This window comes from Flavobacterium noncentrifugens (assembly GCF_900100375.1).
In the GTDB taxonomy this organism is placed as follows: Bacteria; Bacteroidota; Bacteroidia; order Flavobacteriales; family Flavobacteriaceae; genus Flavobacterium; species Flavobacterium noncentrifugens.
The window spans coordinates 1-115,343 of the sequence record NZ_FNEZ01000004.1 but is presented as its reverse complement, the minus strand read 5'-3'; the positions used below and the strand labels follow the sequence as shown (position 1 = coordinate 115,343).

The window sequence follows — 115,343 nt, the reverse complement described above, 5'->3', positions numbered from 1 at the left end:
CGTCAGTTGAAGTAAAGGCATGTTGCGCCATAAGTTGGATGTTTATTGCCTGAATGTGTGATTGAAAAACAGGCTTTTTGTTACAGTGTCTCAAAGTTACTAAATGCTTGGCGGATTCGCTGCAAACTCATTACTTAATTTTTTCATAAACTCTACGATAACGTTTAAGTTAAATTCAGGCAATGCGTACATTACCGACAATAAAAGATGACTTGCAGGCGTTGGTTAAACTTGTTAGGCATTTGAACGCTTAAAAATAAAAAGTGCAACATGGATAAAGAAAAGCTTTGGTCTTTAAGGCTCGGATATAGTGCTGCTCAGGCTGATGCGATCAAAAGAAAAGGACTCAAAGCTTTCTTAAAGGAATCTTTTGCGCCAGAAACAGTTGTGTCACTTCCCGATTTTTTAGCCGAAACCCCAAAATCATTACTTGAAAAAAAAATAAAAAACAACAATGCAAAGGCTGCCGGAGAAGATGTATTCGCTGCTTACAAAAAGCAACAAAAACAAGATTTAACCGATTTCAAAAATTGGTGGATTGAAAGGATCATGCAATCAAACCGGCCACTGCGAGAAAAAATGACTGTTTTTTGGCACAATCATTTTGTAGCGAGTTCACAGAAAGTACAACTGCCTTACTGGCTTTTTGAGCACAACAACATCCTGCGCCAAAATGCTTTCGGGAATTTTCGGGAATTGACTAAAATGATGCTTAAAACAAACGCCGTCCTATTTTACCTCGATGCCACGAATAATAAGAAAGGCAGTTTAAATGAAAATTTAAGTCGGGAATTGCTCGAACTCTTTACCATCGGAATTGGAAATTTTTCAGAAGACGACATAAAAAACGGAGCCAAAAGTCTTGCCGGTTTAGGCGTTTCTGAAGAAGGCGGAAAATACCGTTTAAAACTGCAGGATGATAGTGTGGTTTCCTATTTCGGGAAAACCGGAAAATTTAAAGCAGACGAACTCGTTGATATTATTTTTGAACAACCTGAATCACCCTATTTCCTGACTAGAAAAATCCTGAAATGGTTTGTTACAGATGTTCCGGATGAAAAAATGGTTCGCTATTATGGCGATTATTTCAAGAAAAAAGACTTTGAAATTCAGCCGCTGTTGTTTAAAATTTTTACTGAAGAATATAAGGAAAACATTTCAGGAACAAAAATTAAAGATCCGCTGGTTTACATCTTACAACTTTTTGACAATTTAAATATTGATAGACCAAATCCCGCATCGATACAAACTTTTATCGCACTTCAAGGCATGAGCTTTTATACCCAATACAATGTAAAAGGTTGGGCTGGCGGCAGGGATTGGCTTACCGTGCAAACGCTTACACAACGAAACACTGTCGCCGGTTGGCTTTGCAACGGACGCCTTTTAAACGGAAATAAAGTACCGGATATGCAGCGTCCAATTCCAGATTGGAATCATAAAGACAACAATTTAGCCATAATTGAATCTTTAAAACGGCAATTATTGGCGGTTGATTCGCCAGATTTACAGGATGATTTCGAGATAATCCTAAAGCCAGATTTTAGTCCAGATCCTGAAATTGCAGCAAATAATGTTTTGCAATTGTTTCAGTTTATGGTACAAACACCCGAATTCCAATTGGTTTAACCTGAAAAAAATATAATGAACAGAAGGCAATTTCTTACATTAACCGGAACCTTTACAGGCGGCACTTTGCTCCTGCCCGATTTTCTTTTTGCTTTTGGCAAACAGCAATCTTTGGCAATTGGAGAACAATGCGTTGTGTTTATTCAGTTGAATGGCGGAAACGACGGACTCAACACGTTTGCTCCGGTTGACAATCCGTGGTATTATGAATTGCGTCCAAAAATTGCATTGCAGCAATCCGATGTGATTTCGCGTTTTAACGGAATGGCATTTCATCCGGCACTTTCAAGTTTTGCCGAAATGCAGCAAAATGGAGATTTATCAGTCATCCAAAACGTGGGTTATCCTGAACCGGTGCGTTCGCATTTTCGGAGCCAGGAAATCTGGCAAACGTCTTCGGGTGCGAATCAGTATTTGTCTGATGGCTGGCTTGGAAGATATTTGGATTTGCAATGTAAAGAACACAATCCGACAGGCGGAATTAATGTTGACGTAAACGATACGCTTGCGCTGAAAGGTCAGGAACCGAATCATATGACTTTAAAAAATCTGAATAAAGCGCGAAAAATCAATCAGCATGACAATGAAGATGTGCAGCTTTCGGGGAATCCGCAGCTTGATTTTGTGAGAAAATTGGCTGAAACCGTTAATGAAGGTTCAGACGTTATTCAAAAAGCATTGGCAAAATCGCCTCCAAAAAACATCAATTATCCAAAATCGGGATTGGCCAACAACCTCGAATGGATTGCAAAATTAATCAAAGGAAGCCTGAATTCTAAGGTTTATTATACCTCGCAAGGCGGATTTGACACACATCAAAACCAGTTGGCCATCCATAAAACCAAGCTTGGCGAACTCAATGATGCCGTTTATAGTTTTTATTGTGACTTAAAAACAGCAAATCTTCTGCAAAATGTGACCGTAGTGATTTTTTCTGAATTTGGGCGTCGCGTAAAAGACAACGGCAGCGGAACAGATCACGGAACGGCAGCTCCGATGTTTATCATTGGTGGAAACAATACTGGAAAAATAATTGGAAACAATCCAAATTTAACTGATTTGGACAATGGCGATCTGAAGCATCAAATTGATTTTAGAAGTGTTTATGCGAGTTTATTGAAAAACAAACTCGACTTTGATTACCAACGCATCGGCATTGAAAATAACATGTTGCAAGGATTGTTTTAGTGTTACTTGGCTAATCATGCAACAAAATCAAAATATCCTGTAAATGGATTGGTTGTTCCAGAAAGTATATTTGTATTATAACTTGGAAACAACACACAAAATTAAAGCGATATGAGTACGACACATCCAACAGCCGGAGAAGTTTTAGCGAAAAAGATTCACTCCAAAATAGATTCTTCAGGAACCGATCCAAACCGTTACGGCGGCTATTATTCACAACAGGAATCAGAGCGACTTTCTCTTAGCAGCGCGCCTGAAAACCACAGTTTTATTCCGGGATTGGAAGAAAATGTGAGCACGCTAGAGCGGATTTTCATGGTTGCTGCCGGAACATTCATTTTATACAAATCATTGTCTGGAAAAAACAAAAGCATTGCCGGAACATTGGCGGCAAGTACATTGCTGGCACGTGGAATTAGTGGATACTGTCCTGTTTATGATGTAGCAGGAAGTCACGGAAAGCTGAAAAGCTCGAACGTGAATATACGTACACAAATTAAGATTGACAAACCGGTTTCAGAAGTGTATTCGTTCTGGAGAAATCTCGAAAACCTTCCAAAATTCATGAGTCATATTGAAAGCGTGAACGAAACTGATAAAGTGACATCCGAATGGAAAGCAAAAGGCCCGGCCGGAATTGGAAGCATTTCATGGAAAGCACAGATTTTAATGGACGAAAAAGACAAACTGCTAAGCTGGCATTCGCTTCCGGATTCTACAGTTGACAATGCGGGAAAAGTATACTTCAAGGATTTAGGAAATTCAACCGAACTTGATGTTACCATTTCCTACCATGCTCCGCTTGGCGTAGCAGGAGAAACAGCTGCTAAACTGCTGAATCCATTATTCGAAAAAATGGTTAAAAACGATATCGAAAACCTGAAAATCTATCTGGAAACAGGCCAAAATAAAATTGCTGAATAAAGCACAAACTTCCACTTGAAGAGCACCGGATAAATCGCAATGAAATATTCGGTGTTTTTTTGTAAATTCATTTACAATCTAACCCTATGAAAAATCCGTTTACAAAACAAAAAGCCAAAGATGCGCTGGGCATTTTAAAGAAAACGTTCAATAGTTTTATAGAAGACCGTGCGCTAAAACTCAGTGCCGCCCTGTCCTATTACACCATTTTTTCACTTGCTCCTTTATTGCTGTTGATGATTTCGCTTGCCGGGTTGTTTCTTGGAAGAGATGCGATTCAGGGACATGTTTTTAGCGAAATCAACGGATTGGTCGGGAATGAAGCGGCTTTACAAATTCAGGATATTATCAAACACATGGAGCTTTCGGGAAAAACCAATATGGCCGTCATTATCGGATCTGTAACTTTGATCATTGGTGCGACTAGCGTTTTTGGGGAAATCCAGGATTCCATTAACCTGATCTGGAAAGTGAAAGCCAAACCAAAACGAGGCTGGGTAAAATTATTGAAAGACAGATTGTTGTCTTCATCTTTAATTGTCGGACTGGGATTTTTATTGATCGTTTCTTTAATAGTAAACGGTGCTTTGGTCGCTTTAAGCGGATTAATTAAAATGTACTTTCCCGAAATTACAGTGTTTGTGTTTTACGTGATCAACATTGTGATTAGCTTTGGTGTCATTACGATACTATTCGGTGTGATCTTTAAAGTGCTTCCGGATGCCAAAATTGCATGGAAAGATGTTAGAATAGGTGCGTTTTTCACTGCTTGTTTGTTTATGCTCGGACGTTATTTGATTGGGATTTACATTGAAACCAGCAGTACCGGATCGGCTTATGGCGCAGCAGGATCGCTGATTATTATATTAGTCTGGGTGTATTATACGGCTGCAATTTTATACTTCGGAGCCGAATTCACGAAAGTGTACGCCGAATACATCGGATCCAAAATCGAACCAGCAGATTACGCCGTTTATATCGAACAGCACGAACTCGAAAAAACAAATGGCGTTTTGCCGCCAAAGCCAGTCAAACATGAAGCAAATGATCAAATCGTGCAATGATTTAATCGAATGGCATAAGGCAATTTTTTATTGGTAGGCGTAAATTTATCAGACAACTAAAAATATAAAATCATGGACACGAAAAACACTATAAAAGAAGATCAGCCGAGCGATATCAATCCGAAAGAAATTGGTAAAACCGAGCCTGCAAAAGAATTAAAATCACAAACAACTGCTGAAATCAAAGAAAGCGGACTCGGCCGTTATCAAGGGCAATTTCCCGGTGATGAACATATCGAAACCAGCATTTCCCAAATTGACAAAGGCACGGTAAAAATACAGGAAAATAAAGAATCTTCAAAAGAGCCGATCAGCGAAGATGACAATGCGGATGAAGATGCAGAAGGTCGCGACACTGCCGGTTACATGAATGACATCAACGATACGGATGACCGCGACCAAAACAACAGCACAGCCGACTGGGATGCCGAAAACAGCAAAACCGGAAGGCACAAATAAGTTCAAAACCAATTGTAAAACATTTTAACTTTACAATAAATTTAAGAACAAACCGTTCAAATAAATGTTAAATTGCTGCGGCTAAACAACGCAAGATAACATTAACAATATATGGACAAAATCAAAATTTTATGGGTCGATGATGAAATCGATTTATTAAAACCGCACATCCTTTTCCTCGAAAAAAAGAACTACGAAGTCACCACCTGCAACAACGGCCGCGATGCTGTTGATGTATTTGGTGAAAACAATTTTGACATCGTTTTCCTGGATGAAAATATGCCCGGAATGAGCGGCCTTGAAACTTTGTCTGAAATCAAGGAAATTAAATCGGCCACTCCGGTTGTGATGATCACCAAAAGTGAGGAAGAATACATTATGGAAGAAGCGATCGGTTCTAAAATTGCCGATTATCTTATCAAACCTGTAAATCCGAACCAAATCTTATTGAGCTTAAAGAAAAACTTAGATCATTCCCGATTGATTTCTGAAAAAACCACTTTGGATTACCAAAAGGAATTTCGCAAAATTGCTATGGAAATGGCGATGGTGAATTCCTTTGAAGAATGGATCGAAATCTACAAAAAACTCATTTTCTGGGAACTCGAACTTGAAAACATCGAAGACCAAAGCATGATTGAAATCCTTGAATCCCAAAAGGTTGAAGCCAATTCTCAATTTGGGAAATTCATTGAAAGAAACTACGAAGACTGGTTTGTCCCTAAAGCCGAAAAACCGGTTTTGTCCCACAATTTATTCCGCGAACTCGTTGTTCCGGAACTTAAAAAGAAAGAGCGTCCTGTTCTTTTTGTTGTCATCGACAATTTGCGTTACGACCAGTGGAAAGCGTTTGAAGCAACAGTTTCAAATCATTACAAACTTGAAAAAGAAGTGCCGTATTATGCGATTTTGCCAACGGCAACACAATACGCAAGAAATGCGATCTTCTCAGGATTGACACCTTTGGAAATGGAAAAACAATTTCCGCAGTATTGGAAAAATGATGTCGAGGATGGCGGAAAAAACCTATATGAAGCCGAATTTTTATCGGCACAACTCAAACGCCTCGGACTCAATATCAAAGAAGATTATTTCAAGATCACAAACCTTGCAAGTGGAAAAAAACTCGCTGAAAGCTTCAAAGGTTTGAAAGACAATGATCTTGTAACTGTCGTTTATAATTTCGTCGACATGCTTTCACACGCGAAAACCGAAATGGACGTGGTCAAAGAACTCGCCGCAGATGACAAAGCGTATCGCTCATTAACCGCGAGCTGGTTTAAAAATTCACCGCTTCTCGAAATTATCCAGCAGGCGCAAAAAATGAATTTCAAGTTGATTTTAACAACAGATCATGGAACGATCAACGTCAAAAATCCGTCAAAAGTTATCGGAGACAAGAATACAAGCCTGAATTTAAGATATAAAACTGGCCGAAGCTTAACTTATGAAGATAAAGATGTGTATGCAGTAAGAGATCCGAAAGCCATTGGGTTGCCTTCGATCAATATGAGCAGTTCGTACATTTTTGCGAAGAACGATTACTTCCTGGCGTATGTCAATAACTACAACCATTATGTGAGTTATTACCGGAATTCGTACCAGCACGGCGGAATTTCGCTCGAAGAAATGATCATTCCGTTTTTGGTTTTTAATCCAAAATAATCAGAAATCTAATTCATAATTTGTAATGGAAATACAATTTTCATTGGATGAAATCGGCGCGGCTGCTTCAAAATTGATCGAACAAAATCCGCAGAAAGTCATTCTTTTTAATGGGGAAATGGGCGCCGGAAAAACGACTTTCATCAAATCATTGGCCAAAAAACTCGGCGTAAATGATACGACCGGAAGTCCGACCTTTTCTTTAGTTAATGAATACAAAACAGCTGATAATGAAATAGTTTATCATTTCGATGTATACCGATTGAAATCGGAAAATGAAGCTTATGACATGGGCATGGACGAATATTTATATTCCGGGAATTGGTGTTTTATTGAATGGGCAGAAAAAATCCCGAACCTGATTCCGGAAGAACATTCATCTGTATTCATTAAAGTATTGCCGAATGGAAAACGCCAGCTGACTTTCAGATAAAATATATTAATTTTTAAAACCATCAAGATGAAACTGTATTGTTTGATTTTGATGGTTTTCTTTTTCAATATCGCAAAGCGGATTCATTTTAAATAATCGCACTAAAGCATTTAACTTTGGTACTTTAAAGCTTTTTCATAACTTTAACCGATAATTTTCACAACACAAAAATGTCACTCACACCGTTTACCAAACAGCAACTGATTCCGCAGGAAGAAAAGTTAGAAATTGCAAGGCAAAAAAGCGAACTTTTCATCGGGATTCCCAAGGAAACAAGCTATCAGGAACGGCGGATCTGCCTGACGCCTGACGCGGTGAATTCGCTCGTTTCTCATGGACATCGCGTGATGATTGAATCAGGAGCCGGACAAAGTTCGAGTTATTCCGATAAAGAATACAGCGATGCCGGCGCAGAAATCACTGCCGATACGAAGAAAGTTTTCGGTTGCCCGATGATTTTAAAAGTCGAACCCGTTACAATGGATGAAATGGAAATGGTGAATCCGCAAACAATCATTATTTCGGCGATCCAGCTTAAAACCAGGAAAAAAGAATATTTTGAAGCGCTGACCAAAAAGAAAATTACCGCACTTGCCTTTGAATATATTAAAGATGAAGATGGCTCCTATCCTGCCGTAAAATCATTGAGTGAAATTGCGGGAACTGCTTCAATTCTTGTAGCTGCTGAACTGATGATCAACAACCAATTCGGAAAAGGATTATTATTCGGAAATATTACCGGAGTTCCTCCAACCGATGTGGTTATTTTAGGTGCTGGAACTGTTGGTGAATTCGCTGCAAAAACAGCACTCGGACTTGGCGCTAATGTCAAAGTGTTCGACAATTCGATTACGAAATTAAGGCGTTTGCAGAATAATCTGAACCAACGCATTTTTACTTCTACCATTCAGCCGAAATCATTGCTGAAAGCTTTAAGGCGCTGCGACGCTGCAATTGGCGCCATGCGCGGAAAAGACCGTTGCCCCGTTGTCGTGACCGAAACCATGGTTGAACACATGAAAAAAGGCGCTGTAATCGTCGATGTGAGCATTGATACCGGCGGCTGCTTTGAAACTTCGGAAGTGACTACGCATGAAAAGCCCACGTTCATCAAGCACAATGTCATTCATTATTGTGTCCCGAATATTCCGTCTCGATATTCTAAAACCGCTTCGCTTTCAATTAGCAATATCATCACGCCATACCTGCTTCAAATTGCTGAAGACGGCGGTATTGAAAGTTCGATCAGATGCAACAAAGGCCTCAAAAACGGTGTGTATTTATACCATGGTATCCTGACCAACAGGGCGATTGCCGACTGGTTTGACCTTCCGGCAAGCGACATCAATTTAATTGTGTTTTAACAGCAGTTTGATTTACCTTTGCCCAAAAAATAATCCATGACTTTTAAATTCCGCTTTGCCTATTATATGTTTGGTTTTATCATAGGCATTTTTTTTGTGACGCTAATTTTTAGTGGAAAAGACACGCGTTGCAATTACTTTCCAAATGCCCGTGTTTTAAACGACCTTCGCACCAAACCATTCCAATATTCTAAAGAAGCATCTGTGACCCTGGCCCAAAAATGGGTCGATACAATCGATATAAAGAACACACTGCAATATGGTGACGTGGATTTTGACCGAAGCAATAAAGTTTTTCAAGGTGGAAAATTGTATACAATCGAAGGAAAAACCACTAAAAACCAACCGATTATCCTTGAAGTCATCAATTATCCTGAAAAGGCCATCCTGAAAGACATTAAAAAAATATAATTTTTATTGCCGATTTGCTTGCAGGTATCGATTCTAAACGTATATTTGCACTCCTATACGGGCGATTAGCTCAGTTGGTTCAGAGCATCTGGTTTACACCCAGAGGGTCGGGGGTTCGAATCCCTCATCGCCCACAAGTTTAAATACAATTAGTTTCAAAACCCCACAAATCTTACGATTTGTGGGGTTTTTGCTTTTGTGCAAGTAGCAAATTATTCATTCAATCTTAAATCTTACGAAACAAATGCGATGCCCTTTTAAAAACCGTTCCAAAGGGCATCGCTAAATTTTCTAAGACCTTGCAGACAGCCGTACTAACAACCTGTTCACTCACCTGTTCAAAATTTGTACATCTTGTTTGTTATTACTCAGAAAGATAAATTGAATAATAATTAAAAGGTTACCACCATGAAAGAAAAAATCACTTTGCATTTTTACTTAAGAAGTAAAAAAGCTGTTGCCACAGGACTATTACCTCTTTATGTCCGCCTTACCGTCGATGGCGAACGTGTAGAATTCAGTTCTAAAAAATTTATTGAAAAATCCAAATGGTCCGAAGACTTGTCGAAAATGAAAGGCAACTCCGAAGATGCCCGTTCAATAAATAGCTATCTCGATTCGATGAAAGCACACGTCACAAACATCGAGATCATGTTAACGCATAAAAGAGAGGCTGTAAATATTGACAACTTTAGGAAGCACCTCTTTGGCCAAACAGATCGCGACAGAATGCTTATTCCAATTTACCAGGCGCATAATGATAAGATCAAAGGGCTGCTTGGAAATGGATACGCACCGGGAACACTTGAGCGTTTCAAAATTTCCCTAAAACATCTTGAAGAATTCCTAATTTGGAAATACGATATTAAGGATATTGCCATTTCTAAAATCGATTTTGCAATGATTACCGAGTTTGATTTTTATTTAAGAAGTGAAAAGAATTGTAACAACAACACTGCTGTTAAGTATGTCCGAAACTTTAGGAAAATCATCAAAATTTGTCTCAATAACGACTGGCTTGAGAAAGACCCATTTGTTAAGTACGATGGAAAAATGAAAGAAGTTGAAACCGAATTTTTGACCGAAGAAGAAATCAAAGATATCTACTCAAAGAAATTCCGTACACCAAGATTGGAACTTGTTCGCGATATTTTTATTTTCTGTTGCTTTACTGGCCTTGCTTACGTTGATGTAAAAGGACTTAACCGAGATCATATAGGAATTGGCATAGACGGACAAAAATGGATATTTAAAAATCGTCAAAAAACGGATACAAAGTCTAAAATACCCTTGTTGCCGATTCCCGAAGAATTGATTAAAAAATATTCCGCACATCCTAAGTGTCTAAATGAAGATAGAATTTTACCTGTTCTTAGCAATCAAAAGATGAACGGTTATCTGAAAGAAATTGGTGATTTGTGCCAAATCACAAAAGAGATTACTTTTCACATGGCACGACATACTTTCGCGACATCAGTAACACTCACGAACGGTGTTTCCATTGAAAGTGTGAGTAAGATGCTTGGACATAAAAATATCCAAACCACTCAACATTATGCTAAAGTTCTCGATAAGAAAGTTAGTGAAGACATGCAAAATCTTCGCACCAAATTTGCTGATGGATTTTCATTATTAGAAGCAAATGCATAAATAATACATAAACTGCCTTCGGCAGTTTTTTTGTATTACTTATCGAAAAAAAGAAATGAAAATGTTTTTTAAAACCATTGAAAACTTAAATGCAAAAGATTGCTATTTCCTGAATTTATTAGTTTCTATTAGCTAAATTTGCGCTGTGAAAAATTTCGTATTCATAATATGCTTGACTATACTTCTTAAACCTGTCATTCCAGTTTTTGATTATATCCTCAATTATAATTATATACGCACCGTACTTTGCGTCAATAAAGAAAAACCTGTAATGGGATGTGATGGGAAATGCTACCTCATGAGCCAATTGGCTGCATCTTCTGAGGCAGAAAAACCTGTCTCATCTGATAAAAAGGATGCTCCTGTTTTTGAAATAATAGATTTGTTTTTTGCTGATCTTACAAGTTACGATTATCTTATTGTCGAAAATAATATACGTTCAACATTAAACTCTTTTTACAATAATCTTTATTGTAATCCAAACAGCTGGTCATTTTTCCATCCTCCTATCAATACTTTTTAGATTTCTTTGCAATCGATTTGCGCTTATTCTCATTTGGCTGAGTCATTTGAAAATACTTTCATGTGCATATTTTTTACCAATCAAGAATTGTTTTGAGATGTAAGATAAGTATCGCTTTAAAAATATAGCGTTGCTCACCTTGACATGCATCAGGGTAACATCTTAATTCAATTATTCTAAAAATCTAATTCAATGCATTTAAAATATTTCATAATCATTACATTAAGTTTTTGGGCAACATATAGTTTTGCACAAAACCTACAGGGGACAATCAGGTCCCAAACAGGTATTCCATTGGCTTTTGCCAATATTTCTGTGTTAAATAGTTCAAAGGCAACAATGACCGATAGAGACGGGAATTTTGCTTTATCATTGCCTGATGGCATTTACACTATTGCCGTTTCTTTTGTTGGCTATGCTACCCAAACTAAAAAAGTACAAATTGAAAAAGATCATTCAACTGCTATTGATTTTATTTTGACCAAGCAATCAAGACAATTGGATGAAGTAGTTATAACCTCTGAAAAAAGGGAAGAAAGATTGCAACAAACTCCGGTTGCCATCTCATCGTTAAGCGGAAAGAAATTGAATGATTACAGAGCGTGGAACATTGCTGATTTAACTGCTATCGCTCCTAGCCTTTTTGTTAGTGAGCATGGTAATAGTTCTGGCTCAAACTTTTTTAATATCCGTGGAACAATGGGATTTACCAATGAGCAGTCGGTTGCTACTTACGTCGATGGCGTATACCAGTTTGATTTTTATTCTACACCAATTAATTTTAATAATATCGACCGCATTGAAATTTTGCGTGGTCCTCAGGGCACACTATATGGCAGAAACGCCTTTAGCGGTGTAGTAAATATTATTACTAAAAAACCCACCAATACAACAAGTGGTTTTGCGACGCTTGATTTCGGGAATTATGATCAGCAGCGATACAGCATTGGATTTAATACCCCTATTGTTAAGGATATACTATTCTTTAATATTGCCGCTCAGTTCAACAAAAGAGGTAGTATTTATAGCAATCCGACCTTGAATACAGACAATTTCGATGGCCGAAAAGATTTTAATATTGATGGAAACCTGAAATATCTGATTAGCGATAAATGGCAGGTTATATTAAATGCTAAAACAGAAAACGATAATGATAAGGGTGCGTATCCGTGGTCTAGCAGTTATGATGATGTGCTTAACAATGGCTATCGGGCTTTTGGTAATTGGGACAATACAGAACGAAGAAGCAATACAAATGTATCGGCAACCGTTAATTATTTCGGTACACATTTCAATTTCACATCTGTTTCATCCGGTATTGATTTTCATGTGTGGTTTCCTGGACGATTTGATTTCGATTTTACAGCAGATAAATTAATTAGCGGCAGCAATGCTACCAAATCGCGACAGCTTACACAGGAGTTTCGATTTTCTTCGCCTGCAAATGACGGGAACTTGAAATGGACGGCAGGTTCATACCTGTTTGCAGAAAAAACAAAGACCAACTTCATCACCTATTATGAGGAAGGTTATGTCATAATCGACCCTAAAGCGCCATACAGCACAACAACAAACGGCGTCAGGAAAAACGGAGGCGTTGCTTTTTTTGGTCAGGCAAGCTACAGCGTTACACCAAAGCTGGATTTCACGGCAGGTGCCCGATACGAGGTTGAGAAGAAGGATAGATCAGAAAGCAACAACCTTATAGAGGATAATGTAATTACACTCATCACCGCAACAGAAACTGACAGCAAAACTTTTAATGCCTTTACACCTAAACTGTCATTGAGTTATAAGATTACTGATAATTCATTAGTGTACGTCTCCTATGCAAAAGGTTTTCGTGTAGGTGGTTTCAACATCGGTGCTGCAGGTGCAAATAATATCACATACGATCCTGAGAAATCAGATAATTACGAGAGCGCAATCAAAAATAATTTCTTTCAAAATAAATTAAAACTGAATCTTACAGCATTTTACCTGCAGCAAAAAGACCAGCAGGTAGGCACTTCAACAGATGGGGTTAATTACCTGATGCTAAATGTTGGAAATATGAATAATTTTGGTTTGGAAGCGGAAGTAAGTGCTATACCTTTTAAAAACTTTGTATTGGATTGGAATGCGTCATACTCAAATGCCAAATATGCGAAGCTTGACTTGTATGATTACGCTTCTTCATCCACAATTAACTATAAAGGCAATCGCCCTATCAATAATCCTGAATTCTCAAGTATGCTAGCCGGACAATACAATTATCCAATTACAAAAAGCAAACAAAACCTTGCAGTATTTGGAAGAATAGAATACAGATACGTCGGCAAGTATTACTTAGATTTTTTAAACACCCAATATCAGATGGGTTATGGCTTAATTAATACCAGGTTTGGTATTACCGCTAAAAATTATGAGATTGCTTTGTGGGCAAGAAACCTAAAAGACGCCCGTTATGTTTCATGGGGTTATGGCTCTTATCTATTGGGCAGTCCCAGAATGTGGGGCGTTACTTTAACCGGAAAATTTTAAATTAATCAAAAAAGGGCTGCAGCCTTGCAGCCCATAAATTTTATATTATATGAGTAAGAATTTATTAACCATCATGTCGTGCATTTTGTTGCTTGCGTCATGCAAGCAACAAAATGATCAAAAACGAACGTACAACGTGGAAAAAGCGGACGAACAAATCCCAAAACAGAAAGTTGATATTAAAACGGTCGGCATATTATTGTACGATGGTTACGCGCCTTTGGATGCAATGGGTCCATATGCGGTCTTTAGCGAATTGATGGGATCTAAAGTGTTTTTCGTAGGAAGGCATAGAGGTTTGATCGAAGACGCAAAAGGCATGAAGGTACAAGTCGATTCATCAATTGCTGATGTAAAACAGCTGGACATCCTATTAATTCCCGGTGGTTTTAAGCAAACATTTGAGGCAACAAAAGATAAAGAGTTGCTGGACTGGATTAAATCGATTGATTCTATATCCACATACACAACAAGCGTATGCACTGGCGCCTGGATACTAGGCGCAACTGGATTGCTAAAAGATAAAGAAGCCACAACGCATTGGTCGAGCAAAAAATTATTAGCTGATCTCTACGGAGCAAATGTTAAGAGTTTACGATACACTCATAGTGGCAAATATTGGACAAGTGCTGGTGTAACGGCCGGATTAGACATGAGTCTTGCGTTGATTAATGAAATAAAAGGGGAAAAATATACTAAATGAGTCATGCTCGATCTGGAATATGATCCAAAGCCGCTCTACAATGGTGGCAGCGTGCAGAATGCTGATCAAGATGTTCTCAGTACGATGCGCAAAATGTATGATGATGGAATTGAAAAGTTATTGCATCCAGAACTTGGTTACAAGAATATAAAATTTGATAACTCAAAAGATTTTGCATGCGGAATGCCAATATCCGACGTTGTTAGTGATACTTTACACTATAAAGAAAAAGTATATGGATTTTGTTCTAAAACCTGTAAAGATGAATTTTTAAAGAATCCTAACAGATACTTGACAAAAAGAAATTGACAGACGTGATTTTATAATTTTCATAAGCCTGCGATTAAATTGCAGGCTTTCATTTTCAAAAGTGAGGCTAATACCAAAAATATGGATTGGTCTACTAAAATTTTAAACTGTAAGTTTGCAAAAAATTACATAAACTATCGAAATATCCTATGTTAGTTAAAAACAATAAAAATTCTATTTTCTATTTCATCAAATCAATATGGATAGATATTGTTGCGATTGTAGTATACGCAATAGTTATTGGAACATTAGACCATAACACCGAACTGAGAAAAGTTACCGTACCATTACCGATCACTAGCATATTAGGGACAATAGTAGCACTGCTTTTGGCTTTCCGTACAGCACAATCCTATGATCGTTGGTGGGAAGCCAGAAAAGTATGGGGCGAAATAGTAAATGATTCCAGAACACTCATTCGTCAGATCAAACAATTTTTAAGTGATTCTGAATCAGAGGAAGACCTTAAAAACTTTAGTACAAGACAAATTATTTGGTGTCGTGCTCTGTCAGAAAACCTACGCAAAACTCCATATTCTAAGGAGGTGTCTGACTACCTTCAACAGCATAACATAAAAGCAAATAATATTCCGGCAGAACTTTTGAATAAGCATGCCGATCATTTGGCACTAGTTTCAAAAAAACAATCGTTAAATGACAATAAACAGGTACAAATAGACACAACTATCGCGCGTTTAAATGATGCAATGGGGAAATGTGAAAGAATTAAAAATACCGTGTTTCCCAAATCTTACAGCCTTCTTATACATTTTTTGATTTATGCGCTGACATCGATCCTTCCGTTTGGCCTGGAGGACAACTACCCTGCTCTTGAAATCGTGTTAACAATTATTATTTCCTCAATCCTTATTTCAGTGGAGCAAACCGCCATAATTATGCAGGATCCTTTTGAAAACCAACCGACAGATATTCCGATGAGCGCACTTTGTGCTGTAATCGAGAATAACATAAATGAAATCTGTAGTGATACGCTGATTCCTGCGATTGCAGAAAACCAATCTTACTACATAAATTAGCCAATCTCCCAATTTTTACATAATTATTAAGATCATATTGCAAAAAACATTAATTTTGTTTCCGTGAAGTATTTATGCACCATATTGGCTTTAGTTATAATCGCGCTATCAGGCATGCCTTGTACCGACGGTCAGTTAACTGATTATAAATCTTCCAATATCGCCACAACAGAATTTTCTTCCCACAACGATCAGCATAAAGATCAGTGCTCTCCTTTTTGTGTATGCAATTGCTGCCGCACGATTCCCTTTTTAGTGATCGATACTAAAGTGCCTGAAAAAGCTTTGGCATCTGCAATGATCATTAAGAAACAGCCAAGTTATACTTCCGTTTTTATCTCCCGCTTCCACGGTTCCATTTGGCAACCGCCCAAAATTAGTTAAATGACAATCTTATTTTCGATTTAATCGAAGTGATCCGTTATGGCCATTGGCCATAATATTTATCGTCATTTTAACTAATTTTTTATTTATGTTAAACAAAATCATTCAGTTCTCTATAAAGAACAAATTGATTGTTGGACTTATGATTTTAGGTCTGATAATCTGGGGTATTTACTCCGTCAAACAACTTCCAATTGATGCCGTTCCGGACATCACAAACAATCAGGTACAAATAATAACGAGCTCGCCAAGCAATGGTGCTGAAGACATTGAGCGTTTTGTAACATTTCCTGTAGAGCAAACGATGGCAACTATTAAGGATATCGAAGAAGTTCGTTCTTTTAGCCGTTTTGGCTTGTCCGTTGTTACTGTAGTTTTCAAAGAAAATATTGACGTTTACTGGGCCAGGCAACAAGTTGCGGAACGCCTGAGCGAAGCCAGCGAACAAATTCCTCCTGGTATGGGTTTGCCACAAATGGCTCCTGTTTCTACTGGATTGGGAGAAATTTATCAATATGTACTGCATCCCAAAAAAGGTTTTAAAGAAAAATACAACGCCACAGAACTCAGAAGTATCCAGGATTGGATTGTGCGCAGGCAGCTTCTTGGTGTCGAAGGTATTGCAGATGTTAGCAGTTTTGGTGGATTCCTTAAGCAATATGAAATCGCTTTAAACCCTGATAAGTTGCGAAGCATGAACATCAGCATTAATGACGTTTTCAGCGCACTCGAAAAAAATAATCAAAATACGGGCGGTGCATATATCGATAAAAAGCCGAACGCTTACTTTATCCGTAGTGAAGGTTTGATAAAAAATATTGACGATATCGAGAATATAGTCGTAAAAACTAATGCCAACAGTACTCCGGTTCTGATCAGAAATGTAGGGGAAGTAAATATCGGAGCGGCAACCAGATATGGTGCGATGACCAGAAACAGCGATGGCGAAGTAGTTGGAGGTATTGTTTTGATGCTAAAGGGTGCAAATGCTTCCAAAGTAATCGGAAACGTTAAAACCCGTATGGAGCAAATTAAAAAAACTTTACCGGAAGGTGTTACAATCGAGCCATTTCTTGACAGAACAAAATTGGTTGATAATGCGATCGGAACAGTTACTAAGAATCTAGCCGAAGGCGCACTTATCGTAATATTTGTCTTAGTACTTCTTTTGGGTAACCTCAGAGCTGGACTAATCGTTGCTTCTGTGATTCCTTTGGCGATGCTGTTTGCCATTTGCCTGATGAATCTTTTCGGAGTAGATGGAAATCTTATGAGCCTCGGTGCAATTGACTTTGGGTTAATTGTCGATGGAGCGGTCATTATTATAGAAGCTACAATGCACTACTTGTACGTGAAACACAAGGGGCAGGTCCTTACTCAGGAACAAATGGATAGCAGTGTAATGAGCAATGCCCGAAAAATGATGAGTTCAGCAGCTTTTGGACAAATCGTTATCCTTATTGTGTACCTGCCAATTTTGGCACTGGTTGGTGTAGAAGGAAAAATGTTCAGGCCAATGGCACAGACCGTATCATTTGCTATTTTGGGTGCATTTATCCTGTCATTGACCTATGTGCCGGTAATGAGCGCATTATTTTTAAGCAAGAAAATACCTAGCAAACAAAATATTTCTGACAAGATTATTAATGCTGTGCAGCGTGCTTACACGCCCCTTTTGGCTTTTGCGTTACGCTCGAAAGCAGTCATTGTGGCTATTGCGGTGGGATTGTTAATGTTAAGTCTTGTAATATTTAGCTATCTCGGTGCCGAATTTATCCCACAACTGGAAGAAGGCGACTTCGCTGTAGAGCTTCGTGTACTTACCGGAAGCAGCCTATCACAAACTGTTGAGACAACCCTCAAAACAGCAAAAGTTTTAAAAGATAATTTCCCCGAAGTAAAAGAAGTAATTGGAAAAATTGGATCATCTGAAATTCCAACAGATCCAATGCCTGTTGAAGCTTGCGATTTAATGGTCATCTTAAAGGATAAAAGCGAATGGACGAGTGCCGACAATTCAGCAGACTTAGCAGAATTGATGCAGAAAAAACTCGAAGAAAATATTGCCGGTGCTACTTTCGGTTTCCAACAGCCAATCCAGATGCGTTTCAATGAACTAATCTCCGGTGTAAAGCAGGATGTAGCCATAAAAGTTTTCGGTGAAGATTTAAATAAACTTTCTAAATATGCTAAACAAATTGGTGCCATAGCAGGCAAAATTAATGGTGCCGAGGATGTTTACGTTGAACAAGTATCTGGATTGCCACAAATTGTTGTCAGCTTTCAAAGGGATAAAATTGCACAGTTTGGATTAAACGTCGAGGATGTAAATACCGCCATTCGATCTGCTTTTGCAGGAGAAGTAGCAGGACTTGTTTTTGAAGGCGAAAAAAGATTTAGCCTTGTTGTCCGTCTTGGTAAGGAAAACCGACAGTCAATTGACGATATCAGAAATCTGTTCATTACTGCTCCTAATGGAAACCAGGTTCCTTTGGACCAAGTTGCGGATATCAGTTTTAAGGAGGGTCCTAATCAGATTCAGCGTGAAGATGCTAAAAGAAGGATCATCGTTGGTTTCAACGTACGAGGTCGTGATGTAGAAAGTGTTGTTGCAGAGATGCAGCAAAAAATAAGCACACAGGTAAAATTTGAGCCCGGGTATTTCCCTACTTACGGTGGCACATTTGAAAACCTTCAAGCTGCGAAAGAGCGATTAACAATTGCTGTTCCCGTTTCCCTCATGCTAATCTTTTTATTGTTGTTTTTCGCTTTTGGTTCCGTTAAGCAAGCATTGCTAATCTTCACGGCTATCCCGTTATCGGCAATAGGTGGAATCTTTGCCTTGTGGATTCGAGGGATGCCTTTCAGTATCTCTGCAGGTGTCGGGTTCATTGCGCTTTTTGGAGTTGCTGTACTAAACGGCATTGTATTGATCGCTGAGTTTAATTTGCTTAAGCGTGAAGGAATGACTGATCTAAAGCAAATCGTTATTAAGGGAACTTCTGTAAGGTTAAGGCCAGTAGTAATGACTGCGCTTGTTGCTTCCTTAGGATTTTTACCAATGGCACTATCTCATGGAAGCGGTGGTGAAGTGCAGAAACCATTAGCTACTGTAGTTATTGGTGGTCTTTTTACAGCAACACTACTAACTTTACTAGTACTACCGATATTATACATCTGGTTTGAAAAATTTAATAAGAAAGCTATGAAAATAAATTCTTCGGTAGTTGTCATATTGCTATTATTAACAGCCAATTTTGCAACAGCCCAAACCAAACCGATCACTTTGAACCAAGCAATTGAGGAAGGCTTGAAAAATAATCGGGAAATTACCATTGCCCAATTGGATATCAACTATCAGCAACAGCTTAAAAGATCCTCGGTAGAAATTCCAAAGACACAGCTATCCGGTCAATTTGGACAGATTAACAGCTACGTAAAAAATGACAACAACCTCTCCCTATCACAAACAATACCTTTTCCAACCGTCTTTGCCGCCAACGCAGCACTAGGAACAGCACTGGTAAAGAGCAGTGAATTGAGAGCTAACGTTACAAAAAATGAATTGGTTTACAGGATCAGGCAGACCTATACCAATCTGCAATACCTGTATGCCAGAAAAGCACTTTTAGAAAAACAAGATAGCATATTTTCCGGTTTTCTTAAATCGGCCAAATTGCGTTTTGAAGCTGGCGAAAGTACACTGCTTGAACAAAGCACGGCAGAAACTCAACTTAATGAAACACGAAACACGTTAAGGCAGGATGAAGCCAATATTGAAATTTACCTTTCTCAACTTCAGGCATTGCTTGGCAGTGCAGAACGGGTTGCGATCGCAGATAAAACATTTGTCGTTTCTGACTATAAAATTTCAGATAATGCAACTGCCGCAAATTCTAACCCTAATCTTGCCTTCATTCAACAACAGATTGAAGTAGCCACGCTACAAAAAAGAGTTCAAAAATCCAGAGCATTACCTGATTTAACATTTGGCTATTTTAATCAGTCACTAGCAGGCTCCTCCATCGATGCTTCGAATACTAAATTTGCCACTTCCGGTGACAGATTTCAGGGATTTCAGGCAGGAATTTCGATACCGGTTTTCTATGGATCGTACAATTCCAGAGTAAAAGCTGCTGAAATTAACAGACAGGTGGCCTCAAAAACCCTTGAGAGTCAACAAATAAATGTCAAGGGACAATTCGAGCAGGCGGCACAAGAGTATCTAAAAAACAAAACCAGTATAGATTACTACAAATCCTCAGGATTGCCAAATGCCAACCTACTGCTGACAAAAAGTGAAAGTGCTTACAAAAATGGGGACATCAGTTATGCTGAAAATCTATTTAATTTGAGGACTGCCACAGGGATTCAGGAAAATTATCTTTCAGCAATTTTGCAGTACAATCTTAGCATTTCGCTATTAGATTACCTATCAGGAACAAACTAATCATTCAGATAAAATCATAAGACATGAATATTATATATAAAGCATCAATGTTATTTTTAGCTGTAACACTTTTCACAGCATGTGGCGATAAAGCCAAGGAATCCGAGCCAGCAAAAGAGGAAACCTCCGCCGCTCCACAATCTGACATTGTAGAAATTACGGCGCAGCAATTCAAATCAGCAGCTATAGAACTTGGATCGATTGAGTCTAAAGCTCTTAGCGGTACTACAAAAGTAAATGGCATTCTCGATGTGCCGCCTCAAAATTTGGTTTCAATCTCTACTCCGTTTGGAGGGTTTGTGAAAAGCACTTCTTTATTACAGGGAATGAAAGTAAGCAAAGGGCAATTGGTTGCAATGATGCAAAATCCAGATTACATCCAGCCGCAGCAGGATTACATTGACCTCAAAAGCCAACTTAATTACTTGAAACAAGATTATGACCGTCAGGTTCAATTGTCTAAAGAGAATATAAATGCACTAAAGACATTACAAAAATCAAAAGCAGAATATGAAAGTGTCCGGGCTCGCGTTGCAGGGTTGAGATCTAAACTGCAATTGATGAACGTCAACATTGGAAGTCTTGAAGCGGGAAATATCCAAAACGCAATTCCGCTTTACTCCCCGATCAATGGATATGTTACCCAGGTTAATACTAATATTGGGGCGTTTGTAAATGCCGAAGACGTTCTTTTTAAAATTGCCGACACTGGAAATCTCCACGCAGAATTGACTGTATTTGAAAAGGATGTTCCTAAACTTCAGATAGGACAAAAAGTGAGGTTTACTTTAGCAAATGAAAGTAAGGAAAGAACTGCTACAGTTGCCTTAATTGGCCGTGAAATTAGCGCTGAGCGAACTGTTCAAATACACTGTAAGCTGGACAAAGAAGATCGGACACTATTACCCGGGATGTATTTGAAAGCTTTGGTTGAAAGTGGAAGTTCACAAGTCCCATCAGTTGTTTCAAAAGCTATAGTGGAATTCGAAGGAAGTAAATATTTATTCATCGAAGACGACAAGACGAAAGATGCGAAGAACGACGGCGGCACACATTTCAAAATGGTTAATGTCAAAACAGGCGTTTCAGAATTGAATTTTACTGAACTCATTTTCGATGAAGGTACTGAGTATCAAAGTTGGAAAGTAGTTACTAACGGCGCTTATGATTTGTTGTCAAAAATGAAAAATAGCGGTGAGGAAGAATAAACAACAAAATAAAAATTACCTCACTGCAAACACTAACAGGTTAGTCTGGGAGGATTAAATCTGTCAAAAACCGCCAACAGTCTAGCCGTTGGCGGAGGTGACAGCTTACTTAAAATATCTATTATTCAATTTAAAATATTAAAGATGAAAAAAGAAAGTAATCCGGATGATGGTAAAATCAAAGCCATTCCGCCAGAAATCAAAAAAATGAAATCAGTCAAAAAAACTGTTGAAAAAGAAAACGAGTCGAAATCTGAATCAAATGTTACGCAATCTGCAATTACTGAGCAGGAAAATTCAGCATTGAATTCAGCGCGTGTGAAAGCAAAAAAACCCGCTCATACTGACGATGAAGATCATGATGAAGATGGTGATGATCATGACCACGAAGGTATATCCGAAGATAATTCAGGGTGGAAGAGTCATTGGCAACTGTTGTTAGCTATTGTTGTTTTATTCGCCATGTTAACGCTGGAATTTGGGTTTGAATATGTTCCTCCATTTCCTTTCAACCTCATCATTTTTGCTGCAGCATACCTGTTGGCCGGTTACAATGTCCTTTATATGGCATGGCGCAAGGCAATAAGATTTGATTTTTTTAATGAATTTTTTCTGATGAGCGTGGCAACAATTGGGGCATTTGCAATTGGCTCATACAGTGAAGGAGTTGCGGTAATGGCGTTCTATTCTATCGGAGAATGGTTTCAGGATGCAGCTGTAAATCGTGCAAAAAGAAGCATTAAAGCACTGCTGGATATTCGCCCGGACGAAGTAACAGTGATCAGGAATGGATCCGAAGAAGTTATAAATCCCAAAGACATCAAACTTGATGAGATTATCCGCGTGAAGCCGGGTGAAAAGGTTGCGCTTGACGGGGAGATGATTTCTGAAAAAGCATCGTTCAACACAGCTGCACTTACAGGAGAAAGTAAGCCGGATTCTAAAAGTAAAGGGGAAATGATTTATGCCGGAATGATAAATCTGAACACCGTTGCAGAAATTAAAGTGACTTCGCTTTTCCAGGACAGTAAGCTGAGCAAAATTCTCGAAATGGTGCAGGACGCAACTGCAAGGAAATCACAAACGCAGCTTTTTATTAGTCGATTTGCTAAAATCTACACGCCTATTGTCTTTGCGTTGGCACTGGCAGTGTGCTTTTTGCCGTACTTTTTTGTTGCATCTTATGATTTTAACGAATGGTTCTACAGGGCATTGGTCTTTTTAGTGATAAGTTGTCCTTGTGCCTTGGTGGTATCAATTCCACTTGGATACTTCGGAGGTATCGGATTGGCTTCCCGCAATGGTATTCTATTTAAAGGTTCTAATTTCCTTGATGTAATGACAGGTATTAATGTCATAGTCATGGACAAGACCGGGACCTTGACCGAAGGCATTTTTAAAGTACAGGCAGTTGTCGCAAAGGATATAGATGAGTCATATCTAATCAAATTGGCAGCAGCTATAGAAAGCCAGTCGACGCATCCTATTGGTTTGGCAATAATTGAACACGCGGGAAAAGATGGTGCCAGAGGATTAAACATCGCTGGTGTGGAGGAAGTTTCGGGACATGGCCTCACAGGTAAAATTGATGGAAAAGAGGTTCTTGCCGGTAACACTAAACTGATGAAGAAATTCAAAATTGACTATCCTGCCGAAATTGACAGCATTGTTTACACTATCGTAGTGTTTGCAGTTGATAACAAATACAGCGGCTACATCACAATTGCGGATAAGATTAAAGAAGATGCCAAACAGGCCATAACCGACATGCATGCACTAAATATTAAGACAGTAATGCTTTCAGGCGATAAACAAGCGGTTGTTGACGAAGTAGCCAAAACACTAGGAATTGACAATGCATATGGTGATTTACTTCCTGAAGGAAAAGTCGAAAAAGTTCAGGCCTTGAAAAACGAAGGAAGTCACATCGCGTTTGTGGGTGACGGTGTAAATGATGCGCCTGTCGTTGCGCTTGCCGATGCAGGTATTGCAATGGGCGGTCTTGGAAGCGATGCAACTATCGAAACGGCCGATATTGTCATCCAGAACGATCAACCTTCGAAAATTGTTACAGCGATTAAAATTGGCAAAATCACCAAACAAATTGTCTGGCAAAATATCATCCTTGCAATGGTTGTAAAGATGGTTGTTTTAGGATTAGGTGCTGGTGGTATTGCTACGCTATGGGAGGCTGTAATTGCCGACGTAGGTGTCGCTTTGCTTGCTATTTTAAATGCAGTAAGGATTCAAAGGATGAAATTGTAATGGATATCGCCGAAGAATTGCCAATACTGCTTAAACTGATCATTTCTTTTCTGTTAGGTGCTTTCATTGGATTTGATAGGGAAAAACATGGTAGTGATGCCGGGATTAGAACGTATGCAGCGGTCTGTATCGGAGCAACATTATTTACCGCTATTGCGGTCCATCTTGTAAAGGATATTGCTGCAACATCACGGATCATAGCAAATATTGTAACTGGCGTTGGTTTTTTGGGAGCCGGTATAATTTACAGAAACAATAGTGCAGGAACTTCGCATGGTTTAACCACTGCGGCTACCATATGGTGTACATCCGCAGTGGGTGTCGCGATAGGGCTCAATATGTTCGTGATTGCAATCGTGAGTTCTTTGGCATTATATTTCTTACTGTCACTCCATCATCAAAAATGGTATGTGCGTTGGAAAAAGAAAATGATGAAAATCCACCATAACGATATCGACTAACTCAAAAGCAAAAAATAATGGCTGTTATCTCGGAAGCTTTAGCATACGCATTGTTGCCAGTAATTACGATTATTGCAGGTGGTGCCATTGCTGTGTTCAGAGATCCGGGAGGAATTTTCCGTAGCTCCGTACTGCACTTTGCGGCTGGTGTTGTGTTTTCTGTAGTTGCTGTAGAGCTATTACCTGACATCATAAAGAACCATCAGCCAATTGAAGTTGGGATTGGTTTTAGTATGGGCATTATAGTAATGCTTTTTGTGAAATATTTTACTGAAGGCAGGAAGACGGAATATACAGATCCTGACGTTGATCGTCCATTGCCATATGGTTTACTAAGTGCATTAGTGATCGATTTGGCTATTGATGGTCTTTTGTTGGGAGTTGGTTTTGCTGCCGGAAAAAAGGAAGGCATTTTATTAGCTGTGGCACTTGGACTGGAAACATTTTCTTTAGGACTGGCTGTTATAATTGCATTTCGCAGCAGCACTATTTCAAAATCAAAAAGCTTTTTGATTTTGTTGGCGTTAGGCATAACTTTCTTTGTCGGGGCATTGTTAGGGATTTCTTTACTGTCAAATCTATCTCAGGAATTTTTGGAACTGGTACTTTCTTTCGGGTTAGCAGCATTACTGTTCCTAGTCACTGAGGAGTTACTTACCGAGGCGCACGAAGAACAGGAGTCACCCATTCAAACTGCATGTTTTTTTCTTGGTTTTCTTTTGTTTTTGATTTTAGGGATGATCGCATAATTAAATAATTCGGTATCATTTATAATGAAAAACATAACTGATACAGCTACAATTCCGCAAATCGATATTAAGGGTTCCGCCCACGTAAATAAATAAATTAATGATATGAAATTTGTGCGAACGCTCCTTCTATGGATGTTAGCCGCGTCTTTAATAATCAACGGTTGTCGTTTAGGTTACAAAGAAATACTTCCGTGCGGGCCTTTACCGAATGGAATAAATATAGCCACAGCGACCGTCGCTATAATGTACTTGTGTCTATTGCTGCATAAAATGCAAATGACAAAGAGTGTCAAATAAATTCAAAAGATTTTGTCTAATGCTCTATCGGCATTAACACTTATAACCTTTCAATTTAAAGACTGGCAACCCTATAGTGCCGACCAGTCTTTTTATTTAATTCCTTAAAAAAATGTATATAAAACGCACATCATACCTGAGGTATTCCCTGTTGAGAGATTTCACTCTGTGGTTTCTTTCTGTATCATTGTTATTAAGATTGGTATTTTTTATTTGGCAATATGATGACGTTTCCTGGAATATTCTCAATTTCTTAAAAACGATATTAATAGGTTTATTTTTTGACATAGGAACCATTTCGTTTATTGTATTTCCGGCAGTTATTTATTACACGATCATCCCAAATAAATGGATTGGCACACTAGCAGATAAGATTTTAATTCGCTTTTTTATATTCCTGACTGTGTTTTTATTGGTGTTGGTTTTCTTTGCCGAAATCACTTTTTGGGATGAATTCAGGACGCGATTCAATTTCATAGCAGTCGATTACTTAATTTATACACATGAAGTTGTCGCAAATGTTGAAGAATCTTACCCCTTGCCTTTACTACTTGGTGGCGCATTGATTATAACATCCTTAGTTATACTGACATTTTCAAGACGGAAATCTTTTAAAAATGCATTTCGCTCCCCTGCCAAATCTTCCATTAGAATCGCTATCCTTTCAGTAACCTTGCTGACATTGGTTTGCTTTACTGCTTTTGTATCGAACGCTGAGGCAGAATGGTCGCAAAATCGCTATAATTCAGAAATTTCAAAATCAGGTATTTACTCTTTTTTTGCTGCATTTAGAAATAACCAAATGAAGTACAGCGAGTTTTATACCGCTATAGATAAGAATAAGGCATTCAAAATTGTGCGGAAAAAACTATCTGGCTCACACGTTTCGTTCACTGGAAAATATCCCTCAATTCATCGTAGGATTATTGATACAGCTAAAGTGCCACAAAAGTATAATGTGGTTTTTATACTGGTAGAAAGTTTAAGTGGCAGTTTTATGCGCGAATTTGGAAACGAGCAAAACATCACTCCATTTATGGATAGCTTAGCCCAGAAAAGTATATTTTTTGAAAACATTTTTGCTACTGGCACGAGAACCGTCCGTGGTATGGAAGCCGTCACACTATCAATTCCGCCAACTCCCGGACAAAGTATCGTAAAAAGGCCTGAAAACCAAGATCTCTATACTGTTGCAAATGTTTTTAAGTCTAAAAAGTACGAATGCAATTTCTTTTATGGCGGCGACGGTTACTTCGACAATATGAATGCATATTTCGGCGGGAATGGATTTACCATATATGATAGAGGTCGCGGTAGTGTTCTAAGTGATAAGATAAAAACTGTAAGGAACAATATTGCAGGCAATGAAGTGACATTTGAAAATGCCTGGGGAATTTGCGATCAGGACATCTACAATAAGATGCTTACTGTAGCAGATGAACAATATAAAAACGGCTCTTCATTTTTTAATTTTATAATGACAACGTCAAACCACCGGCCATATACTTACCCATCCGGAAAGATTGACATCCCATCGGGAACCAGTCGCGAGGGAGCCGTAAAATACACTGACTATGCATTGCGGGCATTTTTTAGTAGCGCATCAAAAAAGGCGTGGTATAATAATACTGTGTTTGTAATTATTGGCGACCATTGTGCAAGCAGTGCTGGTAAAGATGCCATTGATGTGGCAAACTACCATATTCCAGCAATGATTGTTAATCTGCCTCAGACACTGAATCAAAAGAATTCAAAACTTTGCTCGCAAATAGACATATTCCCGACACTTTTCGCCCTTTTGGGATGGGATTATAATTCCAATTTCTTCGGACAGGATGTTTTGGCAAATTCCTTTGAAGAGCGCGCATTTGTAGGAACATATAGAAAACTTGGTTTAATGAAAAATAATAAAGTTGTAATCCTTTCTGACCAGAAAAAACAAGCCATTTATAAATGGAACAAAGCGGATAATAGTCTTCAAGAACTTCCAATGGACATCGCTTTTTTAGAAGAAACGATTGCTTGGTATCAAACTGCAGATTATCTTTTTACAAACAAATTATTAAAGTAATTGATATGACCCCATCAGAACAGGAATACTTAAAACAAATTTATCTATATACCCATAAACAAAACGAAAATGTAAGTACAAATGCCTTAGCATTACTCGTATCTACAAAAGCGTCATCCGTAACGGATATGGTTAAAAAGCTGGCTGCAAAAGATCTTGTGGTTCACAATCCATATTATGGAACAAGTCTTTCTGAAAGCGGTGAGCGGGAGGCGATTATCATATTGAGAAGATATTTGTTTTGGCAGTTATTGCTTGTAAGGAAGTTAAAAATTGAAAATGTCGAAGCGGCAGCGCTTGCTACCCAATTGCAAGCTGTCAATTCCGATATGCTTTCAGAAAAGTTATTCGCGTTTCTCGATTGTCCGCGTCACGATATATTTGGCAAATTCATCCCAGGAAGTCCAGATCGCAAGTAAAAAGGCAGTCGAAATAATGAAAAATAAATTAGCCACTTTGTAGAAATGACAAAAAAGAGACCCGCCTTTAAAAGCCATTCACGCTATAGTCGCAAGCCCGTTTCAAGGCCAATGAAACGGCTTCGTGTGTTTTTAATAGTCCTGGCGATAATCATTGTTTTCATAGGAATGATCTTGGCCTTGTTGGCCTTGCGGCAATCATATTTGAGACGATATTAACAAGCAATAGTGCTATTTACAATATTATTTCAAACATACAAAACATAAAAAATTCACTCAATATACTTAGATATGCCGTTTCAGGAAGAATTTGAAAAACAAAGTATTTGGCTCTTTAAATATGGCAAAGGACTTCCACAGATTGTACTTGTCGTTGGATATTTGGTATTGCTGAATTCAGAAATATATCCTGAAGGCTTATTCCTTAGGAAATCTACTTATGAAAGTTTATTTGAAATAGTGTGCCTGTCACTAAGTATGATAGGATTTGTTTTCCGGATAATTACCATTGGCTACTCAGAACGCCCTAAAAAGGAAGATAGCAGAGGACTTTTTATCAACCAACATTATAATGCAGGAGCATATTCGGTCGTAAGGCATCCGCTATACCTGGCGGACTTCATAATCTGGCTGGGAATGATTGCTATTACTGGGAATTTCTGGTTTATCGTATCATTTGGCCTTTTATTTTTTTTATATATGGAAAGGATGATGGTAGCAAAAGAAATGCAACTTAAAAATAAATTTGGGTTTAAATACACCCGATGGGCTGAGCACATACCTGCTTTTCTGCCGGATATTTGGCAGTTTCGCAAATCAAAATCGGAATTTAATTGGGATAAAATCGTTAAAGGAGAATCCGGCCGGCTTTCGAGAATATTAATTATATTTTTTGTCTTCGAAATCTCTTGCCACTATTTGGAAAACAAGAAAAATTACAACTTTACATTATTGATTGCCAGTACCATTTTTGCAATTGCACACGTCATATATAATAAGAAAGAAATGATAGCCAATGTTCGAAGATGGATTGTGCGCCTACAATAAAACTTGGCAATCAAAATCGCTGTACAGACTCACAATGGCTATTGAATAAAAATTCCGACTGATAAAATAAATACAACAAATGAAGAATAAGGAAGCATCGAATAACTGGATAGTAAAAACCAGCGGTTATCAAAAATTAGCAATATCAGTTGTTCTTTCAATTGTGGGATATATGGTATCGCAATGGTTTGGCTTAGAAATTATAACAAATAGTTTTATCGCGTGGGATGTCTTTACCGGGACATTGATATTTCTCAGCTGGTGGCTGTTTACAACAACCAATGCTCAGGAACAGCACAATGTTGTCGAGAAGCAGGATGATGGGCTCAAAGTCATTTTTAGCATAATTTTAATCTGTATTTGCGCAAGCCTTTTGGCCGTTCTGCTTTTGATTACAAAGGGTAAGGTTTCAGCGGATGGCTACATCATACAAATTGCCAATCTTCTTGCGGTTGCCTTTTCGTGGATATTGCTTCACACCATTTTCACGATTAAGTATGCGCACCTTTACCACGACCATGGAAAGTTACACACCGGTTCCAAAATAGGAGGTATTGAGTTTCCTGGCTCAAAAAAATCCGACTATCTTGATTTTGCATACTTCTCTTTTGTAATTGGAATGACTTTTCAGGTTTCTGACACTCAGGTCTCTTCAAATATCGTACGACGCTACGTTTTAATGCATAGTCTAATATCATTTGTCTACAATACAATAATCGTCGCGCTTACAATTAACACAGTAGCCAATCTTGGAAAATGAAGTCAAAATTAGAGTGCCAATAGGCAATATTTCATATGATCTTATTATCAAATTTTAAAAATCGCTTTAACTTAAAATAATTAAAAATGAAAAAAACTTACACATTCGCTTTTCTAATGCTTACCATTGTTGGTATGGCCCAGGCTCCCGCAGGATACTACAGTTCCGCAACCAGTACAGGTTACACGCTGAAAACCCAACTTTATAACATTATAAAAAACCATACAGACCAGGGTTACAATGGCCTGTACACTACATATCAAACTTCTGATCGTGATTTTTATTACGAAAATGACGGCACTGTACTCGATATGTATTCAGAAAATCCAACTGGCACAGATCCTTATAATTTCACTCCCGGAAACAACCAATGCGGTAATTATACCTCGGAAGGTGATTGTTACAATCGCGAGCATATCATCCCGCAATCCATCTTTAATGAAGAAGCCCCAATGAAAAGCGATGCTCATTTTATCACGCCAACAGACGGTAAAGTAAATGGTGAAAGGAGCAATTATCCTCATGGAAATGTAGGTACGGCAAGCATCACGTCACAAAATGGCTCAAAATTAGGACAAGCCTCAAACACGGGGTATGCTTCGGGTTATACCGGAATCGTTTTTGAACCGATCGATGAGTTTAAGGGTGACATTGCCCGGATGTACTTCTATTTTGCGACTCGTTACGAAAATGTAATTACAACTTGGGGAGTTTCATATGCCATGTTTAATGGCACATCCAATCAAGTGTTTACGAACACATTTAAAAATATCCTTTTAATGTGGAACCAAATGGATCCTGTAAGCTCGCGAGAGATAGCAAGGAATAACGCAATTTATGCTCGCCAGGGTAACAGAAATCCATACATTGACAACAATTCTTACGTATCAGCCATCTGGGGATCGTTACTCGCTGATAAGTCTTTTGAATCACGGTTACAAATTTCGGTATACCCAAACCCCGCACATGGCTCTAAAATAAATATTAAAAGCGAAACAGTTCTTGATGAAGTTGTATTGGTAAACATAAACGGACAAGTTGTTAAGCAATTTACAATGCCGCAGCTGGAAAACAGCATTTTTTCAGTTGATAATATTCCTCAGGGATTTTACTTTTTAAAGCTTTCAGCAGGCAATCAATCAATAATTAAAAAAGTAGTTGTTGAATAGTATCCGTAATTATTTTTTAAACATTAGTTCAGTAGCCTCCATGATTTTTCTAATGGAGGCGCTGTAAATTAATTATTCATCCACCTCATCCATTCTCCTCACCAAAGTATCTCTCAAACTATTCAAAAACTTTGTCCTCTCCGACTTCCGCGCCCTCATTTCAAAAAACGTCCTGTGAAACTGCCCTAAGTCAATATCAAAAGTTTCCTCAAAAAATTTAGCCGTTTCTTTTAAATCAGTAGTACCATTATTAAAAACCCCTTCAGCATGCAATGCATAAATCAATTCAATCAAGGCAATTTTTGAACCGGTCCATTTTTGAATGTGCCGATCTGTAATCTTATAAGGCTCCGGCTTCGCATCCAGTTTGGCCACTTCGTTCTCCAAATAAACTTTAATCTGATCATTCGCGATAATCTTGGCCACTTTAAAATCGTGCGAAGTAGTGAATCGATTGTCCGCTTGGAAATAAGAACTATCCAGAGTAAGTTTAATATCATAACGGCCACGGAGAAAATACTTTTTGTCGAGCACTGTATTTCCAGTGCGGAAATATTTGTAAAAATCTAAGTTTTCATTAAAGTAGATTTTCAGCTTATCTAATTCCGCATTGAAGTATTTTCTCAGATGGCGACTGGTGCCAAAGGGCTTATTGCTTTCAATATTGTGGATTTCGTTATAATAAATCAATCGGCTTACGAACTGCGGTTTAATTATTTTAAAGAAATTAATTTCGTCGCCTTTGTTTTCGAAAGTATGGCTAATTGAGAACGTCTTTAGTTTTTCGAGAATAACAATGGTTATGTTGATGGCATTTTCGGCTGATTGAATTGTGCCTGTTTTATGCAAATCAATTTTGATCAAATGTTCCTCTAATTCGGCAAGCAGCATCGACGTAAATACTTTCATGGGGTAATGTTTTATTGGTTTGGTTCGCCAAATCTAAAATCAGAACTTCTGATTTCCAAGCCATATCTAAGACCATTAAAGAATTTTAGAGGAGGGAAAATGCAAGCATTAATTAATCCCGCAATAATATATATACCGCAATCACTTGTAAAATAAGGAATTAGTTAAATTACCAATCAGCCACGATCTTTGTCACCAGTTTTCCATTTGTGATTATAGTTTTAATTATTATTTTTCATATCTCATTTAAACGCCAAAACATTCTGTACATGCCACACCAAATTCTAACCGACACTATCAAGCATGAAAACAGTAAAAATCATTTTAGTACTTCTTATTATTTTAACTCAAGAAACTTACGCGCAGCAAAAAGCATTTAAAATTCCGGACACATTAAAAAGTAAAAGCATCGATTACGTTATAGATCGCCTTGATGAAAATGAGGATAATAAATCATTAGATTCCATTTACGCCTATACCTATCTTTTAAAATCAAAAGCTGCGAATGACTACGACAATACAATAAAGGCATACAACACAGTCATGCACAAGTCTCCAAAAGACACCTGGTTGCAATATTGCGACAGCATGCTGGTTGTGGCCAAGAAATCGAAAACTGATTCGCTGCTCGGCTCCGCGTACCTAACAAGAGGCATCGTTTACTATTATTTCAAACAAGAACCGAAAGCGCTCGATAATTTTATAATCGCCGATAGTTTTATATCCAAATCCGATAACCAATACTTAAAATATAAAACCAAGTATTCTATCGCGCAGATCAAATATTATTTGGGCTATTACGAAGAAGCAATTTCACTTTTAAAGGAATGCGAGATATATTTCAGGTTGAATGAACCTGGAAAACCCCACCTTCGAACATTGCATTCTTTAAGCATGTGTTACATCAAAACGAAAAGATACGATTTAGCAACGGCTACGAATGACTTGGGGTATCGCGAAGCGATAGACGTAGATGAACCATCGACTATCCCATTTTTTACAAATTCTGAAGGGCAAAATGAGTACTTCAGGAAAAACTACCGGTCTGCAATCGAAAAGCTGCAAAAATCGCTTGCGCCAATTGCGAAAGGCAACGACTTTGCAAACGTATCAACAACAAACTTTTATATTGGGCGAAGCTACTGGGCGTTAGGCGAGAAAGAGAAAGCGATTCCATACCTGAAAAAGGTGGATGATTATTTTAAACGTGAAAATTTTATGAAAGAAGATTTGCTCGAAGCCTATGATTTACTTGCACAATACTATGAATCAAAAGGAAATCCTACCCAACAACTGAAATACCTCACTGGCCTTTTAAAAGCGGAAACTTTCGTAAATAAAAACTTCAGGTATCTTTCAGAAGGCATCAGCCGGAAATACGATATGAAAAAAATTATCGAATCAACAGAAGAACTAAAAAAAAAGCTTTTCTTCCGGGATAAGATGGATATAATATTTGGAATTATATTTCTAATCGTAACGCTTGGATTCGGATTCATTATTTGCAGGCAATACCAGCGCCGGAAACTAAGGAAACAGAAATTCAAGGGAATTATTTCACATAAAGACAGGATTGCCTCGCCGGTACCTGCAAATGAAAAAATTGTTGATGGTGATTTAATAATCAAACCTGAGATAGTTGCAGCTGTTTCCAAGAAACTTGAAAAATTTGAAGACAGTGATATTTTCCTGGACAAAGATTTTAATCTCAATAAAATGGCTGCATACGTCGATTGCAATACTCGTTATACGTCACGAATCATTTGCGAAACCAGGAAGAAGAAATACATCGAGTATGTAGATGATCTGAGGATTGACTTTATAGTGAACCGTCTTAAAACTGACAATAAATATCGAAACTACACAATCAAGGCACTAACTGAAGAAGCCGGATTCAAATCACCTCAAAAGTTCAAAGAAGCGTTTGTGAAAAGTACAGAACTCACGCCACTGTATTTCATCCGAGAATTGAAAAAGCAATCCACAACTTAAGGATTACCATTATTTTACAATAAATCAATCAGAACTTCGGATTAGCTTCTGAAATAAAATAAGTCAATCGCGACAATTTTGTGCCATAACAAATTAAAACAAACGTTATGGCTGTCGAAATTATCACTCGTGAGGACTTAAATGAATTCCGCACATTACTACTCAAAGACTTTAAAGAAATCCTGCAATTAAAACCACAGCAGACAAAACAGTGGCTAAAATCTACCGAAGTCCGAAAGCTTCTGAACATTTCTCCCGGAACACTTCAAACACTCCGAATAAATAAAACGCTGTCTTATACCAAAATCGGCGGCATCATTTACTACGCGCATCAGGATATTGAAAAACTCCTTGAACTCAACAAAGTAAGTTCCGAGCGCACGTTATTTAATTCTAAGTAATTCAGCTTATGAATTACATCAAACACCTGACCGGTTTTTTCGACAAAGTCGCAAAAGACAAACTGCTTAATCCGACGCACGTTAGCCTATACATCGCACTGTTCCAATTCTGGAATATCAACCGCTTTCGCAACCCAATAAGCATATCGAGACATGAGATTATGCGTATCAGCAAAATCAGTTCTTTGGCCACTTATCACCGTTGCCTGAAACTTTTAGATGCGCATGGCTACATCAAATACGAGCCTTCCTTCAATCCATACAAAGGTAGTCATGTCTTCCTTTTCAATTTTGCTGACGATCTCAAGCCTACGGCGCGTAACGAAAGAACAACCGCTTCAAATTTTGAACAAGTTAATGAACAGGTACTGAACAAGCATCGTACTAGTACTGAAACAGGTAGTGAACAGGTTAGTGAACAAGCATTAGTACCTTATATAAACAATACAAACAATACAAACATATTAAACGATTCAAACAGCTTAAACTTGGATGAGCCAGCAAAAAAAATTGAAAGTGAAAGTTTTGATTTTTTAAAAAGCAATGCTCAGGAAAAAGAAAAAAGTTCCGCGAAAAAAGAAAAAGAAAGTACTGAATTAAGAACTGATTCTTTCAGCGAGCGAGAAAGCGTGGAACACGTTCGACATTTGTTTTTAAACCAAATAGAAAAACCTCCAGAAAACTTTTTAGAAAGGCCATTGCCAAATCCAACGATTGAAGAAGTAATTAATTATTTCCGGGAACAAAACTATCCGGAAATCGAAGCCAACAAATTTTTCAACTATTTCAAAAGTATCGGTTGGCTAGTTGGCGGTAAAACTCCCATGACCGACTGGCCGGCTGCAGCCAGAAACTGGATGTTGAACGCTCCAAAATTTGTCAGCAATGAACGAACAGACAGGACTAAATCACTCGACACATCAACAGGAAAAGATTATTCAGAGCCATTATAACTATGAGGAAGTTTGTGCCTGGATTGAGAAAAAAGGACATGAATTATATGGAAAGCGCTTTCGAGTTATTGAAAATGATCTTCCGGTTATTTACAAACTCATCGCTTATTTCTTGAAAGATGAACAGGCGGCTTTTCAGCATAATCTCGATCTGGATAAAGGAATTCTTTTGGCCGGTCCAGTTGGCTGCGGTAAAACATCTTTGCTAAACATCATGAAATTCCTGACGCCATTGGAGCATAAGTTTTCCGTAAAGCCATGCCGGGATATCAGTTTCGAATTTATACATGATGGTTACGAAGTCATTCACCGGTATAGCAAAGGAAAGTTATATCAATCAGACCCGAAAATATATTGCTTCGACGATCTCGGTTCTGAGAACAATCTTAAATATTTCGGCAATGAATGCAATGTGTTAGCAGAAATCATTCTAAGCAGATATGACATTTTTATAAGCAAAAGAATCACTACACACATCACAACAAATTTATCGGCCACTGAAATCGAAACCCATTACGGGGTGCGCGTAAGGAGCCGATTAAGGGAATTATGCAATTTGATTTCCTACGATAACAAAACTCGGGACAAGCGCCATTGAATTGCATAATCACGAACACCAAAAAAAACAATAATAAGATTGTGAGTAAATGATCAATCTCATTTCCTATGAGAAAAACACAAAAGACAAACGCTAATTATCAAAAATTTAAAACATGAAATCGATTACTTTATTTTGGGACTGGATCCTATACAATGACCAAACACTTAGAAATCTTAGAAATGAGAAACCAGCAGTGCAAAAAATGTTTATCTATTGGCTTGACAAGCATCTGCACAACTACTGTGAGCAACTGGAAAGTATATTGATGTTTCCGGCAAGTGTAAATGAGTCTATACAGCTTGTAATTTCAGCAAGTGGAAATCCGGAATATTTCGACCAGGTTACAATCTTAATCGAAAATGCGCCAAAACTACGTAACTGGAAGTTTGTAGCTTTTATTCAGCCCTCGCAAAGCATTGACGAAATGGAAGCCGGATTAGATAAGCCCTATGTTTTTAAGGACATAGAATTGAAGGCTAGTGAACTTAAATTTATGCCATGCCAATATGAGGATGTAAAAAAAATCGACATTATAGTGTATCTAAAAAAATTTACCGTGCACTGTACTAATAAAAATCTTTTGCATTTAGTTTTTATAATCCTGCAAGATTTAGTTGGTGAAAAATCCTTCGTGGAACATATAAATTTTGTTGAAATTGGTTTATCTATAGAAAAAACAAACCATAGCACAATGTATTTGTACGAGTTGCAGCATTATCTTGATTCGCTTAATGAAAGAAACAGAGCATGATGTACGTTTTTTAAACTTGTTCGATAATCATAAAGCCATTAGTATTATTCTGAGTATCTCAAATTTCCCTGATAATACGCTAAAATATTGCAACTTTTAAGTTACATTAGCTGCGAAATACCACACAATTTTTTGATATGAAAAACAACATTGGTAAAATGCTAAAAGAAGCGCGCGAAAAAAGCAATTTGACGCAACAAGAGTTAGCCGTAAAGGTCGGAAAAAAAAGGAGTTATATCTCTAGAATCGAATGTGAGGATGATATGAACATTAATCTAAATACTTTACTTGAAGTTGTTGAGAAAGGATTTGGAAAAACCATCAAAATAGAATTTGTAAATAATGAAAATATCAATATATAACTTTAAGTCAATAGGTTCATTATCCAATTATGAAATGGAACCGCTTACGATTTTATCTGGGACAAATAGCTCGGGAAAATCGTCATTTATCCAGCTGCTACTTCTCCTGAAGCAGACTTTAGAAATAGATTCCGCGCAACATCCATTATTTCTGGAAGGTAAAATTTTTCCAATTCGCAATTATCTTGATATTTTAAAAGATAAAAATAAAGAAAACAAGCTGAAGGTTGAATTTGTTTTCAGTAAGTCTGATCTAGAAAAATATCAGAATTTTTCAGAGTTAAGTATTTATAGCGTATTTGATAATTACGATTTACAAATCGAGATTGAATTTGATTATATTGAAAAAATTATTGTAAGTTCTTTTTCAGTAAAGATTTTAACTGAGTTAAAGACAAATTACATTAATGTAACAAATAACGGTAAAGACTACAACATAGAATCTAATGTCTCGGTATTTGGAGATAAATTGTACGGAAATGAATACGCTATTAAAAAGGTCAACTATTCATCATTTATCCCGACCGATTATGAAATCGAAACTGAAAATGGAATTACTAAAGAAGTACTTAGGTTAGATGGAATAAAGACAATACTAAAAGACTTTTTTTCCAATTTGAATTATATCGGGCCATTGCGTAATGGTCCACAAGATGCCTATTCTGTTAATGGAAATAGCAATACAATTGGAACTGGTGGTGAAAATCTTGCGGAAACTTTTTGTGAACTATCTGAAAAACCAACAATATTTTATAAAATAGAAGAAACAGAGGACAATATAAAGTTTTCAAAAGCTGAAGGCACTTTATTAAGTGCGGTAAAATACTGGCTTTGTGAACGATTTAAACTCTGTGCGGATATTTATTCCAAAAAAGAAGCTGAATCCTACGTTATTTATGTAGTTAGTCTCTCAGGAATTACATCAACTATAAAACATGTAGGATTCGGAATTAGTCAGATTTTACCAATTATTGTTGAGGGACTGCGAATTGATGAGAACGAAACGCTAGTTCTTGAGCAACCTGAATTACATCTTCATCCGAAAGTTCAAAGTGATTTGACAGATTTTTTAATCTCATTAATTGAGCAAGGGAAAAAGGTTGTTGTAGAAACTCATAGCGATCACTTTATAACAAGGTTGCGAAGAAGAATTGCGGAAGATCAAAGTAATGAACTAGATAACAAAGTATTATTAACTTTTGTGGAAGTTGGTACTAAGGACGTCTTATTTAGAAACATTACGATTGATGATTTTGGTGTTATTGAGCTTCCATATCCAGAAGGTTTTATCGAAAAAACAGATGTCGAATTGAAAGCTATTTTGAAAGCCCAAATGAAAAAACGTTTAAATCAGCAAGTATGAGTTTTATTGCTACTATAGACATATCTACTTTTATTTGGTGCGAACAAGATTTCAACGCAAATAAAAATAAGTATATCATTTTGAAGAATTTAGCACCAAATATTTATACTCAAATTAGAGAATTAAATCTACCGGTACTATTAAGAAATGAACTTTATACCTCAATAATGGATGAGTTCCCTTACAAGATGGTAAAAGAAATTGGTTACGACTTTCAGAAACTAACTTTGGAATTTTTAACAGACACTTTTTCGAATTGGATCCTATATACAGATAACTCTGACAATTCGATAACATCTAATCCTGCTATTATAAAACCACATTTTAGTGGCAGTATTCAAGCAGAAACGCAAAGTCAAATCGGTCATCTTTTCCACAATAACCAAAATCCTGAACATAAATTTCTTGCTTACAATTACTTCTATGCTCAGAATAGTAATCTTGTTGTAAATAGGCAAAACAATGATGTTGTCATTGATACACTAAGATATAATTCCGAAGAAGAAATTATTAAGTTTTTTGAAGATTATAAATTACGATTCGAACATAATTCAAAACATACTAGAAAGCTAAGATATTCTTCTGATGGGGAGAAAATTTCTCCATTTACTTGCTTCCATCAACCGAATGGAACAGAGAAAGCTGAGAAACTTTTTAAAGAAGCAACTTTACATGATGGTAAGTATTTCAACTTTGATTTAGAAAATAATGTTTACGTACGTTTTTTAAAGACGTATGTCGATCGACCAGTATATCATGGGCATGATTTATCAGATGAAAATCAAGATGTGCCTGATAAAGTTAGAAAAAAAATAAATAAGAATGGCAGAGTCTTTTAAACCAACCATAGGCAAAACAGTTTTGGAAACATTAACATCGGGTATGTATGACGATGCAAGGTTTGTTTTCCGTGAATATATTCAAAATGCCGCTGACCAAATTGATGAGGCCGTTGAATTAAGTCTATTGAAAGAAAAGAGCGAAGGTAAAATAGATATTATTATCGATCGAGTTAATAGAAAAATAACAATAACGGATAACGCAACAGGCGTACCTGAAAAAGACGTGGTTCGTCTTTTAGGTGACGTTGCTAATTCTCAAAAGGAATCAACAAAAAGAAAGGGTTTCAGAGGAATTGGAAGGTTAGGAGGATTAGGATATTGTGATAGATTAATTTTTGAGACAAGTTACAAAGGCGAAAGTGTGAAAAGTAAAATGATACTTGACGCAAAATTGCTTAAGAAAATAATTGATAATCGTAATGACAAAAGTGACGCTATGGCGGCAATGAGTGTAATTACAGTAGAAGATCCGCCAAAACAAGAAGATCCTGAAAAGCACTATTTTCGTGTCATACTTGACAATGTTCATAGTGACGATTTGCTAAATGTAGATTTTGTTACAGAATACTTATCAATGGTCGCCCCAGTTCCATTTTCTTCATCATTTTCTTTTACTGATGAAATAAAAACGTACCTAAAAAGCCGGAATTTAGTTCTTGACGAGTATAATGTTGAAATAAATAATATTACTCTTTACAAACGATATAAAGATTCATTTACCGACGAAAAAGGAAATATCTCCAATTTGATTGGAGTTGATTTTGTAGATATACGAAATGACAGTCAGGAACTGATAGCCACGTGTTGGTATGGTTATCGGGAAATGTCAAATATTGTTCTTGATGAATCAAATTATGAAAGAGGATTGCGAATTAGAACAAAAAATATTTCGATCGGAAATGAATTTACAAGCAATAGATTTTTTGACCAAGAACGAACTAATTTAAGGTTTGTAGGAGAAATTCATACTTTGAATGATGGATTTGTTCCTAACGCGAGACGTGATTACTTCACAGAAAATGCAACATTTCTCCAATTTGAAAAAAATATTAAAGAAATTTTAAAGGCTGAAAATCTCGAAAATCGCTTAGCCCAGACTGCATCCAAACTGCACAATAGGAAAAAAGAGGTTCAAAAATACAAAGAGGCATATGAAGAGTTTCAAGACAAAAAAGGTTCCTTTGAGAATTCTGCAGTGGAAAGCTTCCATCTAAATAGATTGAGGGAACTTGAAGAAAAAGCTACTAAAGCTAAAATTGAAATTGACAAAATAAATGCCAAATCTTTTACTTCTGAAAATGTAAAAAACTTATTCAAAAGTATAATAGGTGATAGTGATTTATCCGTTAAAAATTTAACGGGGCAAGATTTACAGATTAGTAAATATACCCCACCAACTTTTAAAAAGTTAAATGAGGAACAACGAACAGTAGTATTGGAAATATTTGAAATCCTCGAAGAAGATCTTGATTTTGATTTATCAGAATTAATCAAAAAGAGAATTATAGACAAGTTTAATTGAAAGATGAAAAGAAAAGTACTTTTATTAGAACCTAACTATCGGAATAAATATCCGCCTATTGGACTGATGAAAATCGCTACTTATCATCGCATGTTAGGCGATGAAGTACGATTTTATAAAGGAGAAATGAAAGATTTCTTTATTGATGAAATTTTTCAAGATTGCTTAAAAGAACTTGAAAACTTTGCGGCTCTTGAAATTTGGAAAGAATTAGAATTTGAAATAAAGAATTTTATCAAATCACGGAGAAAAAATAATCTTGAATTTCTTTCGAAAGTAAATATTGAAAAGTCAGAACTAATTACTGAGACGCTATTATTTCATGCCAATTATTATAAAAATAAAGAATACATAAATAATCCGCAATGGGACAGAATTTTTGTTACTACATTATTTACATTTTACTGGAAGAAAACGATAGAAACTATACACGCTGCAAAACATCTTGTTAAAGACGGTAAAAATCTAATGGTAGGTGGTGTTTTAGCATCACTTCTTCCTGAGGAGCTGGAATTGGAAACTGGTATAAAACCTTTTAAAGGAATATTAGATCGACGGGGAGCACTTGATGATAATAATATTATAATCGACGATTTACCGCTTGACTATTCAATATTGGATGAAATAGATTATAAATATCCAACGGGAAGTGCATACTTTACCTTTATGACCAAAGGTTGCACAAGGAAATGTGCGTTCTGTTCTGTGCCAATACTTGAGCCGACATATAAGCCAAAAATTGATACAATCGACAAGTTCAAGCAAATCAAAGAGAATTACGGAGAACAACAAAATTTGCTTTTAATGGATAACAATGTTTTAGCATCGCCAAATTTTGTTGAGATAATAGATGAAATAAAAGAAATGGGTTTTCATAAAGGTGCCACTTTTGTCGAGCCAAATCAATTTGAAATTGCAATTAAAAATTTAAAGAGTGGATACAACGATCGTGCAAATACAAAACGTTGTTTCAATCTACTAAATCAACTTTTAAAATCCAAATCAAAAAGAAAAGAGATTGCCGGCGAGTTTTCCAATACGATGGAAAAATATGGATTACTAAATTTAAATACCACGACAAAAGGAAATTTAATTTTAGCTTATACAGAACTAAGCCACTTATATGAAAAACACCGTAAAAAATCTAAAAAATTAAGATATGTAGATTTCAATCAAGGCACGGATGCTCGGTATGTAACTGACGAACTGATGCAAAAAATGAGCGAAATTCCTATTCGTCCATTGCGAATTGCATTTGATTATCTAGGAATGGAAAAACAATACGTAAGCGCGGTAAGATTGGCTGCCAAGTACGATATTAGGGATTTGTCAAATTATCTATTATTTAATTTCAAAGATAAGCCAGGCGAGTTATATAGAAGGATGGAAATCAATATTGAATTGGCCAAGGAATTAAATATTAATATTTTTTCCTTTCCAATGAAATACATTCCATTATTCGGCGAAGAAGCGAAGCATAGAGATTATGTCGGAAAACATTGGAACAAAAAATTTATACGTGCTATTCAGTCGATTCTAAATGTAACAAAAGGTATTGTTGCATCTGGCAGTAATTTTTTCCATATCGCATTTGGAAATAATCTTGAAGAGTTTAATGAGATTCTTTACATGCCGGAAACGTATATTATTTATAGAAATGTTTTTAAGGATTCAGGATTAACCGATATTTGGCGTAAAGAATTCTACCGAATAAAAAATAGTGATCTGTGGGAAGAAGTCAAGCAAATTATCGAAAATAGTGATTTTAAAAACCTGCAAGAAAAAACCTCACACCCAGAACTATTATTGTTTTTATCACATTACCAAGTTTCAAAAAATGATGTAATGGAAGATGATAAAGAGATTGAAAATATTCGCAGGAGATTTAATAATTTAATCAAGAAGGATCGCTTTGTTAATTTGACTTTGACTTACGATTACGAATAATTAATAATAACAACTTATGGAAAACACTTTAACTAAAGACGACTTAGATTTCTTAATTACTTCTGTCACATATTCTAAAAAATCATTTGATGAAACAAATTATGAGAGTTATGAGTTTAAACAATCACAATTAGCAAAAGCTGACGAAATGTTACAGAAGCTTCGTAGGCTTTTAAAAGATCAAAATCATTGAATTTATATACAGGCACTACTTGTTTATTAGTTATTAGAAATTTGAATTTATTACACGGGCAATCAAGCGGTCTCACTCCTAGTTCGGCTTAGTTTCGCCGCGTCCCTCCCAGTCAGTCGTTCCTCCTTCCGTTCCCGGGCACCGCCAAAAAAAATATTTGCAACAGCTTAGAAAAAAAGCACTTGCAAATATTTTTTTTTGGCTCGCGGTCTTCACACGCCGCCCGTCGTCATTCGTTGGGGCTACTGCATCCACAACACCACATAACTCCGCAAGCTCCGTTATGTCGTGTCATGTCTGCCGCCCCATGTTAATTGTGCGGTTGCTCCCTCAACCAGCCATCACGGTTGGCTCCACTTCGCTGTGCCCTAAATCAAGGAACGCCCTAAAAAGGGCTGGCGTAAATTTTTTCCGTGCCGTTTCACGCTCGCAGTACTACTCTTCACTCCGCAAGCTCCGTTCGTTCCCGTCCTGCGGTGGCCGTTTGATTGCCGCAACACCGCCACGGCGCTCCTCACAAATAAAAAAGAAAACTCCGCAAGCTACGTTTCCTTTTTTATTTGCTGCGGTGCTTGGGGGTGTTTGATTGCCCCAGAAACATCGCGGTAACCGGAAGCAGTCGTACTCCCTTCCAAAAAACAAATAAAAGAAAGGGAAGATAAGCTACGGTTTCAAAACGTTCGGTTCAAGCCCTCCGGGTTTAAAATAAAAATCTCCACCCTACATTTCTTTCCACGCACAAGTACTTCTGTAACATCAAATCTGATTCCCGCTTTCACCAATTTTGATTAAAGCCGGGTAGTATTTTGATTTTAAAAACCGCCCTTATTTGAAACCTCCGCTTCGATGATGACTTTCTTTTTTTCTTTTTTTTCTTTTGAAATGATTCAGTCACAATTAAATATCGAAGCCATGCAGACAATTAAAATCAAAACCCACAGTCCGAAAAACACCTATCAAAAGCCACACTTTTTTATTCTAAATAAAGGAATGAATAGCGGAAAACCATTAACGGAAGCTTGCCTGAATTGCTTTGTATTGGAATTTGCAGACCAGGCCGAAAGAGAAAATTATTACTGGCTTGCATTCGGCCTTTGGCAATCAAAATTTTGGCATCTACATCTTGTTGGCTCCGTAATTGTATTTCTAAGGATTAATGAATTTAAAAATCTGTTTATCTCAAAAGCCAGCATCCTCCAAAAAGATTACGAACAGCATTTAAAAAATGTTCACGCTTTAAAAGTCCTTAAAGAAAAGGAAATGGAGTTTTACAAAAGCATTACTTTGATTAAGGAATTGCGCAGCGCAGTTCTTCGCCGGTATTTGCAAGAGTAAATCATTCTTTCTTTTCTTCTTCCTGAATCGGTAATATTATTTCGTGGATTTTATCCAAAAGGTCCATTTCTTCCAACGGAATAATATTGAGCAATTTTGCCAAGACACCACTGACTGCGCTTGAAATATTCCTCACATAAGTTACACTTTCGTGCTCGGCATCCAACGCTGCTACAGAAACTTTAATAACATCGATCAGATACCAACTCAATTCCGCGTAGCTGTTCATCGAAATTTGTACTGTGGCTTTGCCTTTTCTGCTTTTACAGGGTTCAATTACATGAAATGCATGCGATGCCAACTCTTTCAAATCTTCGATCGTATTGATTTTATCTTCCATCAGTCAAGCATTTTGATTGTTATTTCCACTCAGCTGCTCCAATCTTTCCAACTCGGCATCTATGAGCAAAGTCGCTTTCTCAAAAAACACACTGCATCGCTTTTCAAGCATTTCAGTGTAAGTCCAGTTTGCATACTTGAGCTCAGCATGCCGCATCGCGCTTAAATGCGCTGCCAATAGATTGAAAATCTTTATGTCTTCCTCAGTCCGGCGAGGGAATATTTCTGCAGTCAATGAGGAGAAACTTTCGCAAAGATTAAACAGGTAATTTAAAGAATGGTGTGAAGGTCTGTAACCCAAAAACACATCAATTAACCCTAGGCATATTTGCTCGACAGCGATGTGCATCATGGTTTCTTTTACCAATTCAGCGTCGCTTCTGTCGATCTGGTACTCACTGTCCAGGAATGTATCGGCAATGGCATGTCGATTTTTCCAGTAAATTCTTGAAGATTTTACATTCCTGTATGGTATTTTGCCAAAATGGAAATCAGGTGGATATTTTGTATTTTCATAAACCAATAAGCCTTTTGTAACGACTTGATGGAAGAAATACAATTGGTGTCCGGTTCTATGTCGTAAAGATGTTACTTTATGCAAGAGTACGGTTGCAGTGCAGGAATTAGACGTTTTACTTTTGATTATATTTTCAAGATCGGCAATTGCATTATTTTTATGTTCCTCTGTGATCACAAGCAGATAAAAATGTTTCTGTTCGTTATTTGATCCTTTCTCATTGACAATAGGAATATTATTTACATTGGCAATTGTCCTTTGTCCAAAACAATAAATCGCTGAGGTTTGGATGTAGTCTGTGATAAGCTTGCCTACTTTTTGCAGATCATCAGTCAGAACTTCAGGCTCGTCGATTGTTACAGGCTTAACCTCGCTGACTTCTTCAGTTTCTACAGTACCAGTTTTAAATGATAGTTTATCCTCACATTCGGCGACGGTTTCGTCAAACAATCTTCTGACTTCATTTTTTAGCCAGTTAACTTTTATCTGAAGTTTGTCGAGATCGGGCAGTTTAATTTTAAAAGGCTGTTTTCTTTTATAATTCCAATAAGAAGAATCTAACGCATCAAGCAAGTCACTTTCATCTTCCTGATCGATATGAAATAAGTTACTTAGCGATGGAGCGAATACATTTAAATGCATTTGCTGCGCGGCGATGCTTTTCGAAACATATTGTTTACCCATGATAAAATTGGATGCAATTTTAAATAACAGTTCCATTGCCTTATGGATAATAAATGTAGCTTCCAGATAATTTTCATACTCAATGCAACGCGGAACATCAATCAAGTAGGTATTGACTTTATTCATGCCTTTGCTGAAATGCTTGGTTGCCCGGCGCAACAATTTACTAACCGCTGCTTCCTCAGGGTAAAATGGATGGCCTGCATCAACGTGGCCATAGCCAAACTTTCCGAGCGTACAATTTTTAAGGATGTAAAGATTTCCTTTTCGCAGCGCATCCTCTGCGTAATTACAGGAAAGGATTTGATACCCTATTTCCGGATAAGGTTTGAACGTCCTATCAACGAGGGCAAACAAATCGTTGTTAATTTCGGCGCTGTCGCGCTCTAAAAAAATTGAAAAAATGGTTTCCGGTCCTGTGACTTTATTATCAAAGGAATAATAAACAGAATCGGCATTGATGAACCGTAAAAGGTCGTCAGTGATTTTGTAAAGTAAATGGGATTGTGGGTGATCTTCGGGCGTTAAAATGTAATGGTTCATAATTTTAGGATTTAAAGTGAAACATGTTTTAAAAATTGTATTTTTGTCAATGTCACTGCAAGTAAATACGCTTTGCAACCGTGTACAACAGAACGCATTGGTGGTTTATAAACCGTTATTGGTTTTTTACTCATGCGGAATTTTCACAGAATTTATATCTTTGACCTATGAGCACAGAAACAAAACCTAAACATATTGGGCGTAATATTGGCCGTCTTCGCGAACTGCGCGGAATAAAACAAGATGCCCTAGCATTTGCAATAGGAGTAAGTCAGCAAACTATTTCGCATATTGAAAATAGTGACAAAGTCGACGAAGACAAATTGGAATTAATCGCTAAAGAATTAGGTGTAACAGTGGAAGCAATTAAGAACTTTTCTGAGGAAGCTGTTTTTAATATTATATCTAATACTTTTACAGATAACAGTTCAAACAACAATAATTATTTATGCACTATTAATCCAATTGAAAAAATCTTAGAATTATACGAAAGGTTACTTGCTGCCGAAAAGGAGAAAAACGGATATTTAGAAAAGTTGCTTAATAATAAATAATTAAAATGCCATATTGCATAAATAGCCTTTCTTTTGAAAGGCTATTTATTTTAGTGATCTTATTTGAAACGAAAAAAGATACAAATTAATAGCTTCACAGTCCAATGTACTTTTTTATCTCACGCCTGAATTATTTCATTATATTGATTCGTGTATACATAAGTTAATGAACAATCCTAAAACTAAACCACCACTAGAAATATATGAAAAACTATGGAAAATTATTCTGAAAATTACCAAAGAATACAAGAATTTATTGAAAGTTTTTCGAGGTTAGTCCATGAGAGAAAAGATTTGAAACTTGTTGTTGATACTTATACACACTTCGAAGGAAAATTTAAAATGCTTGACGCCATATTACTTCGAGAAAATGAGAGCCTAGCAATTTTTGAATTTAAACCAAGGGGCAAGCAAATTAATTTACAAGATATGTTCGAGGCATTTGTACCTCTTGAAGTTAGTTTTAAGTTTCTAATCTTATCGAATGGAACCATCCATAAAGTTTTAAATAGGTTTTCTAACCAAATAAGGGATTTTGAAAATGCTGCGGAACTATTGTTGTTCTTATTAGAGATTCCAAGCGAAGAAGAAATAAAAAGGGTAAAAAACGCAATAGCCGAAGGAATTGAAAATGTGGTCTCAAATTTCTTCGCCTCATTTGATAGAAATCACAAATTAAATTCCAAAAAAGAAATCCTTCTTCAACTTCTTACTAGAGAAAACGTTGTTAAAAACTTACAGTACGATAAAAATGGACAGTTTTATCATATATCGAACGATATAAGAAAGCTAGAAAATTTAGAGAATAGATTATTTAAAATCTTGATTGATGAGGTGAATCAAAATGAGTCTATCTACAGGTACACAAATCTAGACACCATATTTTCTACAATTGATAAAGAAAGTTTACGGTTAAACGGAATAGCCGGAATGAACGATATATCAGAAGTTGGTTACGTTGAAACTTACCTTGACCAAAATTTTATACCATTTAAAACGCCTAAAGATGTTGATAGACTGAATAGACGATTTATACTTTGTAGCTCAACGTTAAATGACGATTTGATCCAATGGCGGCTGTATGGTGATGATTGTAAAGGCGGGTGCTTAGTATTTAGACTTAAGGAACAAAAAGATATTCCCGGTTTACAAATTCGAAAGATAAACTATGGAGTTGAAGTCAATGGAGAAAATTATCATCCAGAGTTGGAATTAATTGCACATATAATTGATTTCGTTAAAGTTATTATCAGAGATTCATTTCAATTTCGCACTTTGTCAATATGGAAGCACTTTTTTAAATCATTTGAATATGCACCAGAAAAAGAAGTAAGACTATTATTGATTCAGAATGATCAAAATAACATCAAGGGTGAGGCTTTCAATGGTTTTAACCCCCATTCGTTAGATAAAAAATGGTGTTTAACAACCTCGCACAAGATTTTAAATCCTTTTATGGTAATAAGTCTAAATGATAAGGCCTTACCTTTAGAATTAACTGATATCATACTTGGACCTAAATGCCCTGAAATCGTAATTAACCAAACTCAGTTTACCCAACTACTTAGTGAGAAGAAAATGGGAAACGTAAAGGTGAAAATATCTAGGATTAAAAACTATCGCTGAGTTGATAGACATTAACTACCGCTGGCAGTAATCGCCGAAATTTTGGTAGTGGAAATTGCAATTTCAATAAGAAAGTTTATCTTCGACATACTGAACTCATCCCGATCCTTCTCAACCACGACTAGTGGCCGAGCGTTGCGGAGAATTCTATCGAATCTATGGCAAAGAAAACATTTTCCTCTGAAGAAACTTTCGGAGATTGGAAGTTAATTAGAAATATTGCATCTGGTGGAAATAGTTCCGTTTGGGTAGCCGAAAATTTAAATAGTGGCAAACAAGAAGTCATCAAACTTCTTAAGAAAACACACGAAACTTCAAGAACAAGATTTTTAGATGAAGTTAAAATTATCAAGGAAAACCAAGATATAAATGGAGTAATGAAGATCTTCGATCAATCGTCGAATGACTCTGAAACCCTTTGGTATATAATGCCAAAAACAAAACCTTTGCACGAGTATTTGTCCGACAAGCCCTCTATTGTGAAGATTGAAGCTGTACTTGAAATTTCAAAAATACTTATTGAGTTACATGCTAGAGGCGTTTCCCACCGCGATATCAAACCGCAAAACTTATTTTTTCATGAAATTTATATTATCGGAGACTTTGGTTTAGTTGATTACCCAGACAAACAAGGTGACTTAACTATTATAGGAAGTGCGTTAGGGCCTAGATGGACAATTGCCCCAGAAATGCGAAACAATCCTGAAAAATCAAATGGAATTTTAGCAGATGTATATAGTCTTTCTAAAACTATGTGGATACTGTTAACTGGCATTGAAAAAGGTTTTGAAGGACAATATTCTGCGACAGGTTCAATCGGGCTAGCTAATTACGTACCCGATATTTACTTAAACATTCTTGAGGAATTATTAGTAAAATCAACTGAGAATAATCCTGAACTTCGCCCTTCTATTGTCGAATTTTTTGAAGTCTTGAACGAATGGAAAGAAACTCAAGAAAATTTTTACAAAAGAAATGATCTGGATTGGAAAACTGTACAATTTAAATTGTTTCCTTCAAATATTCCTGAATATGCAGAATGGACAGACCTCCGATCAATTTGCAATATTTTAAATATAGTTGGCGGAATAAAAGCGCTTAATCATATGTTTTTTGACAACGGTGGTGGCCTGGACTTAGAAGGTGCGAAAATATCCACAGAAAGAGGTTTTATTGAATTAGATTGTGGAACGACCTATTTGGTAAAACCTAAAAAACTATCATTTTGCTCCTTTAATGAAGATTTCGAATGGAATTATTTTTATTTAGAATTAGATTCCGTTGACCATATTTATTCGTCTTACGACGGAGCAGAAGAGTTAATAGAACTTGAGCCACAGCAATATATGAAATATGATTATATTGAAAATTATTATGAAAAATATGACGATGGTTATAATGAAAGACCGAAACAGTATCGATATCTAACTCGTCTTACTAAAGGTAACCTCGTAATATTTAGAAAGACTTCTTCCTACAATTTAACGCCAGCAACGTATGATGGTCGCCATGGGAAAATAGGAGTTATTGAATTCAGAAATTATATTAAGAAATTAATAGAAATTGGTTATAAAGCGTTTTACGTTCGTGACGAAAATGGTAAAATAATTGGAAAACAAATGACTCATGATTTGCGGCGCTATTAAAACAACGTCTCCAACCAAACTGCAAATCAGAATTCACAAATTAAAAAGCCTGCTTCGTATGAAACAGGCTTTCTAATTTAATCCGGAAAAGGTTACCAATCAAAACCGGATTATTTCTTTCTAATTTTTGTAAGCGTTTTTAAGAGCAAACTCGCAGTAAAACTTACAACTGCTCCAAGTACCGCTAATATAATTGTTTTGGCAATGTCTTCAGAATGAAGATTAGGCAAAATGCTTAACAATGTTCCCGCTGCGGTTCCTGTTTTGAGGGAAATATTAGTTTCCATCGCGCGCCTTATTTTCAATTTCTTGTGAAGCTTTGCTAATGTCTTCGACAGTAACTTGGCTTACAGCCGATAAAACGCCTCCGGCGACAGCGACGTAACCAGCTACGCTGATTATCGCAGCAGGAAGAGTTACGGGCGCCGTTAATATGCTGCCGCTTACGGCGAGCATTATAATCCCGATGGTTCTGAGGACTTTGAAAAATTTTGGAGTTGGAGCTTGCGCTCTATTGATGACATTCATGATGATCAATTTAAGATTGGATAATTAAAACTACTTTCTCGTTTTTGTCTAAAGCTTTGTAAACTAAAGTTTTAAAAGTTGTACAAGCCTTTCGTGACATAAGCCCTAAACCGGCTCCCGAAATCTTTGTCACCGGTGCAATGCAGCCATTCAGTTCCTTCATGGCATTGTTGGCCGGATGAAATAAAATGCCGCTTCTACCAAAGACATTTCTAACTTCGATATGCCATTTATGCTTTTTGCTATACCTTTTGGATAAAAAATATTTCCCTTCAGGAACGCAGGAAACCCTTCTCTCGTTATTTTTCCACGGCAGCTCGATTGTGTTACAGATCAGCTTGCCTTCGCATTCGAGTTTTCCATTTGTTCCTTCCGGGAAATAAGTCCTTTTCAGGATAAGCACCATTTTACAATCCGCTAACTTTTACCAAAGCCAGTGGGTTAAACGCACCATTTTTCAATGGGTACATTGCACCGTTAACTTCTTGGTAGAATTCAATCCCAAGCGCTAAAAATAGCGGCTTGGTACTCGCAGCCGTAACCTGATTGGTTTGGCTCACGGCAACAGTCGGTGTCGCATCCCAAGGCAAGATTGCCGTTTCCGATGTGTCCACCGTGAAAACCTCATTTTCAAAATCGATCTCGGCTCCGCCAGAGATAATTTTGTAATGCGTAGTGCCCGATGGCGCAACAACCATGTTTGCCGGAACAAACGGCGCAATGTCAACGGTAATTTCACCGCTTACGCGGTCAATGGCCGCGACGTAGGGCGCATACATTGTAGTTCCCAATTTTCCCCTGATGTTGAACTCAAAGCCTAAAAGCAATTCGGCTTCGCCGTCAATCACATTTCTAAGTCCTCTCTCGTTCACTAGGTCAGCCTGGATAACTTTCACCATTTTCTGCGTCAGCCTGCTCACCATTCTGCCATCGGCAGAATTAATAAGCAGCGCACGAAGCGCCGTCCTCAGCATTTTACCGGCTTTCCCGGCTCGCCCGAATTCCGAACCATTTTCACGGGTTCTCTGAAACGCAGGATCACTCTCAATCCTGCTTTTCTCAATTCCGCCTTTCTCACGCACCAAGTGCCCGTCTGCGGAAGTTTTGTAGAAGGTCATACCACCAATGGTTCCCTTCAGCTTGATTATGCCAGTCTGTCTAGCCATAATTTCTACATTTTACGATTAATACTCACTTTCATTTTCACTCCTCATTTCGATTATCGTTGCAACATAATTTCGACTGATTCTGAAACAAAACTTATATTAATCCACCACATAAAAAAGCACAACCTATACAGGAAATACCAAACCGACAAAATTGTCATCAATCGACAAAATTGTCACGAAAATGAGCCGATAAAAGCCCGTAATTTGCCCTTGTCGAAGCAATTAGAAATTTTATTATTTTTAAACAGTTCTTAGAAATAGATACTAGCACTTTGAGATTACTCAAAGCCTAGTCAAAGGTATGGTTAGAGTATGAAAACTATGGGAAGGCGGATCTGCATCACCACAAACGACGTAGAGCTCGTTACAGGTCAAAGCTACCGCCAAAGTCTTAGAGTATTGCATGAGATCGCGAACGCCTTAAATAAAGCCGTTAAGTTTGTTACGATAGAAGAATTCTGCAATCACACAGGATTAAATATTGAACAGGTTGAAAAGACGATTTTTGGGTAGTTCAGATATATGCGAAGGGCGGAGAATAAAGCGTCTCCCGAATCGGCAACTACTTCAATAACCTATTCATTTTTTAGTGTAGTTCCCTGATATTTATTTGGTTAATACCATAATAAGCCGTAAATTTACGCTGTAAGACTTGATGATAATTGCTCGACTTCGACGCAATATCGAGGAACTGAAAATTTAAACTTATAGAATGCTATATATTACGCGGCATTAGCGATTAGGTTCGAAACCCTCATCGCCCACAAAAGCAGAAACTAAAGTTTCTGCTTTTTTTATTTCCGCAAAACGTCGAAAGTTTATATTCTTAATTTTTGCGAAATAAAAAAGTAAAAACTGCACAGCGGTTTTGGCTTTTGTGAAGGCTCCCCAAAAGGATCTACGAGGAGCAATGCGACCGTTTATGAAGGAAAGACATTTACAATCCGTATTCTTATACCGAAAAAGTTGCAGGAAACGATGATTCAAAAAGCAATCAAGCACCATTTTGAAATTGAAAAATCTTTGCTGACAAGGGATGTGAAAATCAAACCGCTGACACTTTTTGTCGATAACATTGAAGAATATCGAAATAAAGATGGTTACGTTCGAAAAACTGTAGAGCAATACGTTGAAGCAGAAGTAAAAGAGTTGCTGAAAACAGAAAAAGATGTCTTTTACAAATCATATCTCGGAAAACTTTAGTCGACCTTTCTGCGACCCATGCCGGATATTTCTCAAAAGACAAAGGACGAAGCCATTGAAAAAGAAATCAATGATCCTGCATGACAAACAAGCTATGTTGGACTTAGAAAATCCAAGACAGTTTGTTTTTTCAAAATGGACTTTGCGTGAAGGCTGGCAAAATCCAAATGTTTTTCAGATTTGTAAACTACGCAGTAGCGGAAGCGAAATTTCAAAATTACAGGAAATAGGCCGAGGCTTGCGTTTGCCTGTAAATGAATATGGCAACCGTATAAAAGGCGAACAATTTTACCTTAATTATTTTGCATGTTTTACTGAAAGTGATTTTGTAGACAGAAGTTCCATTTTATTGTGGAGACCAAAGATGTTAATAGCAAAGACGGTCTCAGAGATGAACAAAGATTCAAAATTAAACATGCCGAGAAATTTTTTGAAGGCAAAGTTAAAATTGAATTTAGAACCCAATTTAGCAATGATAAGATTGTTGATTTGGTTAAAGAAATTACGGTGTGGTGTTATTCTGAAATAAGAATTATATAAGGCAATCAAATAGCGCAGATCTAAAATCCGTGGCAAAATATTTTTTATAAGCCCCGATTGGAAATCCGCATACAAAAAAATGCGACTGCAATCAGCCGCATTTTTTAATCACATTAAATTTAAAAATACTCCCATCCGCAAAGCCACTAAATTTCCTAAACCACTTTAGCCATAAACTAATCACCCAGCAGCTTCAATGCTCCCTTCAAATTCCCCGCGCACTACATCTTCCCGGGACAACCAATATTCTGACGTAATCAGCTGGTAATTGCTGTAGTCTGCGGTTTTCAGTTCCCAGACAATACTTTCGGCGTCGGGGAAATCGACATTTTTGGTGAGTTGCTCTTCAAACATACGGACCACCAAATTATTGGGTGACATACCGTGATGAAGCAACCTCAAAAGTCCTGCTTTGGTTATCGGTGTTTCGCTATTGTTGTCAATTGTAAAATCAAGCAGCGTCGCCTTGGTATTCAGGAACGTGCCATTAAACGCTTTGAACAGCAATTGGTTGATGTTGTATAGAGCGTAATGCAGCGAAGTGTCTGGATATTCTTCTGAAATTTTATCCAGCAACATATCGTGTGCCATTTGGTCCATTTGCCCTTCATTTAAATGCTCTGAAAGTTTGTACTGAAGCAATACCCTGGCGGCTGCGGCAGGCTCAAAATCGGTGATCGCCATCTGTAGCATTTCCAGCAAATTTTCTGTTTTGATGCTTTTCGAATCCGGGAAATCAAACAACTCTAAAAGTTGGCGGTAATCGTTTTCGGTCCAATAATTCGCGATTTCATCTAAAGATTCTATTGCATTAATTTGCACATTGTAGTTCATGTTATAAGTTTTTATCCGTTTGTAAGCATTATAATCTCAAACAAGCTTTGGTTGAAAATTTTAACCAGCTTTTAGAATAAACTTACGCGATAGTTTTTAAGACTCAAATTTGCGTGCCGTTTTTTGGGAAAATTTTCTCATTTAGGAATTAAAAAGCAACTACCGTTGTGCGTAGAAAATATTATATATCAATTATTATACAAAAAATAAAAGCATCTCCGCCATTTCATTTAATGCCGATTATCTGAATTGGTTTGATTTTGATAAAAAACACACCAACCTGATCAGGATCAAAGAGTTTAAAAACCGGAATGGTGACTGAAAGAAACAAGTCTGTTTTTTGAAAATTTGAAAGTGGCAGGTATTATAACCAATACTTTAGCAAGGGAATTCGGGACGACATTTTGTTTTACCCATACAAAAAGTAGACATCAACCAACGATATGGGAAGAAATCAGGAAAGAAAAAAAACTTCAAACAATTTATGCTATTTGTGATAAAATTTCTCCATATTGACCACAAAATAAGATTAACGGAAAGCCACTTAATTTAAGACAATAACATGAACCAAAAAGAAACGCCAATCAGGCTTGAAGGAATTAATGATAATATTTATGCCGGATTCTTATCAAGATTTGCATCGCTTCTCTTAGACGGCCTCATTATGTTGCCATTTATCTTTTTTGTATTGTATATCAATGGCCTGTCGATAAATATGTTTTTTTATACGATCATTCCAAATTTACTAATCGGGATTTGGTATAATATTTATCTTCCGAAAAAATATGGCGGAACGCCTGGAAAGCTAATTATGGGCATAAATATTATAAAAATAAATGGAAAATCATTGGGATGGAAAGAAGCCATCTTACGACATTTAGTGATGTTCATTTTGACCATTGGCAGCATCATCGTAACGATTATCTGCATTTCAAAAGCCGACGAAACTGTTTACACAAGCTTGGGCTGGTTGAAGCGATCACAATATTTAATGTCATTGGCTCCTACTACATTCTTGATTTATACCTGGATGACAAACATCTGGACTTATAGTGAATTTATTGTATTGTTAACCAACGACAGGAAAAGGGCCATTCACGATTTTATAGCAGGAACGGTCATCGTTAAAAAAATCTACATTGATAAAATAAATGAAGTCATGTATGCTGAAAAACAAGAAATGAACAACGAAATTCCTGTTTCTGATGATTCTAACTGATACATAGCCACAAGTAAGCCGCAACGCATGACTAAAATGCCAACGATGGATTCAAAAGAACAATTTTTCAAAATCATTAGTACCTATTATAGTAATATTACTGGCGACAAAATTCCCAAAGCCTTTTTAACAGGGATGTGTGTGCAAATTACAGATTACTATTATGATCAATATACAAGATCATATATGCACAATCCAAAATCCAAAAAGCGCTATTCAACTTTTGATTTGAAAGACATTGATCATCCATATACTTTTGAAATCGCAATTAAATACTTTAAAAAAACAGATCCAAATCAATATCTTCATTATGCTGCTTTGGCTTTAGACATGACTGAATCTGACATAAAAGATTTTGAAAAAAGCCGCGAAGACTTTTACAATATGTTTTAAATTGACTGCAGTTAACGGCCTTAAAAGTCCATATAAAAACGCGTCATTGCAAAGCGACAGCAAAAGCAAGATTTCGGAAACGTTGCAAAAGTGCTTTAATGTTTGTTTTTTATGGTATGGATTTTATCCTCCAAATATTGCGTATACAAAGTTTCACACGGATCGCCTTTTATTTGGATGACATCGCCTATGGAAGTCAGGAATTCTGCCACCTCTGTCCAGCATTCTTCGAGTGTGGAACAGGAAATTTCTTTTAGTGTCGTCCCGTCTTCTTTAAAAACCACCAGCAGCCAGATGGAATTGATATACAAACCATACAACAATTTATATTCCCTGGTTTCGAGTTCTTTTTGGATTGATATGTGAAAATAGCCCATAGTATAAGATTTAGTTTACTAAAATTAATCCTTACCCTATTAAATCGGATTACTAAATATTCCCGAAAACTTGTACTATTAACGATAAAGTGGTTAATTGCAGCTCCCATTTCCGATCACGCTTCATTTGAATTTTCAAAGATTCTACAACCCCTATAATGCATGAAAACCGTTTCCTACCATCAGATTGACGCTCCAGAATCTGATTACCTGTACATCAAAACCTCGCAATTGCCCAACGCTGGCAACGGCCTGTATGCAGCAATCGATATTTTTAAGGACGAAAGGATTTCGATATTCAATGGCAAAATGCTAAGCGACCAGCAGGCTTTAAAAATATCGGCAAACAATCAGGACCAATACTTTATCATCATGCCGAACGGCCACATCATGGATTCGATGCATACCGATTGCTTCGCCAAATATGCAAATGATGCTGCGGGCTTATCTAGCGCCGAATTTAAAAACAATGCAAAAATCGCCCTCGACGACGAAAACAACGTTTGCCTCATTGCCATACGAAAAATCAAAGCCGGTGAAGAAGTCTTTTGCGCGTATGGAAAAAAGTACTGGAAAAAACACGGGAAAGGATTGAGAGATTAAATTTATTATCGGAACGGGAAATACCGAAATTCTGTAAAGTTTTAATTTCCTTATGGAAAAGCAATGGCATCCTAACTTCGTAATTTCGTCTGATAATCCTAAACCAATATCAGATGAAAACCTTTAACACTTACAAACTATTATTCACAAGCCTTTGCCTTGGCTTATTTTTGCTTTCCGGAACTGCACACGCGCAATCTTCGAAACTCAACGTTTCGGTCATCAAAGACTGCTGCATGATGACCGAAGGCAAAATGATGCAGCTAAAAAACGGACAGCTCACTCCAATCAAAAAGCCAGTGATACTTGCTAATGGCACCAAAGTCAAAAGAAACGGCAAATGCATCCTTCCCGACGGAACGAAAATCCGTATGGTAGAAGGCAATTGTATGGACAACAGCGGAAAATTAGACAACTGTGCGGTGGTTGACAAACCTAAAAAAGTATCGTAAATTAATTTTTACATTTTATAAAATGCGGGTGTGGTCATCCGCATTTTTGCGTTCTACAAAAGGTATTCGACAAGCAAACACTGCAAACTACTCTCAGGCAAATCCAACATAAAACTAAATTTGCGTCGTTATATTTTACTTAAAAAATCAAAGAGTCATCGTGCTTTCTGTCGCAATCGGCCGCTTTTTTTACGCTTTTATCCCCTGCGGTCCTTAAATTATTCGATACTTTTGATTAATGAACAATACGATTGCAAAATTATAAACAACTAAAAAAACAAAAACCATGGCACTTATCAATCCGCACATCAATTTTAACGGAAATGCTGAAGAAGCATTTAATTTTTACAAATCGGTCTTTGGCGGAGACTTCGCAACCATCATGCGCTTTAAAGATTTATCATCGAGCGAATATCCGATACCTGAAAAAGAGGCCAACAAAATCATGCACATCGCTTTACCCATTGGAAAAAACGTATTGATGGGCAATGATGTTCCCGAAAGTATGGGTCATGTAGACGAAAATGAAAACCGATCCAAGATATCAATCAGCGCAGAAAGCCGCGAAGAAGCCGATCAATTGTTTAACGGACTTTCGGCTGGTGGAACTGTTGAAATGCCTATTGGCGACAGCCCTTGGGGTTCTTATTTTGCGATGTTCAGAGACAAATACGGCATCGAATGGATGGTAGATTTTGACCCAAAATACAACGGGAAAGTATAAACATAGGGCAATGAATGCCAATGAAACGTTTAATTCTCAAGCATTGAACGTTTTTTCGCGAAGGATTTTACAACATTAAATAAAAAGCCGGTAAGTCATCTGATTTACCGGCTTTTTTATTTTAAAGTATTAATTATTCCCCAGCACGACCAAATCCATCGGCTGTACCAAAACTTCCTTCACCTGCTTTTTAGTAAACACATCCTTAAATTTATTTTTGCCAAGAAGTGCATTCGTAAAACGAACCGGTTTATCCGATCTGTTGATAAATACCAAAACTTCTTCATCATTCAGTCTGCGGCTAAAAGCATAAAATTTCTTCGCATCGTCTTTTTCAATTGTCGTATAATTGCCAAGCTGGATCGATTTGTACTTTTTGCGCAGCATCATAAATTTTTGATACCAATGAAACAAATCCTTGTTAAATGCCACAGCATCAGGATCGTGTTTGCTTTGATCCGGATTGAACGTTTCCGCATCATACTTCCTGTCTTCCCAGACCATCGGCTTGCGGCAATCGGGATCGTTCGCGCCCCAGATTCCGGCTTCGTCTCCATAAAAAATCATCGGCGAACCCAGATACAACATTTGAAAAGCCGCGATTAATTTTTGTTTCTGGATTTGTTCCGCATTCGGTTTTCTTGCGTTATACGATTTGTTGTTGCTTTTCTGACTCCAGTTAAAATAATCGCCCCAATCGCCAAATTTTTTCCCATCAGGATTTGCAACTGCACTAGCCAAACGCGTGGCATCATGGCTGTTCATCAGGTTTTGCATGTTCAGCGCCACATCATTTCCAAAAGCATCACGCAGTTCTTTAAGCCGCGCATCAAATTGCGTTACGGTCGAAGCCGATTTTTCCTGGATGAAGAAATCATGCATGATGAAAGCAAAATTGTAATTCATCGTCGCATCAAATTCGTCGCCTTCTAAATATGGCCTTGTTTTTTCTATCGGATAAACCAATTCCGCAGTCATGTAAGCCGTCGGGTTGATGCCGCGAACCCACTTGCGCCAGTCTTTCCAGAACGGATGGCCCACATCATAAGCCACATCAAGACGCCAGCCATCAATACCGTCTTTGATGCCTTTGTCCATCGGATTCATCCAGCGTTTTGTCGCATTGAAGATGTATTGTTTTGGCCCGGCCACGATGCCATTCTCGTTTTCTTTAAATTCCGGCAGCGTTTTTACACCAAACCAGCCTTTGTATTGAAAGGTAGTTCCCTTTGCGGGATCGTTCCAGCTGTCTATCGAAAACCAGTCGGCATACGGTGAAGCCTGCTGGTTCTTTTCAATATCCTGGAACGCAAAGCTTTTCATACCCATGTGGTTGAATACGCCGTCAAAGATGATGCGCATGTTGCGGGAATGCACTTCCTTGATCAGCTTCAAAGCCAGCAAATCAGCTTTTGTCCATACCCAGGTTTTTGCGTCAAGCGGATTTTCTGTCTTCATCAGCGCAACATCGCCTGCAGGATCTGGCCCAAAAGTAGGATCTACGTGGTGGTAACACAGTGCGTCATATTTGTGCGAAGACGGCGACCAGAAAATTGGTGTCAGGTAAATGGCATCCACACCAAGGGATTTGATGTAATCGAGTTTGTCAATAATACCCTGCAAGTCACCACCATAGCGGCGGCGCTGAATGTTATAATAAAGGTCTTTGCCGTTCTGCTGCTCATAAGGCTGCAATTGGTACCAATCACTTGTCCATGGATGGATTTGGAATGCAGAAGTAATATCAAAAGGATAAGCGCCGTCCTGGTCAGCAGCTTTTGGGTCGTTTGTCTTATCGCCATTGTTAAAGCGTTCGGGAAAAATTTGATACCAAACGACACCTTTACTCCATTCCGGTGTAAATTTTTGCTGCGCTGTCGCGGATATTGAAGCGAAAAGGATCGGTAAAACCAGAAATGATTTGAAAGAAAGATGCATAAATAAACTTTAAATTATCGGTAAGGGTAAATATAGGCAAATAATTTTCTTCGCATTTAAAATTAACGGCCGGTACCAACAAATTATAGGCTTCCACTTCAACCATATTTATTCAGGGTTTTCCCCTATATTTTACAAAAGTGGAATTCACGGATGTTTAAAATTTTGATTGTTAAGAATTTAGCAAAGTAGCATCGGATGAAAACCATTCGCAAAACAATCTAAAAATTGTATCCACTAAATTCATTTCTCATGAAAAAAATTACCTTCCATTTTATTTGCAGCCTGTTGGCTCTTATTGCTGCTGCTCCGCTGTACAGCCGCCTGCATGCGGATAAAAGCTCGTATTGTACTTTATTGCCACCGGAAATCACCTCCTTTTCCCCTACTTCTGGCTTGTCAGGCACCACCGTTACGATCAACGGAAGCAACTTCAGTACGACACTTTCGGATAACAGCGTCACCTTTAATGGCATTCCGGCTACAATCACTGCAGCTACAGAAAATGTGTTAACTGTTGTAGTTCCCGAAGGCGCAGCTACAGGTGCGATCAAAGTTTCTTCCGGAATTGGCCAGGCCACGAGTTCCAGCATTTTTACGGTATTTGCCGCGACCAGCTGCAACGCATTATCAAATAACAATTCGAAATATTGGTATTTTGGCAACCAGGCCGCAGTCGTTTTTGAAAGCAATGGCCCGGTCGCGCTTACCAACAGTTCAATGAGCCAGTTTGAAGGCGTTGCGACAATGAGTGACGCAAATGGAAATTTGTTATTTTACACCAATGGCATCACGATTTACAACCGCAACCACCAGACCATGCAAAACGGCGACGGCCTGTTGTCGAACAGCAGCAACACACAGGCGGCGTTTGTCGTGCCGTTTCCGGGAAATCCAAACCGGTATTTTGTGATTACACCAAATTCATATTATTACAGTATTGTGGATATGGCTTTGGATAACGGAAACGGAGCGGTTGTCGCTGACGCCAAGAATATATTGCTGACCAATGAAGGCTCTGAAAAAGTCGCCGGACTACTCGCAGCCAACCAAACCGACATCTGGCTGATTACTTACGGAAACAGCCAGAGCCGTTTCAATACCTATAAAATCACCAGTCAGGGCATTACCGAAACGCCGGTCGTTTCTGCATTTCCTGTAGCATCCGGATATTTCGGCTACATGAAAATTTCACCTGACGGAACGAAGATTGCGACAGCCAATTTCGACCAGAATTTTCACTTGTATGATTTTGATGCCGCGACAGGAATTGTTAGCAACCAGAAAATTATTACTTTTCCGAGTATTGGCGGTTTTGGAAGCTACGGAATCGAATTCAGCCCGAACAGCAACCTGATTTATTTAGCCGATCACCGTGGTGAAAACAGGGTATTTCAATTTGACATTACCTTAGAAACACCAGAACTCATTGCAAATTCCCGCGTCGCGCTTGCCGCAAACATCCAGGCGCTCGGTGCGCTGCAATTAGGCCCAGACAATAAGATTTACCTGGCACGTGAAAACAGTTCGTTCCTTGGCGTGATTAACCAGCCAAACGTTATCGGGACAGCCTGCGATTATGTAGCCGATGCCGTAAATCTTGCCGGAAAGACATCGAGCCTCGGACTGCCGGGATTCGTAGCGTCTTCATTGGTCAAAACCGAACCTTACATCCATTCGTTCAGCCCAACCAGTGGAAATACAGGCACGACTGTCACAATCACGGGAATCAATTTCAACACCACGCCTTCAAACAATTTTGTAAAGATCAACGGACTTGAGGCGATTGTAACTGCGGCTTCTGAAACCAGCCTTACCGTTACGGTTCCCGCCGCTGCCACAACTGGAAACTTTAGTGTCGAAGTAGGCTGTGGCATTGTGGCAAGTACTGCTGTTTTTACGGTTACGAATTTAGGGATTCATGAAGAGAAGACGAATGAAATCATATTGCATCCAAATCCGTCTGGCGGAATTTTCAATGTGCTGTCGAATGGCTTGTCAGGAACTTCGGAAGTCGTCGTTTCAGATGTAAACGGACGCCTCGTTTACCAGGGAAAAAGCAATTTATCTGAAAATCCGGCGATTGATTTGCATCACATCCAATCAGGAATGTATATTTTGAAGATTATAAATAACGATGCCACTTATACGCGGAAAATCGTTAAGAATTAAGATCATTTCTTTAAAATATATCACTAAGCTTGATGGTTTAAATAAACAATGGTAAAGTTCTGATAGTCATTTTAAAAATCCACAAAAAAAACCGGAATGATGTCTTCCGGTTTTTTTTTTTAATCTGATTTTTGATTGCCCAAACGGATGCTTTACTTCTTTATAAATTTTGCATTCACGCCTGAAGCAGATTTTATGATGTACATTCCTGAAGTCAGCAAACTGATATCAACCGCATTCTTCCCGGCTTTTAAAATTTGATGGTGGATGATTTTTCCGGTCATGTCGATAATAGCAATCTCGGTCGCTTCGTTAAGATTGATGAACAATTGGTGTGTTGCCGGATTTGGATACATGTTCCATTTATTATTTGAAAATGTATCCGTTCCAAGCGTAGCGATTGTCACGCATGCAGAAGTTGCAGTACAGCCGTTTTGAGTGACCATTACGGCATACGAACCGTCTTGGGTGGCAGTATAAGTTGCATTTGTGGCGCCGCTTATCGGTTGGGCGCTGCTGCAATTGACCCATTGATAAGTTGCTCCTGCTGCCGATGCCGTAATCGTATTGCCCTGTGTTGTCGTTGCTGTATTTACCGATTTTACGACTATTGTCATCGTTGTATTTTCAGCACATTGTGCAGAAGATGGAATGAAGGTGTACAACGTGGTCGCTATGTTATTGGCGGCCGGTGTCCACATTCCGCTAACGCCATTCGCTGAAGTTCCTGGCAATAAAAGTGGATCTCCGGGGCAAATCGGGGCAATTTGTGAAAATACAGGAACAACCGGAGCCATGGTAGTAATGACAATCGAATTGCTCGTCGCTGTTAAAGGTGAAGCGCAAGCTGCATTGCTGGTCAATACGCAGGAAACCACACTGTTATTTGTAAGTGTATTCGTGGTAAATGTCGCGCTGTTTGTCCCAACATTATTTCCGTTTACTTTCCATTGGTACGACGGAGCGTTACCACCATTGTTTGATATTGCATTAAATACAACGGTTTCGCCATTACAAATGTTAGACTTTGAAGCAGTGATTGCAACCGAAGGTGTACACAAAGTTGGCGCAGGCCCAGTTAAGCAAATACCAAAATTGAGCGTGCTTAAGCGCGGAATGTCATTAAAGATGCGGATGTAGTATTCCTGGCCGGTGACAAAATTGTTATTGGTGTAATTTTCACCGATACCGATAATATACGTATTGACACACTGCAAAACCGCTGCGTTGCATCCGCCCTGGATAATTTCAAAACCCTGGTTCAGTCCGGCATTGGACGAAAGCGTAATGCCCATAGTCGAATCGGTTGCCGTGAATTTATACCATATGTCCTGTACGGCTGCTGTTCCGCAGGATGGCGTAGCGCCGTTCATCATTGCTCCGCTAAAAGTTCCGTAAGTGTAGTTGCAGGTATTTCCAGGAGTTAATTCTGTAGCATTGGCACAAATATCATTTGGCGGACTTGGATATCTTTGGATGCAAATCCCAAAATTAAGCAGGCTCAATTGTGCAATGTCATTAAAAACGCGGACATAATATTCCTGCCCGGCAACGAAATTGTTGTTGATGTAAAATTCACTATTCCCTACAATATAGGTATTTACACACTGTAAAACGGTACCATTGCATCCGCCCTGGATAATTTCAAATCCATGATTTAAACCTGTTTGGGAAGAAAGTGCAATGCTCATAGTGGCATCGGTTGCTGTAAACTTATACCAGATGTCCTGTATAGCCGCGTTTCCGCAAGAAGGTGTTCCGCCGTTCATCATCGCACCGCTAAACGTTCCGTAAGTATAATTACAGTCGTATCCAGGTGTCAATGGCGTTGCATTGGTACAGGTATCATTTACCGGACTTGGATATCGTTGGACGCAAATCCCGAAATTAAGGGTGCTCAACTGTGCAATGTCATTAAATACGCGGACATGATATTCCTGGCCCACAACGAAATTGTTGTTGATGTAAAATTCGCTATAGCCTACAATGTAGGTATTCACGCATTGGAATACCGTTCCATTGCACCCGCCCTGGATGATTTCAAAACCCGGATTCAATCCGGCATTGGAAGAAAGTGCAATACTCATGGTCGCATCGGTTGCGGTGAACTTGTACCAAACATCCTGTAACGCTTCTGATCCGCAAGACGGTGTTGTGCCGTTCATCATCGCACCGCTAAACGTTCCGTAAGTATAATTACAGTCGTATCCAGGTGTCAATGGCGTTGCATTGGTACAGGTATCATTTCCCGGACTTGGATATCTTTGGATGCAAATCCCGAAATTGAGTGTGCTTAACTGCGCCGTAGCATTAAATACGCGTACATAATATTCCTGACCCACAATGAAATTGTTGTTGATGTAAAATTCACCATTGCCTGCAATGTAGGTATTCACGCACTTTAAAACGGTTCCGTTGCATCCGCCCTGGATAATTTCAAAGCCATGATTCAAACCGTTTTGGGAAGAAAGTGAAATGCTCATGGTGGCATCGGTTGCCGTAAATTTATACCAAACATCCTGTAACGCTTCTGATCCGCAAGACGGTATTGCACCGTTCATCATCGCACCGCTAAAAGTTCCGTAAGTGTAACTGCAGTCATATCCTGGTGTCAATGGAGTTGCATTGGCACACGTATCATTTTCCGGACTCGTATATTTCTGGACACAGATTGCGAAATTGCTGGCACTCAATTGCGCTGTAGCATTAAATACGCGGACATAATATTCCTGGCCGGGAACAAAATTGTTATTGAAATAATTTTCACCATAACCTGTGATATACGTACTCACACAAGCTAAAATGGTTCCGTTGCATCCGCCTTGGATGATTTCAAAACCATGATTCAAACCTGGGACGGCGTTCAGGGAAATGCTCATCGTGGCATCGGTTGCGGTGAATTTGTACCAAACATCCTGAAGCGATTCGGTGGCGCAGGAAGGTGTTGCACCATTCATGCTCATTCCGCTAAACGTTCCTATGGTGTAATCGCAGGAAAATCCCGGAATTATCGTAGTTGCATTTGCACATTCATCGTTTCCGGCTGCATGCAAAAGCAGTTGCGAAAACAAAGCAAAAAAGAGTAAAAGGTATTTTTTCATAAAATCAGATAAATTAAAGGCTTGAAATTTTAGGGTTTTTAAACAGCGCAAAAATATCTTTTTAAATGTTCTAAAAAAATCAAATGAACAAGCGCGCATTTCTGCCACAAATTCGCGGCAGAAATCGTGCGATTTGAAAAATTAGGTTTACAATGCGTTTAACAATGCCACAAATTCTTCCTTTTTCCTGGTTGCCAAAGGGACCTGCGCTTTGTCTTTCATGACAATCATCCCTGAATCGCTTTTGACATAATGGTCAAAATACATCATGTTGATGAGATGCGACTGGTGCGACCGAAAAAAGCCCATTGGTTCGAGCAGTATTTCATATTCCTTTAAATTGGTGGATACCAACAGGCGCTGTCCGTTTAATAAATAAAAAGTGGTATAATTTTTCTGCGATTCGCAACGCATTATATCTTGCACATTCACCGAATATACTTTTTCAGCGGTACGCAAAATAATTTTCTTTAATCCGGCGGGGCGCTCGATATTGGAGAAAAGCGCACTAAACTGCAGTTCGAGCAATTCCTTGCTTAGCGTTTTTTCGGCTTTGTCCACCGCTTCTATGAGTTCGTCAGGATCAATCGGTTTCATCAGGAAATCCACCGCGCTGAACCGGAAAGCTTTCATTGCAAATTCCTGGTAGCCGGTTACAAATATGACTTTGAAATTAATCGGGCGCAATTGCTGAAGCAGGTCAAATCCGGTACCGTCGTCCATTTCCACATCCAGGAAAACCAGGTCGGGAATAAACCGTTTGACCGCCTCGATGCCGCTGGCGACACTATCGGCTTCAGCAATAATGCGCACGCCGGGACAATATTCCCTGATCGCGGCAACTGTGGCCTGCCTTACATTATCCATATCATCAATGACAATCGCTCTGAGCATAAGTTAGGAGTTTAATTGGTACGGAATTTCGAAATGGGTTTTTACGCCTGTAATGGCATTTTCTAAATTTATCTGATTTGTGGTATGGATGACAATCCCGCTTTTATCGGCGATGCTGTCAAGCCTTTCCTGCGTAATCTGCGTCGACAACGATTGATGGACGTTTGCAGTTTGCTGCAGAAGCCCGGAGCCATTATCGGTCACTTCAAAATAAAGGCGGTTTTCTTTCCAGTAATAGCGGATTGAAATCCTGCCACCATCCGATTTGTTCTTGAGTCCGTGTTTGATCGCATTTTCAATGAAAGGCTGTGTCAGCATTGGCGGCACTAACAAACGCGCTGCATCAATTGATTCATCTACAATGATTTCATACGAAAATTTATCGTTGTGCAACAGTTTTTGAATCGTAAGGTAATTTTCAAGCATACTCAATTCTTCACTCAATACCACAAAATTTTCACGCGAATTTTCGAGGATTTGCCGCGTCAGTTTTGAAAATTTGCCGAGGTAACGCACGGCTTCCGTATCTTTTTTGCTTTGAATCAGGCCCTGAATGTTGGTAACCGAATTGAATATAAAATGCGGTGTCATCTGCGTCAGCAACAGTTTTTGCTTGAGTTCATTATTTTTGCCGGTGTGAATGAGGTGGCGCTGTTTGTTGCGGTAGTACAAGAATAAAATTCCGATAAGCAAGACCAGCACCACGAAAACACTTCCGTAAATTATGCGGTCCCGTCGTCCGATTTCCTGCTGCATTTTCTGATCCTGCGCCATTTTCGAAAGCAGTGCTTTTTTCTCGAATGCATATTGCTGGCTCTGGTCGCGAAGCTCCTTTTTAGACTGCTCCCGCCCGATCGAATCCTGGTAAGCAATGCCTTTTTTGTAAGCCGACAGTGCATTTTCAAATTGCCCCGATTGCCGGTAGGCTTCATGAAGGTTTAAATAAGCATTTGTCAATATCGTAAACGATTTTGGCCCGTTTGCACCGTCTTTTATGGCTTGCTCGGCCGCAACGATGGCTTTGCCGAATTCCTTTTTAGCGACATAAGTGCCAGCCATGAAACTCAGCGTATAGGCTTTCATATAGTCGTTTTGCGTGAGTTCAAGCGATCTTTCATAAAAAGACAGCGAAGCATCGTACTTTTTGAGTTTGAAATTTACGGTGCCCAGCAGCCTTAAAATGGGGCCGGCGATTTGCTTATCAGCAGATTTGATACTGATGTCATAGCCTTTGGTCAGGTATTTTAAGGCCAGGCCGAGCTCGTCAATATATTGGTAAGCGTTGCCCAGGTTGTAACAGAGGCTGCTGTATTGCACCTGATTTGACGGACTGAGTGTTTTCTTGGATTCATAAAAAGCGATCCCTTTTTTATAGTACGGAATGGCTGCTTTAAAATTCAGCTGCTCATTATAAGTCGATGCGATCGCATTGGACGCATATACGATTCCGTCTGCATCTTTGTGCTTTTCTGAAATGCGGAGCGCTTCATAGAAACAACTGATGGCCGTTTTCTGGTCGTCGAAGCGGTTGTGGCAAATTCCTTTGGTAACCAGCATGGATGCGAGCTGCGAATGGCGTTTGGTCTTGCGGTAAATGGCGATGGCCTTGTCTGCAAAAAGCACGGCTTTTCCCGGATCGTTGTCAAACAAGATGCTAAACTGATCGACATATTTGATGGCATCGAAAGATTCGAAATAATCGCGCTGTTGCTCTGTCAACCCGCCTTTTGAAAGGTTTTTCCTGATGATGGCATTGACTTTATCCTCATAATTTTTCTTTTGATCTTCCGGAATATAAGCATTGTCATACATGTATTCAAAAGTCTGCAGGATAATGGTATCCGGCGCTTTCGAGTTCATGATGGCCACCAGCGAATCCAAAGTTTTATCCTGTGAAAATGCGGCTATCGGAACCAACAGCAATAATGCAATGGCGGTGTGCACGTATTTCGTAAAGTAATTTTCAGTCATAACAAGGTCCGGCAAAATTTCTGGCGGTTTAAAAAAAGTACATTTGAAAAGCGTGGCAAATTATAAGAAATTCTGCAAATATCATTACCGGCGGCAAACAAAATTCCCTAAAAAGATGCGCAAAACAAAACATTAAATTATTCGTGGCTTTTTAGCGGACATTTGCAGGGTCTTGCTGATAATTCGCCATTTCGGGTGAATGCCCATTGGTATCAATAATTATTTATATTTGAAACCACAATTGTTAAATTAAATTTAAACTGAAATCAATGGCATCAGAAATTATTGAAACCACGCCCGATTCTGAAATTGTAACTACAAGGGAACTCAATTTCCCCATAAATCTGGCATTTAATGCCTGGTCCGATCCCGGTCATTTAAAAAACTGGTGGGGACCAAAAGGCTTCACCAATACATTCAACACATTCGACTTTCGTCCCGGTGGAAAATGGAACTTCATCATGCACGGCCCTGATAAAGGAAATTATGCCAATGAATGCGAGTTCATCAAAATTGAGGCGCCAAACCTTATCGCATGGAAACGCCATTCACAACCCCTTTTTCAGGTTTTGGTAACTTTTGAAACTGTAGTTGAAAACCGCACCAAAGTGGTTTTTAAAATGCTTTTCGATTCGGCTGAAGCCTGCAATAAATTAAAGCCGTTTGTAGTAGATAAAAATGAAGAAAACATCGACAGGCTTGAAACCGAACTCGCAAAAATGACCCTTAAAAAATGAAACCATGTTTACAGTAGAACAAATCAAACAAGCCCACAGCAAAGTAAAATCGGGTGCCGACTTTTCTTCTTATGTCCAGGAAATCAAGGTGTTTGGTGTCAATTCTTATGAACTTTATGTCACTGACGGGCATACGGATTATTTTGGTGCCAACAGTTACAAAACGTCTGCCGATGCAGAATATGCTGCACTAATAATTTTAGATACCGCAAATGCATCCCAGTTTATATCCGACCTGAAAGCACACCAGCAAGGCAAAACAACTTATATTGCGAGGTTCGGGAATCGATTTGCTTAACATTACAATTCGCGGTGTTCAAAAAGATGAAGACAGTTACCTGAATTATGCGAAAGAAGATGTTTTCGGGTTCGTACTGCTTTTCAACCAGAAAAAGACGAAACAGCAGGAAGCTAAAATGAAATCGCTCACCAATGCGCTTGTCGATGCTGCTTTGAAAAATAACGGAACGTTTTACCTTCCGTACCGATTGCATATTGACCGGGAGAAAATGAGAAGATCGTATCCTCAAGCCGATGCTTTTTTTAAGTTAAAGCTACAATATGATCCGGGAGCACTTTTTGACAATACGTTTTATGAGCATTATAAATAGTATTTGCGCCACTTTTTAATGTTCAGACTGATACCAATACAAATCAATTATAAAAAACCAAAAAACATGAAAAAACCATTCGCGATCGCTGCAATTCTAATGATGGTGTTTGCAAACAGCTATGCACAGTCAAAGCCAGAATTCGTAAAAATTAACTGGCCAAAGGCTGAAAAATGGCATATCGCCGACCAGAAAAAAAGCGATGCCCAAACCATGGTTGAATTGCTGAAAGGCAACGAAACTTTTGACAATTTCACAGAACTCGGAACCACATATTCTTTCCGCAGCACAATGTACATTCCGGTGAAAGACAAAATCGAGGAGCTTTACGAGCGCGTAAGAAAAATTGCACCCACCGCTAAAAAAACAATGATCGAACAGGATGAAAAAGCAGGCTGTCCGTGGTATCTTTATAAAATTGAAAGTCCAACAGAATCACAGGTTTGGTTTGCAGTACAGGGAAAAACCGAATTGCATGTAAGTTTTTGGGCCATCAGGGCTGCTGAAGTTAAAAGTGATCTTCAGGACAAATGGGTGAAAATTTTCAAATCAGCCACGATCAATTGCAAATAAAATAATTACGTATAAAAACCGGTGTTATATGTCTCAAATGACCAGATCATTCAACATTCAATTGGCTGCCGAAGAAATTAAATCGGCGTTGCTGGAAAACCGAAAGGAATTTCTAACCAGGGAAATAAGTCCATCCGAGTTGATGTTTGAGAGCCGCAATTTATTTGGAGCAACAAAAATCAACGGATTTGTAGTGCATTCCATGAACATCCGCGGGCATTTAAAAAAAATTGACGATGCCAATACATCAATTACACTGCAGGCTCATCAGGAAATGACTTTAAAGACTTTGGTATCTATATGTGCAACAGCTCTGGCTTTGGTATTGTTTGCAAAATATTATTTTCATGATCCGGTATCCCTATATTTGATTACGATCATCTTTTCCATTCCGTTTTGGATGCGCTTCGCATACCATTGGCAGGAAAATATGCTTATGAAAAATGTTGCGGAATATTTAAGAAGGCTCGAGCGGCTGAATTCCGATAAACATTTCGATCATCAGCCAAAAAATTACAGTTAAAATATCGACCTATTACAATTCAAAACCATTTTCATCCTGATTTCCAGGCTCGGGATCATTCCACATTTCATCTGCTTCACGCTCTTTTTTTAGCATGTAGTAAATAATAAATCCCGATAAAAATCCGGCAAGAAGTCCGCCTATATGTGCCGCATTGTCTACGCCGCCGCCAAGTCCCATGACAAGATTGTATCCAATGAACGCCACGGTTGTAATCAGAAACGTTTTAGCAAAATCTGGCGGGTACATTTTGAACAGCAACATGGCAAGGAACAATCCGTAAAGGCCGAATATCGCACCAGAAGCGCCAACGGTAAAAGTATTGTAATGCCACCAAAGGCTCATTATGCTGCCGCAGATTCCGCAAATGGCATAAATAATCAGGAAGCGCACCATACCGATCAGCGGCTCGATAAACAATCCTACGATGTAAAGCGAAACCATGTTTCCGAGCAGGTGTAAAAAACCACCATGAAGAAAAACCGACATCAGCAGGCGAAAATATTCACCCTTATCGACATCTTCTGTATTTAAAGCACCCCAATGCAACAAGCCTTCCGAATCAAATTTTATAAACCCATGGCCTGCGAGTACCATCAGTATAAAAAATAAAAGGTTTAGGATGATCAGCAGTGGCGTTCCGTAATAGCCGTCGGTAAACCTGAATATATCGATAAAACCTTGCCAGTTTCTTGAAGCTGCGGGATCAGCAAGACTGTTTTTTATCCGGTCAAGCCCAGGCTCATGAACCGCTGGAAGGCTAATCAGAAACAAAATCAAAAACAGGCCTGCAAGAGTAGATCCAAAAAACCACCAAATTAAATTCCCTGTCCTTTGCCCAAAAGCGGCATCAGATGGAAACAGTATCGTGCCGCCGGAATCGTAAAGCGGATTGTAATTGATTGCCTTCAGGAAAAAGAAATTGTCGTTCTCGTTTGTATTGCGTTCAAAATAAGTCGATTTGTATAAATCTTTCTTTTTAAATTGGGCATCGCCATATTTCATAAATGCCTGTACTGAATCTTTTTTCTGTAAATCGGGTAAGCTGTTGCTGATTGTTTTTTGATATTTCGCACCCAACCATGCCGGGCTATAGGTACTTGTGGTATCTTCTTTATTCTCGCGGATGCTTTCAACAATATACAGGTCGATGTTGAAAATTTCGTTGCTTTTCCCTGACGGATAAACATTGATAAAACCGCCCATTCTGTTTTTGTCAAGATAAAAACGGTCGATCGTATAGTATTTTGTAGGTGTTTGCTTCGAAAAATTACGAATGCTGGTTAGAGCTGTCAACTGGCCGGTTGCTGATGAAAGGTATTTTTGCCCTAAAACAAGCGGCAGCAAAATAGCCAGTCCCATGAGCATTGCATAAAGATTTCGCTTTTCTGCTCCTTTGGTCCTGAAATGAAACAGCATGAGTTTTGGGCGCAGCCAAAACAGCACAATGACTGCAGTCCCAACTAATGGCATCGCAAATTCATAGAAAACACCCGGAAAGCCAAACCACTGCAACCAAATATCAAAAAACCAGTGAACAAACGAGCACACTGAAAGCAGTCCAAAGAGCGCTACAACAAAAGGAGCAAACACGTAACGTAATTTTTGAACCATGATTATCTGAAATTGATTTTCTGATTGAACTTGGATTTTAAAATTGGTAGATTTTAAAACGTGTCGAAACTACAGCTTATTTTAAACTATTCAAAATCATATATTTTTGCACATTTCAGTGAGTGAGGTACTTTAAATGTACAAGTGGCGTTTTAACATAATCTTGGTATTTCTAATCTAAAAAATATATAAACCAAAACCATCTGTATGATAAAACAAACACTGTTTTTTACGATTGCCTTATACACTTTCAATTTACAGGCACAGTCTAAAAATTTCATTGACCAGCCCTACATCGAAACTTTGGCCAGAGCCGATACCTTGGTTAGCCCCGATCGGATTTTTCTGAATATTATCGTAAAAGAAAAAGATTCAAAAGGCAAAATTTCCGTCGAGGAACTGGAAAAAAACATGTACGAAAAACTAAAGTCCATCGGAATCGACACCAAAAAAGACCTCCTTTTAAATAACCTGTCGAGCAATTACAGGAAATACTTTCTGAAATCACAAGACATCCAGAAATCAAAATCATATACATTAATGGTAACTTCTGCCCAATCGGCCGGGGAAGTCATCGCGGCATTGGAAGATATAGAGATTTCAAACGTTTCACTAGAAAGTACGGCATATTCGAAAAGCGATCAAATGGCCTTATTTCTGAAAAGCAAAGCAGTAGCAAAAGCAAGAATACAGGCGCTGGCCTTGGCAAAACCTCTAAACCAAAAAGTATCAAATGCGATCCTTATTTCTGATCTGACGGATGCCAAATATTCTTCCAGAAATATGATGGCGCGAAAGCAACTGGCCTCAAAGGAACTGCTTTCGAGAGAGAGCAAGGGAGAGGATTCTGAGGCTGATGAAGTGGAGTTTGTAAAAATAAAGCTGGCGTCGGTTGTCAATGTCACTTTCAGATTGGAATAGAAACCTCTAAACAGATCTAAAAAAACATGCGTCCCGATAAAACAATCCGGACGCATATAAAATATTTCAAAGCCTTTTACCTCGAACGTTGCAGCAATTCAGAAAGTGGTTCCTGGATGTCGGTATTGCAATGTTTGTAGAATTCTGTTTTTAAATTCCGTACCACTTCACTCCTGCTGAAATCATCGAGATTTCCCATTCGCATTTTCAGCAATTGAACCGTTGGATATTTATAAAGTGTCGATTTAAGCCTGTTGATGATGTAATTTGAGTCCATATGATTAATTTTTTTAATAGTATTAATATTGCTAAATTATCATTGTATGTAGTAAACTTGTTACAACTTTGCATTCCGGCTTTATAAGATTCAGAGACGTTTCAATTGTTCTTTTCGGAATGCAATTACAAATACTGCAGCGCAATTTGACGATGCTTTAACCAAATGACCGCAATTATAATATAATTTTACATTGAAATGTTTCGGATTTATGATCCGTTCGAAATTAAACCAGCCAGCCAAATGAGCCCAAACTTCCACTACAAATTCGTCGCACCCGATCCGGAGATCGCCCCATTTGTAGAAAACATTGGGATGTTCCACAATCCATCCGATACGGCAAAAGAAATCGTGCTGATGCCCGACGGCAGGGTTGATTTGTTTTTCATGCAATCGGCATCTGAGCCTTTCAAAGTCATCCTTATCGGATTGGAAACCATACCGGAACAACGCGAAATCCCGCCGCATACACTCGCTTTTAAAGTCAGTTTCAAACCATTGGCTACCGAATATATTTTGCAGACTTCCATTGCCGATATCTTCAACAGCGGCAAGTTGCTTCCCGAAGGTTTCTGGGATATCGATGCCGATGACCTGACCGATTTTGACGCTTTCCATAAAAAAATAACACAAAAGATCACCGCACTTTTACCTGCTGAAACCGATGAAAGAAAACGCCTGCTTTTCGAATTGATTTATGCTTCGAACGGCGAAATGACGGTTGCCGAACTTTCAGAAAAAGTAGCATGGGGCAGCCGGCAGATCAACCGGTATTTCAATATGCAATTCGGGCTTTCATTAAATGCCTTTTGTAAGATCTTGCGGTTCCGGGCTTCCCTGCAGCACATTGCAAAAGGCAGGCTTTTCCCCGAACTGAACTTCTCCGACCAAAATCATTTCATCAAAGAGATCAAAAAATTTTCAGGCGCCGTTCCTGGCGAATTGTTTAAAAATAAGGATGACCGATTTATACTATTATCAGTCCTGAAACAACAATAAATTTGTCGCGTACTTTAAAATGATACCGACATGTTACTACAAAATAAATCAGTCGCCATTGTAGGCGGCGGCCCCGGCGGGCTCACATTAGCAAGGCTTTTGCAGCTTCAGGGCATCAACGTAAAAGTGTATGAAAGGGATTTGAATGCATCGGCACGCGTCCAGGGTTCTCCGCTCGATTTGCATGAAACATCAGGCCTGGCAGCCATTCACAAAACAGGATTGTTCAACGAATTCAAAAGCAATTTCATGCCGGGTGCCGATAAAACATTGATTGTGAATGAACGCGCCGAAATAAAATACAGCGACCACGATACCAACATTGGGGAAGATTTTGACAATCCATATTTTAGGCCTGAGATCGACCGTGGTGACCTGCGCAAAATACTGCTCGGATCTTTACAGCCTGATACTGTGATCTGGAACAGCCATTTCGTCTCGATGCAAAAACAAAATGACGGATGGCTGCTGCATTTTAAAAACGGGAATTCCGCTTTCGCAGATGTGGTCATCGGTTCGGATGGGGCCAATTCTAAAATCCGGCCATACATCACCGATATTAAGCCGTTTTATTCGGGAATCACGATGCTCGAAGGAAATGTGTACCAGTCAAAAGAATCCGCACCCATAATGCATTCGCTGATTAACGGTGGCAAGATCATGGCGTTTGGAAATGCCAAAAACATTTTGATGGGCCAAAAAGGCGGCGGCGACCTCGGATTCTATGCAAGTTTTAAAGCCGATGAAAACTGGGCCACCACCAACAGCCTCGATTATGCTGATCAAGCACAAATGCTGAACTGGTTTAAATCGGCTTATCCCGAATGGAGCAGCAGCTGGTATGAATTGTTCGAAAATGCCGCGGTGCCATTTGTCCCGCGTCCTATTTATTGCATGCCATTAGACCAAACCTGGAAGGCAATGCCTAACCTCACGATGATCGGCGATGCCGCACACGTCATGCCTCCATTTGCCGGTGAAGGTGCGAATATGGCGATGCGCGATGCACTTGAATTAAGCGATTTCCTGACTTCAGGCAAATATGAAACTGTTCATGATGCCATCTCATTTTATGAAAACAGTATGCGGGAGCGCGCTTCAGAAGCAGCACGCGAATCACTCGAAAACGGTGAAAAGATGCATTCTGAAAATGCGCTGGAAACCATGCTCGGATTTTTCGGTGGATTTTAGTCGATCCCCGAATACTGGTACAGCTGTGAACTTGAATACATATTTTAGACTATAATGTAATTGTACAACTAACAAGCCAATTAGATGTAAATACTTCCTCCATACTTTTCTAAAATTTGTATGAACAGCAGCACAATGACGTGCTTCACAAATTCTGAATTATGAAAAATTTATTTTTATTAGGCGTATTGCTGACAGCGGGTATCGCATCAGCGCAAACAGATTCAAAAAGTGCGTCCCAAAGTATGCCAACGACTAAACAGTCGTCAACGATGTCGACCGATCAAACAGGTAACAATTCATCTTCTGCAGCACAAACCGGACAGAAAAACAAAAAATCCAAAGCAAAGAAGAACAGTGCAAAAAACAGCGGAAATTCTAAAAATGCAAACGGAATGAATGGAAATTCGGGAACATCAGGCGCGCAAACAACAGACGGCCGAACAGGAAGCGGAAACAGTGGAACCATGCCTTCCGGATCTGCCGGAAGCCCATCCACATCACCAGGTTCCGGAAGTGCAAAATAAAACAAGTGTTTATTGAAGGAGACTCCGGAAACGGGGTCTTTTTTTGGCTTTATAATAGTACAAGAATCCAGAAAGATGATGTAAAATAACAACAGCGGGATTGGCTAACTTCGATAGGAAATGCTGAAGCAGCGATAAAACATCCAACCTGCTCCACCTTAAAATTAAAAGTTATGAAAAGTACAAATCACATACCGGATCTTGACAAATCTTCTGAAAGCCGCAAAACCGATGGCGTTGGCCAACATGCATTTGAAGACGAAAATACTAGCGGAAAACTCAGCGATTATCCCGAAGGAAACCTTAATGAAGCCAAATTGCAAACCGACAGCATTGCGGGCAACCAGACCGACCAGCCGGAGGCCGATGAATAAAAAACGCAAATTTCCAAAACTTTTAAATTGTAATCATCTTACAATTCGTGTTTGATTTTTGTTAGTGAGAGCCATCCTGAAGGGTGGCTTTTTTTGCTGTTACTTTTGCTATCTGGATGGAATTTTGCCGTCAAACTTAATCAGATTTACAATGTAATACCGATTGTCACTGTCATTCCAGTAACGTTGAAAATAAATGCTTTCCCTGCAGAAGCCGTCCATGACAAAATCTTTCACAGCATCTTTATCTTCCAGATACGAATCAAAAAGGGTATGGCTCGACAGCGCAATAAAACCGATGAAGACATTGGCGTGGCGGTTTTTCGAATATTTTGGACGGCTTTTATTTGATGCGCTTCCAATGAGGCTTACGTCAATCAGTTCGGCATGTTCGATGTGCTTTCTGATGTACAATGACAACTCCGATTCCAGTTCCGGAATGTGGTCGTGCCAGGTATGGATCGATTGGGTAAAATGGAACAGCAGCATGACCTGGAACATAAGAATGGATGTTAGGTCAGATGTTGCGTTCTTCAAGTATCCTACCGTCAATTCCATGTATGAAGACAATGGCTTTTCCATACAACCTTTTTGCCGCCTCAATGGCACCAAGAACCGCAGCGTTTTTATTTTCTGAAGCAAACAGTACGGCGCATTTGCTGCTGCACTTTGCCGCCCATCCCTGAGGCGTTTTCGTGATGTGGATGCTGTGTTCCATAACTGAAGTTTTTATTTGGCTTGCCGTTTATAAAAATTCGGACAGCGCATTTAAGTAGTATAAATGTAAACACGAAATCAATGATTGGATTACAGCAATTTGTGGAATGATTGTACAATTACAGTTGTTAAAACGCTTTAAATGAAGTGTGATATTTAGCAATCCGGATCAATCCATGCTTAATTTTTTCTAAATTTAGTGCGCCTTGAGTTGCGCCATTAAATTCAATTGCAGATAACAGTTATCAGATAATACGAAAAACGACGATTGATATGAAGATCAAAATACTTACGATACTCGTGGGCGTCACTATGGGATCTTGTAAAACCTATATCATTAGCCCTGAAAGCTTAAAAAGTCAGCTTCTGGAATCTGGTAACATCCGTCAGGAAGTCGAAATAAACAATCCACTTTTATACGGAAATATCAGGTACAAGGCCAATGCGATCGGCCATTTAAGCATCACCGACAAGGATGGAAACAGACTTCTCATGCCAAACTCTCCGGCACTGGAAATGCGCGTCACCCAAAAAAGCGGAAAAAGAAAGATTTTTTATTTTGACACCGTCATCCTTGAAAATGATTCGTTAAAAGGCAGTAAATCGCGATTTATTCCGGGCCTTACTGGCAGCGTCCCTTTTGACAGCATCGTCAAAATTGAAATCCAGGACGGCGGAAAAGATTTTCATTACAAAGAGTGACATCGGGCAAGCCAACGACGCTTATTTTCCTGTAATTACCGCCCGGTGTGTTTTCCCCCAATCCGAAAGGTTGTCAATGATCGTCTGTAATGTCCTGCCATAATCGGTGAGCTGGTACTCCACCGTGATTGGCTGTGTGTCCAAAACCGTTCGTTTGACCAATTGGTTGATTTCAAGATCCTTCAATTCCTTGCTCAGCATCCTGTTTGAGATGCCACTGACATCAGTCAATATATCAGAAAACCTTCTTTTGTTGTAATAGCAAATGGATGAGATAATCGAAATCTTCCACTTGCCGTTCAGCACGTCCATTGCGTCGTGAACGGCCATGATTTCCCTTTTGTGTCCGGGTTGACATACATTGTCTGGCATAAGTTACTTGGTTACTCAAATGTTACTGTTACTTTTAGTTACAAAGTTACTAAATTGAATTTATGTAGCCTAACTTCGCACTTTAATAATCACATAATTTACATCAGATGAATTTTAAAGACAAAAACGTAGTGATCACTGGCGGAACTACAGGAATAGGATTTGCAACCGCAAAAGCATTCATCAATGCTGGCGCAAACGTTTGGATTACAGGAAGGAATGCCGAGAACCTGCAAAAAGCGGCCGCCGAAATCGACAGTCCAAAATTAAAAACAGTAGTTTCGGATACCTCAAATTTATCTGAACTGCCTGTTTTGGAAAAAGCAGTCACCGATAGTGGAAACAAACTCGATGTATTGTTCCTGAATGCAGGAATTGCCGTGTTTGCACCAATCGAACAAGTAACAGAAGCCGATTTTGACGCCCAGTTCAACACCAACGTCAAGGGCCATTTCTTTACGCTGCAAAAATTGCTCCCGCATTTGGCCGATGGCGCTGCGGTAGTTTTTACTTCATCGACAGTTGCCACAGCTGCAAATCTTGGCGGCAGTGTATATTCTGCAACCAAAGGCGCTTTGAATAAGATCGCACAGATTGCTGCAAATGAATTAGCCGTAAGAAAGATCCGTGTCAATATCGTAAGTCCGGGGCCAGTTTCCACGCCTGGATTGGATAAGGCTGTGCCGGAAGAAGTTAAACCGCACCTGGCTGCCGCAACGGCACTGCAACGTTTGGGCGATCCTGATGAAATTGCAAAAGCAGTATTGTTCCTGGCTTCAGATGATGCCAGTTTCATTAATGGTACGGAGTTGCTGGCAGACGGTGGTTACATCAATTACGCGCTGAAATAATCAGCAATTTACGATGAACAACGAAAAGCGGCAAATGCCGCTTTTTGCATTAAAAAGCTTCTGGCAAATGGGTTGCCCTTTTCGCACTGCGGTAAGTATTGCAGAGAAGAATGCACGAGGCATTCCTACATGGAAACAGCTAAATTCTTAAATGTGCAGACAAGAAAAAATGCAACTAATAAGCCTGGTACATCTGCAAAACAGCCGCGTCATTGCGAGCGCAGCGAAACAATCTGACGATCGTCCAACAATCTCCCTCCAACAACCAAATCTTTCAACGCTTTCCCCAATTTTTCCACAATCATCTTCATCAGCTCCACCTCCTCTTTACTGTGATGGGACAATCGATGGTGCAGCGTCATGTATTTATCCAGAAAATAAAAAAAGTCGCCCGGAAACTGCCCAAATAAATAATCATACCGCTGCAGGTTCGCATCCGCATAGACACACAGCTGCCACAACACCCGACACGATAGTGAATTGGGCGTGTAAAACGTCTTCGCAGAAATATAGGTCCTGCAAAAAGACAGAAAAAACAAAGTAAAGAGATACTCCAGGCCCTGGTCATTTTGCCTGTCAGGATCAGCCATCGCAAAAAATTGCATTGCGGTATACTCTGTCGCTTTGCAGTACAAAAACAAATCCCCATGGTGCGGTTCGTGTGGCTTGAGCCAATGAAACTCCGGATGGCAATCACCCGAAGAATAAATCAGGTTTTTGCTTTGGATAATTTGGGAAAAGAACTGCTGGTACTGGAAAAGGTTTTTCTGGATCCAGTACCGCTCATGGGCAATAAGTACAAAATCATGCTCCAGGCCAGCTTTGCCTTTTAGCGATTGCGTCAATAATTTCAATTTTTCATTGCCAACACCCCGGGCAATCAGCAGTAAATAGTAGGTTTTATGTTCGCCGTAGGTCGTTTGATGAAACAAGTAAATCTGTTCCGCTTCTACCGACTTTAAGACTGTAGCTATAGCCATTTCGAGGATTTCGTCTTTCTGGCTGTAGGTGGCAATACATAACTCCTGTTTTTCATTTGATCCTTTTTTGATCCATTTCTTCAAAGCAGCCAGGCGCGTTTCAATCAGGTCGTACAAACCCTTTTCGACAATGCCGACAGCCTCAAAAAGATCATCATCAAATATAACTTCACCTTCATCAATGCCCTTTTTGGCTTTTGCAAAAAGTTCCGTCAGGTAATACGAATGGTTGTTCTTTCTTACAAAATACCTCTGGATTTCGGGAATATATGGAATCAGGTTGTTGATCCTTTCGTTCAGGCCTTTCAATGTCACAGTGTGCCCGATATACAAATCTTCGAGGTAATCCAGGTCATAGCCGATCAGCCTTTCGTAGGCTGTGAACACACTGTTTACTGCATCTTCTGCAATGAGTTTTTGCAATTGCCCCAGCCGGACTTCGTGGCCGTTGTAGAATCGTTCTTCAAAGGCGTAAAACTTTTCTTTGTATTTCGTCCAATTCCGCCTGATAAGCAACGGTTCGCCAGCAGCCTCATTCTGATAAATTGCCGCTGGTGGCCTGCAATACGTTTCTATGAACGGATGCCCAAGTGAAAACTTGTGGTGCAGCCGTGTGGAATACACGCAATAGACAAATATCTGGTATTGGTTTTTTAATTTCTCAACCCACGGCCGCGACTGCAGGAGATCGGCATCCTGCTTTTGCTGCAGGTAGATCACAAGCACTGCTTGGCTACCCGGTTTGGGTTTGTTGTAAAACATTTGTACGACGGCATAGTGGCTGACGGTTTGGCGAAGAATATTTTCTAAAAATTCGTTTTCCAGCGTTGGGAATGAGGGTTGTCTTGAAGTTTTCATAAATAGGACGTTTAAAGTGATTCGTTGTTATTTTTTAATTTTTCAATTTTTTCTATTCCGCGTTCCCTGATCAGCCACGCAGCGTCGAGCATTTTGACCAAATGGATGTAAAAAGCCATCGCGTCCCAATAGCCGTCATCGGTATAAGGCGACAAAGCCAACTCTACTGCCTCAGAAAAAAAAGCCTCGAAGTCATCAAGCGTTTTAACAGCAAATGCCTTGCGGAATACCAGGCATGGCTCATGATATTCTTCCTTTGTAAGAGAGGCCTGATGGAGGACGGAATTGCATCCGGATAGTGCAGCGACCTTCCATTTCGTACTCCCGAATTGCAGGCAATAACAGGCCTTCAGCAAAGAACGAACCGATGTATAAAAAGCAAACACAACACCAGGATATTTTGGCTGGTATACTTCTTCTTTCCTGAGATGCATCATGACTTCTCCCAACAGGTGTTTATAATTGTCAAGGTCGTTACTTTGAAAAAAAGCATCAATCTCTTCAAAGGGGCTTTCGGTTTCATGCCGGATCCAAAAATTGGTTTCAAAAGAGGTTTTAGTTCCATTCATCATGTATTCGTTTTATCGTTTAAAAGGCCAGCGGGCTACTGCTTTAGTACCGCAAGTTGCTTCATACCAATCCGGTAAAAAACTTTTAAAACAGATATATTATCCGGATAGTCAGGTATATTATCCCGCAGCCAAAAAAAACCTCAAATAATAACCTGAAACCGCCAAATAATAATCCGCTCCCCATTGGTTCACCGCATTGCCATACTTTTACCCCATGAACCGGCGACCACCAACTAAATCATAACCCTATGAAGAAATTCCTACTTACCGCCCTTGCCGCTTTGCCGGCATTTCTTACCGCAACAGCACAGATTGTAAATATCCCCGATCCGGTGCTTAAAAATTTTCTGGTACACCACAGCTACCACAACAATCCCGGAGGTTCGGGGTGGAACGTTCCCCTTGATACCAACAGCGATGGCGAAATCCAGTATTCCGAAGCGGTCAATTACCCGGCCGACGGCAACGCCCATATGTTTTCCCTGCAGGGCCTCGGCATCCATGATTTAACCGGAATTGAAGCATTTCAGGCGATACAGTGGATTAATGCGCCCGACAATCCGATTACAAACCTCGACGTTACCGGCTGCCTTTCTTTAAAAAGGCTGACGCTGAGTTACAACAATGCTTTTACAGATTTAACTTTGGTCAATGCTTCTCTGGAGAAAATCGAGCTCAGTTGCCCGACACTGACTTCGCTCGACCTGAACGGCTGCCCTGCGCTCAAAGAGATCAATGTGACCAACAATCCGCTGCTTACAACCCTTACGGTAACCAATTGTTCGGCGGTACAGCAATTCCTCGTATATCTGAATCCGGTGATGACCACTTTAAATATGGGATCCCATTATTACATGACGCTTTTTCAATGCCAGAACAACAATTTATCGAGCCTTGACATCAGCGCCTGCCGCTCGCTGCAATATTTCTTTTGTACCGGAAACCCGCTGACGTCGCTGAATATGGCCAACGGCAATCCGCAGAGTTTCGTAACGATCAATGCCTCGGGCTTTCCGGGCTTAAGCTGTATCAAAGTGAACAATCCCGCGGTATCCCAATACCTGTGGCTGCAAACCGGCGGCAATTACCAGTTTGATGAAGGAGTGGAATTCCGGACTGATTGTACGCCTCCCGGCCCCTGTATTGTAGCAATCCCCGATGCCCATTTTAAGGCAAAATTGTTGCAGAATGCTGCGATCAATACCAACGGCAATACGGAAATAGAATGTTCCGAAGCGGAAGCCTATACCGGTGCGATTAATGTAGACAACTCCGAAATCGCCGACATGACGGGCATCAAAGCTTTTTCAAACATCACATCGCTTTCATGCAACGGCAATGACTTTTTTAATTTCACGTCTCTCGATGTCAGCGGACTCGGGGCACTGACTACGGTAAGCTGTACCGGCAACTGGTTTTTCAACAACCTGAACGTCAGCAACTGTACGGCATTGACCACTTTTTCGGTAAATACCGCTACAGGAGGTACAGACCAGGTAATCAACGCCAGCGGCTGCACGTCGCTTACCGGCTTTACCACCGGGGCATGGACGACACTGTCACTTGACCTCAGTGGCTGCACGGCCCTAACCGCTTTGGATATGGCCAATAAATATGTTAGCGCACTGAACATTACCAATTGCAGTGCATTGGCGACACTCGATATCAGCCACAACCAACTCACGCAATTGTCCTTTACGGGTTGCAACGCCCTCACGGCCATCAATTGCAGCTACAACAGCATCACGTCATTGGCGGTAGCAAATGTGTCACCTTTAACGAATCTGGATTGCAGCTTCAACCAGTTGTCAACTTTGAATGTTATGGACAATACAAACCTTGCGGTGCTCAATTGTTCGAACAACCGCCTGCCCTACCTGCTTGTCAGCAACAACACCGCGTTGACGCAGCTCGATTGCAGCACCAACAGCATTGGCTATCTCGATGTCAACAACAATCCGGTGCTGAGGACCTTAAATTGCAGCCACAACAACCTGAATGCGCTAAATGTCAATTCCAATACTGCGCTGGGCAGCCTCAACTGCAGCTACAACAACATCAGTTCCCAGAATGTCAGCTTCAATACCGCCCTGTTCCTGTTGGATTGCAGCTACAACCGCATCAGTACCCAGGATGTCAGTTTAAATACAGCCCTGACTATGTTTTATTGCAGCCACAACACCCTGACGACGGTAGACTTGAGGCACAACAGCATCCTCCGGTCATTGGATTGTTCGTTTAACCAGTTGTCTGAACTACACCTGGACGGCTGCCCGGTATTGATACAATTGGATTGCAGCACCAACCGCCTGGCCGCACTGGATCTTTCCGCACTGGCCCAACTGACCTGGCTCGTCTGCAACAACAATCTTTTAACCGCTTTGGATGTCAGCAGGACCAACTGCATCATACTCACGTGCGATGACAACCAGCTTACTTCCCTGAACCTGGCCAACGGCAACAACACAAACTGGATGCCGCCTACAGCCCACCACAATCCCGGACTCGAGTGTGTAAAGGTGGATAATGCAGTGTATTGCACCGGGAACTGGTCGGGTGATAATTTTGGCTTTGATGCAGGGGTAAGTTTCAGTGAGAACTGCGCGCTCGGAATGACGGAAATCATACACAACTTATTTGTGGCCTATCCGAATCCGACTACCGGCCTGGTGCATTTTTCAAAACCGGTAAACATGGTCCTGTACACCATCACCGGGCAAAAAATCGCCGACAAGCAACATACCGATTCGTTTGACCTTTCCGGCCAGCCGAACGGGGTGTATTTGATGGCGATTTCAGACGATAGCGGGAACACGTTGACAAGGAAAATCATAAAGATTTAACCGGACTATGGGAGCTGCTGCCGCGATAAATTGATACCCAACTTATAAAAAACAACGCCTGTTTTCGCTCGCTGAAAACAGGCGTTGTTTTTTATGGCTTTAAGGCGGTCATGGCTTTTTTGCTTTGCTAATGCTTTAAAATCGTTTGCCTTTGTCAGGAACTACTGTACGTTAATCCCTTTCCCGGAGCAACTGTGCCGCATCAAGCATTTTAATCAAATGGATGTATGGCGTCATCAGATCGGTATCGCAGGCTTCAATATGGGGTGACTGGGACAAATGGGCGATCTCACATAAAAAAAATTCGTAGTCACTGAGGGTTTGTACAGCAAATGCATTTATAAATGCCAAGAAAGGATTTTTGTATTCTTCAACGGACAACGAAGCCTGATAAAGTACAGACTCAGGTGCCACTGCCTCGGTAACGATCCGTTTCCCGCTTTTTAACTGCAAAATATAACAGGCCCTGACGAAAGAGCGCAACGCAGCATACATGATAAAAACCCTGCCCGGATACTTTTGGTCGTAGATTTCATGCCTGCGGCTGTACATCATCAGTTCTCCAAGCCGTTGCTTAAAATCATCAAGGTGGTCGTAATCAAAAAAGGCCTCGAATACTTCGAAAGGGTCTTTGATTTCATACGCCGCCCAGAACCGGGTCTCAAACGACATTTTTTTCTTCTTCATAAGTTCAGTATTTAAATGAAACAAACTGCAAGCTGCGAAACGCTACCCGACTACGAAAGTTCGAAACGCCGTAAATTATCCCAGGCCCACTACCCTTCCAAAATCCTATTATCAATAATTATCAATTGTCAATTGCCCATTATCCATGAATCAATTATCTTAGCGTCAGCAACCGCGCCTTTATGAAAAGACAAAAAGTATTCATCTCCAGTGTCCAGAAAGAATTTGCCGAAATCCGCGAAGCGCTATGGATGCATTTCCTTTCCGATCCGCTGCTGAGTTCTTTTTACGAGCCTGTCATTTTTGAAAAGCTCCCCGCCGATGCGCATCCGCCCGACCGGGTGTACCTCTCAGAAGTGGCCCAATCTTCCGTATACCTGATCCTGCTCGGAACCGATTACGGCTATGAAGATGCCAACGGCGTATCGCCCACCGAACATGAATACGACCATGCGGCAGCCTTATACAAAACCACTTTGGCTTTTATAAAAGGCGGCATGTCAGACCAACGGCATCCGAAAGAAACCCGGCTGATTGAAAAAATGCAGGAGCATGTATCCTACAAACGGTTCCATACGACAGCCGAACTGCTCTTCGAAGTCAACAAGGCGCTGGTCGCTTTATTGAAACACCTCGGGCTGATCCAGGTAACCGACTTTGATGCAAGCTTCAATGCCACAGCCGCACCCGAAGACATCAGCGGAGATAAGGTGGCCGAGTTCATGGCACTCGCCCGGAACAAAAGGGGCTTTCCGTTGCGCGAGGGCAGTGCGCCTTCGAGGGTTTTGGCACACCTGAACATGCAGTCCGGGGAACGGCTGACCAACAGTGCGCTGCTGGCTTTTGCCTCCGATCCGCAGCGTTTTTTCCCTTCGGCCATTGTCAAATGTGCCCACTTCCACGGCTACCATGTCGAAAAGCCCATCCCCGACCACAAAGTGCTCAAAGGCGATGTGTTTATGCAGGTAGACCAGGCGGTCGATTTTGTATTGTCGAAGATCAGTGTTGCCGTCGGCATGCGCAACAGCGGCAACCAGGCACCGGTAAGCTACGAAATGCCGCGGGCCGTGATTGCCGAGGCCATTGTAAACGCCGTAGCGCACCGAGATTACAACAGCAACGGCAGCGTGCAATTGATGCTGTTTGCCGACCGCCTCGAAATCTCAAACCCGGGTGGGCTCACGCCCGAGCTCACCATCGACAAGCTCAAAACCGACCATGCCTCCTATCCGGTAAATCCCGTACTGGCAGAAGTGATGTACCAGGCCGGGTACATCGAACGTTTTGGCACCGGTACCGGCGAAATCATCCGGCTGACCGAACAGGCCGGGTTGCGCGAACCCGATTTTGACCTCGAAGAAGGTTTTAAGGTCACACTGTGGAGGCCGGCAACCGCCGCTGGACAAGCTACCGGACAAGCCACTGGACAAGTTACCGGACAAGCGGACGAAGAAGTAAAAAGGGTACTCCTCGTCATGGATGGCGAACTGCGGACCAGCGAGATCATGGGCGCACTCGACCTGAAGCACCGCGAATACTTCCGCGATGCCTACCTGCTTCCGGCCATCGCCGGAGGATTTATCGAAATGACCGTACCGGACAAGCCCAACAGCCCCAACCAAAAGTACAGGCTGACTGCCGATGGGATTTTGCTTAAGGGATTGCTGGGCTCAAAATGATAATGCTTTCAATTGAACGTGTCATTGCGGGCAAAGCCGAAGCAACCTGCCAACATTTACGTAAATGTCATTTAAAATAGCGCTCCGTTAACTTAAAACAGATTAGCTTCGCTCCTTACTATGCTTGGTTGCTTCATGCTATGACGTGTGCGTAAAAAGGCATCAATCACCGCATATTTGCGGTTAAAAATCAAAACAATCACCGCAAAATTGTAAATGCGGTGATTAAGTAATATATTTACCGCAAAAATGCGGTGATTATGTATGTGCATCAACTAAAAGAATGGCCAAATTTCACTTGGGATTCATCAAAGATTTCAGCAAAACTAGGCGAAGTAAGACACCGGCAGGGTAAGATATTGGGACAAATGCAGGCGCTTGGTTTCAAACTCCAGGAAGAAACCATGCTTCAAACATTAACACTCGACGTTATTAAATCGAGTGAAATTGAAGGTGAAATATTAAACCATGAACAGGTACGCTCTTCCATTGCAAAACGATTGGGCATTGATGTTGCCGGAACTGTTACCTCCGACAGAAATGTAGAAGGTGTTGTTGAGATGATGCTCGATGCCACACAAAACTATCAAAATGACCTGACCACAGACCGGATATTTGGATGGCATGGGGCACTTTTTCCAACAGGAAGAAGTGGAATATATAAGATTATAACAGGAAATTGGCGTAAAGATATCATGCAGGTCACTTCAGGTTCTATGGGAAAAGAGATCGTGCATTTTGAAGCACCACAACCAAATGTTGTTGCGGCCGAAATGCAGGCTTTTTTAACCTGGTTAGCCCGACGAAATGAAATTGATCCCGTAATAAAAGCGGCTATAGCACATTTATGGTTTGTGACCATACATCCTTTTGATGATGGCAATGGAAGAATTGCCCGGGCAATTACCGATATGATGCTTGCACGTGCAGATCAAAGTACGCAACGATTTTATTCGATGTCGGCACAGATACAAAAAGAAAGAAATGAGTATTACAATATATTAGAATCAACACAAAAAGGGGATCTCAATATAACGGAGTGGCTGGAGTGGTTTCTAAACTGTTTGTACAGATCGATGGAAAACACCGGCCTGACTATTGAAAAAACAATAGACAGAAGTGTGTTTTGGGACGTTAACCGCGATAAAAGTTTTAATTCACGCCAAACAGCGATGCTACAGGTACTGTTGGATCATTTTTTCGGTAATCTTAATGTTTCCAAATGGGCTAAAATGACAAAAACATCTACAGATACCGCTCTTAGGGATATCAAAGATTTGGTAGGAAAAGACATATTGGTACAAGAAGGCGCCGGAAGAAGTACCATTTATAAACTAAAAATACACCATTGAAAAGGCCATTAGCCCTATTGGCACAAAGCCACTTCATAACCACCGCGCGTTCAGAAGCAATATGACCTATGAATACAACCGGTAGTGAGGCTACATCTTAAGGCTATTCCCTTAGCAACTGCGCCGTGTCAAGCATTTTAATGAAATGAATATATGGCGTGATCAAATCGGTGTCGCATTTGTTTTACAGATCGATGACGATGCAGATGATTGCGAGATGTTCGCAGAAGTGCTGCACGGATTATCCAATGCAAAATACATTGCGGCAAATAATCCTTTTACCGCTGTTGACGAGTTTGTGAACGGCATTGAAGTACTTTCGAAAAATAAAAAAAATAAAGAAACTTGTAACATCCTTGTGATCATGTTTTCGACCAGCGTTCGTCAGGACTTTATTGACAAGGCGTTATCGCCGGGCGCCATTCGGTATATGGCAAAACCGTTTAGCATAGAAGAAATGCGGAGATTCATCCTTTCAATCAGGCAAGTACCGCCGCTACTTCCCTCCGCCCTCCATGGCACCGTAACACACATAAGCCGATTCCAGGAATACCCGCACCAGGCAAAACCACGCCATCAGGTCAAGGTGTTCCTGCAATTCGGGATCGTTTTCGAGTTTGTAAATTTCCTCCGGGTCGGGACCCAGGCTGTCTGTTTTATTTCGGAAGCTTGCATAATAATCTGCGCCGACAACCCCAACAACCATCTGTAAAATTTCGCTCACAAAATCGCCACACACAATTGATTTCAGCATGTATTGCAGCATGTCACGCTGTTGCCTATCATTGCCGGGATGCGCTTTTAAATCTGCACAGAAAAGCAGGATTGCCTGGAAGCACGACAACAATCCTGCCGTCTTAATTTCTGCCACACTGCTTCCCGCGATCGCTGCGTTGCCGGTAAGTGTTTCTTCGAGCCCATACTCCTGCAACAGCTCGGGATAATGCTCAAACAAATCGTTTACGCGCGGGTTTTTAAGTTTGCCCAGAAAAGCGTGAATGCCTTTTTCAAGGTTGTGCCTGTCTGCATCCTGCAATAACAGGTCTAACGTAAATTGCGCATCGGCTTTAGAGGTGATGAGCCATAGTTGTTTGTTGTTCTTATTTTTTTTCATGTCGGAGTATATTACGGGTGGCAGGTTTTCGGAGTTGCAAAACGGCGTTGGTTAATTTTTCAATCTTTTAATTTTGTCAGCACCCCTTTCGTGAATGAGTTGCGCTGCATCAAGCATTTTAACCAGGTGGATGTAAAACGCCATGACATCCCAGCTGTCGTCTTCTGTATAATGCGACAGGGCCAGTTCTACTGTATCACATAAAAAGAAATCAAATTCCGCAAGTGTTTTGAATGCGAAGGCATTGCGGAACACCAGGTAAGGATCTGTAAACTCTTCATTTGTCAGCGAGGCCTGGTGAAGGATCGACCCACAGCCGGATGTCGCTGCAAAATTAATTTCCCAACTTTTAAACTGCAGGCAATGACAGGCTTTGAGCAAAGAACGCAACGCTTTATAAAAAATAAACACGGTTCCCGGATACTCCCGTTGATACACTTCCCGCTTTCGGGTATACATCAATACTTCCCCTAACATTTGCTTGTAACTGGCCAGGTTGTCGTTTTCAAAAAAAGCATCGATCACTTTACGGGGGCTGCCGGCTTCATACCTGATCCAAAAATTGGTTTCAAACGATACTTTTTGCTTTTTCATCATTGGGTTTTTACTGTGGATAAGCAAAATTCCCTTCTTAAAAACGGATAATCTATTCAGAAATGAATATTATAGCCATAACATTGGATATTTTACCGGAGATTTTTTAACTTTACCCCTCAGACATTTTAACCACAATGGCTTTACCTTTGAGCCGTCAAAATTAAGAACCGCCATGGAACAAAAAATACATCAGGGAAAAAACATCAAACGATTCAGGGAAATGCTGGGCATTAAGCAGGAAGCACTGGCTTTTGACCTCGGGGAAGACTGGAACCAGAAGAAAATTTCCATGCTGGAGCAAAAGGATGTGATTGAGGAAGACATGCTGAAACAAATTTCAGCGGCTTTGAGGATTCCGGTGGAGGCGTTTCAGAATTTTGATGAGGAGCAGGCGGTGAATATTATTTCGAATACTTTTACAAATAGCGATAGCGCAGTTGGTTTTATCATTAACAATCACAATCCCCTAGATAAAATCATACAACTCCATGACGAAAAAATTGCTCTTTACGAACGTATGTTGAAAGAAAAGGATGATATGATGGAGAGATTGGAAAAGTTGATTAATAAATAGATTATTTACAATGATAACTTTAATATAAATATCATCAAATTAAATCATAACATAGTTTAAAGTAGTTAGTGTCATAAGCTTAGTTCTGGGTTGAAATGATTAAATTATACTCAAATCATATAATCTAGGCATTAAGCAATACTGGAGGTACCACAAATACAAAAAGCAAACCCTTGAAATCAGTAGATCTTCAAGGGTTTTTTATTTGTGGCTCCCAAATGTGGTCAACTAACACAATGACTATATAAATTTTCAAAAAATATCAGATTATACCCAATTTACATTAGCTTTGGCTGATTATGCTAATTATAACGATTCAGTATGTATCAAATAAAAGTAAAAGATTGGAGGAAAATACCTCTTAAAAACTTAGAATTTATACTCAATCAAGCGGAAGTACACTTAAAATATACGCTCGATATTTCAGATAAAATTACTACTCGTTTTTACACTACACTTGTGATTCTTGTAGGATTATTTACTGCAGGTATAGGTTATTTTTCAAACGAATATTCAGCTTATGGTGTGGTTTATAACAACAAGTACTACATAAACCTTAGTTTTTTAATAATTCTGCTGATTAAAATATTCTTCTTTGTGTATAACATCAGTCCCAGAAAGTTTATGGGCTTAGGGCGAAGTCCGCACGAATTAGCTAATATCAATCTTCTTCAACCTATTGAGGACATTACAGAAGAAGAGCAATATAAATCACTTCTGATCGGAGAAATAAACAACCTTGAAATAAAACTTGAATATAACACCAAACAAAACCAATCCCGTCTATTGATACTCAAAAGGTTGATCTACTCTATTGTTCTTTTAGCAACTACTTACCTTATCTTATATCAATTATTGGTTCTGTAGTAGTTGGTTGCGGTGTAGAAGGTGGATTTGTGGGCATGTCAGGAACTTTGTCCTTATCATCAGTTATCATACTTGTACTTTTATTAGCGTAAAGTTAAATAATAAGTTTACAAATGATGCAAAAATTACATCAATTTCAATTTATCATTCGTTAGAAACTCATAAATCATAAATGCGGTTTCTTTATTGATTGCTTGTTCAAGTCCCAAATCTAATAACTTTCCTTTTAGAACTTGCGACCATGTTTTTTTTGACAACTTTGATTGCAAATCTCTTAATTCTTCAATCTCATTGAAAATGATTTCCTGTCCAAAACCTAATGCTTTTAAGCGTTTCGTTATTTCATCTAATTTTTTATACAGATCGTCACTCAATACCTTTTTGTTCCCTCTTTGCTTTAACTTTCTTTCAATATATGAAGCTCCCTTTATAGTTAGCTTTACAGCATCTCCTTTGTAATCGGATTCCCGATGCACATAACCCTTCTTATTCAAATCTTCAGCAAGTTCTTCCGTCTCGTTATCTCTAAATTTAATGTCGTTAAATCTAAATATGCTACTGATGGAATAGAACTTATCATTAAAAACCTTATGAAGTTTTTCTAAAAGAAAATCTTTCTTTTCAGTAATACCATGAATTACAACATTGTCTCCATCAGATTCTGTAAAGCTGTTCACGAGTCCTAACATTTCAATAAGAAATCTCAAGCAATTTATTTTTCTTTCTATTTCGCTTTTTTCAAATTCGGCATCGTGTGTGTCATCTTTAGATTTTAAAAAATCATAAAAAAGTAAATCAGAATTATTGTAGAAAAATTTGATAAACACTTTGGCGTTAGGTCTAATAGATTGCTCTAAAACAATATTTACTTGAGCGGTAATTTCATTATTAAATTCATATAGTTTTTTACCTGAGACTGTTGTGTCTTGAATAATCAAATTTGCTGCTTCGATAATCGAATTAAACTTTTCAATTAAACTTGAAAAGGGAAGAGTTAAGCTATATTTCATAAGTCCTTATTATAAATCTTCGTCCGCCTGATATTTATCCCAATCGTATTTTAAATAATGAATAAGCGGTGTCTTATCCTTTTTCTCAATTGCAAGCCCAAAAGCGTACGGTCTTATTTCTATTCGAATATATTCTTTTTCATTCTCAATAACCTGCTCTATATTCAATATCTTACCATAAACAGCATAAATTGGTCTTCTTGCAATTCTCCACCCTGCGGTAGCCGATGTGATATACATAGGATTTACTGCCCATTCCACTATGAAAGGTTTCTTTCTAATATGTATAGATGTGTAGTCAGATTCTTCACTTACAACACCTCGATATTGCTTTCCATAAACACCGCCAACATAATAACAAAATTTGCCCAATATTCCTTTTCTAACCTCAGAGACTTTTAAAAGGTCTTCCAAATTATTCACGTTCACGGCACTGAAAATATCTAATAACATTTCATAATAATGCTGAATAAGTGTTGTTGAACCAAAGAGCGCAAAAAATTTTAATGGAGTATTTGGATTGAGATTGTGATCAATATATAATTGTGGATTTATTGTACCGTCATCCAATATCTTACCCGATTGTAGTAATTGTTGTGTAAATCTCGTACTTGGAATAACTTTTTTTATTTGAATTGCTAATTCAAGAATTCTGGGAACATTAACAAAATCCAAATCATGTATATTACCCGTCAAGGTAGCTTGCCTTATTTTTACGTTCTCAACATAATTCTCCCAATTTCTTTTGAATTGTTTTATCTGTTTTGGTGTAAGTTTATTTGCAAGTGCCTCCCCTTCTCTATGCGCTAATTCATGGTCATTCGGACAAAGCAATGCCAAATTATCATAATCGTTATTTTGGGAGATATTATAGTGTTCAATATGGTGTATGATATAGGCATCACTTTTTATGCCTTTACACACACAACAAGTTGCACTATTCCTCTCCAGAAGCCTCTGAACATCTGCTTCATTAATTGGATTTCTCGTTACACATTCTTTAAGAATAGTAGCCTGATATTTATCCAAACCGTATACAGCGATAAGATTTTTTTTGCTTGTACCTCGTATTGACGTAAGATTAAGACCAACATTTATAGCCAATGAAGCGAGTTCAGTGTTAATCCCATATTGTAATAATTTTTCCATAAACCGTATTGTAAACGCTAATTTAGGGTTTTAACATTAATTTGAAGATTGTCTTAGCAAATACAATATTTAAATTATCTTTAAAATCCAAAACTCCAAGTGATGTGAATTTACACTCCCTGTATTCATATTTGACAATAACAAATCTTCAACCTTTTAAAGAATATAAAAATGAAAACATGCAGAAACGACTCATGCCCTTGCGGAAGCGGTAAAAAGTATAAAAAGTGTTGTTTAAATAAAGAAAACACTTTCCACGTCAACAATGAAAATCCAATGCAACCAAATTCATTTTTCGCAAAGTACAATTCAATAGATATGTTGCAAACTATTGCTGGCTTATCTATTCTACCTAAAAATGATGGCAAATATGTAAGAATGGAATTAATTACCCATGAGATTATTACAAATTATAATTTAAAAGATGACTTAGTAACAAGCCAAGTATTTGAAGAATATGTTTCTAAACAATATCCTTCAAATCATAACGAAGAAATACCCGTAAACCTATTTACTGACCTTGTAACATTTCATGGTGGTGACTATTTGATATTTCCCGGAATAACTGAAGGTGGTGAGTTCATCTTGTCTAACTTGCTTGCAACAATATTTCAATGGCCAGACTCAAGTATTCAAGATAATTTTAGAAGCAATGCTTTTCAAGTTTCGCTTTTGCTTCTTAAAATTTCAAATCGAATAGCGACAAAGATGGGCTATACAAGATACCTAAATGGCGAAAAAGATTCAAACAAGATGTTTTTTCCAAATGATGAAGTTTTAAATCAAGTCAAATCAGCAGTAACATTTAGCGAGGACGAAATGAATGAATTATTGAAAGAAAATTCAATTTCGAAATTTGCTCTACAAAAATTCATAGTAGATATTAACGATAACTCATTTAAATCTCAATTTGCCGAAGAAAGCCCATTGTTAAGCAAGCCTATTCTGTATAAGGATGGAAAATATATAGTGATTTCTCCAGCGACATTAAGCTTTGCATTAACAAATTTCATTTGGCAACAAGCAATTGAAATGGACTGTATGGACATTGTAAATGAAGCTTACCATAATTTCATTTGGAATCATTTACAATATCGTTTAGGACAAATGAAATATGAAAGAATAAATGACTTCAATATTCCTGAAACTGACCTTCCTATTAAAGAGCATATTTATCAATTTGATGACGATAAAATCGCTTATATACAGCTGATATACGATGCAGGAAAAAACTTCAATGAGAGTGATGTTTTTATTGTTCCTACTACAATTTATAACCGTAAGCAAGATGTTATTACACAATTACAGCAAATTACCGCATATAAGAATTTCAAAATATTTGACCTAACTATCACCTCAGGTATTGGAAGAAGTACAATGTCACATAAAATGGTATATAAGGATGTGTTCTCTCTTCCAATACCTCTTTACGAATTTGAAGTCTTAGCAAGTTTAAAAGATACCGATGCAATTGATCTTTGGAAATTTTCACATGCAAAAGAAACCCAAATTAATGATACTCCTTTTATAGATTTTTCCTTTCTTGATCAATATCAAGTTTATAAAGACCATAACGATTCGTTTTATCTTTCAGATGATACAAAAGATGTTTTTTTAAACCCTACAGTAGGATATGCTGCAGAAGTAATTAAGGACTCTAAACTACTTACCGACAAACACTCCTCACTTCACTTTACAGATAATCGATTAGGATTTGTACCTGTTGAAAGAAAAGATAAATTTGCTCCAATTTATGTATATGTAATGGGATTAGCAAGTTCACAACTTGAACTTCTAATTGAAGGTTTTCACCAACCTATATGGGTGAAGCCTAAATCTATTTCTAAAGGTAGTTCGAGTGAATTGAGTCGTATGTATTGGGAAATGACCGATGCTATTGCCTATTGGCTTTGGCAAATTCAAGATGAGATTAAAGATGACCTAATGCCACTTGGTGACAAGCCTTTATTTGCAACTTTTTCCTTCGACAATGAAAATAGCTTTGATGTAATAAATCGAAATTTTACCAGAGAGGAAAACCTTTTGGGTAAATTTCAAACAAGCGCTACAGATAATTCATTTGAAATAGTTATTCCTTCGCAAATTCTTCCATATCTCTATGGGTCGGAAAATGAAGGCGAAAGAATTTTACTAAAGTGTTTAATATTGTCAATAAACAAATTATTAACCTTACACGATTATTTAATTATTTCAGAAGAAAGGGTTATTAAAATAATAGAAGATTGCGCTCCTTTGGGAATGAAAAAAAAGATATTTATTCTTGACACGCAGGACAATCTTCTTCTCGATCTAACAAATCTTGTAGAGAAAAGAAATATTCAGAAATATGATGTTGAAGTAATAAATAATCTCATTGTTCCTGGGCTTGGTGTTAACTGTCCCCCAATAGGAGAAATAAAATCTAAAGAAGAAAAAGAAAAGCTTGCTATAAATATAGTTGTGAAAACTTTATTGCCTTTGCTAAAGAAAAAACTTTCACAATATAATTCTCAAGAATTATTACAAAAATTAATTAGTCTTAATGAAAGTCTTATTAGGAAAAGAGAATTTTTAAGAATCCTCGTGCCTACCAGAATTGCATGTTTTATAAGTGTCGAGCAACAAATAATTGAACTAAAAGAAAGTTTAGGAGATATCAATAGAACGACGGTTGCAACGCGATGCTTAATTTAGCATATAGCTGCTGAACAAACAATTGGCAACGAAACTATAAGTACAACAGCAGTTGATGAACTACTTGCTATTATGGATCGTGTAATAACATGGGGTTCAATTGGTGATCAAGTAAAATATAACCTATTTGATATTAAAATGGGGATTCTACCTTCAGAAAGGGTTGGGTTAGAAAAAACAAATATTAAAGAGGTGTTTGATCCATATTACCATTCAAAGACGAAAGAGGATGTTACAGATGCAATTAAAGCTTATCAGCAAGTCTTTCCTCAACGGAATCCATCAAAAGGTAAAGATACACCGTCTGCTTTAGATAGAGCATTTCTTTCTGATTTTGGAATTTCATTTGACCGTATTTGTGAATTCATTGAAGGCTTAGCTATTATTGGAATTCAACAGACCACCTCATTTTCATTTTTAGATATAAAACAACTCAAAACCGAGATTAATAAAGTAATTACTCCGTTCGATGACTCAGAATTTGACAATGCGGTAAACTATCTTACTTTATTCAAAAGGGGTAAAATCGAAAAAATCCCAGAAGGCTACGAGTCTTTTGACATATCCCCATGGCGTTTCAATCGTAGACTATCATTGCTCAGAAAACCCATTGTGGCTTTTGAAAACGTTGCAGATAAAAAAAATCCGATAATGTATTGGGGATTTAGGCAAGTCTTATCGAGTAGGATATATTTAGCAGATCAAATAACTTCTGGAAGATTGAAAGTTTCTGAAAGTGGACAAGTTATTAAAGCAATGGGTAAATTGGCACAAGAACGTGGAGATTCTTTGGTTTCTAAAATTTTTAAAAAGTTGCAAAGTAAAGATTTAATTATCGATACAGAAGTTGAGATAAACACGAAAAGTCAGTTATTAGCGGATAAAGATTTAGGCGATATTGATATTTTAGTAATTGACAAATCAAAGAATATTATCTATAGCCTTGAATGTAAAAGTATGTCTCCAAGTAGAAATATTAAAGAAATGGTGGAAGAGTTGAATAAACTTTTTGAAGACCGATGGATTGACAAGCATGTGGTAAGAGATACTTGGATCAAAAATAATTTGAACTTACTTGGAGCCAAATATAAAATAGATTTGACAGGTTTTTTAGTAAAATCAATTTTTGTAACTCAAGAAGATATGTTGACACCATATTTAAAAAAGGGTGTTTTACCTATTCCATTTGTTACAAGTTATGAGATTGAAGAAAATGGAATAAATACTTTTGATTTATTATAATGTGATACACTCTGTACCACACAATTTTCACAGTACACATTCAAAAACTCCTATAACATTTAAATTACTCAATTCATCGTCTTCTAAAACAATGTCTTTATAGTTAATTTCGTAGGACAATGGCTTCAATGTTATAGACAGTTGACGCCAGGAATCACTTTCCACATTCTTCTTACTTCTATACTCTTTCACCGTATATCCAGCCCCAAAATCAGCATCTTGAATGTCGTGATGTTCAACTAAAACAATCCTTCCATCTCTTGATCCTCCAGTATATTTTCGAAATAAGCAAATCGCTCCATTAGGAATCACTTTATTCATTGATTCACCAACTACTGTAAATGCGAACAAATCCATGGAAGCTTTATATGCGCTTGGTAAAGCAATCCATTTGAAATCAGTAACCTGTTGCAATTCGCTAAAACTTCCCGCCGCAGCTTTTAAATTGTAAAGTGGTACAGCATTCTCAAAGGGAATGACTTCTTCCTCTGGCAAAAAGACAATTTCTTTATTCTTCTTAAACATTGGAATGTGTTTTGCAAAATACTCCCTAAGATTTTGATCGCACGCGTAAACGTAAGTCCCCTTAATCCCTCTCAACATTACCGTTTTGTAGATATTGAGTATAAAATCTTTTAACTCATTTGGATCGGTGATCGATTGTTTGCCGTTCGTATCAAAGTAATTTTCTTTTAAGATAATAATTTCATCCTTTTCCGGGTCATATGAAATTTCATTTCCAAAAATTATTCCTGTATAATTTAGATCATAACCTTGGGTGGTATGAATGCATCCTACCTCATTGATGGAATTTTCAGAATTTACCCAATCGATACTTACGCTGTTCCACTGCAACACCGTATTTTCAATTTTGATATCATGCACCGCTTTGTCATTTTTGGAAATCCACGGCCACGAATATCCTGCAACCATGCGAGATAAACCATTTTCAGTTTCCCTTAACCTGATTTCTTTTAAAATATCCTCAATGGACTCAAAGAGAAGAAATTCATAGTCTTTAGAATTAAAGACAGGTGTTTGAGGAGCTATTTCAGCGCTTAGAAGCCTGCTTATATATTGAACATAATCATTTCCGCCTCTTACCCTGAACTGCGAACGGAGGTATTCTATTTTAGTAAACGGACTTGCTTTTAGCCTGTCAAAATCTTCTTTTTTGACATCCGATGGTTTAATGGATTGGTTCTCGTCATAAAAGAAAATGGCGCTTTCAGATTGCTTTATAATCCAGTCAAGTTCGTTAGTACTATTCTTCTCAAGATTTAATTTTTCGTTTACAACATCAAAGGCACGAAAATAAGCACCTAAATTGACCCTCCGCCTTAAGCGATGTGATTCATCCACAACTACAATGTCAAAGGTATCTTTAACAATTTCTGCGGGACCAATGACCATGCTCGCATTCAACCCTTTTATATTTTTGAAAACTTTTTTAAGCGTATTGCGAAATGAGGACATTGGAACTACCAACGCCATCTTGGGATTAGGATATTTTTGTTTCAATGCAAAGACCAGTTCGATGAACTCAGCCTCGTCACTCCCAAATTCTTCGAAATTAAAATCCTCGTTGCTGGTGTTAAGCAATTTAAATAAAAAAATTGCCAGAATAGTCTTGCCTGTACCCGCTCCGCCTTCAACGATGATATTCCGAAAGGTATTGTTGAGCAGGCTTTTCATAATGACAAGCAGCCCACTTTTTTGCTCAGAGGTCAGGCTCTTGTAAGGTGAGTATTTAAACAAATCAGAATTATCAATGTAGTCAATCGGGTGTTTTGCAATTCCTTCCGCACGTAAATTGTCCCAAATGGATTTGAAAATATCCCAATAGACTTCTTTCTTTTGATAATAATTATGGTTTGCCAATCCAATATTCCCATTAATCAATCTGTACTGTCCGTCACCTGAAATATACTTTATGAGATTGGATTCGATATCGAGTGTGGCCGACTTATTAAACTTGTCGCTCGATATCAAATGCACCGCTGTAAGCTTATTTTTAATATTGCTTTTCAGATGGCTGCTCATTCTGGCATAAGCATCGGTTGTTTCTCCTACGTAGGCTTCCTTTGTATTCCCATCACTAAGGATGTAAACAACCGGCCATAGGTCTTTGGTGTAATGGGCATTTTGAAATTCACCAAATAACTGAGAATCGAAATCATACTTTCGAATTGCAAAAGCATCATTTTGACTCATAATTCGTCATACTTTTTTGCTGTTCCTTTTGCTTTTGCAACAGGATACTTTTCTCCGTTCTTTTCAATTTTTTCTAACACGATATCGAAAATATCCAATTGATGTTTCTCAGCAAGCAAAAGCGAAAACGAAAGCACGTCAGCAAGTTCTTCTTTAAGTTTCTCTATGTTCACCTGATCACTTTCTGTTTCTTTTTTCCATAGAAAAAGTTCATTGAGCTCAGCAGCCTCAATTGATATTGCCAAAGCTAAATTTTTAGAATCGTGAAACTGTTGCCAGTCACGGTCATTCCTAAATTCGATTAATTTTTCTATTGTCTTTTTATATTTGTCCATCTGACATGCTTATCAATTATTTCAATCAAAAAGTAAATATACAGTATTGTGATCAATTAAAGTATTAGCCATAATGGCTAAAATATATTATCATGTCTTAATACTATTACGGTTTTCCTTAATGAAGGAATTCAGAGCGAGTTTGTAATTATAGAAAACGATGCAGTTAATTTACAAGATAAATAGCGAATAATTCGAGTGGCAAAACCCGTTAAATTGCGTTTAATAATTACAGCATGAAGTGGTATTGGCCGCTAATCTGTAGCAAGAAAGGTATTATTCTTTGAAATGGCAATGGCAATGGAAGAAAATAATTTATAATCTTTCAAATCTATGAGTCAAGATTGGATTTAGTATTGATAAAACTTCAAAATCATTGATTGTCAATAGAAAGGTAATAAATGTGGCAAATTCTATTAACTTCGTATTGCAAGTTTTGATAGACTGAAACTATTTAAACAGCATAGACTAGTAAGTATGACATTTATTTTATAATAGTTAATAGTATTTTTATGGTATATTTTAGTGATTTTTTCCAAGTGGATGAAAATGTGTTAGAAAATTATGGCGCGTTAAATATTTCTCTAATAAATGACTTACCACTTTTCATCGATCCTTTTTTGCTGTTTGATACAGATAATGGAAAGTATAGTAATTTACATTCAGAAATATTAAAATATCTTTCATTTCTGAAAGATAAATCTGAAAGAGGAAATGTTACTGAAGCTCAAAAAAAGTCGTGGTATTATTTTTCAGAAGTAAAACAGAATTGGTTGGGTTTTAGTGTTACTGGAAATGGAGGGAGCGGTTTAGGGAAAAAATTCGCAGACGCTATGTCAGGAAATATGCATAAGGTATTTTCGGATTTAAATCAAGAATCTGTTAGTTCTACAACTCACATCGAGAAGGTTTGCTTATTTGATATTGGCGTTGGGAAAGACAATATAAGTGATTTTACCTGCAATCTTATAAAAAAGTTTTTTCTTGAATATACTGAAAAATTTGCGAAAGATTTTCTAAAGCCAAGCCAGATAAAAAAAATAACTATAAAAAAAGCATATTTTGAATACAACTTTCAACGCTGGATGTCAAAACAGTATGATTTACCTTTCATTAACAATGACTTCGTTATTTTAACCCCAAAGAATATTTTAAGCAAGGATGACAACTGGATAAATACAAATGACTTGCGGGTAAATTTTACTGGTATATGTGGCACAATTCCCAACGATCAATTGCGTAGCGAAATTCAGGACTTTTACAATAGGCAATTGCCCGCGCCGACACCAGTTGGGAAAGGTAAAAATCAAAAGATGAAACTACCAAATCAACAGGAGGTTGCCGAGGCGGTTGCAGAAACAATAGAACGATTTCCTCAAATACTTAATTATTACATTAAAATTAAGGAAGGTGAAAAAGATCGCGCCAAATCATTATCTGAACAACGAGTTGCCGACATAATCGAAATATTTAAAACCAATGTGAGAGACCTAATTTCTACATTGTTGAGTCAAAGTGATTTTTATAACGTTCCTATTCCAGATTCTTATTCTGAATCAATGAAGCGAATTGAATTTATGCGCGATGTTATTGAAAATAAAGATGGATACAGATTATTTTATCATAAAAATGAGCCTTTAAAAAGAGAATCCGATGTGCAAGTTATATTCCGATTAACATGGTATTCGTCACCCTATGATGTCAATAGAGAAGTTAATAATGGAAGAGGACCTGTCGATTTCGCAATTTCTAGAGGAAGTTCAGACAAAACGTTGATTGAATTTAAATTAGCATCAAATTCAAAATTAAAAATGAACTTAGCGAACCAAGTAAAAATTTATGAAGACGCTAATAATACAAAAAAGAGTATAAAAGTTATTTTGTATTTTGACAATCCTGAACTTCAAAGGGTGAATAAAATTCTTGACGAATTAGAGCTTCAAAACGACATAAATATTATTCTGATTGATGCTAGCGGTAACAAAGAATCCGAATCTAATGTAAGATAACACACACAGTATTTATTATCTTCCAAAAGGCAATGAAAATGTTAAAATAATTCATAATAATAAGGCCGGTACAATTTTGTATATTTGAAAGTAAGCTGCAAACGTAACACAATCAACTCCTTATAAAATGCAAACCTCCAAACAATCACAACTCATCAATACCGCAATAGCCGTTGCTTTTTGCATCATTGCGCCAACCATAGGCTATATTAAAATAGGCCTCCCACCTGTCATTATTGTCGGCGGTTCCGCAATAATTGGTTTTTTCTTCTGGTATTTTACCTATCTCAAACAACCCACAGACCCCAAAATCATCCTTCCCCTTTTTGTATTGACGGTCGCAGGTTTGCAAATCCACATTGTCGAAGAATACCTGACCGGTTTTGGCCCTGCGATGAGCAGGCTGTTTAACATTCCGTGGAGCGAAGAAGGTTTTTTAATGGTGTTTGCTTTGGTCGGGCCAACGATTTATACCTTAACAACGCTGGGTTTGTATTACCGCATTCCAATTGCAGGGTTTATCGCCTGGTTTATTTTTATCGGCCCCGGAGTTGCGGAGTTTACGCATTTCATTTTTCCGCTGTTGGAACCACAGTTGCAGCCCGCAAACAGCCACGCTATATCCCAAACCATCAACGGGACGGAAATCGCCAACATGCCCAACTACTATTTTAAAACCACCGGGAAGTATTATTTTGCGGGGATGTGGACGGCAATCCTGCCGATGGTTCCGGGAATTTATGCGATATACCGATTGACGAAAGAATACAGGTTATCCCAAAAAAATAATATAAACAGTTAGACCGCCAGCCTGCGCATGTATTTTTCGGCTGCTGTTTCCAATTATGAAACTTCGGCAGTGATTTTAAATCGGCCAATTGCGTATATTTGAAATTGTGAACAGTTGTTCAACATTGCGAAAATAGTCTAAACAATGATCATAGGTTTGTTTTTCCTGATATCTTTTTTACAATGCGCATCGTATTGGATAATCGACAGCCATAAAATAGGGCTCAATAAACTCTGGATTATGGCAGTCCTGATAGTAATATACTTTACCGTGATACCCTATACTGTTTATCAAATTGAATTTAGTTCCGAGCCAAGGCCGCGATGTGCATTTCCGTTCGTGTCGATGGTATTGGCATTTTGGTTTTTTGGGGGAGCAATCACAGTGATAACCCACCTGTCATATTATCTGCTAAATAAACTATTAAGAAAAGGATAATACGACTGCTCTAACGGCACCTGAAAGAAATGCATTTTTTACGGGAACTTGCTAATTTTCAATTATATTTGTTTCTGCCGATAGCATTCAGGTTCTGTTTCTGCAAATTCCTTTGGATGCAAAGCGTGATGTAAAACACCCAAAAATCCACTAACGAAAAATCATGAAAACACGAAAAAATTTTAACACCGCAGCAGTTGCAAGGATGAGTGAAGCGTTTCCGCAGGCGGTCATAACGGATCAGTTTGTATTTCTGTCAGGAATGCCCGGAACCGATCCTGAATCCGGAAAAATCGAAAGTGACGATTTTGAAACACAAACAAGGCAATGTTTTTTAAATATCAAAATGGTATTGGAAAAAGCAGGAAGCGATATGTCTAAAATTATAAAGACGACAATTTTTATGGTCGCTGGAAATGACTTTGGCATCGTAAACAAAATCTATAATGAATTTTTCCCGGAAAATGCTCCGGCAAGAAGTACGCCGCAAGTCATGCCTTTTCCTGCCGGAATTTTGATCTCGGTTGAATGCATAGCACTTTTGTAAACTTAACCAGCAATAAAAACGCACACCAATAACCGGTGCGGAATTTCCGGTGTCAGGTTTGGCGTCTTTTTTTAGAACAAAGTGGCATCCTGCACATACCAAATTGACAGGCCAATGCAACAATTGGCAATCCCAAAAAATCAACCCAATGAAAATCCTAAGCTGGAATGTAGAAAGACCCAACAACAATCCCAATGCGGTAAAGAACACTTTCATCATCAACCTGATTCAGGAAATTAATCCTGATATTATTTTCCTGACCGAGACAAACGCGGCTATCCAATTCGAAGGATATTACTCCCATCAAAGCACGCAATTGCCACCAATTCACGAAAACCAGTCCTACAAATCCGGCGAAAACCGCATCGCGATATTCAGTAAGTTTCCCATAGAAAAAATAATAGCTACTTATGATTCGTACACGGCGGTATGTTGCGAGATCAATTCAGCAATCGGGCCTTTAATTTTATACGGCAGCATCATTGGAAGCTTCGGTGGCAAAGACGCCTTTTTTAAGACGGACTTGCAGCAGCAGCAAAGCGAAATCGAAAACCTTTCTAAGCATCAAAATCTAATCTATTCCGGTGACTTCAACATTTCTTTTTCGGGTTTTCCCTATCCGGCTAAAAATGTAATCTATGAAACGAATGATTTTTTTAAGGCAAACGCCCTCCGGAACATCACCGGCGGAAACGAAAATTCTGTCATACATGTTGTGGTGAGCAAGGCGCTTTTAAACGGTAAAAAAATAAAACAGGAAATGATGGAGGTCGGGACGCAAATTTCTGATCATAATCTTGTAGTAGTGGAAATAGACTGATGATGCTCCAAAAGATGCTGGTGGATTGACGGACAAACATCCTACGAAGCGGCGTCATTGCGAGCGCAGCGAAAAGATTGCTTTGTCGTTTCTCCTCGCAATGACGTTACTTCAAACGATGCTAATAGGGTATTGTATAAATGTCTTTCAAAGCCACGGCATTGCGAGTGCAGCGCGGCAATCTGCTGCAACTTGATACACTGAAGTACTTTCGTTTGAATAAAGTGGCTGGCCAAATATTTTAGTATAAAAGATTTCAGTTTCACTTAAATCCATAATCGTAAAAACAATGTGATGGATTGTTATGCTGTTTTTTAAATTGGTATTTATCATGATACTTTTTTATAGGTAAATTTGCTGTTTTACTACATGGAACGTTTCACTGTCGCCAGCAAATCGTGCGGATACCCCAAAGAAATAGCACTTAATCTGTCCAGTGTTGCAAGGTGTTCCCGGGTCAACGGTATCGTTATTGCCCTCAAGCTGTCTTCCAAATGCGAAAGTTTACGCGCTCCAATCAAAGGGAAAGTATCTTTTGATAAAACCCAGGCAAAAGCAACCTGGCCGGGTGTTGCGTCAACTTCTTTTGAAATTAAAACCAGCGCATCAATTATTGCCTTTGTTTTTTCATCTTCTTTATACTCAGAATTTGCTCCTGCAGTCATACGACCAGATGCTCCATCCCTATATTTCCCGGTGAGCAAACCTCCCGCCATAGGAGAATACATCATAATTCCCAATCCGAATTCCTGTGCCATAGGAAGTAATTCACGGTCGGCTGTTCGTTGCAAAAGGTTGTATTCAATTTGAAGTGCTGTTAATTTTATTGCGCTTGCAATGGAGGAAGCTTTCCAGGCAGGGAAATTGGTCAAACCTGTGTATAGAATTTTTCCCTCTTTCACTAAGTCTTCCAAACCTCTTATAATTTCGTCCAACGGTGTAACGCCATCATCAAAATGGGGCATGTAAATATCAATATAATCAGTTTTCAATCGCTTCAGGCTTGCTTCCACAGCCTGCTTCATAGATTTGCGGTGATTTCCAAAATTACTTATTGCAGGATTTACTTCACTGCTTCTTGTATACTTTGAACAGACAATAAAATTATTTCGCTGTCCTTTTAAAAATTCGCCGACAATTTCTTCTGCTTCACCCAATTGGTACGTATCAGAAACGTCGATGAAATTTCCTCCCGCTTCTTTATATGCAGCAAGTATTTGTTTCGATTCCTCAGGACTTGCACCATATCCTTTGCGCGTTCCGAAATTTGCTGCGCCCAGGATAACTTCACTGGAGTACAAGCCTGTCTTTGAGCCAAATAATTTATATTTCATAGGAACATTTTATTTTTTTTCAAAAGTACAACCCTTCGTTATTTAAGTCAAGTGCGGATAAATTTGCCCGTATCATTATTGTTATATTTGTATGGAAAATGATTTGCTATGTATGAAAGAAAAACACGTGTAAATGTGGAATGCGGACTCCATCTTTTTATGGAGGTTATGAACGGAAAGTGGAAGATTAGCCTAGTCTGGAGTATTTACAACGGAATTTTCCGGCCAAGCGAGCTGCAAAGAAAGATCCCAAATGCATCAAGAAGAGTATTAGAGACCCAGTTGAATCAACTTGTAAACCACGGAATTCTTACAAAGAAAATCTACAACGTAAAACCGCCTAAAGTCGAATATGGTCTGACCAAATTAGGTAAGTCATTAATTCCTATTATAAAATCCACGGCGAAATGGGGTGAAGAAAATAGGGAAGAATTAGAAAAAGCAATCGCTTAAAAAACAGCATATAACAGCGCACCAAGCCTTAAGAAGGGCTTTCAGAAATACCATCATTGCGACAGGCAATAACCACCCGAAGAAGGCGGAGAATATTATCCTGAAATTTGGCCGACTTAATTGGTTCCGGAAGAAAATTTTAACGAACCCGATTATCCAAACATGTTAAATCAGGACAACCCTAAATGAGATATCTGACAATCAGCTTTTTGGATAGGGGGATGAAAAAAGGTATTTTTTCGGGGTACCAGATTCAGGAAAGCGGAGCTACCTAGGTCATATAGTTTGTGCGCCAATGGACAGAACAGAACGTAGGTCAATCCGGCGTGCATACGTCGATCACGTCAATAACCATTTTAAAATCACAACTTTCACGCACCAATACCAAAAAAAAACCGCTGTCCTTCAATCTTACTTCCTGGTAATTTTCCTCCTATGGCCGGCACCCCAATCGCTTAATGCCCTAACGCCACCCATTCGGAAGCGCTCGATAAGTTTTGACAGTGGGGTTTCTCCATCACAACCCGTTACAGACCATCCTCAGCGTCAGTCCCTGGCAATATCAATGACGCTTCTGATCACACCATCGAGCTGGTCTGCGCTGACCGCAATCATATCGATGATATTGCTCGTGTTCGCGTCCAGCCCTGTTTTATCCAGCACGGCAGTCAGCCCAATGATGTTGCTCAGCGGTGCGCGGATCAGGTGCGACTGTTGGAAAATAATCTGGTTTATGATCGACGAATTTTTCTCCAGTTCTGCCTGCGCGCTTTGCAGCTGCTGTTGTTCTGCAACATATTTTGTGATGTTATACCCCAGGCAGAATATCCCGGCAGGATTTTGGAGGTCGTCGAACATCGCCTTATACTCCCATTGCGTATAGACATAGCCGTCTTTACCGTCGTGCTTCCTGATGGTGGCTGGAAACAATTCCCCGGGATTGTTAAAGCATTTCATGGAAACTTCCACACAGGTATTCCGGTCGTCGGGATGCATGGTAATGTGGTACGGCATCCCTACAAAGTTGGTGCTGATGTGTGAAAATTCTTTTGCATAATTCCCGTTTACGTAAGAATAGTTGCCATCCATGGCTGTGGCAATAATGTAAAACAATACCGAGTTATTTAGCAATTCTTTAGTCTCTTCAAAATGTTTCATGGGGGTATCTTTTATTTTTTGGAAATGTACCTTTAAAATAATCAATAAAGCCATATTAAAATTTTAACTGCAAAACCAGGGCGTTTCTTTTCTACCCAGATTACAGGACCCGGATTACGCAAACCGATGGCGGTCATTACCCGAAAATGGGTAACTTTTGTTTTACAATTGTTTTACTGTTGTTTTACTGTTGTTCGCAAAAAGCGGCTTTTTGCAAAGCAAACCAAAACAACAGTAAAACAACACCAAAACAAACCTGTGTTTTCGGGTATGCCTTTAAGCCGTTTTTTTTTTGGTGACAAATGCCAAATCAAAAAAGCTGTAATGCGTTCGTAAACAGTCTGCTGTGCCGAAAAATTATAAACACGGACTTAATTTCGAATTGAAAAAATTACTAATTTAGGGGCTAGCTATAAAAAAAACACCATGAAAAAATTAGCATTACTCCTATTATGCCTTGCAGGTTTTGCCGCAAGTGCGCAAACGTCCAAAGAATTACTCGGAAAATGGCAGTTGGTCAGATGGACGCACAATGGCAAAGACAAAGACATTATTGGCCAGTTCAAGACCGATCAGGTATTCCAGGTATTTTTGGAAAATGGGGAATTCCAGAGCCTGGTGGGCGACGAAGTGCATAAAAGCAAATGGAAGCTTTCCAAAGACAATTCGGAATTGACGATTACGTCTACAATCATTATCCCGGTAAAATTTCATATCGATTATTTTGACAGCCGGAAGCGGGTCATTTCCTCTGAACAAATGGGAACGCTGGAGTATAAAAAAGTATCTGATTAAACCTCTTTTTTTCTGCTGTTTTTACTTTAAAAGGAAACTGCTCCAACTAAAAAAATGCAACATGAACCGACTGTACCTTCTCTCACTCTTAATGCTGTCATTTTCTTTACCCGCGCAGCATCTGAAGCCCGGGTTTGACAAAAGGGAATATGCCCAACTGTTGATGGCTTTTTCCCGCTGGAACGACAGCACAGGCTACAAAGGCATTCCCCAGTCGACCGATTACCGGCCTGTTTACCGTGCCAAAGTGCGCGGGCTGGCGAATTGCTGGGAAATGTATGAGGGCAACAATACAGCGGTGATCAGCATTCGTGGATCGGTAGACCAGGCCCTGAGCTGGATGGCCAATTTTTATGCGGCTATGGTTCCGGCCAAAGGCAGCTTAACGTTAAGCGATTCCCTGACATACGACTATCATTTCGCCGAAAATCCAAAGGCCGGCGTACATGTAGGCTGGGCGGCATCCTGTGGTTTTTTGATTGACGATGTGCGGCAGAAGATCCACGCAAAATATGCCAAAGGCATACGCGACTTCATTATCTTCGGGCACAGCCAGGGCGCAGGCATCGCCTTTTTGATGAGCGCACAGCTGAAATACGATCAAAAAGAAGGAAAGCTGCCGAAAGACATCCAATTTAAAACCTATTGCAGTGCGGCACCCAAGCCTGGAAATCTGTATTTTGCGTATGATTATGAAAGTGCGAATCGGAATGGTTGGTCGTATACCGTGGTAAACGCGGCCGATTGGGTTCCTGAAATGCCCATTTCCATCCAGTCGATTGAGGATCTCAATAAAACCAATCCCTTTGCCAATGTTCAGGGGACGATAAAAAAGCAGCCACTACTTGAACGCCCGCTGATGGAATTTGTGTATGCCCAACTGACGGTATACAACCGCAAAGCCGTCAAGGAATACCAGACTTATCTGGGCAAGATCGTGCACAAAGCCATCCGTAAAAAAGTGCCGGGACTCGAAAATCCCGACTACATACACTCAGGATATTACACCCGCTGCGGAACCGCAATTGTCCTGAATCCTGATGAAGCCTATTACAGGGATTTCCCGGACAGCGACCATTCCGTGCTGGTACATCACAATTTAAAAGCATACCTCTATCTGCTGGACAAGTACGACTAATAAAAAAATTATAAATCAGCCACAAAAAGCCGCATCCGCCCCGCGGCTTTCCTATCAACTTAAATGAATTATCATGAAAAAATCAATGTTCTTCAAATCTGTATTGCTGGTGTTGTTTATGCTGGCCAGTCTGCCCAATTTTGCGCAGGACAAAGTAGATACTGTAAACATGCTCAATGGCGAAAAAAGAGAAGGCAAAGTGTTGTCGATCGGTGACAGTATGGTTAAGTTTGCTTATAAAGGCGAATCCCTGGAGTACGAATTTAAAAAATCGGAGGTAAACAGCATCAAGTTTGCCAGCGGACGTACCGAAATTATCACAAAAGCCCCACAGGGCACCGTCTCGGCAGCGGACAGAAAAGGAAAAATAGCCGTGCTGCCGTTTGAATACATCACCAACGAGTCCAACTCTGATGTCCAGGCCATGGGCAGGCAACTGCAATCGGATACTTACAATTCATTGCGTGAAAACACCTCGCTCCCGAATTTTCAGGATCCGGTCACGACCAACAGCCTCCTGGCCGAAGAAGGCTTGAGCCCGGAAGCTGCACGCCTGAAAAGGCCTGCTGACCTTGCCACCCTTTTGGGTGTGGAATACGTCGTTTACGGCATTGCCACTGTTACCAACAAAGGGTCGTCTACTTTCAGCAGTGGCTCGACGACCTATAACGGCAAGGAAACCCAAAAAACGGATCGGAACAAGGAGACAACAAAAACTTCAGGCACGGTCTATGGCTCTGGCAACGCCGCCACAATGGTGAATTACAACACTAAAATTGACCTGAAATTCTATGATGACGCCGGTGTAAACCGATACGCCCAATCCAGGGAATCTTTTGGCAGTGACATAGATGCGTACCATGCGACCATAAATTACCTGATCAAGCGCTGTCCGTTTGGGTCGAAAGCAAAAAAATGATGCCCTGGATGGCAATTGCATATTCTTATAAGTTAGCCACTTGGGCCGTATTCACCTGATGGCGGATTCGATTTCAGTTCAAACCCAGTTCCGGTAATGGACGGCATTATCCCACTATTCTAATGAAGGTGGTGACACTGTTTTCAACGCTTTTACAACATTCTAATTCAATATTCCAAATGATTACCTGTAAAAACTGCGGAAATAAGTTTGAAGGAAATTTTTGCAACCTTTGCGGACAGTCCGCAAATACGCATAAACTTGACGTTCATTTTGTATGGCATGACATCAGGCACGGCCTTTTTCATTTCGATGCAGGCATTCTTTATACTTTTAGAGAATTGTATTCAAGGCCGGGAGATGCTATTCGTGAATTTATCGAAGGCAAGCGGATCAAACATTTTCAACCGGTCTCGCTTGTAATACTGCTCGCGGTAACGTATGGATTATTATACCACCACTTCGGAATCGACAGTTCCAGCTTTGCCGAAAGGAGCGAATCCCACGTCAATTATGAATTATACAACAACTGGATTTCGACGCACTATTCATGGGTTACTTTGGCTACCATTCCTTTTTACACCATAGGTACGGTGTTGTGCTTTCGCAACCATGGCTATAATTTCGTCGAATTACTTATTCTTAACACCTTTAAGGCCTCGCAAAGACTTTTCCTGCATATTGCGACACTGCCACTGTTAATCATATATGACCTCAACAATCCGGTGCTAAAAAATGTCGTCGCGTCGCTGTTTGTTGCAGATATCTTGCTCAGTATTTTTACAGATCAGCAATTCTTCAGAACCATGCCGACTTTCAAGGTGATTTTACGGTCATTGGCAAGTTATCTGATTTTTTGGAGTATTGTTTTTTTACTGGCAGTATTTTGGTTGATCGCTTTCAGTCCCCAGTTATAATGCCGGCATTTCGATCTGAGGCGGGCAACTAAATTAAAACCAACTACAGAAACATTTGATTGTGTGTACAGTGAAGAGATGGACTACGCTCTGTTACACATACTGATATGCTTGCCGTGCTTCCCGCAATGATGCCCAAAACTGTTTTTCCGGACGCCCTTAATTCTTTACCATCTTCAAATGATTCCGGGACTGGCCGGAAAAAGCCTGAACAATGTAAAGCCCTTTCGCAAACAAACTGATATCAACATCAATCATGCTGCTGTTAAATCGTTGATTGAAATATTCCTTACCGAGTACATCAGTGATGATTAAGCGGTCAATGACAACATCTGACTGAAGTTTTACTGTATTTTTAGCAGGGTTGGGATACAACTGAAATGACAATTCAGGAAATTGTTCCCCACTCAACAGCGAAGGACACGATACTTTTACCAGCGTGGTAGAGTCAAAACCGACGCCACTGGTGCCATTGCCAAGACCGCCATGGAAATTCGCGCCCCAGGTCCAAATTTCACCATCGGCATTTAATGCCGCAGCGCACTGGTTTCCGACGCTGACAGCCGTCCAGTTGGCCGCAGTACCCAGTTGCGTCAGGCCAACTCCAACCTGGCTCAGGCTTCCCAGTACTTTGCCCTCATACCATAAGGTATGGTTTGGTTTGAGGATCGCTGTGGTATTGTATCCCACATCGGCGTCAAGTACATAAAGCGGGTTGTGGTCCAGGGGGTCGCCGCTGTTGGCTAAAATGTTGTTGGTTTTGATGTCAATACTGGTTCTGTCTCCGGTAGTGGTCTTCCTGATGTTGGTGCCGAATATCTTTTGGGCAGGATACCGTGTATCGCCACCCAATGTGGCGCCAGACGGCACCTCAAGCATGTTGTTCCGGTTGTAACCCCACCCCCAGACGGTATTGTTGGCTTTCACGGCCACTGTTACGCGGTCGTGTGCCGAAACCTGCACCCAGTCGGTATCGGTGCTTCGCTGTTCGGGAACCAGTACGTCCTCCCCGCTTGGAAATCCAATCAGGGCAAAATGCTCCGAGCAGCCCCATCCCCAAAGCGTACCGTTTTGCTTGATGGCAACAGAATGGTTCAGGCCTGCAGCGGCTGTTTTCCAGTCCGTGTCGGTACCCACTTGCACCGGGTAATTTTTGCTGATGGCAGTCCCATCACCCAGTTGCCCCCGGTTGTTGCTTCCCCAGGCCCACAAAGTCCCGTCGGTTTTGATCGCAAGCGAAAAGGCATAAATGCCATCCATACCGGCGAATACTTCTTTCCAGTCATTTGCGGTGCCTACCTGTACAGGCGTATTTTTATTCACGTTGGTGCCGTCCCCCAATTCTCCGTTCGTGTTTTTCCCCCAGGCCCAAAGCGTCCCGTTGTCTGCAATAGCAAAAGCATTTGCATACCCCACAGAAACAGATTTCCAGCATTGGGCGAATCCCGGCATTGCAAGCAGTGCGAAAAAAAATAACAGTATTTTCTTTTTCATGTTGATTTTTGATTTATTCCCGGCTAGGACATATTTTAGGCAAAAATACTTTAAAAACAATCAGTATTTAAAATATTAAGTTATCAAAAACTTAATTGTACCCTTAGATGCGACCTTGAAATTAACTTATAAAGTGAAACAGGTTCTATTGGGCTTTACTGACTTTGAAAGTTTTGAAACCGTCTTTCGTAAACACCTTAACAAGGTAAATGCCCGGAGCCAAATTTGAAAAATCGACCGCAGCCTTATTCCCGTTGCCGGGTATGATGCCAAGTTGCTGTCCGGAAAGGGCAAACAACACCACATGGTCAATTTCCGAAAGTGCTTCAATTTGCAATTGGTCGCTTACAGGATTCGGATACCAAAGGAATTTCATCTGGTCAAAACCCGCAGTGGCCAGGTTAGCGGCTACGGTTACAGGCAGCGGTGCACTCGTACAACCGCCGTTGCTTTGTGTCACATAATAAGTCGCGCCATCGGTTAAAGCGGTCGCAATCGGAAGCACCGGGCTTCCGTCAAGGGCATCGGCCATAGAAGCAAACCACGACAAATTGGTTCCTGCTACCTCCAAATCGGCTAAAGTACTGCCCGGTTGGAACAGCTGTTGGGAATTTCCTTCAGGCAGCCCAAGGTTGCACAAAGGAGCAACTGATCCTTTAAAGGCAAAATCATAAATCGTAAACCGGTCTGAAATGTTCGCAGAACCATAAGGATAAATGCGGAAAGTCATCGAAGAATTCACCTGCTGGTACGCCGACGCACTCAAATCGATCACGACCGGCACGGAAAACGAGGCCCTTGAGAATGGAATATTGGTTGCATAACTGCTCAGGTTCGTACGCACAGCCAAAGGCGCGTTATTCGGTCCGCCCGAAAAGCCGATGTTAAATTCAAGCGTGCCATAATTGATGCGATAGCCCGGATTTGGCGTGACCGTAAATTCAAAATAAGCCGTATTGTCGACTGCTGAGGTGTTCCAGCTTGTCACGCTGTAACTTCCAGATTCGGTTGCAGACACAAGGCCTGCCCCCCGCCCAATTCCGGTAGCAGTGACATGGGCATCGGTTTCCTGCCCTTCGGTAAACGGATTGAACTGGCTCGGATTTGTACCCTCGATGTTGTTTTTAAAGATAATGCTTTGTGCCGATAAAGGCAGGATGGCAAGCATCAATAGCACGGTAAAGAAATTTGGCAACCGGTTTTGTGATTTTTGTTTCATGATTGGTTGGTTTTGGTTGGTTTTGGTTGGTTATTGTTTTGTCTATGCTAACGCTTCAGGGAAAAATGGGCTTTAAATTCTTTTTCACCACCTTGGTAATCCCGGTAATGCAATTGAAACCAATAATCGCTGGCGGGTAGCATCTTGCCGTTATAAGTGCCGTCCCAGCCGCTGTCTTTGGAAGGTTTGAGTGATTTGAGCAGTTTTCCCATACGGTCAAAAATATAGATCTCCGACCCGTTTTCGTCCGGCAGGCTGACATTCCAGGTATCGTTGTAGCCATCGCCGTTTGGCGTAAAAAAGCGCGGATAATTCAGTACGTAAACCGGTAGGGTCAGCGTACCGCAACCTTTGGTATCGGTCGCCTCGACAATGTTTTCGCCTTCACTTGCGTTTGAAAAGACCGGGCTTTGCTGCCACGGGCCACCATTCAACCGGAACAGATAGGAATTAGAAACCGGTGACACGGTAACCGTGATGATTTGGTTGTTTTGGAAATCTTCTGTAGCAACCGCAGTTCCTGTTGGCATGGCAGAAATGCCCAGCGTGCATTGTGCCGTTTGCGAACAGCCTGTTGCCGTGTTGGTCACGACCACTTCATAAATCCCGGCCTCATCAGCCACATGGCTGTTTCCTGTCGTAGGCAACGGCAGGCTGTTGCGCGTCCATACGAACGAATATCCTGAATTGGGTATGGCACAATTGAGGATAATATCTGAAATAAAAAGCCCTGTTTTGCTGTCGATGCAAAAATTCTGGTCGGTGAGTTTTGGTTTCGGCAGCGGATGCACGTTTACCGTGTGGAAAACCGTCAGGGAACAACTCCCACTGGCGATGGTGTAAGACAGTATCGCCGTTCCCGCTGCGATACCCAAAACGGTTCCGGAAGCATCAATCGTGGCAATAGCGGTATTGTTAGAAGCCCAGATTCCTCCCGGAACAGTATTGGATAAAGTTATTGATGTGCCTTCGCAGAGCTGGCTTGTACCAGCAATAGCTGGCAGTGAAAGTGTTCTGATTGCTATGGTCAAAGTTTGCCCGACGGCACATTGCCCAGCATTTGGCGTGAAAGTATAAGTTGCCCCGACTGTGTTGCTGAACGCTGATGACCACGTTCCGACTACGCCATTCGGAGACGTGTTTCCAATGTTAATAATGTCGCCACTACAAATATTCAAAGGCGTCGGAAAATT

110 protein-coding genes and 1 tRNA gene (1 of these 111 running past the window's edge) are annotated in these 115,343 nt (G+C 39.2%); 78 read left to right on the top strand and 33 right to left on the bottom strand.

What is annotated here, in order from left to right; translation table 11 throughout:
- On the bottom strand, window positions 1-31 hold the beginning of the coding sequence (gene tkt, locus BLS32_RS12680) for a transketolase (RefSeq protein WP_091396438.1). Its footprint begins 1,985 nt before the window's first position; 31 of the gene's 2,016 nt are visible here — the first part of the coding sequence; it begins with the start codon at window positions 29-31; its stop codon lies beyond the left edge, outside the window.
- 239 nt (window positions 32-270) lie between these two features.
- Here tkt and BLS32_RS12675 point away from each other — a divergent pair, with 239 nt between their 5' ends.
- The 27 genes from BLS32_RS12675 (at window position 271) to BLS32_RS12555 (ending at window position 31,165) form a co-directional block, all read left to right on the top strand.
- The gene (locus BLS32_RS12675) at window positions 271-1,629 is read left to right on the top strand and encodes a DUF1800 domain-containing protein (protein ID WP_091396435.1); all 1,359 of its coding nucleotides are present in this window, start codon (window positions 271-273) and stop codon (window positions 1,627-1,629) included.
- Window positions 1,630-1,644: 15 nt separating this feature from the next.
- Window positions 1,645-2,817 (top strand): DUF1501 domain-containing protein, encoded by a 1,173-nt coding sequence (locus BLS32_RS12670; protein ID WP_091396432.1) that lies wholly within the window; start codon window positions 1,645-1,647, stop codon window positions 2,815-2,817.
- A 111-nt stretch (window positions 2,818-2,928) separates the two neighbouring features.
- A complete protein-coding gene (locus tag BLS32_RS12665; protein ID WP_091396429.1) occupies window positions 2,929-3,741 on the top strand; it encodes an SRPBCC family protein in 813 nt (270 codons plus the stop codon).
- 86 nt (window positions 3,742-3,827) lie between these two features.
- Window positions 3,828-4,805: a YihY/virulence factor BrkB family protein gene (locus BLS32_RS12660; protein WP_091396426.1), complete on the top strand. Its 978-nt coding sequence runs from the start codon at window positions 3,828-3,830 to the stop codon at window positions 4,803-4,805.
- A gap of 72 nt (window positions 4,806-4,877) precedes the next feature.
- Window positions 4,878-5,264 (top strand): hypothetical protein, encoded by a 387-nt coding sequence (locus BLS32_RS12655; protein WP_091396423.1) that lies wholly within the window; start codon window positions 4,878-4,880, stop codon window positions 5,262-5,264.
- Window positions 5,265-5,375: 111 nt separating this feature from the next.
- Window positions 5,376-6,929: a T9SS response regulator signal transducer PorX gene (gene porX, locus BLS32_RS12650; protein WP_091396420.1), complete on the top strand. Its 1,554-nt coding sequence runs from the start codon at window positions 5,376-5,378 to the stop codon at window positions 6,927-6,929.
- A 25-nt stretch (window positions 6,930-6,954) separates the two neighbouring features.
- The gene (gene tsaE, locus BLS32_RS12645; RefSeq protein WP_091396418.1) at window positions 6,955-7,362 is read left to right on the top strand and encodes a tRNA (adenosine(37)-N6)-threonylcarbamoyltransferase complex ATPase subunit type 1 TsaE; all 408 of its coding nucleotides are present in this window, start codon (window positions 6,955-6,957) and stop codon (window positions 7,360-7,362) included.
- A 170-nt stretch (window positions 7,363-7,532) separates the two neighbouring features.
- Window positions 7,533-8,726: an alanine dehydrogenase gene (locus BLS32_RS12640; RefSeq protein WP_091396415.1), complete on the top strand. Its 1,194-nt coding sequence runs from the start codon at window positions 7,533-7,535 to the stop codon at window positions 8,724-8,726.
- Between the two features lie 36 nt (window positions 8,727-8,762).
- A complete protein-coding gene (locus tag BLS32_RS12635; protein WP_091396412.1) occupies window positions 8,763-9,137 on the top strand; it encodes a DUF4258 domain-containing protein in 375 nt (124 codons plus the stop codon).
- A 59-nt stretch (window positions 9,138-9,196) separates the two neighbouring features.
- Window positions 9,197-9,271, top strand: a tRNA-Val gene (locus BLS32_RS12630).
- Between the two features lie 274 nt (window positions 9,272-9,545).
- Window positions 9,546-10,787 carry a site-specific integrase gene (locus tag BLS32_RS12625; RefSeq protein ID WP_091396409.1) on the top strand — a complete coding sequence of 414 codons (1,242 nt, stop codon included), beginning with the start codon at window positions 9,546-9,548 and terminating at the stop codon, window positions 10,785-10,787.
- A gap of 145 nt (window positions 10,788-10,932) precedes the next feature.
- Window positions 10,933-11,310 (top strand): hypothetical protein, encoded by a 378-nt coding sequence (locus BLS32_RS12620; RefSeq protein ID WP_245699444.1) that lies wholly within the window; start codon window positions 10,933-10,935, stop codon window positions 11,308-11,310.
- 192 nt (window positions 11,311-11,502) lie between these two features.
- On the top strand, window positions 11,503-13,833 hold the full coding sequence (locus BLS32_RS12615) for a TonB-dependent receptor (protein ID WP_091396406.1): 2,331 nt from the start codon (window positions 11,503-11,505) through the stop codon (window positions 13,831-13,833).
- A 49-nt stretch (window positions 13,834-13,882) separates the two neighbouring features.
- A complete protein-coding gene (locus tag BLS32_RS18640) occupies window positions 13,883-14,536 on the top strand; it encodes a DJ-1/PfpI family protein (protein ID WP_217639574.1) in 654 nt (217 codons plus the stop codon).
- A gap of 3 nt (window positions 14,537-14,539) precedes the next feature.
- Window positions 14,540-14,845, top strand: a complete 306-nt coding sequence (locus tag BLS32_RS18635; RefSeq protein ID WP_217639573.1) for a YHS domain-containing protein — start codon at window positions 14,540-14,542, stop codon at window positions 14,843-14,845.
- Between the two features lie 149 nt (window positions 14,846-14,994).
- Window positions 14,995-15,882, top strand: coding sequence for a bestrophin family protein (locus BLS32_RS12605; protein ID WP_091396404.1), 888 nt, complete (start codon window positions 14,995-14,997; stop codon window positions 15,880-15,882).
- A gap of 63 nt (window positions 15,883-15,945) precedes the next feature.
- Window positions 15,946-16,266 carry a DUF6660 family protein gene (locus tag BLS32_RS18875; protein ID WP_371860037.1) on the top strand — a complete coding sequence of 107 codons (321 nt, stop codon included), beginning with the start codon at window positions 15,946-15,948 and terminating at the stop codon, window positions 16,264-16,266.
- Window positions 16,267-16,354: 88 nt separating this feature from the next.
- On the top strand, window positions 16,355-20,716 hold the full coding sequence (locus BLS32_RS12600; protein WP_091396402.1) for a CusA/CzcA family heavy metal efflux RND transporter: 4,362 nt from the start codon (window positions 16,355-16,357) through the stop codon (window positions 20,714-20,716).
- 23 nt (window positions 20,717-20,739) lie between these two features.
- Window positions 20,740-21,924 (top strand): efflux RND transporter periplasmic adaptor subunit, encoded by a 1,185-nt coding sequence (locus BLS32_RS12595; RefSeq protein ID WP_245699443.1) that lies wholly within the window; start codon window positions 20,740-20,742, stop codon window positions 21,922-21,924.
- A 144-nt stretch (window positions 21,925-22,068) separates the two neighbouring features.
- Window positions 22,069-24,189 (top strand): heavy metal translocating P-type ATPase, encoded by a 2,121-nt coding sequence (locus BLS32_RS12590; protein WP_245699441.1) that lies wholly within the window; start codon window positions 22,069-22,071, stop codon window positions 24,187-24,189.
- On the top strand, window positions 24,189-24,650 hold the full coding sequence (locus tag BLS32_RS12585) for an MgtC/SapB family protein (protein ID WP_091396396.1): 462 nt from the start codon (window positions 24,189-24,191) through the stop codon (window positions 24,648-24,650). Before BLS32_RS12590 ends, BLS32_RS12585 begins: the two co-directional genes overlap by 1 nt.
- A 17-nt stretch (window positions 24,651-24,667) precedes the next feature.
- The gene (locus tag BLS32_RS12580; RefSeq protein ID WP_091396393.1) at window positions 24,668-25,399 is read left to right on the top strand and encodes a ZIP family metal transporter; all 732 of its coding nucleotides are present in this window, start codon (window positions 24,668-24,670) and stop codon (window positions 25,397-25,399) included.
- A 412-nt stretch (window positions 25,400-25,811) separates the two neighbouring features.
- On the top strand, window positions 25,812-27,770 hold the full coding sequence (locus tag BLS32_RS12575; RefSeq protein WP_091396390.1) for an LTA synthase family protein: 1,959 nt from the start codon (window positions 25,812-25,814) through the stop codon (window positions 27,768-27,770).
- Window positions 27,771-27,775: 5 nt separating this feature from the next.
- Window positions 27,776-28,189, top strand: coding sequence for a metal-dependent transcriptional regulator (locus BLS32_RS12570; protein ID WP_091396388.1), 414 nt, complete (start codon window positions 27,776-27,778; stop codon window positions 28,187-28,189).
- 291 nt (window positions 28,190-28,480) lie between these two features.
- Window positions 28,481-29,236 carry a methyltransferase family protein gene (locus BLS32_RS12565; protein WP_091396385.1) on the top strand — a complete coding sequence of 252 codons (756 nt, stop codon included), beginning with the start codon at window positions 28,481-28,483 and terminating at the stop codon, window positions 29,234-29,236.
- A 79-nt stretch (window positions 29,237-29,315) separates the two neighbouring features.
- Window positions 29,316-29,996 carry a DUF1345 domain-containing protein gene (locus BLS32_RS12560; RefSeq protein ID WP_091396382.1) on the top strand — a complete coding sequence of 227 codons (681 nt, stop codon included), beginning with the start codon at window positions 29,316-29,318 and terminating at the stop codon, window positions 29,994-29,996.
- 86 nt (window positions 29,997-30,082) lie between these two features.
- Window positions 30,083-31,165, top strand: a complete 1,083-nt coding sequence (locus BLS32_RS12555) for an endonuclease (RefSeq protein WP_091396379.1) — start codon at window positions 30,083-30,085, stop codon at window positions 31,163-31,165.
- A 72-nt stretch (window positions 31,166-31,237) separates the two neighbouring features.
- Here the strand turns inward: BLS32_RS12555 and BLS32_RS12550 are convergent, their stop codons facing one another.
- Entirely contained in the window at window positions 31,238-32,074 is an 837-nt protein-coding gene (locus tag BLS32_RS12550) for an RteC domain-containing protein (protein ID WP_091396376.1), read from the bottom strand.
- A gap of 303 nt (window positions 32,075-32,377) precedes the next feature.
- On the opposite strand from BLS32_RS12550, the gene BLS32_RS12545 reads away from it, so the two are divergent.
- The 12 genes from BLS32_RS12545 to BLS32_RS12495 all read left to right on the top strand — a co-directional run bounded on the left by BLS32_RS12545 (window position 32,378) and on the right by BLS32_RS12495 (window position 44,336).
- Window positions 32,378-34,066 (top strand): hypothetical protein, encoded by a 1,689-nt coding sequence (locus BLS32_RS12545; protein WP_091396373.1) that lies wholly within the window; start codon window positions 32,378-32,380, stop codon window positions 34,064-34,066.
- Between the two features lie 107 nt (window positions 34,067-34,173).
- Complete coding sequence (locus BLS32_RS12540; RefSeq protein WP_091396370.1) at window positions 34,174-34,467, top strand: helix-turn-helix domain-containing protein; 294 nt, start codon at window positions 34,174-34,176, stop codon at window positions 34,465-34,467.
- An 8-nt stretch (window positions 34,468-34,475) separates the two neighbouring features.
- Window positions 34,476-35,420, top strand: coding sequence for a transcriptional regulator (locus BLS32_RS12535; RefSeq protein ID WP_091396367.1), 945 nt, complete (start codon window positions 34,476-34,478; stop codon window positions 35,418-35,420).
- Window positions 35,353-36,018, top strand: a complete 666-nt coding sequence (locus tag BLS32_RS12530) for an ATP-binding protein (protein WP_091396365.1) — start codon at window positions 35,353-35,355, stop codon at window positions 36,016-36,018. Before BLS32_RS12535 ends, BLS32_RS12530 begins: the two co-directional genes overlap by 68 nt.
- A 115-nt stretch (window positions 36,019-36,133) precedes the next feature.
- Window positions 36,134-36,772, top strand: coding sequence for a hypothetical protein (locus tag BLS32_RS12525; RefSeq protein ID WP_091396363.1), 639 nt, complete (start codon window positions 36,134-36,136; stop codon window positions 36,770-36,772).
- Window positions 36,773-36,909: 137 nt separating this feature from the next.
- Window positions 36,910-37,134, top strand: a complete 225-nt coding sequence (locus tag BLS32_RS12520) for a helix-turn-helix domain-containing protein (RefSeq protein WP_091396360.1) — start codon at window positions 36,910-36,912, stop codon at window positions 37,132-37,134.
- Window positions 37,115-38,497: an AAA family ATPase gene (locus BLS32_RS12515; protein WP_091396358.1), complete on the top strand. Its 1,383-nt coding sequence runs from the start codon at window positions 37,115-37,117 to the stop codon at window positions 38,495-38,497. Before BLS32_RS12520 ends, BLS32_RS12515 begins: the two co-directional genes overlap by 20 nt.
- The gene (locus tag BLS32_RS12510; protein ID WP_091396355.1) at window positions 38,494-39,336 is read left to right on the top strand and encodes a hypothetical protein; all 843 of its coding nucleotides are present in this window, start codon (window positions 38,494-38,496) and stop codon (window positions 39,334-39,336) included. Before BLS32_RS12515 ends, BLS32_RS12510 begins: the two co-directional genes overlap by 4 nt.
- Window positions 39,320-40,861, top strand: coding sequence for an ATP-binding protein (locus BLS32_RS12505; RefSeq protein WP_091396351.1), 1,542 nt, complete (start codon window positions 39,320-39,322; stop codon window positions 40,859-40,861). Before BLS32_RS12510 ends, BLS32_RS12505 begins: the two co-directional genes overlap by 17 nt.
- A 3-nt stretch (window positions 40,862-40,864) precedes the next feature.
- On the top strand, window positions 40,865-42,808 hold the full coding sequence (locus BLS32_RS12500) for a radical SAM protein (RefSeq protein ID WP_139171775.1): 1,944 nt from the start codon (window positions 40,865-40,867) through the stop codon (window positions 42,806-42,808).
- A gap of 16 nt (window positions 42,809-42,824) precedes the next feature.
- A complete protein-coding gene (locus BLS32_RS18530; RefSeq protein WP_170227616.1) occupies window positions 42,825-43,001 on the top strand; it encodes a hypothetical protein in 177 nt (58 codons plus the stop codon).
- Between the two features lie 912 nt (window positions 43,002-43,913).
- A complete protein-coding gene (locus BLS32_RS12495) occupies window positions 43,914-44,336 on the top strand; it encodes a DUF6943 family protein (protein WP_091396915.1) in 423 nt (140 codons plus the stop codon).
- Window position 44,337: 1 nt separating this feature from the next.
- Here BLS32_RS12495 and BLS32_RS12490 read toward each other — a convergent pair whose 3' ends face one another.
- Complete coding sequence (locus tag BLS32_RS12490; protein WP_091396349.1) at window positions 44,338-44,676, bottom strand: hypothetical protein; 339 nt, start codon at window positions 44,674-44,676, stop codon at window positions 44,338-44,340.
- A gap of 3 nt (window positions 44,677-44,679) precedes the next feature.
- Window positions 44,680-46,419, bottom strand: coding sequence for a hypothetical protein (locus BLS32_RS12485; protein WP_091396346.1), 1,740 nt, complete (start codon window positions 46,417-46,419; stop codon window positions 44,680-44,682).
- A 167-nt stretch (window positions 46,420-46,586) separates the two neighbouring features.
- On the opposite strand from BLS32_RS12485, the gene BLS32_RS12480 reads away from it, so the two are divergent.
- The 3 genes from BLS32_RS12480 to BLS32_RS12470 all read left to right on the top strand — a co-directional run bounded on the left by BLS32_RS12480 (window position 46,587) and on the right by BLS32_RS12470 (window position 50,245).
- Window positions 46,587-46,973 carry a helix-turn-helix domain-containing protein gene (locus BLS32_RS12480; protein ID WP_091396344.1) on the top strand — a complete coding sequence of 129 codons (387 nt, stop codon included), beginning with the start codon at window positions 46,587-46,589 and terminating at the stop codon, window positions 46,971-46,973.
- Window positions 46,974-47,186: 213 nt separating this feature from the next.
- Window positions 47,187-48,599: a DUF2971 domain-containing protein gene (locus BLS32_RS12475; RefSeq protein WP_139171774.1), complete on the top strand. Its 1,413-nt coding sequence runs from the start codon at window positions 47,187-47,189 to the stop codon at window positions 48,597-48,599.
- A gap of 158 nt (window positions 48,600-48,757) precedes the next feature.
- The gene (locus BLS32_RS12470; protein WP_091396338.1) at window positions 48,758-50,245 is read left to right on the top strand and encodes a protein kinase domain-containing protein; all 1,488 of its coding nucleotides are present in this window, start codon (window positions 48,758-48,760) and stop codon (window positions 50,243-50,245) included.
- Window positions 50,246-50,355: 110 nt separating this feature from the next.
- Here BLS32_RS12470 and BLS32_RS18525 read toward each other — a convergent pair whose 3' ends face one another.
- The 4 genes from BLS32_RS18525 to BLS32_RS12450 are packed head-to-tail and all read right to left on the bottom strand — an operon-like array spanning window position 50,356 to window position 51,939.
- Window positions 50,356-50,532 carry a hypothetical protein gene (locus BLS32_RS18525; RefSeq protein ID WP_091396336.1) on the bottom strand — a complete coding sequence of 59 codons (177 nt, stop codon included), beginning with the start codon at window positions 50,530-50,532 and terminating at the stop codon, window positions 50,356-50,358.
- On the bottom strand, window positions 50,522-50,773 hold the full coding sequence (locus BLS32_RS12460) for a hypothetical protein (protein WP_091396334.1): 252 nt from the start codon (window positions 50,771-50,773) through the stop codon (window positions 50,522-50,524). Before BLS32_RS12460 ends, BLS32_RS18525 begins: the two co-directional genes overlap by 11 nt.
- A 10-nt stretch (window positions 50,774-50,783) precedes the next feature.
- Complete coding sequence (locus BLS32_RS12455; RefSeq protein ID WP_091396332.1) at window positions 50,784-51,179, bottom strand: DUF5675 family protein; 396 nt, start codon at window positions 51,177-51,179, stop codon at window positions 50,784-50,786.
- Between the two features lies 1 nt (window position 51,180).
- Window positions 51,181-51,939: a hypothetical protein gene (locus tag BLS32_RS12450; protein ID WP_091396330.1), complete on the bottom strand. Its 759-nt coding sequence runs from the start codon at window positions 51,937-51,939 to the stop codon at window positions 51,181-51,183.
- A 981-nt stretch (window positions 51,940-52,920) separates the two neighbouring features.
- Between BLS32_RS12450 and BLS32_RS12435 the strand changes: the two genes are divergently transcribed.
- Entirely contained in the window at window positions 52,921-53,145 is a 225-nt protein-coding gene (locus tag BLS32_RS12435) for a hypothetical protein (RefSeq protein WP_091396324.1), read from the top strand.
- A 351-nt stretch (window positions 53,146-53,496) separates the two neighbouring features.
- The gene (locus tag BLS32_RS18870) at window positions 53,497-53,685 is read left to right on the top strand and encodes a restriction endonuclease (RefSeq protein WP_371860035.1); all 189 of its coding nucleotides are present in this window, start codon (window positions 53,497-53,499) and stop codon (window positions 53,683-53,685) included.
- Between the two features lie 180 nt (window positions 53,686-53,865).
- On the opposite strand, the gene BLS32_RS12425 is transcribed toward BLS32_RS18870, so the two are convergent.
- On the bottom strand, window positions 53,866-54,519 hold the full coding sequence (locus BLS32_RS12425; RefSeq protein WP_091396322.1) for a hypothetical protein: 654 nt from the start codon (window positions 54,517-54,519) through the stop codon (window positions 53,866-53,868).
- 562 nt (window positions 54,520-55,081) lie between these two features.
- On the opposite strand from BLS32_RS12425, the gene BLS32_RS12420 reads away from it, so the two are divergent.
- Together BLS32_RS12420 and BLS32_RS12415 are read left to right on the top strand one after the other, a co-directional pair.
- Complete coding sequence (locus BLS32_RS12420) at window positions 55,082-55,738, top strand: RDD family protein (RefSeq protein ID WP_091396321.1); 657 nt, start codon at window positions 55,082-55,084, stop codon at window positions 55,736-55,738.
- A gap of 45 nt (window positions 55,739-55,783) precedes the next feature.
- Complete coding sequence (locus BLS32_RS12415; protein WP_139171773.1) at window positions 55,784-56,131, top strand: hypothetical protein; 348 nt, start codon at window positions 55,784-55,786, stop codon at window positions 56,129-56,131.
- Window positions 56,132-56,226: 95 nt separating this feature from the next.
- Here BLS32_RS12415 and BLS32_RS12410 read toward each other — a convergent pair whose 3' ends face one another.
- Window positions 56,227-56,508: a hypothetical protein gene (locus tag BLS32_RS12410; protein WP_091396317.1), complete on the bottom strand. Its 282-nt coding sequence runs from the start codon at window positions 56,506-56,508 to the stop codon at window positions 56,227-56,229.
- A gap of 162 nt (window positions 56,509-56,670) precedes the next feature.
- Here BLS32_RS12410 and BLS32_RS12405 point away from each other — a divergent pair, with 162 nt between their 5' ends.
- The 3 genes from BLS32_RS12405 to BLS32_RS12395 all read left to right on the top strand — a co-directional run bounded on the left by BLS32_RS12405 (window position 56,671) and on the right by BLS32_RS12395 (window position 58,287).
- The gene (locus tag BLS32_RS12405) at window positions 56,671-57,111 is read left to right on the top strand and encodes an SET domain-containing protein-lysine N-methyltransferase (RefSeq protein ID WP_091396315.1); all 441 of its coding nucleotides are present in this window, start codon (window positions 56,671-56,673) and stop codon (window positions 57,109-57,111) included.
- A 113-nt stretch (window positions 57,112-57,224) separates the two neighbouring features.
- Window positions 57,225-57,563 carry a DUF6799 domain-containing protein gene (locus BLS32_RS12400; protein ID WP_091396313.1) on the top strand — a complete coding sequence of 113 codons (339 nt, stop codon included), beginning with the start codon at window positions 57,225-57,227 and terminating at the stop codon, window positions 57,561-57,563.
- Window positions 57,564-57,849: 286 nt separating this feature from the next.
- Window positions 57,850-58,287 carry a VOC family protein gene (locus BLS32_RS12395; RefSeq protein ID WP_091396311.1) on the top strand — a complete coding sequence of 146 codons (438 nt, stop codon included), beginning with the start codon at window positions 57,850-57,852 and terminating at the stop codon, window positions 58,285-58,287.
- A gap of 129 nt (window positions 58,288-58,416) precedes the next feature.
- Here the strand turns inward: BLS32_RS12395 and BLS32_RS12390 are convergent, their stop codons facing one another.
- On the bottom strand, window positions 58,417-60,225 hold the full coding sequence (locus BLS32_RS12390; RefSeq protein WP_091396310.1) for a glycoside hydrolase family 13 protein: 1,809 nt from the start codon (window positions 60,223-60,225) through the stop codon (window positions 58,417-58,419).
- A gap of 252 nt (window positions 60,226-60,477) precedes the next feature.
- On the opposite strand from BLS32_RS12390, the gene BLS32_RS12385 reads away from it, so the two are divergent.
- Window positions 60,478-62,397: an IPT/TIG domain-containing protein gene (locus BLS32_RS12385; protein ID WP_091396307.1), complete on the top strand. Its 1,920-nt coding sequence runs from the start codon at window positions 60,478-60,480 to the stop codon at window positions 62,395-62,397.
- A gap of 152 nt (window positions 62,398-62,549) precedes the next feature.
- Here the strand turns inward: BLS32_RS12385 and BLS32_RS12380 are convergent, their stop codons facing one another.
- The 3 genes from BLS32_RS12380 to BLS32_RS12370 all read right to left on the bottom strand — a co-directional run bounded on the left by BLS32_RS12380 (window position 62,550) and on the right by BLS32_RS12370 (window position 68,363).
- Entirely contained in the window at window positions 62,550-65,498 is a 2,949-nt protein-coding gene (locus BLS32_RS12380) for a T9SS type A sorting domain-containing protein (RefSeq protein ID WP_170227586.1), read from the bottom strand.
- A gap of 147 nt (window positions 65,499-65,645) precedes the next feature.
- Window positions 65,646-66,392, bottom strand: a complete 747-nt coding sequence (locus BLS32_RS12375) for a LytR/AlgR family response regulator transcription factor (protein WP_091396302.1) — start codon at window positions 66,390-66,392, stop codon at window positions 65,646-65,648.
- A 3-nt stretch (window positions 66,393-66,395) separates the two neighbouring features.
- Window positions 66,396-68,363 carry a tetratricopeptide repeat-containing sensor histidine kinase gene (locus BLS32_RS12370; protein ID WP_091396300.1) on the bottom strand — a complete coding sequence of 656 codons (1,968 nt, stop codon included), beginning with the start codon at window positions 68,361-68,363 and terminating at the stop codon, window positions 66,396-66,398.
- A 269-nt stretch (window positions 68,364-68,632) separates the two neighbouring features.
- Between BLS32_RS12370 and BLS32_RS12365 the strand changes: the two genes are divergently transcribed.
- From BLS32_RS12365 to BLS32_RS12345, 5 genes are all read left to right on the top strand, one after another.
- The gene (locus BLS32_RS12365) at window positions 68,633-69,100 is read left to right on the top strand and encodes an SRPBCC family protein (RefSeq protein WP_091396297.1); all 468 of its coding nucleotides are present in this window, start codon (window positions 68,633-68,635) and stop codon (window positions 69,098-69,100) included.
- A 4-nt stretch (window positions 69,101-69,104) separates the two neighbouring features.
- Entirely contained in the window at window positions 69,105-69,398 is a 294-nt protein-coding gene (locus BLS32_RS12360) for a DUF1398 family protein (RefSeq protein ID WP_091396294.1), read from the top strand.
- On the top strand, window positions 69,391-69,711 hold the full coding sequence (locus BLS32_RS12355) for a hypothetical protein (RefSeq protein ID WP_091396292.1): 321 nt from the start codon (window positions 69,391-69,393) through the stop codon (window positions 69,709-69,711). The genes BLS32_RS12360 and BLS32_RS12355 overlap by 8 nt, the downstream gene beginning before the upstream one ends.
- A 66-nt stretch (window positions 69,712-69,777) precedes the next feature.
- Window positions 69,778-70,284, top strand: a complete 507-nt coding sequence (locus BLS32_RS12350) for a hypothetical protein (protein ID WP_139171771.1) — start codon at window positions 69,778-69,780, stop codon at window positions 70,282-70,284.
- Window positions 70,285-70,312: 28 nt separating this feature from the next.
- The gene (locus tag BLS32_RS12345; protein WP_091396286.1) at window positions 70,313-70,807 is read left to right on the top strand and encodes a hypothetical protein; all 495 of its coding nucleotides are present in this window, start codon (window positions 70,313-70,315) and stop codon (window positions 70,805-70,807) included.
- Between the two features lie 12 nt (window positions 70,808-70,819).
- On the opposite strand, the gene BLS32_RS12340 is transcribed toward BLS32_RS12345, so the two are convergent.
- On the bottom strand, window positions 70,820-72,421 hold the full coding sequence (locus BLS32_RS12340) for a rhomboid family intramembrane serine protease (protein ID WP_091396283.1): 1,602 nt from the start codon (window positions 72,419-72,421) through the stop codon (window positions 70,820-70,822).
- A 207-nt stretch (window positions 72,422-72,628) separates the two neighbouring features.
- Between BLS32_RS12340 and BLS32_RS12335 the strand changes: the two genes are divergently transcribed.
- Entirely contained in the window at window positions 72,629-73,342 is a 714-nt protein-coding gene (locus BLS32_RS12335) for an SIMPL domain-containing protein (protein ID WP_091396281.1), read from the top strand.
- A 76-nt stretch (window positions 73,343-73,418) separates the two neighbouring features.
- Here the strand turns inward: BLS32_RS12335 and BLS32_RS12330 are convergent, their stop codons facing one another.
- Window positions 73,419-73,619 (bottom strand): hypothetical protein, encoded by a 201-nt coding sequence (locus BLS32_RS12330; protein ID WP_091396278.1) that lies wholly within the window; start codon window positions 73,617-73,619, stop codon window positions 73,419-73,421.
- A 243-nt stretch (window positions 73,620-73,862) separates the two neighbouring features.
- On the opposite strand from BLS32_RS12330, the gene BLS32_RS12325 reads away from it, so the two are divergent.
- The 4 genes from BLS32_RS12325 to BLS32_RS12310 all read left to right on the top strand — a co-directional run bounded on the left by BLS32_RS12325 (window position 73,863) and on the right by BLS32_RS12310 (window position 76,710).
- On the top strand, window positions 73,863-74,618 hold the full coding sequence (locus BLS32_RS12325) for a helix-turn-helix domain-containing protein (RefSeq protein WP_091396913.1): 756 nt from the start codon (window positions 73,863-73,865) through the stop codon (window positions 74,616-74,618).
- A gap of 30 nt (window positions 74,619-74,648) precedes the next feature.
- Window positions 74,649-75,809 (top strand): FAD-dependent oxidoreductase, encoded by a 1,161-nt coding sequence (locus BLS32_RS12320; RefSeq protein WP_091396275.1) that lies wholly within the window; start codon window positions 74,649-74,651, stop codon window positions 75,807-75,809.
- Between the two features lie 161 nt (window positions 75,810-75,970).
- Entirely contained in the window at window positions 75,971-76,336 is a 366-nt protein-coding gene (locus tag BLS32_RS12315) for a hypothetical protein (RefSeq protein WP_091396273.1), read from the top strand.
- 173 nt (window positions 76,337-76,509) lie between these two features.
- Window positions 76,510-76,710 (top strand): hypothetical protein, encoded by a 201-nt coding sequence (locus BLS32_RS12310; RefSeq protein ID WP_091396270.1) that lies wholly within the window; start codon window positions 76,510-76,512, stop codon window positions 76,708-76,710.
- 108 nt (window positions 76,711-76,818) lie between these two features.
- Here BLS32_RS12310 and BLS32_RS12305 read toward each other — a convergent pair whose 3' ends face one another.
- Window positions 76,819-77,292, bottom strand: coding sequence for a hypothetical protein (locus BLS32_RS12305; protein WP_139171770.1), 474 nt, complete (start codon window positions 77,290-77,292; stop codon window positions 76,819-76,821).
- Complete coding sequence (locus tag BLS32_RS12300) at window positions 77,228-77,428, bottom strand: DUF2188 domain-containing protein (RefSeq protein WP_091396265.1); 201 nt, start codon at window positions 77,426-77,428, stop codon at window positions 77,228-77,230. The genes BLS32_RS12305 and BLS32_RS12300 overlap by 65 nt, the downstream gene beginning before the upstream one ends.
- A gap of 272 nt (window positions 77,429-77,700) precedes the next feature.
- Here BLS32_RS12300 and BLS32_RS12295 point away from each other — a divergent pair, with 272 nt between their 5' ends.
- On the top strand, window positions 77,701-78,129 hold the full coding sequence (locus tag BLS32_RS12295) for a hypothetical protein (protein WP_139171769.1): 429 nt from the start codon (window positions 77,701-77,703) through the stop codon (window positions 78,127-78,129).
- Window positions 78,130-78,150: 21 nt separating this feature from the next.
- On the opposite strand, the gene BLS32_RS12290 is transcribed toward BLS32_RS12295, so the two are convergent.
- Window positions 78,151-78,501 carry a winged helix-turn-helix transcriptional regulator gene (locus BLS32_RS12290; protein WP_091396261.1) on the bottom strand — a complete coding sequence of 117 codons (351 nt, stop codon included), beginning with the start codon at window positions 78,499-78,501 and terminating at the stop codon, window positions 78,151-78,153.
- A 107-nt stretch (window positions 78,502-78,608) separates the two neighbouring features.
- Here BLS32_RS12290 and BLS32_RS12285 point away from each other — a divergent pair, with 107 nt between their 5' ends.
- A complete protein-coding gene (locus BLS32_RS12285; RefSeq protein WP_091396259.1) occupies window positions 78,609-79,352 on the top strand; it encodes an SDR family oxidoreductase in 744 nt (247 codons plus the stop codon).
- A 209-nt stretch (window positions 79,353-79,561) separates the two neighbouring features.
- On the opposite strand, the gene BLS32_RS12280 is transcribed toward BLS32_RS12285, so the two are convergent.
- A complete protein-coding gene (locus tag BLS32_RS12280; RefSeq protein WP_091396256.1) occupies window positions 79,562-81,190 on the bottom strand; it encodes a hypothetical protein in 1,629 nt (542 codons plus the stop codon).
- An 11-nt stretch (window positions 81,191-81,201) separates the two neighbouring features.
- Window positions 81,202-81,762 (bottom strand): hypothetical protein, encoded by a 561-nt coding sequence (locus tag BLS32_RS12275; protein ID WP_091396253.1) that lies wholly within the window; start codon window positions 81,760-81,762, stop codon window positions 81,202-81,204.
- A gap of 248 nt (window positions 81,763-82,010) precedes the next feature.
- Between BLS32_RS12275 and BLS32_RS12270 the strand changes: the two genes are divergently transcribed.
- Window positions 82,011-84,605, top strand: coding sequence for a T9SS type A sorting domain-containing protein (locus BLS32_RS12270; protein WP_091396250.1), 2,595 nt, complete (start codon window positions 82,011-82,013; stop codon window positions 84,603-84,605).
- Between the two features lie 171 nt (window positions 84,606-84,776).
- Here BLS32_RS12270 and BLS32_RS12265 read toward each other — a convergent pair whose 3' ends face one another.
- Window positions 84,777-85,292: a hypothetical protein gene (locus BLS32_RS12265; RefSeq protein WP_091396248.1), complete on the bottom strand. Its 516-nt coding sequence runs from the start codon at window positions 85,290-85,292 to the stop codon at window positions 84,777-84,779.
- 182 nt (window positions 85,293-85,474) lie between these two features.
- Between BLS32_RS12265 and BLS32_RS12260 the strand changes: the two genes are divergently transcribed.
- Together BLS32_RS12260 and BLS32_RS12255 are read left to right on the top strand one after the other, a co-directional pair.
- Window positions 85,475-86,971 (top strand): Fic family protein, encoded by a 1,497-nt coding sequence (locus BLS32_RS12260; RefSeq protein ID WP_091396245.1) that lies wholly within the window; start codon window positions 85,475-85,477, stop codon window positions 86,969-86,971.
- A gap of 260 nt (window positions 86,972-87,231) precedes the next feature.
- Window positions 87,232-88,323: a Fic family protein gene (locus BLS32_RS12255; protein ID WP_091396242.1), complete on the top strand. Its 1,092-nt coding sequence runs from the start codon at window positions 87,232-87,234 to the stop codon at window positions 88,321-88,323.
- Between the two features lie 496 nt (window positions 88,324-88,819).
- Here the strand turns inward: BLS32_RS12255 and BLS32_RS18520 are convergent, their stop codons facing one another.
- On the bottom strand, window positions 88,820-89,437 hold the full coding sequence (locus BLS32_RS18520) for a hypothetical protein (protein ID WP_091396236.1): 618 nt from the start codon (window positions 89,435-89,437) through the stop codon (window positions 88,820-88,822).
- Window positions 89,438-89,488: 51 nt separating this feature from the next.
- Entirely contained in the window at window positions 89,489-90,034 is a 546-nt protein-coding gene (locus BLS32_RS12240) for a hypothetical protein (RefSeq protein ID WP_217639571.1), read from the bottom strand.
- 172 nt (window positions 90,035-90,206) lie between these two features.
- Here BLS32_RS12240 and BLS32_RS12235 point away from each other — a divergent pair, with 172 nt between their 5' ends.
- Together BLS32_RS12235 and BLS32_RS12230 are read left to right on the top strand one after the other, a co-directional pair.
- Complete coding sequence (locus BLS32_RS12235) at window positions 90,207-90,608, top strand: helix-turn-helix domain-containing protein (RefSeq protein ID WP_091396230.1); 402 nt, start codon at window positions 90,207-90,209, stop codon at window positions 90,606-90,608.
- A 321-nt stretch (window positions 90,609-90,929) separates the two neighbouring features.
- Entirely contained in the window at window positions 90,930-91,475 is a 546-nt protein-coding gene (locus BLS32_RS12230; protein WP_091396227.1) for a hypothetical protein, read from the top strand.
- A 125-nt stretch (window positions 91,476-91,600) separates the two neighbouring features.
- Here BLS32_RS12230 and BLS32_RS12225 read toward each other — a convergent pair whose 3' ends face one another.
- Together BLS32_RS12225 and BLS32_RS12220 are read right to left on the bottom strand one after the other, a co-directional pair.
- Window positions 91,601-92,485: a hypothetical protein gene (locus BLS32_RS12225; protein WP_091396225.1), complete on the bottom strand. Its 885-nt coding sequence runs from the start codon at window positions 92,483-92,485 to the stop codon at window positions 91,601-91,603.
- A gap of 9 nt (window positions 92,486-92,494) precedes the next feature.
- Complete coding sequence (locus BLS32_RS12220) at window positions 92,495-93,634, bottom strand: HNH endonuclease signature motif containing protein (RefSeq protein WP_091396222.1); 1,140 nt, start codon at window positions 93,632-93,634, stop codon at window positions 92,495-92,497.
- 171 nt (window positions 93,635-93,805) lie between these two features.
- Here BLS32_RS12220 and BLS32_RS18630 point away from each other — a divergent pair, with 171 nt between their 5' ends.
- Window positions 93,806-96,328, top strand: a complete 2,523-nt coding sequence (locus tag BLS32_RS18630) for an SEC-C domain-containing protein (protein WP_091396219.1) — start codon at window positions 93,806-93,808, stop codon at window positions 96,326-96,328.
- A 72-nt stretch (window positions 96,329-96,400) separates the two neighbouring features.
- Window positions 96,401-97,570, top strand: coding sequence for a hypothetical protein (locus BLS32_RS12210; protein WP_091396215.1), 1,170 nt, complete (start codon window positions 96,401-96,403; stop codon window positions 97,568-97,570).
- Window positions 97,571-97,597: 27 nt separating this feature from the next.
- Here the strand turns inward: BLS32_RS12210 and BLS32_RS12205 are convergent, their stop codons facing one another.
- Window positions 97,598-99,784: a DNA/RNA helicase domain-containing protein gene (locus BLS32_RS12205; RefSeq protein ID WP_091396212.1), complete on the bottom strand. Its 2,187-nt coding sequence runs from the start codon at window positions 99,782-99,784 to the stop codon at window positions 97,598-97,600.
- Entirely contained in the window at window positions 99,781-100,119 is a 339-nt protein-coding gene (locus BLS32_RS12200; RefSeq protein WP_091396209.1) for a nucleotide pyrophosphohydrolase, read from the bottom strand. Before BLS32_RS12200 ends, BLS32_RS12205 begins: the two co-directional genes overlap by 4 nt.
- 512 nt (window positions 100,120-100,631) lie before the next feature.
- Here BLS32_RS12200 and BLS32_RS12195 point away from each other — a divergent pair.
- The 4 genes from BLS32_RS12195 to BLS32_RS12180 all read left to right on the top strand — a co-directional run bounded on the left by BLS32_RS12195 (window position 100,632) and on the right by BLS32_RS12180 (window position 104,723).
- Window positions 100,632-102,128: a hypothetical protein gene (locus BLS32_RS12195; protein ID WP_091396206.1), complete on the top strand. Its 1,497-nt coding sequence runs from the start codon at window positions 100,632-100,634 to the stop codon at window positions 102,126-102,128.
- 127 nt (window positions 102,129-102,255) lie between these two features.
- Window positions 102,256-102,930, top strand: a complete 675-nt coding sequence (locus tag BLS32_RS12190; RefSeq protein ID WP_091396203.1) for a hypothetical protein — start codon at window positions 102,256-102,258, stop codon at window positions 102,928-102,930.
- Window positions 102,931-103,519: 589 nt separating this feature from the next.
- Window positions 103,520-103,903 (top strand): RidA family protein, encoded by a 384-nt coding sequence (locus BLS32_RS12185; protein ID WP_091396201.1) that lies wholly within the window; start codon window positions 103,520-103,522, stop codon window positions 103,901-103,903.
- Between the two features lie 148 nt (window positions 103,904-104,051).
- Entirely contained in the window at window positions 104,052-104,723 is a 672-nt protein-coding gene (locus tag BLS32_RS12180) for an endonuclease/exonuclease/phosphatase family protein (protein WP_139171767.1), read from the top strand.
- A 365-nt stretch (window positions 104,724-105,088) separates the two neighbouring features.
- Here the strand turns inward: BLS32_RS12180 and BLS32_RS12170 are convergent, their stop codons facing one another.
- Window positions 105,089-106,057, bottom strand: a complete 969-nt coding sequence (locus tag BLS32_RS12170; protein WP_091396194.1) for an aldo/keto reductase — start codon at window positions 106,055-106,057, stop codon at window positions 105,089-105,091.
- Window positions 106,058-106,165: 108 nt separating this feature from the next.
- Here BLS32_RS12170 and BLS32_RS12165 point away from each other — a divergent pair, with 108 nt between their 5' ends.
- Window positions 106,166-106,510, top strand: coding sequence for a winged helix-turn-helix transcriptional regulator (locus tag BLS32_RS12165; RefSeq protein ID WP_091396191.1), 345 nt, complete (start codon window positions 106,166-106,168; stop codon window positions 106,508-106,510).
- A 546-nt stretch (window positions 106,511-107,056) separates the two neighbouring features.
- Here the strand turns inward: BLS32_RS12165 and BLS32_RS12160 are convergent.
- Window positions 107,057-107,668: a histidine kinase dimerization/phospho-acceptor domain-containing protein gene (locus BLS32_RS12160; protein WP_139171766.1), complete on the bottom strand. Its 612-nt coding sequence runs from the start codon at window positions 107,666-107,668 to the stop codon at window positions 107,057-107,059.
- Window positions 107,669-108,094: 426 nt separating this feature from the next.
- On the opposite strand from BLS32_RS12160, the gene BLS32_RS12150 reads away from it, so the two are divergent.
- The 4 genes from BLS32_RS12150 (at window position 108,095) to BLS32_RS12135 (ending at window position 111,437) form a co-directional block, all read left to right on the top strand.
- Window positions 108,095-108,463 (top strand): hypothetical protein, encoded by a 369-nt coding sequence (locus BLS32_RS12150; protein ID WP_091396183.1) that lies wholly within the window; start codon window positions 108,095-108,097, stop codon window positions 108,461-108,463.
- Window positions 108,464-108,524: 61 nt separating this feature from the next.
- Complete coding sequence (locus tag BLS32_RS12145; protein WP_091396180.1) at window positions 108,525-109,601, top strand: lipase family protein; 1,077 nt, start codon at window positions 108,525-108,527, stop codon at window positions 109,599-109,601.
- Between the two features lie 73 nt (window positions 109,602-109,674).
- A complete protein-coding gene (locus BLS32_RS12140) occupies window positions 109,675-110,520 on the top strand; it encodes a hypothetical protein (RefSeq protein ID WP_091396178.1) in 846 nt (281 codons plus the stop codon).
- Between the two features lie 179 nt (window positions 110,521-110,699).
- Window positions 110,700-111,437: a DUF3667 domain-containing protein gene (locus tag BLS32_RS12135; protein WP_170227587.1), complete on the top strand. Its 738-nt coding sequence runs from the start codon at window positions 110,700-110,702 to the stop codon at window positions 111,435-111,437.
- A gap of 159 nt (window positions 111,438-111,596) precedes the next feature.
- On the opposite strand, the gene BLS32_RS12130 is transcribed toward BLS32_RS12135, so the two are convergent.
- The 3 genes from BLS32_RS12130 to BLS32_RS12120 all read right to left on the bottom strand — a co-directional run.
- Complete coding sequence (locus BLS32_RS12130; protein ID WP_139171765.1) at window positions 111,597-112,931, bottom strand: T9SS type A sorting domain-containing protein; 1,335 nt, start codon at window positions 112,929-112,931, stop codon at window positions 111,597-111,599.
- Between the two features lie 145 nt (window positions 112,932-113,076).
- Window positions 113,077-114,150, bottom strand: a complete 1,074-nt coding sequence (locus BLS32_RS12125; RefSeq protein ID WP_091396169.1) for a T9SS type A sorting domain-containing protein — start codon at window positions 114,148-114,150, stop codon at window positions 113,077-113,079.
- A 47-nt stretch (window positions 114,151-114,197) separates the two neighbouring features.
- Window positions 114,198-115,343: T9SS type B sorting domain-containing protein (locus BLS32_RS12120; protein ID WP_091396167.1), on the bottom strand; the 1,146-nt coding region annotated here is incomplete at its 5' end.

Excerpts from the sequence above, each read along its gene's own strand:
- BLS32_RS12380 (WP_170227586.1), bottom strand. The coding sequence starts at position 65,498 with ATGAAAAAATACCTTTTACTCTTTTTTGCTTTGTTTTCGCAACTGCTT.
- BLS32_RS12180 (WP_139171767.1), top strand. The coding sequence starts at position 104,052 with ATGAAAATCCTAAGCTGGAATGTAGAAAGACCCAACAACAATCCCAAT.
- BLS32_RS12395 (WP_091396311.1), top strand. The coding sequence starts at position 57,850 with ATGGCACTTATCAATCCGCACATCAATTTTAACGGAAATGCTGAAGAA.
- porX (WP_091396420.1), top strand. The coding sequence starts at position 5,376 with ATGGACAAAATCAAAATTTTATGGGTCGATGATGAAATCGATTTATTA.
- BLS32_RS12345 (WP_091396286.1), top strand. The coding sequence starts at position 70,313 with ATGTCTCAAATGACCAGATCATTCAACATTCAATTGGCTGCCGAAGAA.
- BLS32_RS12200 (WP_091396209.1), bottom strand. The coding sequence starts at position 100,119 with ATGGACAAATATAAAAAGACAATAGAAAAATTAATCGAATTTAGGAAT.
- BLS32_RS12130 (WP_139171765.1), bottom strand. The coding sequence starts at position 112,931 with ATGAAAAAGAAAATACTGTTATTTTTTTTCGCACTGCTTGCAATGCCG.
- BLS32_RS12535 (WP_091396367.1), top strand. The coding sequence starts at position 34,476 with ATGAATTACATCAAACACCTGACCGGTTTTTTCGACAAAGTCGCAAAA.
- BLS32_RS12560 (WP_091396382.1), top strand. The coding sequence starts at position 29,316 with ATGAAGAATAAGGAAGCATCGAATAACTGGATAGTAAAAACCAGCGGT.
- BLS32_RS12480 (WP_091396344.1), top strand. The coding sequence starts at position 46,587 with ATGAGCACAGAAACAAAACCTAAACATATTGGGCGTAATATTGGCCGT.
- BLS32_RS12420 (WP_091396321.1), top strand. The coding sequence starts at position 55,082 with ATGAACCAAAAAGAAACGCCAATCAGGCTTGAAGGAATTAATGATAAT.
- tsaE (WP_091396418.1), top strand. The coding sequence starts at position 6,955 with ATGGAAATACAATTTTCATTGGATGAAATCGGCGCGGCTGCTTCAAAA.
- BLS32_RS12570 (WP_091396388.1), top strand. The coding sequence starts at position 27,776 with ATGACCCCATCAGAACAGGAATACTTAAAACAAATTTATCTATATACC.
- BLS32_RS12475 (WP_139171774.1), top strand. The coding sequence starts at position 47,187 with ATGGAAAATTATTCTGAAAATTACCAAAGAATACAAGAATTTATTGAA.
- BLS32_RS12335 (WP_091396281.1), top strand. The coding sequence starts at position 72,629 with ATGATAAAACAAACACTGTTTTTTACGATTGCCTTATACACTTTCAAT.
- BLS32_RS12295 (WP_139171769.1), top strand. The coding sequence starts at position 77,701 with ATGAAGATCAAAATACTTACGATACTCGTGGGCGTCACTATGGGATCT.
- BLS32_RS18525 (WP_091396336.1), bottom strand. The coding sequence starts at position 50,532 with ATGGAAACTAATATTTCCCTCAAAACAGGAACCGCAGCGGGAACATTG.
- BLS32_RS12435 (WP_091396324.1), top strand. The coding sequence starts at position 52,921 with ATGATTCAAAAAGCAATCAAGCACCATTTTGAAATTGAAAAATCTTTG.
- BLS32_RS12545 (WP_091396373.1), top strand. The coding sequence starts at position 32,378 with ATGAAAACAGTAAAAATCATTTTAGTACTTCTTATTATTTTAACTCAA.
- BLS32_RS12360 (WP_091396294.1), top strand. The coding sequence starts at position 69,105 with ATGTTTACAGTAGAACAAATCAAACAAGCCCACAGCAAAGTAAAATCG.
- BLS32_RS12325 (WP_091396913.1), top strand. The coding sequence starts at position 73,863 with ATGAGCCCAAACTTCCACTACAAATTCGTCGCACCCGATCCGGAGATC.
- BLS32_RS12585 (WP_091396396.1), top strand. The coding sequence starts at position 24,189 with ATGGATATCGCCGAAGAATTGCCAATACTGCTTAAACTGATCATTTCT.
- BLS32_RS18635 (WP_217639573.1), top strand. The coding sequence starts at position 14,540 with ATGCTCGATCTGGAATATGATCCAAAGCCGCTCTACAATGGTGGCAGC.
- BLS32_RS12135 (WP_170227587.1), top strand. The coding sequence starts at position 110,700 with ATGATTACCTGTAAAAACTGCGGAAATAAGTTTGAAGGAAATTTTTGC.
- BLS32_RS12290 (WP_091396261.1), bottom strand. The coding sequence starts at position 78,501 with ATGCCAGACAATGTATGTCAACCCGGACACAAAAGGGAAATCATGGCC.
- BLS32_RS12230 (WP_091396227.1), top strand. The coding sequence starts at position 90,930 with ATGTATCAAATAAAAGTAAAAGATTGGAGGAAAATACCTCTTAAAAAC.
- BLS32_RS12655 (WP_091396423.1), top strand. The coding sequence starts at position 4,878 with ATGGACACGAAAAACACTATAAAAGAAGATCAGCCGAGCGATATCAAT.
- BLS32_RS12145 (WP_091396180.1), top strand. The coding sequence starts at position 108,525 with ATGAACCGACTGTACCTTCTCTCACTCTTAATGCTGTCATTTTCTTTA.
- BLS32_RS12285 (WP_091396259.1), top strand. The coding sequence starts at position 78,609 with ATGAATTTTAAAGACAAAAACGTAGTGATCACTGGCGGAACTACAGGA.
- BLS32_RS12580 (WP_091396393.1), top strand. The coding sequence starts at position 24,668 with ATGGCTGTTATCTCGGAAGCTTTAGCATACGCATTGTTGCCAGTAATT.
- BLS32_RS12270 (WP_091396250.1), top strand. The coding sequence starts at position 82,011 with ATGAAGAAATTCCTACTTACCGCCCTTGCCGCTTTGCCGGCATTTCTT.
- BLS32_RS12330 (WP_091396278.1), bottom strand. The coding sequence starts at position 73,619 with ATGGACTCAAATTACATCATCAACAGGCTTAAATCGACACTTTATAAA.
- BLS32_RS12490 (WP_091396349.1), bottom strand. The coding sequence starts at position 44,676 with ATGGAAGATAAAATCAATACGATCGAAGATTTGAAAGAGTTGGCATCG.
- BLS32_RS12205 (WP_091396212.1), bottom strand. The coding sequence starts at position 99,784 with ATGAGTCAAAATGATGCTTTTGCAATTCGAAAGTATGATTTCGATTCT.
- BLS32_RS12350 (WP_139171771.1), top strand. The coding sequence starts at position 69,778 with ATGAAAAAACCATTCGCGATCGCTGCAATTCTAATGATGGTGTTTGCA.
- BLS32_RS12210 (WP_091396215.1), top strand. The coding sequence starts at position 96,401 with ATGGATCGTGTAATAACATGGGGTTCAATTGGTGATCAAGTAAAATAT.
- BLS32_RS12595 (WP_245699443.1), top strand. The coding sequence starts at position 20,740 with ATGAATATTATATATAAAGCATCAATGTTATTTTTAGCTGTAACACTT.
- BLS32_RS12365 (WP_091396297.1), top strand. The coding sequence starts at position 68,633 with ATGGCATCAGAAATTATTGAAACCACGCCCGATTCTGAAATTGTAACT.
- BLS32_RS12640 (WP_091396415.1), top strand. The coding sequence starts at position 7,533 with ATGTCACTCACACCGTTTACCAAACAGCAACTGATTCCGCAGGAAGAA.
- BLS32_RS12265 (WP_091396248.1), bottom strand. The coding sequence starts at position 85,292 with ATGAAGAAGAAAAAAATGTCGTTTGAGACCCGGTTCTGGGCGGCGTAT.
- BLS32_RS12605 (WP_091396404.1), top strand. The coding sequence starts at position 14,995 with ATGTTAGTTAAAAACAATAAAAATTCTATTTTCTATTTCATCAAATCA.
- BLS32_RS12565 (WP_091396385.1), top strand. The coding sequence starts at position 28,481 with ATGCCGTTTCAGGAAGAATTTGAAAAACAAAGTATTTGGCTCTTTAAA.
- BLS32_RS12315 (WP_091396273.1), top strand. The coding sequence starts at position 75,971 with ATGAAAAATTTATTTTTATTAGGCGTATTGCTGACAGCGGGTATCGCA.
- BLS32_RS12615 (WP_091396406.1), top strand. The coding sequence starts at position 11,503 with ATGCATTTAAAATATTTCATAATCATTACATTAAGTTTTTGGGCAACA.
- BLS32_RS12320 (WP_091396275.1), top strand. The coding sequence starts at position 74,649 with ATGTTACTACAAAATAAATCAGTCGCCATTGTAGGCGGCGGCCCCGGC.
- BLS32_RS12635 (WP_091396412.1), top strand. The coding sequence starts at position 8,763 with ATGACTTTTAAATTCCGCTTTGCCTATTATATGTTTGGTTTTATCATA.
- BLS32_RS12455 (WP_091396332.1), bottom strand. The coding sequence starts at position 51,179 with ATGGTGCTTATCCTGAAAAGGACTTATTTCCCGGAAGGAACAAATGGA.
- BLS32_RS12600 (WP_091396402.1), top strand. The coding sequence starts at position 16,355 with ATGTTAAACAAAATCATTCAGTTCTCTATAAAGAACAAATTGATTGTT.
- BLS32_RS12530 (WP_091396365.1), top strand. The coding sequence starts at position 35,353 with ATGAACGAACAGACAGGACTAAATCACTCGACACATCAACAGGAAAAG.
- BLS32_RS12460 (WP_091396334.1), bottom strand. The coding sequence starts at position 50,773 with ATGAATGTCATCAATAGAGCGCAAGCTCCAACTCCAAAATTTTTCAAA.
- BLS32_RS12425 (WP_091396322.1), bottom strand. The coding sequence starts at position 54,519 with ATGAACTACAATGTGCAAATTAATGCAATAGAATCTTTAGATGAAATC.
- BLS32_RS18640 (WP_217639574.1), top strand. The coding sequence starts at position 13,883 with ATGAGTAAGAATTTATTAACCATCATGTCGTGCATTTTGTTGCTTGCG.
- BLS32_RS12625 (WP_091396409.1), top strand. The coding sequence starts at position 9,546 with ATGAAAGAAAAAATCACTTTGCATTTTTACTTAAGAAGTAAAAAAGCT.
- BLS32_RS12310 (WP_091396270.1), top strand. The coding sequence starts at position 76,510 with ATGAAAAGTACAAATCACATACCGGATCTTGACAAATCTTCTGAAAGC.
- BLS32_RS12150 (WP_091396183.1), top strand. The coding sequence starts at position 108,095 with ATGAAAAAATTAGCATTACTCCTATTATGCCTTGCAGGTTTTGCCGCA.
- BLS32_RS12195 (WP_091396206.1), top strand. The coding sequence starts at position 100,632 with ATGGTATATTTTAGTGATTTTTTCCAAGTGGATGAAAATGTGTTAGAA.
- BLS32_RS12385 (WP_091396307.1), top strand. The coding sequence starts at position 60,478 with ATGAAAAAAATTACCTTCCATTTTATTTGCAGCCTGTTGGCTCTTATT.
- BLS32_RS12660 (WP_091396426.1), top strand. The coding sequence starts at position 3,828 with ATGAAAAATCCGTTTACAAAACAAAAAGCCAAAGATGCGCTGGGCATT.
- BLS32_RS12515 (WP_091396358.1), top strand. The coding sequence starts at position 37,115 with ATGAAAATATCAATATATAACTTTAAGTCAATAGGTTCATTATCCAAT.
- BLS32_RS12675 (WP_091396435.1), top strand. The coding sequence starts at position 271 with ATGGATAAAGAAAAGCTTTGGTCTTTAAGGCTCGGATATAGTGCTGCT.
- BLS32_RS12260 (WP_091396245.1), top strand. The coding sequence starts at position 85,475 with ATGAAAAGACAAAAAGTATTCATCTCCAGTGTCCAGAAAGAATTTGCC.
- BLS32_RS18520 (WP_091396236.1), bottom strand. The coding sequence starts at position 89,437 with ATGAAAAAAAATAAGAACAACAAACAACTATGGCTCATCACCTCTAAA.
- BLS32_RS12340 (WP_091396283.1), bottom strand. The coding sequence starts at position 72,421 with ATGGTTCAAAAATTACGTTACGTGTTTGCTCCTTTTGTTGTAGCGCTC.
- BLS32_RS12280 (WP_091396256.1), bottom strand. The coding sequence starts at position 81,190 with ATGAAAACTTCAAGACAACCCTCATTCCCAACGCTGGAAAACGAATTT.
- BLS32_RS12160 (WP_139171766.1), bottom strand. The coding sequence starts at position 107,668 with ATGAAACATTTTGAAGAGACTAAAGAATTGCTAAATAACTCGGTATTG.
- BLS32_RS12405 (WP_091396315.1), top strand. The coding sequence starts at position 56,671 with ATGAAAACCGTTTCCTACCATCAGATTGACGCTCCAGAATCTGATTAC.
- BLS32_RS12305 (WP_139171770.1), bottom strand. The coding sequence starts at position 77,292 with ATGGAAAAGCCATTGTCTTCATACATGGAATTGACGGTAGGATACTTG.
- BLS32_RS12140 (WP_091396178.1), top strand. The coding sequence starts at position 109,675 with ATGAAAAAATCAATGTTCTTCAAATCTGTATTGCTGGTGTTGTTTATG.
- BLS32_RS12390 (WP_091396310.1), bottom strand. The coding sequence starts at position 60,225 with ATGCATCTTTCTTTCAAATCATTTCTGGTTTTACCGATCCTTTTCGCT.
- BLS32_RS12165 (WP_091396191.1), top strand. The coding sequence starts at position 106,166 with ATGTATGAAAGAAAAACACGTGTAAATGTGGAATGCGGACTCCATCTT.
- BLS32_RS12450 (WP_091396330.1), bottom strand. The coding sequence starts at position 51,939 with ATGGCTAGACAGACTGGCATAATCAAGCTGAAGGGAACCATTGGTGGT.
- BLS32_RS12255 (WP_091396242.1), top strand. The coding sequence starts at position 87,232 with ATGTATGTGCATCAACTAAAAGAATGGCCAAATTTCACTTGGGATTCA.
- BLS32_RS12225 (WP_091396225.1), bottom strand. The coding sequence starts at position 92,485 with ATGAAATATAGCTTAACTCTTCCCTTTTCAAGTTTAATTGAAAAGTTT.
- BLS32_RS12590 (WP_245699441.1), top strand. The coding sequence starts at position 22,069 with ATGAAAAAAGAAAGTAATCCGGATGATGGTAAAATCAAAGCCATTCCG.
- BLS32_RS12555 (WP_091396379.1), top strand. The coding sequence starts at position 30,083 with ATGAAAAAAACTTACACATTCGCTTTTCTAATGCTTACCATTGTTGGT.
- BLS32_RS12275 (WP_091396253.1), bottom strand. The coding sequence starts at position 81,762 with ATGATGAATGGAACTAAAACCTCTTTTGAAACCAATTTTTGGATCCGG.
- BLS32_RS12520 (WP_091396360.1), top strand. The coding sequence starts at position 36,910 with ATGAAAAACAACATTGGTAAAATGCTAAAAGAAGCGCGCGAAAAAAGC.
- BLS32_RS12670 (WP_091396432.1), top strand. The coding sequence starts at position 1,645 with ATGAACAGAAGGCAATTTCTTACATTAACCGGAACCTTTACAGGCGGC.
- BLS32_RS12400 (WP_091396313.1), top strand. The coding sequence starts at position 57,225 with ATGAAAACCTTTAACACTTACAAACTATTATTCACAAGCCTTTGCCTT.
- BLS32_RS12495 (WP_091396915.1), top strand. The coding sequence starts at position 43,914 with ATGCAGACAATTAAAATCAAAACCCACAGTCCGAAAAACACCTATCAA.
- BLS32_RS12500 (WP_139171775.1), top strand. The coding sequence starts at position 40,865 with ATGAAAAGAAAAGTACTTTTATTAGAACCTAACTATCGGAATAAATAT.
- BLS32_RS12170 (WP_091396194.1), bottom strand. The coding sequence starts at position 106,057 with ATGAAATATAAATTATTTGGCTCAAAGACAGGCTTGTACTCCAGTGAA.
- BLS32_RS12235 (WP_091396230.1), top strand. The coding sequence starts at position 90,207 with ATGGAACAAAAAATACATCAGGGAAAAAACATCAAACGATTCAGGGAA.
- BLS32_RS12220 (WP_091396222.1), bottom strand. The coding sequence starts at position 93,634 with ATGGAAAAATTATTACAATATGGGATTAACACTGAACTCGCTTCATTG.
- BLS32_RS12370 (WP_091396300.1), bottom strand. The coding sequence starts at position 68,363 with ATGACTGAAAATTACTTTACGAAATACGTGCACACCGCCATTGCATTA.
- BLS32_RS12185 (WP_091396201.1), top strand. The coding sequence starts at position 103,520 with ATGAAAACACGAAAAAATTTTAACACCGCAGCAGTTGCAAGGATGAGT.
- BLS32_RS12470 (WP_091396338.1), top strand. The coding sequence starts at position 48,758 with ATGGCAAAGAAAACATTTTCCTCTGAAGAAACTTTCGGAGATTGGAAG.
- BLS32_RS12485 (WP_091396346.1), bottom strand. The coding sequence starts at position 46,419 with ATGAACCATTACATTTTAACGCCCGAAGATCACCCACAATCCCATTTA.
- BLS32_RS12550 (WP_091396376.1), bottom strand. The coding sequence starts at position 32,074 with ATGAAAGTATTTACGTCGATGCTGCTTGCCGAATTAGAGGAACATTTG.
- BLS32_RS12190 (WP_091396203.1), top strand. The coding sequence starts at position 102,256 with ATGCAAACCTCCAAACAATCACAACTCATCAATACCGCAATAGCCGTT.
- BLS32_RS12540 (WP_091396370.1), top strand. The coding sequence starts at position 34,174 with ATGGCTGTCGAAATTATCACTCGTGAGGACTTAAATGAATTCCGCACA.
- BLS32_RS12575 (WP_091396390.1), top strand. The coding sequence starts at position 25,812 with ATGTATATAAAACGCACATCATACCTGAGGTATTCCCTGTTGAGAGAT.
- BLS32_RS12375 (WP_091396302.1), bottom strand. The coding sequence starts at position 66,392 with ATGCTCAGAGCGATTGTCATTGATGATATGGATAATGTAAGGCAGGCC.
- BLS32_RS18630 (WP_091396219.1), top strand. The coding sequence starts at position 93,806 with ATGAAAACATGCAGAAACGACTCATGCCCTTGCGGAAGCGGTAAAAAG.
- BLS32_RS12410 (WP_091396317.1), bottom strand. The coding sequence starts at position 56,508 with ATGGGCTATTTTCACATATCAATCCAAAAAGAACTCGAAACCAGGGAA.
- BLS32_RS18530 (WP_170227616.1), top strand. The coding sequence starts at position 42,825 with ATGGAAAACACTTTAACTAAAGACGACTTAGATTTCTTAATTACTTCT.
- BLS32_RS12665 (WP_091396429.1), top strand. The coding sequence starts at position 2,929 with ATGAGTACGACACATCCAACAGCCGGAGAAGTTTTAGCGAAAAAGATT.
- BLS32_RS12240 (WP_217639571.1), bottom strand. The coding sequence starts at position 90,034 with ATGATGAAAAAGCAAAAAGTATCGTTTGAAACCAATTTTTGGATCAGG.
- BLS32_RS12300 (WP_091396265.1), bottom strand. The coding sequence starts at position 77,428 with ATGGAACACAGCATCCACATCACGAAAACGCCTCAGGGATGGGCGGCA.
- BLS32_RS12525 (WP_091396363.1), top strand. The coding sequence starts at position 36,134 with ATGAAATCGATTACTTTATTTTGGGACTGGATCCTATACAATGACCAA.
- BLS32_RS12510 (WP_091396355.1), top strand. The coding sequence starts at position 38,494 with ATGAGTTTTATTGCTACTATAGACATATCTACTTTTATTTGGTGCGAA.
- BLS32_RS12125 (WP_091396169.1), bottom strand. The coding sequence starts at position 114,150 with ATGAAACAAAAATCACAAAACCGGTTGCCAAATTTCTTTACCGTGCTA.
- BLS32_RS12415 (WP_139171773.1), top strand. The coding sequence starts at position 55,784 with ATGGATTCAAAAGAACAATTTTTCAAAATCATTAGTACCTATTATAGT.
- BLS32_RS12505 (WP_091396351.1), top strand. The coding sequence starts at position 39,320 with ATGGCAGAGTCTTTTAAACCAACCATAGGCAAAACAGTTTTGGAAACA.